Source organism: Acinetobacter sp. ANC 4218, from assembly GCF_002135245.1.
Taxonomy (GTDB): Bacteria; Pseudomonadota; Gammaproteobacteria; order Pseudomonadales; family Moraxellaceae; genus Acinetobacter.
Genome location: NZ_NEGD01000011.1, coordinates 1 through 115,343, shown reverse-complemented (window position 1 = coordinate 115,343; position 115,343 = coordinate 1). Strand labels below are relative to the sequence as shown.

The 115,343-nt window shown below is 41.4% G+C and carries 97 protein-coding genes and 3 pseudogenes (1 of these 100 running past the window's edge); 59 read left to right on the top strand and 41 right to left on the bottom strand.

Going from position 1 to position 115,343, the window contains the following annotated elements; all coding sequences use genetic code 11:
* The 22 genes from B9T38_RS12020 to B9T38_RS17005 form a co-directional block, all read left to right on the top strand.
* Window positions 1-1,352 carry the 3' portion of a portal protein gene (locus tag B9T38_RS12020; protein WP_086197023.1) on the top strand. It extends 943 nt beyond the left edge of the window, so only the last 1,352 of its 2,295 coding nucleotides appear in the window; its start codon lies off the left edge, out of view; its stop codon occupies window positions 1,350-1,352.
* A 164-nt stretch (window positions 1,353-1,516) separates the two neighbouring features.
* On the top strand, window positions 1,517-1,981 hold the full coding sequence (locus B9T38_RS12015) for a DUF2829 domain-containing protein (protein WP_251992238.1): 465 nt from the start codon (window positions 1,517-1,519) through the stop codon (window positions 1,979-1,981).
* An 87-nt stretch (window positions 1,982-2,068) separates the two neighbouring features.
* On the top strand, window positions 2,069-2,719 hold the full coding sequence (locus B9T38_RS12010) for a Gp49 family protein (RefSeq protein ID WP_143222705.1): 651 nt from the start codon (window positions 2,069-2,071) through the stop codon (window positions 2,717-2,719).
* A complete protein-coding gene (locus B9T38_RS12005) occupies window positions 2,719-2,949 on the top strand; it encodes a hypothetical protein (RefSeq protein WP_086197020.1) in 231 nt (76 codons plus the stop codon). The genes B9T38_RS12010 and B9T38_RS12005 overlap by 1 nt, the downstream gene beginning before the upstream one ends.
* The gene (locus B9T38_RS12000; RefSeq protein WP_251992235.1) at window positions 2,946-3,257 is read left to right on the top strand and encodes a hypothetical protein; all 312 of its coding nucleotides are present in this window, start codon (window positions 2,946-2,948) and stop codon (window positions 3,255-3,257) included. The genes B9T38_RS12005 and B9T38_RS12000 overlap by 4 nt, the downstream gene beginning before the upstream one ends.
* A 15-nt stretch (window positions 3,258-3,272) precedes the next feature.
* Window positions 3,273-3,629, top strand: a complete 357-nt coding sequence (locus B9T38_RS11995) for a hypothetical protein (protein ID WP_086197018.1) — start codon at window positions 3,273-3,275, stop codon at window positions 3,627-3,629.
* 1,232 nt (window positions 3,630-4,861) lie between these two features.
* Window positions 4,862-5,914 carry a hypothetical protein gene (locus B9T38_RS11990; RefSeq protein WP_086197017.1) on the top strand — a complete coding sequence of 351 codons (1,053 nt, stop codon included), beginning with the start codon at window positions 4,862-4,864 and terminating at the stop codon, window positions 5,912-5,914.
* A gap of 17 nt (window positions 5,915-5,931) precedes the next feature.
* Window positions 5,932-7,221 carry a phage capsid family protein gene (locus tag B9T38_RS11985; RefSeq protein WP_086197016.1) on the top strand — a complete coding sequence of 430 codons (1,290 nt, stop codon included), beginning with the start codon at window positions 5,932-5,934 and terminating at the stop codon, window positions 7,219-7,221.
* A gap of 58 nt (window positions 7,222-7,279) precedes the next feature.
* Window positions 7,280-7,753, top strand: coding sequence for a hypothetical protein (locus tag B9T38_RS11980; protein WP_086197015.1), 474 nt, complete (start codon window positions 7,280-7,282; stop codon window positions 7,751-7,753).
* 92 nt (window positions 7,754-7,845) lie between these two features.
* Complete coding sequence (locus tag B9T38_RS11975; protein WP_086197014.1) at window positions 7,846-8,715, top strand: RyR domain-containing protein; 870 nt, start codon at window positions 7,846-7,848, stop codon at window positions 8,713-8,715.
* The gene (locus B9T38_RS11970; protein ID WP_086197013.1) at window positions 8,715-9,386 is read left to right on the top strand and encodes a phage adaptor protein; all 672 of its coding nucleotides are present in this window, start codon (window positions 8,715-8,717) and stop codon (window positions 9,384-9,386) included. The genes B9T38_RS11975 and B9T38_RS11970 overlap by 1 nt, the downstream gene beginning before the upstream one ends.
* A 78-nt stretch (window positions 9,387-9,464) precedes the next feature.
* Window positions 9,465-9,872 (top strand): hypothetical protein, encoded by a 408-nt coding sequence (locus B9T38_RS11965; protein ID WP_086197012.1) that lies wholly within the window; start codon window positions 9,465-9,467, stop codon window positions 9,870-9,872.
* A 59-nt stretch (window positions 9,873-9,931) separates the two neighbouring features.
* Window positions 9,932-10,324 carry a hypothetical protein gene (locus B9T38_RS11960; RefSeq protein ID WP_086197011.1) on the top strand — a complete coding sequence of 131 codons (393 nt, stop codon included), beginning with the start codon at window positions 9,932-9,934 and terminating at the stop codon, window positions 10,322-10,324.
* 1 nt (window position 10,325) lies between these two features.
* Window positions 10,326-11,558: a hypothetical protein gene (locus B9T38_RS11955; RefSeq protein WP_086197010.1), complete on the top strand. Its 1,233-nt coding sequence runs from the start codon at window positions 10,326-10,328 to the stop codon at window positions 11,556-11,558.
* Between the two features lie 70 nt (window positions 11,559-11,628).
* Window positions 11,629-11,931, top strand: coding sequence for a hypothetical protein (locus B9T38_RS11950; protein ID WP_143222703.1), 303 nt, complete (start codon window positions 11,629-11,631; stop codon window positions 11,929-11,931).
* Window positions 11,924-14,803, top strand: coding sequence for a hypothetical protein (locus B9T38_RS11945; protein WP_086197008.1), 2,880 nt, complete (start codon window positions 11,924-11,926; stop codon window positions 14,801-14,803). Before B9T38_RS11950 ends, B9T38_RS11945 begins: the two co-directional genes overlap by 8 nt.
* 173 nt (window positions 14,804-14,976) lie before the next feature.
* Window positions 14,977-17,385, top strand: a complete 2,409-nt coding sequence (locus B9T38_RS11940; protein ID WP_143222701.1) for a hypothetical protein — start codon at window positions 14,977-14,979, stop codon at window positions 17,383-17,385.
* A 7-nt stretch (window positions 17,386-17,392) separates the two neighbouring features.
* Window positions 17,393-18,583: a hypothetical protein gene (locus B9T38_RS11935; RefSeq protein ID WP_086197006.1), complete on the top strand. Its 1,191-nt coding sequence runs from the start codon at window positions 17,393-17,395 to the stop codon at window positions 18,581-18,583.
* Between the two features lie 27 nt (window positions 18,584-18,610).
* Window positions 18,611-19,195: a hypothetical protein gene (locus B9T38_RS11930; RefSeq protein ID WP_086197005.1), complete on the top strand. Its 585-nt coding sequence runs from the start codon at window positions 18,611-18,613 to the stop codon at window positions 19,193-19,195.
* A gap of 49 nt (window positions 19,196-19,244) precedes the next feature.
* On the top strand, window positions 19,245-20,405 hold the full coding sequence (locus B9T38_RS11925) for a hypothetical protein (protein WP_086197004.1): 1,161 nt from the start codon (window positions 19,245-19,247) through the stop codon (window positions 20,403-20,405).
* Complete coding sequence (locus B9T38_RS11920) at window positions 20,405-22,312, top strand: hypothetical protein (protein WP_086197003.1); 1,908 nt, start codon at window positions 20,405-20,407, stop codon at window positions 22,310-22,312. Before B9T38_RS11925 ends, B9T38_RS11920 begins: the two co-directional genes overlap by 1 nt.
* Before the next feature lie 76 nt (window positions 22,313-22,388).
* Window positions 22,389-24,278, top strand: a complete 1,890-nt coding sequence (locus tag B9T38_RS17005; RefSeq protein WP_086197002.1) for a hypothetical protein — start codon at window positions 22,389-22,391, stop codon at window positions 24,276-24,278.
* A 45-nt stretch (window positions 24,279-24,323) separates the two neighbouring features.
* Here B9T38_RS17005 and B9T38_RS11910 read toward each other — a convergent pair whose 3' ends face one another.
* Together B9T38_RS11910 and B9T38_RS11905 are read right to left on the bottom strand one after the other, a co-directional pair.
* Complete coding sequence (locus B9T38_RS11910; RefSeq protein ID WP_086197082.1) at window positions 24,324-25,208, bottom strand: KilA-N domain-containing protein; 885 nt, start codon at window positions 25,206-25,208, stop codon at window positions 24,324-24,326.
* A 77-nt stretch (window positions 25,209-25,285) separates the two neighbouring features.
* Window positions 25,286-25,447: a toxin-antitoxin system HicB family antitoxin gene (locus B9T38_RS11905; protein WP_086197001.1), complete on the bottom strand. Its 162-nt coding sequence runs from the start codon at window positions 25,445-25,447 to the stop codon at window positions 25,286-25,288.
* A 110-nt stretch (window positions 25,448-25,557) separates the two neighbouring features.
* On the opposite strand from B9T38_RS11905, the gene B9T38_RS11900 reads away from it, so the two are divergent.
* The gene (locus B9T38_RS11900) at window positions 25,558-25,794 is read left to right on the top strand and encodes an Arc family DNA-binding protein (RefSeq protein WP_086197000.1); all 237 of its coding nucleotides are present in this window, start codon (window positions 25,558-25,560) and stop codon (window positions 25,792-25,794) included.
* A 41-nt stretch (window positions 25,795-25,835) separates the two neighbouring features.
* Here the strand turns inward: B9T38_RS11900 and B9T38_RS11895 are convergent, their stop codons facing one another.
* Complete coding sequence (locus tag B9T38_RS11895; protein ID WP_086196999.1) at window positions 25,836-26,540, bottom strand: hypothetical protein; 705 nt, start codon at window positions 26,538-26,540, stop codon at window positions 25,836-25,838.
* Between the two features lie 211 nt (window positions 26,541-26,751).
* Between B9T38_RS11895 and B9T38_RS11890 the strand changes: the two genes are divergently transcribed.
* The 7 genes and pseudogenes from B9T38_RS11890 (at window position 26,752) to B9T38_RS11860 (ending at window position 38,032) form a co-directional block, all read left to right on the top strand.
* Window positions 26,752-27,273, top strand: a complete 522-nt coding sequence (locus tag B9T38_RS11890) for an antA/AntB antirepressor family protein (protein WP_086196998.1) — start codon at window positions 26,752-26,754, stop codon at window positions 27,271-27,273.
* Window positions 27,274-27,433: 160 nt separating this feature from the next.
* On the top strand, window positions 27,434-34,906 hold the full coding sequence (locus B9T38_RS17000) for a PLxRFG domain-containing protein (protein WP_251992233.1): 7,473 nt from the start codon (window positions 27,434-27,436) through the stop codon (window positions 34,904-34,906).
* A 78-nt stretch (window positions 34,907-34,984) separates the two neighbouring features.
* The gene (locus B9T38_RS11875; RefSeq protein ID WP_086196997.1) at window positions 34,985-35,371 is read left to right on the top strand and encodes a hypothetical protein; all 387 of its coding nucleotides are present in this window, start codon (window positions 34,985-34,987) and stop codon (window positions 35,369-35,371) included.
* Window positions 35,372-35,381: 10 nt separating this feature from the next.
* Window positions 35,382-35,870, top strand: a pseudogene (locus tag B9T38_RS11870) (TIGR02594 family protein); the annotation flags it as partial.
* Window positions 35,867-36,244 (top strand): hypothetical protein, encoded by a 378-nt coding sequence (locus tag B9T38_RS11865; RefSeq protein ID WP_086196995.1) that lies wholly within the window; start codon window positions 35,867-35,869, stop codon window positions 36,242-36,244. The pseudogene B9T38_RS11870 and the gene B9T38_RS11865, both read left to right, overlap by 4 nt.
* A gap of 22 nt (window positions 36,245-36,266) precedes the next feature.
* Complete coding sequence (locus tag B9T38_RS17090) at window positions 36,267-36,395, top strand: hypothetical protein (protein WP_286086730.1); 129 nt, start codon at window positions 36,267-36,269, stop codon at window positions 36,393-36,395.
* Window positions 36,396-37,219: 824 nt separating this feature from the next.
* Window positions 37,220-38,032 carry a DUF2971 domain-containing protein gene (locus tag B9T38_RS11860; RefSeq protein WP_251992232.1) on the top strand — a complete coding sequence of 271 codons (813 nt, stop codon included), beginning with the start codon at window positions 37,220-37,222 and terminating at the stop codon, window positions 38,030-38,032.
* A 113-nt stretch (window positions 38,033-38,145) separates the two neighbouring features.
* On the opposite strand, the gene B9T38_RS11855 is transcribed toward B9T38_RS11860, so the two are convergent.
* A complete protein-coding gene (locus B9T38_RS11855) occupies window positions 38,146-38,991 on the bottom strand; it encodes a hypothetical protein (protein ID WP_086196994.1) in 846 nt (281 codons plus the stop codon).
* Between the two features lie 33 nt (window positions 38,992-39,024).
* On the bottom strand, window positions 39,025-39,243 hold the full coding sequence (locus B9T38_RS11850) for a hypothetical protein (protein WP_086196993.1): 219 nt from the start codon (window positions 39,241-39,243) through the stop codon (window positions 39,025-39,027).
* Between the two features lie 335 nt (window positions 39,244-39,578).
* On the opposite strand from B9T38_RS11850, the gene B9T38_RS11845 reads away from it, so the two are divergent.
* A complete protein-coding gene (locus tag B9T38_RS11845; protein WP_086196992.1) occupies window positions 39,579-40,070 on the top strand; it encodes a hypothetical protein in 492 nt (163 codons plus the stop codon).
* A gap of 282 nt (window positions 40,071-40,352) precedes the next feature.
* On the top strand, window positions 40,353-40,955 hold the full coding sequence (locus B9T38_RS11840; protein ID WP_086196991.1) for a nitroreductase family protein: 603 nt from the start codon (window positions 40,353-40,355) through the stop codon (window positions 40,953-40,955).
* Window positions 40,956-41,045: 90 nt separating this feature from the next.
* Here B9T38_RS11840 and B9T38_RS11835 read toward each other — a convergent pair whose 3' ends face one another.
* The gene (locus B9T38_RS11835; RefSeq protein ID WP_086196990.1) at window positions 41,046-42,251 is read right to left on the bottom strand and encodes an MFS transporter; all 1,206 of its coding nucleotides are present in this window, start codon (window positions 42,249-42,251) and stop codon (window positions 41,046-41,048) included.
* Window positions 42,248-42,685, bottom strand: coding sequence for a MarR family winged helix-turn-helix transcriptional regulator (locus B9T38_RS11830; RefSeq protein WP_086196989.1), 438 nt, complete (start codon window positions 42,683-42,685; stop codon window positions 42,248-42,250). Before B9T38_RS11830 ends, B9T38_RS11835 begins: the two co-directional genes overlap by 4 nt.
* A 226-nt stretch (window positions 42,686-42,911) precedes the next feature.
* Between B9T38_RS11830 and B9T38_RS11825 the strand changes: the two genes are divergently transcribed.
* Entirely contained in the window at window positions 42,912-43,025 is a 114-nt protein-coding gene (locus B9T38_RS11825; protein ID WP_086196988.1) for a DUF2474 domain-containing protein, read from the top strand.
* A gap of 127 nt (window positions 43,026-43,152) precedes the next feature.
* On the opposite strand, the gene B9T38_RS11820 is transcribed toward B9T38_RS11825, so the two are convergent.
* On the bottom strand, window positions 43,153-43,707 hold the full coding sequence (locus tag B9T38_RS11820; RefSeq protein ID WP_086196987.1) for a thermonuclease family protein: 555 nt from the start codon (window positions 43,705-43,707) through the stop codon (window positions 43,153-43,155).
* Between the two features lie 343 nt (window positions 43,708-44,050).
* Complete coding sequence (locus tag B9T38_RS11815; RefSeq protein ID WP_086196986.1) at window positions 44,051-44,968, bottom strand: LysR family transcriptional regulator; 918 nt, start codon at window positions 44,966-44,968, stop codon at window positions 44,051-44,053.
* Window positions 44,969-45,062: 94 nt separating this feature from the next.
* Here B9T38_RS11815 and B9T38_RS11810 point away from each other — a divergent pair, with 94 nt between their 5' ends.
* The 6 genes from B9T38_RS11810 to B9T38_RS11785 all read left to right on the top strand — a co-directional run bounded on the left by B9T38_RS11810 (window position 45,063) and on the right by B9T38_RS11785 (window position 50,604).
* Window positions 45,063-46,307: an acyl-CoA dehydrogenase family protein gene (locus B9T38_RS11810; protein ID WP_086196985.1), complete on the top strand. Its 1,245-nt coding sequence runs from the start codon at window positions 45,063-45,065 to the stop codon at window positions 46,305-46,307.
* Between the two features lie 122 nt (window positions 46,308-46,429).
* Window positions 46,430-47,551 carry a phosphotransferase family protein gene (locus B9T38_RS11805; protein ID WP_086196984.1) on the top strand — a complete coding sequence of 374 codons (1,122 nt, stop codon included), beginning with the start codon at window positions 46,430-46,432 and terminating at the stop codon, window positions 47,549-47,551.
* Entirely contained in the window at window positions 47,548-48,246 is a 699-nt protein-coding gene (locus B9T38_RS11800; protein ID WP_086196983.1) for a histidine phosphatase family protein, read from the top strand. The genes B9T38_RS11805 and B9T38_RS11800 overlap by 4 nt, the downstream gene beginning before the upstream one ends.
* 26 nt (window positions 48,247-48,272) lie before the next feature.
* Entirely contained in the window at window positions 48,273-49,016 is a 744-nt protein-coding gene (locus B9T38_RS11795; protein ID WP_086196982.1) for an SDR family oxidoreductase, read from the top strand.
* A gap of 253 nt (window positions 49,017-49,269) precedes the next feature.
* Window positions 49,270-49,980, top strand: coding sequence for an SGNH/GDSL hydrolase family protein (locus B9T38_RS11790; RefSeq protein ID WP_086196981.1), 711 nt, complete (start codon window positions 49,270-49,272; stop codon window positions 49,978-49,980).
* A gap of 30 nt (window positions 49,981-50,010) precedes the next feature.
* The gene (locus tag B9T38_RS11785; protein WP_086196980.1) at window positions 50,011-50,604 is read left to right on the top strand and encodes a uracil-DNA glycosylase family protein; all 594 of its coding nucleotides are present in this window, start codon (window positions 50,011-50,013) and stop codon (window positions 50,602-50,604) included.
* 200 nt (window positions 50,605-50,804) lie between these two features.
* Here B9T38_RS11785 and B9T38_RS11780 read toward each other — a convergent pair whose 3' ends face one another.
* Entirely contained in the window at window positions 50,805-51,218 is a 414-nt protein-coding gene (locus tag B9T38_RS11780; protein WP_086196979.1) for a hypothetical protein, read from the bottom strand.
* Window positions 51,219-51,542: 324 nt separating this feature from the next.
* Window positions 51,543-53,102 carry a phospholipase D family protein gene (locus B9T38_RS11775; protein ID WP_086196978.1) on the bottom strand — a complete coding sequence of 520 codons (1,560 nt, stop codon included), beginning with the start codon at window positions 53,100-53,102 and terminating at the stop codon, window positions 51,543-51,545.
* 121 nt (window positions 53,103-53,223) lie between these two features.
* Between B9T38_RS11775 and B9T38_RS11770 the strand changes: the two genes are divergently transcribed.
* On the top strand, window positions 53,224-54,339 hold the full coding sequence (locus B9T38_RS11770) for an S-(hydroxymethyl)glutathione dehydrogenase/class III alcohol dehydrogenase (RefSeq protein WP_086196977.1): 1,116 nt from the start codon (window positions 53,224-53,226) through the stop codon (window positions 54,337-54,339).
* Between the two features lie 81 nt (window positions 54,340-54,420).
* Here B9T38_RS11770 and B9T38_RS11765 read toward each other — a convergent pair whose 3' ends face one another.
* Window positions 54,421-55,626 (bottom strand): amino acid aminotransferase, encoded by a 1,206-nt coding sequence (locus tag B9T38_RS11765; protein ID WP_086196976.1) that lies wholly within the window; start codon window positions 55,624-55,626, stop codon window positions 54,421-54,423.
* A 695-nt stretch (window positions 55,627-56,321) separates the two neighbouring features.
* Here B9T38_RS11765 and B9T38_RS11760 point away from each other — a divergent pair.
* Complete coding sequence (locus B9T38_RS11760) at window positions 56,322-57,383, top strand: 3-deoxy-7-phosphoheptulonate synthase (protein WP_086196975.1); 1,062 nt, start codon at window positions 56,322-56,324, stop codon at window positions 57,381-57,383.
* A 325-nt stretch (window positions 57,384-57,708) separates the two neighbouring features.
* Window positions 57,709-58,905: a PilT/PilU family type 4a pilus ATPase gene (locus tag B9T38_RS11755; RefSeq protein WP_086196974.1), complete on the top strand. Its 1,197-nt coding sequence runs from the start codon at window positions 57,709-57,711 to the stop codon at window positions 58,903-58,905.
* A 141-nt stretch (window positions 58,906-59,046) separates the two neighbouring features.
* Here B9T38_RS11755 and gcvH read toward each other — a convergent pair whose 3' ends face one another.
* The 13 genes and pseudogenes from gcvH to plsB all read right to left on the bottom strand — a co-directional run bounded on the left by gcvH (window position 59,047) and on the right by plsB (window position 74,091).
* A complete protein-coding gene (gene gcvH / locus B9T38_RS11750; RefSeq protein ID WP_086196973.1) occupies window positions 59,047-59,421 on the bottom strand; it encodes a glycine cleavage system protein GcvH in 375 nt (124 codons plus the stop codon).
* Between the two features lie 71 nt (window positions 59,422-59,492).
* Window positions 59,493-60,521: a helix-turn-helix domain-containing protein gene (locus tag B9T38_RS11745; protein WP_086196972.1), complete on the bottom strand. Its 1,029-nt coding sequence runs from the start codon at window positions 60,519-60,521 to the stop codon at window positions 59,493-59,495.
* 108 nt (window positions 60,522-60,629) lie between these two features.
* Window positions 60,630-61,079, bottom strand: coding sequence for a MaoC family dehydratase (locus B9T38_RS11740; protein WP_086196971.1), 450 nt, complete (start codon window positions 61,077-61,079; stop codon window positions 60,630-60,632).
* Window positions 61,079-62,932: an ABC transporter ATP-binding protein gene (locus B9T38_RS11735; protein WP_086196970.1), complete on the bottom strand. Its 1,854-nt coding sequence runs from the start codon at window positions 62,930-62,932 to the stop codon at window positions 61,079-61,081. The genes B9T38_RS11740 and B9T38_RS11735 overlap by 1 nt, the downstream gene beginning before the upstream one ends.
* 200 nt (window positions 62,933-63,132) lie before the next feature.
* Window positions 63,133-63,377: pseudogene (locus B9T38_RS11730) on the bottom strand (IS5/IS1182 family transposase); the annotation flags it as partial.
* 134 nt (window positions 63,378-63,511) lie between these two features.
* On the bottom strand, window positions 63,512-64,933 hold the full coding sequence (locus tag B9T38_RS11725) for a cryptochrome/photolyase family protein (RefSeq protein WP_086196969.1): 1,422 nt from the start codon (window positions 64,931-64,933) through the stop codon (window positions 63,512-63,514).
* A gap of 92 nt (window positions 64,934-65,025) precedes the next feature.
* Complete coding sequence (locus B9T38_RS11720) at window positions 65,026-66,282, bottom strand: mechanosensitive ion channel family protein (protein ID WP_086196968.1); 1,257 nt, start codon at window positions 66,280-66,282, stop codon at window positions 65,026-65,028.
* Between the two features lie 214 nt (window positions 66,283-66,496).
* Window positions 66,497-67,033, bottom strand: coding sequence for a DUF2058 domain-containing protein (locus B9T38_RS11715; RefSeq protein ID WP_086196967.1), 537 nt, complete (start codon window positions 67,031-67,033; stop codon window positions 66,497-66,499).
* Window positions 67,034-67,047: 14 nt separating this feature from the next.
* A complete protein-coding gene (locus B9T38_RS11710) occupies window positions 67,048-67,722 on the bottom strand; it encodes a YoaK family protein (RefSeq protein WP_086196966.1) in 675 nt (224 codons plus the stop codon).
* A 32-nt stretch (window positions 67,723-67,754) separates the two neighbouring features.
* Window positions 67,755-68,948 (bottom strand): annotated as a pseudogene (gene sstT, locus B9T38_RS11705) (serine/threonine transporter SstT).
* 313 nt (window positions 68,949-69,261) lie between these two features.
* Window positions 69,262-70,986, bottom strand: a complete 1,725-nt coding sequence (locus tag B9T38_RS11700; protein ID WP_086196965.1) for a SulP family inorganic anion transporter — start codon at window positions 70,984-70,986, stop codon at window positions 69,262-69,264.
* A 101-nt stretch (window positions 70,987-71,087) separates the two neighbouring features.
* Window positions 71,088-71,405 (bottom strand): ArsR/SmtB family transcription factor, encoded by a 318-nt coding sequence (locus B9T38_RS11695; protein WP_086196964.1) that lies wholly within the window; start codon window positions 71,403-71,405, stop codon window positions 71,088-71,090.
* A gap of 184 nt (window positions 71,406-71,589) precedes the next feature.
* Window positions 71,590-74,091, bottom strand: coding sequence for a glycerol-3-phosphate 1-O-acyltransferase PlsB (gene plsB, locus B9T38_RS11690; protein WP_086196963.1), 2,502 nt, complete (start codon window positions 74,089-74,091; stop codon window positions 71,590-71,592).
* Window positions 74,092-74,357: 266 nt separating this feature from the next.
* On the opposite strand from plsB, the gene cysK reads away from it, so the two are divergent.
* Together cysK and B9T38_RS11680 are read left to right on the top strand one after the other, a co-directional pair.
* Window positions 74,358-75,356, top strand: a complete 999-nt coding sequence (cysK, locus tag B9T38_RS11685) for a cysteine synthase A (RefSeq protein ID WP_086196962.1) — start codon at window positions 74,358-74,360, stop codon at window positions 75,354-75,356.
* Between the two features lie 350 nt (window positions 75,357-75,706).
* Window positions 75,707-76,642, top strand: coding sequence for a LysR family transcriptional regulator (locus B9T38_RS11680; protein ID WP_086196961.1), 936 nt, complete (start codon window positions 75,707-75,709; stop codon window positions 76,640-76,642).
* Window positions 76,643-76,664: 22 nt separating this feature from the next.
* Here B9T38_RS11680 and B9T38_RS11675 read toward each other — a convergent pair whose 3' ends face one another.
* On the bottom strand, window positions 76,665-77,264 hold the full coding sequence (locus tag B9T38_RS11675; RefSeq protein WP_086196960.1) for a TetR/AcrR family transcriptional regulator: 600 nt from the start codon (window positions 77,262-77,264) through the stop codon (window positions 76,665-76,667).
* Window positions 77,265-77,950: 686 nt separating this feature from the next.
* On the opposite strand from B9T38_RS11675, the gene B9T38_RS11670 reads away from it, so the two are divergent.
* The 6 genes from B9T38_RS11670 to B9T38_RS11645 all read left to right on the top strand — a co-directional run bounded on the left by B9T38_RS11670 (window position 77,951) and on the right by B9T38_RS11645 (window position 86,561).
* The gene (locus tag B9T38_RS11670) at window positions 77,951-79,732 is read left to right on the top strand and encodes an acyl-CoA dehydrogenase C-terminal domain-containing protein (RefSeq protein WP_086196959.1); all 1,782 of its coding nucleotides are present in this window, start codon (window positions 77,951-77,953) and stop codon (window positions 79,730-79,732) included.
* A gap of 105 nt (window positions 79,733-79,837) precedes the next feature.
* Window positions 79,838-81,007, top strand: coding sequence for a thiolase family protein (locus B9T38_RS11665; RefSeq protein ID WP_086197079.1), 1,170 nt, complete (start codon window positions 79,838-79,840; stop codon window positions 81,005-81,007).
* 119 nt (window positions 81,008-81,126) lie between these two features.
* Entirely contained in the window at window positions 81,127-82,626 is a 1,500-nt protein-coding gene (gene scpC, locus B9T38_RS11660) for a succinyl-CoA:acetate CoA-transferase ScpC (RefSeq protein ID WP_171263234.1), read from the top strand.
* Window positions 82,627-82,851: 225 nt separating this feature from the next.
* On the top strand, window positions 82,852-83,193 hold the full coding sequence (locus B9T38_RS11655) for a hypothetical protein (RefSeq protein WP_086196958.1): 342 nt from the start codon (window positions 82,852-82,854) through the stop codon (window positions 83,191-83,193).
* Window positions 83,194-84,146: 953 nt separating this feature from the next.
* The gene (locus B9T38_RS11650) at window positions 84,147-84,647 is read left to right on the top strand and encodes a pyridoxamine 5'-phosphate oxidase family protein (protein ID WP_086196957.1); all 501 of its coding nucleotides are present in this window, start codon (window positions 84,147-84,149) and stop codon (window positions 84,645-84,647) included.
* A 723-nt stretch (window positions 84,648-85,370) separates the two neighbouring features.
* Complete coding sequence (locus B9T38_RS11645) at window positions 85,371-86,561, top strand: MFS transporter (RefSeq protein ID WP_086196956.1); 1,191 nt, start codon at window positions 85,371-85,373, stop codon at window positions 86,559-86,561.
* A 97-nt stretch (window positions 86,562-86,658) separates the two neighbouring features.
* Here B9T38_RS11645 and B9T38_RS11640 read toward each other — a convergent pair whose 3' ends face one another.
* Window positions 86,659-88,092, bottom strand: coding sequence for an alpha,alpha-trehalose-phosphate synthase (UDP-forming) (locus B9T38_RS11640; RefSeq protein WP_086196955.1), 1,434 nt, complete (start codon window positions 88,090-88,092; stop codon window positions 86,659-86,661).
* A complete protein-coding gene (gene otsB / locus B9T38_RS11635) occupies window positions 88,080-88,928 on the bottom strand; it encodes a trehalose-phosphatase (protein WP_086196954.1) in 849 nt (282 codons plus the stop codon). Before otsB ends, B9T38_RS11640 begins: the two co-directional genes overlap by 13 nt.
* Window positions 88,929-89,997: 1,069 nt before the next feature.
* On the opposite strand from otsB, the gene B9T38_RS11625 reads away from it, so the two are divergent.
* On the top strand, window positions 89,998-90,336 hold the full coding sequence (locus tag B9T38_RS11625; protein ID WP_086196952.1) for a hypothetical protein: 339 nt from the start codon (window positions 89,998-90,000) through the stop codon (window positions 90,334-90,336).
* Between the two features lie 158 nt (window positions 90,337-90,494).
* On the opposite strand, the gene B9T38_RS11620 is transcribed toward B9T38_RS11625, so the two are convergent.
* Complete coding sequence (locus tag B9T38_RS11620) at window positions 90,495-90,935, bottom strand: DUF2147 domain-containing protein (protein ID WP_086197077.1); 441 nt, start codon at window positions 90,933-90,935, stop codon at window positions 90,495-90,497.
* A 582-nt stretch (window positions 90,936-91,517) separates the two neighbouring features.
* On the opposite strand from B9T38_RS11620, the gene B9T38_RS11615 reads away from it, so the two are divergent.
* A complete protein-coding gene (locus B9T38_RS11615; protein WP_086196951.1) occupies window positions 91,518-93,716 on the top strand; it encodes an OsmC domain/YcaO domain-containing protein in 2,199 nt (732 codons plus the stop codon).
* A gap of 576 nt (window positions 93,717-94,292) precedes the next feature.
* Window positions 94,293-95,180, top strand: coding sequence for an EamA family transporter (locus B9T38_RS11610; protein WP_086196950.1), 888 nt, complete (start codon window positions 94,293-94,295; stop codon window positions 95,178-95,180).
* 71 nt (window positions 95,181-95,251) lie between these two features.
* Here the strand turns inward: B9T38_RS11610 and pcaD are convergent, their stop codons facing one another.
* The 12 genes from pcaD to B9T38_RS11550 form a co-directional block, all read right to left on the bottom strand.
* Window positions 95,252-96,031, bottom strand: coding sequence for a 3-oxoadipate enol-lactonase (pcaD, locus tag B9T38_RS11605; protein WP_086196949.1), 780 nt, complete (start codon window positions 96,029-96,031; stop codon window positions 95,252-95,254).
* 93 nt (window positions 96,032-96,124) lie between these two features.
* Window positions 96,125-97,327, bottom strand: coding sequence for a 3-oxoadipyl-CoA thiolase (gene pcaF, locus B9T38_RS11600; RefSeq protein ID WP_086196948.1), 1,203 nt, complete (start codon window positions 97,325-97,327; stop codon window positions 96,125-96,127).
* 138 nt (window positions 97,328-97,465) lie between these two features.
* The gene (locus tag B9T38_RS11595) at window positions 97,466-98,119 is read right to left on the bottom strand and encodes a 3-oxoacid CoA-transferase subunit B (RefSeq protein ID WP_086196947.1); all 654 of its coding nucleotides are present in this window, start codon (window positions 98,117-98,119) and stop codon (window positions 97,466-97,468) included.
* A gap of 19 nt (window positions 98,120-98,138) precedes the next feature.
* Window positions 98,139-98,810 (bottom strand): 3-oxoacid CoA-transferase subunit A, encoded by a 672-nt coding sequence (locus B9T38_RS11590; protein WP_086196946.1) that lies wholly within the window; start codon window positions 98,808-98,810, stop codon window positions 98,139-98,141.
* 20 nt (window positions 98,811-98,830) lie between these two features.
* Window positions 98,831-100,060 carry a benzoate/H(+) symporter BenE gene (benE, locus tag B9T38_RS11585; RefSeq protein WP_086196945.1) on the bottom strand — a complete coding sequence of 410 codons (1,230 nt, stop codon included), beginning with the start codon at window positions 100,058-100,060 and terminating at the stop codon, window positions 98,831-98,833.
* 56 nt (window positions 100,061-100,116) lie between these two features.
* A complete protein-coding gene (gene benD, locus B9T38_RS11580) occupies window positions 100,117-100,902 on the bottom strand; it encodes a benzoate diol dehydrogenase BenD (RefSeq protein ID WP_086196944.1) in 786 nt (261 codons plus the stop codon).
* 13 nt (window positions 100,903-100,915) lie between these two features.
* The gene (gene benC / locus B9T38_RS11575) at window positions 100,916-101,932 is read right to left on the bottom strand and encodes a benzoate 1,2-dioxygenase electron transfer component BenC (RefSeq protein WP_086196943.1); all 1,017 of its coding nucleotides are present in this window, start codon (window positions 101,930-101,932) and stop codon (window positions 100,916-100,918) included.
* A gap of 87 nt (window positions 101,933-102,019) precedes the next feature.
* Complete coding sequence (gene benB / locus B9T38_RS11570) at window positions 102,020-102,511, bottom strand: benzoate 1,2-dioxygenase small subunit (protein ID WP_086196942.1); 492 nt, start codon at window positions 102,509-102,511, stop codon at window positions 102,020-102,022.
* The gene (benA, locus tag B9T38_RS11565; RefSeq protein ID WP_086196941.1) at window positions 102,508-103,890 is read right to left on the bottom strand and encodes a benzoate 1,2-dioxygenase large subunit; all 1,383 of its coding nucleotides are present in this window, start codon (window positions 103,888-103,890) and stop codon (window positions 102,508-102,510) included. Before benA ends, benB begins: the two co-directional genes overlap by 4 nt.
* Window positions 103,891-103,984: 94 nt before the next feature.
* Window positions 103,985-104,905 carry a catechol 1,2-dioxygenase gene (gene catA / locus B9T38_RS11560; protein WP_086196940.1) on the bottom strand — a complete coding sequence of 307 codons (921 nt, stop codon included), beginning with the start codon at window positions 104,903-104,905 and terminating at the stop codon, window positions 103,985-103,987.
* A gap of 149 nt (window positions 104,906-105,054) precedes the next feature.
* Window positions 105,055-105,345, bottom strand: coding sequence for a muconolactone Delta-isomerase (gene catC / locus B9T38_RS11555; protein ID WP_086196939.1), 291 nt, complete (start codon window positions 105,343-105,345; stop codon window positions 105,055-105,057).
* Window positions 105,346-105,358: 13 nt separating this feature from the next.
* Entirely contained in the window at window positions 105,359-106,468 is a 1,110-nt protein-coding gene (locus B9T38_RS11550) for a muconate/chloromuconate family cycloisomerase (protein ID WP_086196938.1), read from the bottom strand.
* Between the two features lie 115 nt (window positions 106,469-106,583).
* Between B9T38_RS11550 and B9T38_RS11545 the strand changes: the two genes are divergently transcribed.
* From B9T38_RS11545 to B9T38_RS11520, 6 genes are all read left to right on the top strand, one after another.
* Window positions 106,584-107,495 (top strand): LysR family transcriptional regulator, encoded by a 912-nt coding sequence (locus tag B9T38_RS11545; protein ID WP_086196937.1) that lies wholly within the window; start codon window positions 106,584-106,586, stop codon window positions 107,493-107,495.
* A 258-nt stretch (window positions 107,496-107,753) separates the two neighbouring features.
* On the top strand, window positions 107,754-109,127 hold the full coding sequence (locus B9T38_RS11540; RefSeq protein ID WP_086196936.1) for an aromatic acid/H+ symport family MFS transporter: 1,374 nt from the start codon (window positions 107,754-107,756) through the stop codon (window positions 109,125-109,127).
* A 168-nt stretch (window positions 109,128-109,295) separates the two neighbouring features.
* Window positions 109,296-110,564, top strand: a complete 1,269-nt coding sequence (locus tag B9T38_RS11535; RefSeq protein ID WP_086197076.1) for a DcaP family trimeric outer membrane transporter — start codon at window positions 109,296-109,298, stop codon at window positions 110,562-110,564.
* Window positions 110,565-111,180: 616 nt separating this feature from the next.
* Complete coding sequence (locus B9T38_RS11530; RefSeq protein ID WP_086196935.1) at window positions 111,181-112,407, top strand: efflux RND transporter periplasmic adaptor subunit; 1,227 nt, start codon at window positions 111,181-111,183, stop codon at window positions 112,405-112,407.
* The gene (locus B9T38_RS11525; RefSeq protein WP_086196934.1) at window positions 112,404-113,627 is read left to right on the top strand and encodes an ABC transporter permease; all 1,224 of its coding nucleotides are present in this window, start codon (window positions 112,404-112,406) and stop codon (window positions 113,625-113,627) included. The genes B9T38_RS11530 and B9T38_RS11525 overlap by 4 nt, the downstream gene beginning before the upstream one ends.
* Window positions 113,620-114,327, top strand: a complete 708-nt coding sequence (locus tag B9T38_RS11520; protein ID WP_086196933.1) for an ABC transporter ATP-binding protein — start codon at window positions 113,620-113,622, stop codon at window positions 114,325-114,327. The genes B9T38_RS11525 and B9T38_RS11520 overlap by 8 nt, the downstream gene beginning before the upstream one ends.
* Window positions 114,328-115,343 lie beyond the last annotated feature (1,016 nt).

The following is a 115,343-nucleotide window of genomic DNA, read 5'->3' as shown; positions in this document are numbered from 1 at the left end:
TATTTGATGGTCCTACACCTTATGCACACCATTATTTCCCGTATGTACCTTTCTTCGGCTTTAAGGAAGATAACACCGGCATTCCGTATGGCTTCGTACGTGATATGAAGTACTGCCAGGATCTAGTGAACTCAACGCAGGCTAAATTACGTTGGGGTATGAGTTCAGTCCGTGTCACGGCAACAAGAGGTGCTACACCAATGACACGTGCACAGGTGTTACAGCAGATTGCACGGCCAGATGCTTATATTGAATTGAACCGTAGTCATATGTCTCAGACTGGTTCTCGATTCGAGGTTGAGCGTGACTTTGAATTGAATCAATACCAGTTCCAGCTGCTCAATGATTCACGTCAAGCGATTGAGCGTAGTAGTGCCATCACTTCAGGATTCCAGGGCAAACAAGGTACAGCAACTTCAGGGCGACAAGAGCAGCTGCAGATTGATCAGTCTAACCAGGCACTGCGTAAAATCGTGGACAATTTCAAAGAAGGTCGGACATTAGTTGGTGAAATGTTGGTGTCTATGATTGTTGAGGATCTTGGTAGTCAGGAAGAAGTTGTCATCATTGAAGGGGATGCGATTACTGAGGAGCGTCGAGTTCATATCAATAAGCCTGAAACGGATGAATTAGGCTATACGTATTTATCTAATGATGTACAGCGCACACGCATTAAAGTCATTCTTGAAGATGTTCCAAGCACAAGCGGCTTCCGTGCACAGCAATTAGCTGCCTTGTCTGAAGTTACTAAGTCATTGCCAGCTAATATCCAGCAACCAATCCTTCCATATCTTATTGCGCTTACTGATACCCCATTCAAGCGCGATATTATTCAAGCGATTCGTGATGCAGCAAATATGCCGACTGAGGAAGAAATTGCTCAACGTGTTAAAGATGCAGTGAAACAGGCATTGATTGATGCTGGTCATGAGTTGAAAGTCAAAGAGCTTGAACTGAAAGAGCGTAAGGCTGAAAGCGAAATTAAGAATATTGATGCCAAGTCAGTTCAAACAGGTGTACAAGCTTCTTACTCTGCAATGCAAGCAGGTGCCCAGATTGCACAAATGCCGCAGATTGCACCGATTGCAGACCAGATTATGCAAGGTGCTGGTTATCAGCGACCTAATCCAGGTGGTGATGATCCGAACTTTATTACACCGGAACAAGCGGCTGCACGTGACATTAGCTCCCCATATATTGAGGGGCAAAGCACACAGATCGGCAGTGGAGATGTAGCAGAAATGCAGGTACAGCAGAATACCAGTCCGATGAATCCACCAGTACCACAACATGATAATTCACCGATGCAAGGTATTGAAACAGCACGTATCAGTGACAACACACCCCTGTAAGGCAAGAGTAATTTTCATTGTTCACAGATACTAAGGCAGTCAAATCGACTGTCTTTTTTATTGAAACAAACTAGCCTTACTTAATGGAATTTCAAATGAGCAAAATACTATTAGCGCATGCACTTACAGCATATATCGGTACAAAGTCTGTTTTAGCTACAGCCATGACCCGTGGTGAATATAATGAATACCGTGGATGGAAAATCCCTGAAAATGAAGATCCAAAAGAACAAGGTTATTTGGTTGAATATGTAGATGGAGGCAAGCCTTGTGACGAGCGCCATGCTGGCTATATTTCTTGGTCACCAGCATGTGTATTTAAGGATGCTTATCGACCTAATGGTAATTTAACTTTTGGTGATGCACTTACTGCTTTGAAACTAGGCAAAAAAGTTTCTCGGTCTGGATGGAATGATTTGCAATATGTGGTTGCTCAAGCTCAATCCACAAATACCGAAGCGTCAAAAATTTGGAATCCATATAATAAGGCTCATGCTGAAAAGTTAGGTGGTAGCATTGATGTTGCGCCATATTGCACCTTAAAAACAGTACAAGACACTTTGGCAATGGGTTGGACACCATCAACAGGTGATCTATTTGCAAATGATTGGACAGTTATTGATACTTGATTAATAAACATACTTAGAATCTGATGCACTGCACTGACAATAAAAGGATGAATTGAATATTCATCCTTTTTTTATGGAGATTAGAAATTGAACAATAACTCAATGACTCTTGAATTAGATCCAAGCACAGATACAACAGGAAATGCTGAGCAGGTCGCTAATTTTATTGGTGCATCTGCATGGCGTATTTCTGGTGATTATTTGATTGTCGAAAATCCTGTTCTAGATTATCGCGTAACAGATAATGAAACCTATAGTACTAAGTTAGATAAAATCCCAAACGGTGCAACAATTATTCTGCTTGAAGAAGAACAAAATAACCACGTAGAACTTAAAGCTGGTGATGAAGTAACCGAACAAGAACTTCAAGAAAAAGCTGTTGCACCAAAAGTCACACCTGAGCGAATTAAGGAATTATTGGCTCATGTGCAATTACATTTTACTTTTGGTGAAACGCCAACTAAATACGTTCGTGCAGATGCTTGGCTTGATGGATCCTTTCATCTAGCAACAGCAATGTCAAAAGCAGTAAATCCTAAAAATTTTAGCAAAGAGCTTGGTATTGAATACTCAACAAAAGATGTTTTAGCTATTGCCGAAAATAAACTCTGGGAACTGGAAGGTTATTCGCTATATCAGAAGTTACGAATTAAGCAACACTGGCAGACTGAGTATGAGCGTGAGCAGAATAACCAAGCAGGGATTAAAGTTGGTATTGATCATGGAGTTGAAAATTAATGACTCATCAAGAACAAGCATGGAATTTAATCCCAACTCACCAGATCCTGCCGTTTATCACAGGAACTCATTTTGATTATGACGCAGAGAATCAAAAGTATTTATGTGTCATCAAACTGACCGATGAATCAACAGTGATTATGCCTGCGGATGATGTGGAAGAATCCCATAGCAAAGCCATCCGTGTGATTAAAGAAATGGCTCATAAGAATGGGTGGGTACTTGGTTGAGTAAATATACAGAACTCAAAACACTGATCGATGAGGCATTGTCCATCGGTCAGCAGGCCGCGGATAAGACCGATGATGTTGGTACTGCGAACTTAGACAAGGTAGTTATCTGTGGGCTGAAAGGCGTAAGAGAATCAACTTTGAAAAATGCTGGCATCAATTGTTATAAGCACTGGTCGTATGCTGGTGCTTTCATTATAAGTCGTTCATATGGTCAGGGTGATAAAAATACAGTCGGTATTGAAGCCGCCAAGGATTATTTAAAATCTAAGGGTGTGGATTGTTATGTACATTCTCGGATGGACTAAGCAAGGAACCAATCAATGAATTTATCCAAATTAACACTGGCCATCGGACTGGTAATGACAAACCCAGAACAGTATTACCCAGAGCGTAAAGAATGGCAGGATGTTGAACAAGGCCAGGTGAGTCGTGACTTTGCCGATTTTGTTGAAGCATGGATACCAGGTCAAACAGCATTTACATCTGAATGTGAGATTACTGAAAACTCAGAAACCTACAAAATGAAAGCAGATGATGTGCCATTCACATTCAAACGTATAGATGACAGTTATTCACTGATCTATAACGGATGTGCAGAAGAAATTCAGGAATCTACGTTTAACCAGTTTGTAGACAGTTTATGTGCAGAATTTTCGCTTAGTCATTCAAGCGTATGATTTTCATACTAGCTTTCTGAATCACTGCATTTATATTTAATTCCATCAAGCGAAGCTGCAAGGTTGCAGGTAGCAAATAACTATTAGATCAATTGGTATTGCAAGGCTGATTGATCTTTTGCAGGTAGTTCTCCCCAACTTCCAATAGTCCAGGTTTAACCGGCCTGTCGTTTGATATACCCATCTGATGAGCTTGTGAGATTCAAGCGAAACCTTTTAGGTCATGGGACAGCGCACCGCAATATGAATCGAAAGACATTGTGAGGACTATCAACGAATGTGCGCAAGTAGTTGGACGGCATAGCACGTTATTGGTCGAAAAGTTTTTCAGTTTGAAATGAACCATAAAAGCCGCTATGGGCATAAGTACCTAACTGATGACAGCTGGAAAGACAGTACCGCAAGTCCTTAAAGTTGAGATGTTGGGGATAAGCAAAGTCGGTTTGATCTATTTCCCCGACTTAAAATCAAAATGAGATAGGGTGCGTTGCTATCACCTTAAACTACTGCCGGTTCCCCTCGATGTTATTCGTAACATCTTGTGGGAACGAATCCTTGGTCGCAGTCGGTGCGCGTACTTTTACCCTCAAGTACGGATGGGTTCGAATCCCACACTCAGGGCCATTATATTTGAGAGTGATTGAATCCGCAGTCGATGCGGTGAGCGATGTAAGTAGCAACTGGCGAACCTCCGCAGGGAAAGCAAAGCAACAAGAAATCGAGTAGTCCAAAAGATGAACGTGCGCTTGTTAATCACTCTCAAATGTAATGCCTTAAAACGTGGCGTTTGCTCAGTCCTGACTTGCCAATAGTGGGAAGGGATGGCCTAAAGTGATTTAGGAACTGGAAGATATCAATCCTTGGATATCATTTATAAAAGTACAGGGCAAATAGGCATTTTGCAGTTTCCGCCAAGAAGTTCTGCAATAAATAACGTTTAGGTAGGGTTGGATGTCCCCTGACAGCAGTTTACCTGACTGTGCCGATTCAGGTAGCGATTTCTTTAAACCAGCGCTGTGGTTTTTTCTAACCCGTTCTTTCCCCAAGGAACGGGTCTTTTTTTGCCTATACCTTTTAGGTGAGCCAACCAATATGGTCATACCCGTGTAGGGTTTCTACTTTCCCCATGCCTCCTTGCAAAATCAATCCTAGTTGAGCAATCGACAGCAAGCGACTGTAACAAGTCTGCACTTCACTATTTTGCGGCTACTGCGATAAGTAGCAGGAAAGGCATGAGTAATACAGAAATCTTGAATAGCATTGAAGCGAATGATGGGCAAGTCACTCCTGAACAGGGCGCAGCGTTACTGAATGCTGCACTATATGGCGATACCGCTCCGGCGGAAAAAGTTAGTGTGCCAGCCACTAACCCAGAACAAGAGACTAATACACCAGCAGACGTAGGGAAAACAGCAGAACCAGCTGTTAATACAGAACAACAACCTGATCCTGAACCAGCGAAGGCTCCAGGTGAAGATGAGCAGAATGCGGACAACACTGTAGTTCTGGCAAAAGATGGTAAACACACCATTCCTTTTGAAAGTTTACAAAGTGCCCGCGACCAAGCCAAGTTGCTCAGACAGCAGCTTGATGAAGCAAACGCAAAACTCGCAGCACAGCAAGCTCCTGACCAGAGCCAACAGGCACAGCAAAATGCAGCAACCGCAGAAGCCTTAATTCAGGCGAGTGGTAATGATGCAGATGTGATTGCTTTGTTTGGTGACTTCTCTGAAGAAGCAGTTGTGAAAGGTGTAAATGCTCTATTAGATCTACGTGTTTCAACTCAGGTTGAAGCCGCAGTACAACAGGCACTTGCGCCAATTCAGCAACAGCAGCAGCAAATGCAGCAGCTCAGTGCTGAACAACAACACTTTGCAACGATTGAATCTGCTCACCCGGATTATGAATCAGTAGCAGAGTCTAGCGAGTTTGCAACTTGGATGGATTCACAGCCTAGTATCATTCGTAATGCGTATAACAACGTATTGCAGGGTGGAAATGCTCAGGATGTGAATGAACTGCTTAGTCTGTATAAATCCCAAAACAATGTTAACCAAGCGGCACCGGCAGCCAATCCCACAGCGGAAATGATTGCCCAAGCCAAGCAAGCTGTACAGAACGCTCCTAAACAAATACCTATCAGCGTGTCAGATCTTCCAGCAGGTGCACCAGCAGCACTTTCTGCAGAAGAACGCTTGTCTACATTGTCCGGCCCTGAACTGCTTTTAGAAATGCAGAACTGGTCGGGTGACAAGGTAGATGAATTTCTGGCACGTCGTGGATAATCTTTTGGAGAATTCTAATGACAGATAAAACCCATGCTGCATATGGTGATAAAACCAATGCGGTACAACAGTCGGTAGGACTGTTCGCAAAAAGCCTAAAGCGTAATTCGATCATCAATAAGATGGTTGGCACTATGCAGAAAGGTGAAGGCAGTGCAGAAGCACAAATTAAAAACCAGTCATCTACACACATGCCAATTTTACGTGTCATGGACCTTGGCAAGCAAAAGGGTGATGAAGTTACCTTTAACCTGGTACAGCCTGTAAATGCTTATCCAATCATGGGTAGCGAATATGCAGAAGGTCGTGGCGTTGGTATGTCCATCGTTGAAGATCGTTTGCGTGTAGATCAGGCTCGTTTCCCTGTTGATTTGGGTAACGTGATGACTTCCATTCGTTCTCCTGTAGATTTCCGCCGTTTGGGTCGTCCGATCGCACAGGACTTACTTGATCGTTACAGCGACTTATCAACACTGGTGCATTTGTGTGGTGCCCGTGGTTTCCAGAATAACGCTGAGTGGGCGATTCCGCTTGCTACACATGCGAAATTCAAAAAAATCATGGTCAATGATGTAAAAGCACCGACTAAAAACCGTCACTACTTGGCAGATGGTGCTGGTGTACAGGCATTCACCGTGAATGCAGGTGAAGTCGATATTACATCTACTGACTTGTTTCTGCCGGATACCGTGGATTCTATGCGTTCAGTAGTAGATGACATGGTTTTACCGCCACCTTGTATTAAGGTTGAAGGTGATAACGGCTCGGATGATTCGCCGTTGCGCTTATGGTTGGTGTCTCCGACTCAGTATAACTGGTTCGCTAAACAACCGGGCTTCCGTACTTTGCAATCTGAGGCAATTGCCCGTGCATCGAATGCCAATCAACATCCATTGTTCCGCGGTGAAGTTGGCCTATGGAATAACTTCCTAATCCGCAAAATGTCACATCCGATTCGCTTCCGCGCCGGTGATCCAATCCGTTACTCAACTTCATATACCAGTGAGGCTGAAGATAACGCATTTGTTCCTGCATCGTTTGGTACTACTCATGCGATTGACCGTTCAATCATCCTGGGTGGACAAGCACTTGCTGAAGCATTTGCGGCACATAAAGGAACAGGTATTTCATACTTCTGGTCTGAGAAAGAGCTGGATCATGGCGATAAAGCGGAACTTCTGGTTGGTGCAATCCGTGGCGTGAAGAAGATTCGCTTCAATGTGGACGTGAATGGTGATGGTAGTGAAATGCAATATACCGATCACGGTGTGATTACCGTTGATACCGTCGTGAAACTTCAAGGCTAAGTTTCAGGGCAGGGCCGAGTAATCGGCCTTCCTTTAATCAATTTGGAGTAATGAACTCATGGCGACAATTAAATGCAAACGCACACCAGGTCAGTTTGGTGGTGCAGTTCCATACGGTAATACCACTGTACTGGCTTTTGCTTTGGCAACCAATGCAACAGGTGCAGTGATTGATTCAAATTCAACTGCAGCAGTGGCTTCTGGTGATGTGATTGAACTCGGCAGCCTACCTGAAGGTTTCCGTTTAGATGATGCCCAGGTCATTGTGATTACTGCGATGACAGCAGCTGTAACCGGTTCGCTTGGCTTTAAGTATGTGGATGGCGTGGATTCTACAGATGTACCGCAGGATGCAGCATATTTCATTAGTGGTGGTGCTTTGAATGCAGCTGGGCGTTTACGCGCTACAGGTACAAAGTTGGTCACGCTGCCTAAGCCAGCAGTACTTACGCTCACCACAGGTGGCGCAGCCAATGCGAAGGCATCGGATATCAAAGTACTGGTATCGGGTGAATTGCTAGGCCCACGCTAATCTGCAGCGAATAACGATAACTAGGTGAAAGTTTTGGGGTATTAGAGGTTGGTAGACGCTAATACCTCTTTTTTTATCCAAGAGGAATAACAATGAAACTCACAACGATTGCAATGCTATGCCACTCTATTAATGCTGCATTTTGTTTGTCACAAGGCGATGAGTCGCATTTACCTTGGGAACAGACACCAGATGAACTGAAGAAAAGTATCGAATATGGTGTGAAGCTGCATTTAGAAAATCCAGATACCACACCCGAGCAGTCGCATGAATCCTGGCTTAAGGAAAAAGAAGCTCAAGGGTGGACCTATGGTGAGGTCAAAGACTTTGAAGCAAAAACACATCCATGCTTTAAACCTTATGCTGAATTACCGGCTGAGCAAAAGGCCAAAGACTATCTATTTAAAGCAGTGGTCAATCTTGCCCGTGATCTTCCTGATCCATCAGATGTACAGGACTTGAGTGCTGAAATCGTGAAATTGCAGCAGCAATTACAAAATGCCAAGTCTCAACCTGCAGTACAAGCGACAGCGCAAGTCGCTCCGGCAGTTGGCGTGACAATTTGCTATAAGGCAAACCGTGATACCTGGACCGATAACCTTTATGGCACACAATTGGTATTCAAGCGTGGTGTACCACGTACGGTACCAAGCAATCTTGCACAAAAGTTCCTGTCTCATCCTGAGTTTGAACGTGTTGAAGGTGGAGCTTTGACAGAGCAGGCCTCTACACAAGATGACACGCAACAAATTCTGGATGAACAGGCTAAAAAGAAGCAGCAGGCTGATGAAGTTGAAGAACTTAAGAGCGCAGAAATTCAAGCAGTTAATGGATTCCGCACAAAAGATGCTGTGATTAAGTATGTTGCAGAGCGTTATAAGGAAGAATTGGATTCAGACTTAAAGCTGGATCAGTTAAAGCAAATTGCTACGGATAAAATTCATCAATTCGGGGTTGTTTAATGAAATTGAGTGAGCTGCTTTCACGCTTTCGTACCGAATCAAACGATAAGGTGCAGCCTTATTTTAATGAAGATACGGAGGTAATTGACTGGTTGAATGATGCAGTAGAGGAAGCATGCTTACGTGCACGTCTACTGCATGAACATGCAAATCCTGATATTTGCAGAATTGCCGTGGTCGCTGGCAGCTCACAATATCCTTTGCATGACAGCCTTTATGAATTAACACATATTCGGTTTGATCCAGATAGTGGCCGTTGCGGTCGTGGCATTGAGTTGTCCTCAGAAGAAATGCTGAGTAAGACCTATTATGCTGACTGGCGTACACGACAGGGAACACCAGTACATGCAATTCAGTCTGATAATGGTTTACGTCTGGTTCCCACCCCGGATGAAAATGGCACTTTAATTCTTGAAGGCTATCGTTTGCCATTGGTGGCAATGGCAAATTTGGATGATGTGCCAGAGATTAATAAGTCTCATCATGTTCATTTAGTTCAATGGGCATTGCATAAGGCATTCAGTATTCCTGATACAGAATTTTTTGATGCAAACCGTGCCCAAATTGCTGAATTGAAGTTTACCGATTACTTCGGTGATCGTCCTGATGCTGATTTACGTCGTATGACACGTGAAGATTTTCAGCATTACATTTTGCCTACTTTGATTTAGTCGCACCCTGTAGGGTTGGTCAAATCTAACCCTACTTTCTCATCATAAAGCCATGTTTTTATTATTTGGATAATTATCATGGCGAATACCCTCTATGACAAAGCGCGTCAACGTTTCTTGGAAGGCCAATTTAACTGGCTAACTGATGTTGTCAAAGTTTTGCTGGTCAGCACAGCTTCCTATACGGTCAATACCGGCACACATGAATTCTTATCTGATATTTCCGGATCTGCGCGTATTGCCGGACCTGTCACGCTCACCGGTAAAAGTACGCTCGGTGGTGCGGCAGATGCGTCCGATGCCACCTTTCAAACTGTCACCGGTGGCGCGATTGGTGCCATTGTGATTTATGTGGATAGCGGATCTGAATCTACCAGCCCTTTACTTGCCTACATTGACACCGCAACTGGCTTACCAATCACACCCAATGGCGGTGACATTATTGTGACCTGGGATAACGGTACAAATAAGATCTTTAAGGTTTAACACCTTATTTTTTTTACAAGCTCTGTGTTGCATGGGGCTTAATCTATTAAGGGGGTTTTATGCCGACTAAGAGCAATGAAGCTATATCTCAGGACAGTACAGCTGCTTTAGAGCAGAGCAAGACTACTGATATCGCATCAGAACAGATAGTAGAAAAGCCGGCACCTATGGTGATTGGTGCGTCTGGCTTTCAGGGCGATGTGTATGGAAATAATCCAAATGAAGAACGTATTGACTGGAATTGCTTGGCCGCATTCCCACCATTTCAGATGTTTGCTTGTGAAAAGACTGGTAACGCTACCGATTCAATTGAATTTTGGATCTTGGGATTTATTAATGAATCCGTAATCAAGCAAGGTGAAAAACCGTTATTCAATGCCTACTGCGCTTGGCATGAAAATAAAGGCTACTGGAAAAATGAAACCGTGTACGGTGATTTAAAAGGAATTTAATATGGCATCAGTAATTGTTTCTGAGGACGGTGTTGGCCCATGGTATTTTGGTTTAGGTTTGAAGCCAGGTGCAACTATTGGAACTTTGGTTGGGATTGATGACTCTTTAATTGATCAGTTATTTAAATATCAGACCTTTTTGAAAAAGTGTGAAGATGCATTAATTGCCAATAACCTAGACGTATTAAAACCAATCACGACGATTTCCAATACATATACTTCACGTTATACACCGACTGACCGCGATGCGTTTAAACAAATTCCGATGACTGAGTTCACAACTACAACCTCGAATTGGGGTCTGGAGTTTACTACCATCTGGCAGCGTTTTTACGAATACACTTCGTCTACAGGCGAGAAATTATATTTTCGTTTGGATTTTGGTATTTCGGCAAAACCGGGTACATCAGGCACATACGAATTTTATGAAACCACCGCTTATTGTGTAACTGTAGGCACATCATTGGGTTCTGAGAATGTTGAGCATATTATTGGGCAGCGATATTTTCCACATGTACCGGATCGCGCATCGTTGAATCAAATACACTCAAAATTCACTACTACGACAGATTTTTATTTTGCGGCGAATGAAGACACAGTATTTTTCAGTTTTGGCGGCTACCGTGCTGCACGTTACGGAGCACTAGATGGTAGATTGGCTTTAGCCATATACCCTGGCACCCTACCTTCGGGTCCGGTTTTCACCCTTTTTGATCGATACAGTGCTGATGTACCGAAGATAACGGAAGCTGGGGTTTATTTTCCACCACGCTTAGCTACTTCCGCTGATACCAGTAATTTTATAACAGTGGCTACACCAAGTTCTGTGTCGGGATCTGGGACAGCTAGTTTGGCTAAAGTGGTCCTGCAGAATGGGGTATTTGAAACAGCTAATACAGGGTGTTTATGTACAGAAGTCCGAGCGGGTGCTTCGGTGGGTCGTATATATGGGATGCCATTTACTATGGCAATATCGTCCGGCATGTTAGTTGCTAAAGATTTAATGTTGCTTACCGATCCCGATATATCCTCGTTTAATATTCAGGACTATCCGTTTTATGTCGGTGAAAATAAAAAGACAGTGGTGCGTTTGCCTTGCATGGGCCAAACTGCTGTAGGGCACTCCAAAGTATCGTCTTTAATTTCTTTTAGCGATGGTCATCCAGATACTTTCCGAGCAATGGCACAAACGGTTCTAGGAGTGCTGCTAGATGAATCGCCTGTATTCTATTAATTTCAATATGCAAGACGGATGCAGCAATTCTTTCTTATCGTTTGTCGATGATGAGAACAGTCGATACTCATTGAAGCGCGGTAATATTTTTGCCGCACTATATTCTCACATACTTGAGTCGGCAGGTACTTTGGAGTTAAGTTCTGACGGCCTGCTAGGTGTAGTAGCTGACGACGCACCTGCAGCAGAAAGCACCGTGGTTTTATTTCAGGAGATTTCTGGCGTATATGTGGAAGTGGGTCGCCAGAAAAGTAGCGACGGCTCATGGGGGTTTAGCACACTCGGACAAGGGCCTACACTTGCTGTAGCACTAAAGCAAGGCTATAACGCAGGTATTGTCAGCGGATTGCTTCCAGGTGTAGCCGATGAGTGATGAACAAGGATATACACCACCGGCTTACAATAGGGTAAGCATCACACTACAACCAGAACAAAACCAGGTCTGGAACAGGGTATCGATCAATCTCACGCCTGATAGCTCAGGTGGTGGCGGTGGTGCACAGTATGTTGGTGGTGATGGCTTTGGTATCGATTCGCAACAGTTTGGCCAAGCCAATATTCGTTTATCGTTTGAATATCTACGGCCTACCGGGATTGCATCATCATTCAAGTTCGGAACTGCATCGATCCGACGTGCTGCGGAATTTATCAAGCCTAATGGCTTAAATGCTTTATCCATCGGTATTGCGAAGGTTGATAACTTTCATCGCCGCATATCGCTTGTGGGGATATTTAGCCAGGTCTTTGGTACAGCGAAAGTCTATAACCTGAAATCCTATATTCAGGTCAATAGTATCAATCCTCCGATATACGACTATAAGTATTTACCAAAAGTTGAGCTTGCAGATCGCACAATTAGTGTGACAGGTATTGCGCCACCTATCCCGGTTAAAGATCCGGGCAAGGACAATAAGCACCTGATTGCTTTTGGTGTGCGCTATATGCCGATGAAAGGCTATGAAGCCACTTTATTTGGTAAAGCAGGGATCTACTATAATCCGCGGTATCTGGAGCCGCGTGGCATCTTTGATCAGTACAATGCTGAACATAAAGTCAGTCCTAAAATCATTATCTATCCAGAAGGTTTTGTTGCAACTCGATTCGGTAGTCGTATCATCCCGGAAAGCCAGTCCATTTATCCGTTTGGCTTTGCTGAACAGTTTGGTCAACAGGAAGTACATAACTATACACAATACGTTATTCCTAAAGGCTTTCTGACTCCTGGTATCTTGCCAGAATATCGTTGGGGCAATACTTATGCCTATAACCTGAAACAGATTATCATCCAGGAAGAAGCGTCGGATTCGGGTTTGTTTCCACCGGCATCAGGTCAACCGGGCATTATTAACCGTAACCGCAGAATCACTACACATGGCCATGAATCACAGCGGTTTGGCTATCAGGTTTTTGAAAACGGTGCACGTGTGCTTGGACCTGCCGGAATTGCTTCACCAATTGAGGTTGAGCCGACCAGGACATTTATCGCAGACCGTATTCGCTCGGTACGCACGCAATCTGTAGAACCTCCGTTAGCATCACGATGGCATCATGTATTGAATGCCGCAAGCCAGATCAAAGGCCAAGGCTTTAATGCTGCATTGTTTGGATCTGCACACCTGCAGAATACCCGACGTTATTTCCGGTTTATCTCGGGTGGTGAGATGACGAAATTTGGCAAGCCGATGATCAGTGATGCGATTCGTCAGGTTGAAGCCGATCCGTTTTATGCAATCCAAGCACCAGTAGTGCCGATGCCAAAAGTGTTTTTAAGCAGACAGTATCTTGAGCCAGTACCTTTTGAATCACTCGTGTTTGGATGGCAAGAGAGCTATATTCGTTGGAATAAGATCTTTCCTCGATTTAACCGAACCAGTGTGGTTGGTGAGCCAATTGTAAAAAATAAGAACTTTCACCCGAATGTACGTGGCTTTGAGAGCCAAGAGTTTGGTATAGCTAAATTTGAAAACGTCATCCGAACCATTCAGCAGCATTCTGTGATTGCAACACTCATGGGTCGTCCGACCATTGGCGACAGTAAGCGTTATCTTGAGGTTAGTTCAATCAAGCCGCCTGAACTGTCACGCTTTGCTGAAGTCTATGAAATCGGCACAGGTCACTATCCGGTTAAGCGTATATTGCCGACAGGTATTGAACTTAAGAGCTTTATGGGCGTACCAAAGGTACTACAGAACAATATCATTATAGAAAATGAAGGGCCGTTTACCCGTTTCGGTACTGCAAATGTGCGTTTCATTGGTGCGCGTGTTGAACCTGGTATATGGGAAATGAATTGGGGTGTGCCACGTGTCGAATATAAGACACGCAGAATTTACCCGGAAGGTAAGGACTTCATGGCGTTTTTCCCGGAACGTCAAACCGTGATGTTTATTTCTGCACATACCATCTATGCAGCGACTAAAACTGTGCCGAACCAAGCAGTACGAAATCACGAAGAACCGCGATTACCTCTACACCATATTGATGGTTACGATGTGATGACTGCCAGGGAAAGATTGCCAGGGGCTATTTTTGGTACTGCCAAAATTAATCACTATCACCGTTTCTTAAATCCAGGATCGATTCAGGCTATAAAAATGACAGATCCTGAGATCCGCAATACCTACCACCTGATTGCGCCAAAAGGATTGAATGCCTTGCGTATGGGGATGATTTCACCACTTGGCGATCAAACTATTTTAATTCGTAGTGGTATCGCATCAAGCAATACCTTTGGCCGACCCGTGGTTAGAAATAATTTGGTGACACCGGATCAGATCAAGCCAAACGGATTAAATGCCTTGCTCTTTGGTGCCAATAAAATTGAACATCTGAATCGAACCTTGAGATTGACCGGCTTTAATAGTCTGCAGATGGGTTATTCGCGTCAGAATGATACGCCTTTTATGTGGCAGAGTTTGCATGTTGGACCACCAGTGCCGATGAATGTCGGTGGTGATGATCATCAGCTATTTGGTAATACCTGGATTTCACACTATGTACGTGAAGTGGTTACAGCCGGCAGTGATTTTGCTGTCGTGAATGAATACGATGTGACTACATTTGCACACCGCATGAAAGTCTGGAATGCCGAGAAATATGAACCGCCACGCCAGACGATCAATCCAATAGGCTTTGATAACCTGAAAATGAAAGTGTCCAATATTCGCCACCAGGCGCATTACATCCGTCCAGATGGCAACAGTGAAACATTCAGGAAAAGCAATCCATCAGGAGAGAAGAAATGACCGGACCTAAGCCATACGGACTGCATAGCTATGGCGATCAACTCACTGAGAGCGATTTAAGTTTTATTGATCACCAAGCAAAGAAGGTATCCAATTTAAAGGTTGTGCACCAACTGGAAAGCATTAAGTACACCAGAGAGCTACCTAATGGTGGCTTTGTTATTCTTACTGATATGGGGGGTGTATTTCGTGCGATCACCTACAAGCAGCCCATCTTAGAGCCATTAGAGCGTGATCTTGATGGTATGGCCCACATGCAGATCCCCATGCTGTTTTCTGGCGTGTTTAAAAAACATGACTGGCTTAGAAATGGGGAGGGTGCTGAACTTCGCCTGACGCAGCAATGTGCCAGACGTTTAGGTGGTTATGTAGAAGAAGTGGGCCGCGATCATAAGTTGCAGAAATTCCGGGTGCCTTACAGTCCATACTTCCAGGAACTCAAGCCCGATATAGCCAAATATTCCGACGATGATACGCTAATGTTTACCCAATATGGCAAACACGCTTCGACCTGGTATAGCGGTGCCATGGCCGAAGTGATGCAGATCGTGGCCGGGTATGGTCGCCAAGATCGTGATCAATTGCCACAAGATAACCTCATTGAACAGGCTGTCTTTAAGATTCCTGCCGGTATAGCTGAACAAATTGAATCGGAACTTGATGGTTATACCTTGCCTGGCTATATGGGCGTACCTCCCGAAGATGGTTGTTTTCAGTTTAACTATAGTTTTCACAATACTGACCTTGTGGCATTCGATAGAAATCTTGAGCCTTGGTTAATTAAGGTCAATTCATCGGGTGTGTGGGCCATGCCATTACCCGTGATCCCTGCCTCCACTTCTGAATTATTCCAGGCGTATGTGGCTGAGAATGGTGATGAAGAACTGTTAAAGATCCTGGACAAGTTTAAGGGGATTCCAAGCGGTGAAGGCTTTCCAATGGCCCCAAGTGAGTTTTACGATTGGGTACGTGCCGGAGTGATTATCAAGGTCTGCGATACTGCTGATTTTTACCAACACTCCCCTTATACCAGTGCGTGTGGTTGGAGCTGCAACACGGATGGTACACACTTGGTCAATACCTGTTATGACTATCTCAATAATCTGTGTCATGGCTTTTTTTATCAGATCAAACTTAACTTAGGTACCGCAAAAAACAGGGGATGGATTGAAAAGAAAAATCTCGGCGGATTGAGTAATTCCAATGCGGCGCAAGTCAGCCGCTACATTGGGGAGCTGAATCAGTATATTGGTAGTACCGGGCATCTGGCTTCGCTACTTCGTTATAAGTTAAGACGTGTTGATGTATCAGAAATACTGAGCCGTTCACATCGATCTACTGATGATGGTGAAGTGGACTACTGGCGTAACTATGAGCTAGATCCTATAGCTTCACATAGCGGAAATACCAATATTGCCAGTCGTGGCTATCTATATGGCGGTACACCGGTGAAATTGCCGGAGCCTTTTATTAAAGGTTGCATGAGCCTGGTGTTTTTACCTGAAGACCAAAGAATACCTATTGTTGAATTTCCGAGAATCGATACGGTTGTATTCGCCTACTTCATCGGGGATGACCTAAAAGTGATCAAGAACTTCCATGATGAGCGAAGGTTTTACAGGGAAGTGCAAGGTAACTTTGAGGATGTGATGTATGTGGGTGCATGGGATGAAACAGAAACCTTTGGCTTAACAGGTTTATCTGGAACCTACTACACCACTGATTTTGATGACCGCAGGGAAGTTTCAGAAGGGACTAAGCATACTAAGATCGTGGGCAAAGACCTGGGCTATAGCTCACCGAAGTTCATCTGGCCAAATATTTTCTGGATGGATGGGAATATCGTGCGGCTACGCTATGTTGAAAGAACATATTTTATTACTACCAATAACTATGACCGTGGATTGGAGGTAGCAACTATTGTTCCATATTTAAATCGAAATGCCTTGCTGTATGCGAAAAAGGATTATGTGAACGGCTCATCAAATCATTATGAAGAATATAACGTGCGGATAAGTATTGTTGATCCGAACTGGTATTCGATGTGGACCTATAGTCCTGTCAAATGGTTCTCAGGTGGTATGTCGGTAGAGTGGTACGGCACCAAATGGAGAAGCAACAAGCCTTATCCGGTGGATGGAAATCCTATCTGGGTGGAAAAACTAATTTATCAGGGCTTAACGCCTCATAATGAATTTGCTGATGAGGGTGATTGGCTTGCAGGTGGAAGTTTTCCAATGGATGTATATGGACTATCCAGAATGCCTGAAACCGAACCAAATATTGCCAGTTACTATAATGAAATCAAAAATCCAGAAGCCGAACCTGAGTATCAATTATGGGGTTCAATCCTGCCGGTTGTGTTCAAGATTAGTGACAAGCCGCATAATCAATTGTATTACGAGCCTTCACCACACCCGGATCATGGCAACGTAGTGTATGAGGATGCCTGTAAGGTTATGTTTGGTACGATGCAGTATGCGAATATGTCCTATGGGATTACAGACAGAAAAGCCTTTGGCCACACTTCACTTGCAGACCGAACCAAGTGTGACGTGTTCTTTGGCGTAATTAACGAATAGGTGCGCAATGGCTGTCAAAAAAATACCAGCATTCCTTGGAATCAATAACGTCAAGGAAGATGCTGCACTTGAGATAAGAGGGGATTCACCTGGCTTATTTGTCCGTGATGCGGTGAATATCAATTTTTCCGATTCAGGCCGGGCAGAATTGGCCCAGGGAATGCAGCTGCAAAGCAGCAAGGCTATCCGTGATTTATGGCAATCCCCTTTACACAAAGAATGCTTTGCCGCATTGGATGGTCAATGGGTCAAGGTTAATCTTGATACCTGGGATACCGAGCCATTGATTGAATGTGGAAATGGTCCATTATTTCATATCGTACTGAATAATCTTGTCTGTATGGCCTGTGATAATGGCCTTTTTATCTATGATGGCCAGACTGCAAAACGCCTGACTATTGATACACCAGCCAGACCACAAGCCAATGTGAAATCTGGCTATAGCCTAGATCAAGGTGATTATAGTTTTGCTATTTCTTGGTTGGCCAATGGCCTTGAGTCAGCATTATCAGAAATTGAAAAAGTACAGCTACTGGATAAAAGCGGTGTGCAACTGCAATTGCCGATGTGTCTGGACAGCCATGTGACGCATGTACGGATCTATATGTCTGATCCGGGTGGTAGCGAATTACGTCAGGCGTTTGAATTGCCGATTGACACCATGAGTGTTGATATTCCGGCTTTACCTGAATTGGGCCGGGCTGCGACTTTCCAGTACCTATCTCCAATGAAAAGTGGTGATTTCCTGCGTTTATGGCGTGGTCGTTTGTGGGTGGTTCGATCTAATGTGCTGTATTTTTCCGAAGCCATGACCTATCACTTGACTGATGAGCGTTACAACTTTATCCAGTTTCCTCAGCGCATTCGTTTTATTGAGCCGGTAGATGGTGGTATTTGGGTAGGTCAGGCTGATCATGTCGTGTTCTTACGTGGGCAGGACATGCGTAACATGGTGATCGAGCACAAAGCATCACGTGCACCAGTCTATGCAAGCAGTGCCTTGCTGCATAGTGATATGGTTAAGTCACTTTCTCAGGGCGGTACATGGTGTGCCGTATGGCTGGCTGAGAATGGTTTTGTAGTAGGGACAGCAGATGGGCAGTTAGTTGAACTGCAGTCTGAATCAATCAAAGGGATTAGTGCGCAATCCTCTCAGCTTGTAGGGTTCGCTGATCGATTAGTGGCAGTTGTAAATTAGGTTTTATTTACAATATAGGCCATAACCATGGATGCAAAACTACAGCGCGTCTTGATGAAAGATGCACTCAATGAGAATTTTGACGAAACTGAAGAAGGTATTTTCTTCCCAAAGCACGGCTTTATGCTTTCAGGTGAATATATGGATCGGATCAACGGTGGTGAAGCGACCTTTACCAAAAACCTGATTCCGAAAGAAGCACTGATTCACGTTTTAAACGTGGCCATTGGCTCTAAAGCAAAACCGGCAGGATCTTACCTGGCGTTGTTTAATGGTGCTACTGCACCTGCAGATAACTGGACAGCTGCAAACTTTGCTGCAACAGCTGGTGAAATCGTTTCACTGACTGAGGGTTATACCAACGCAACACGTCCTCAATTCATCCCTTCGGATTCTACCGATCAAAAATATATTGATAACTTTAGCAACGTGGCCAGTGTGACTATTGCTACCACTTCACAGGTCAACGTGACAGGTGTGGCACTCCTAACCAATAACCAACGTGGTGGAGCAACCGGTGTGTTGCTTTCAGCGACAAAGTATCCTGCAGCACGTGTATTCCAGAACGGTGACGTGTTTGAAATCGGTTATCGCATTACTGCAACAGCATAAAATCTAAAGCACTGGTGTATCGTCATCGGTGCTTGTTAGGGAGCCTAGCATGGCGATATATCGTGACGATGCACTAGAAAACATCTTCTTATTAGATAGCAGTTGGTTGCGGTTAAGGGCTATCGCAGAAGATCGAATTGTTTTTGCGGATACTGCCGCAATGACACTCAAAGTTTTTTCCGAAGATTCTTTTAGTCTATCCGATGAACTGAGCCAGTCCGGTGCCATTTCAATCGCTCTGGATGGTTTTAATTTATCCGACCAGATCACCGGGCAGCGCATTGTACGCAGTCTGGTGTCTGACCAGGTGAAGCTGTTTGATACAGCTTATCGTTTTCTCTCTGAGAATATTGAAGATCAGCTCACGCTTAATGATTTCACCCTGTCTACCACATTGGCATTGAGCAATGATTCCATTCACTTTGTGGAGTCTATTTCTGGTCAGCGATATTCAAGAATCCTGAGCAATGATCAATTTAAATTGGTGGATCTAGCCAATACCGTTGCATCTGAACAGGTTATCGACAGCATTCTTCTAGGTGACTTCACCCAGGATAAGCTACGCGCACAAAGCTATTTAATCGATTCAATTAGCTTTGCTGATCAGGATCTATCTAGTGTGCAGCTGCACAGCCATGCTATCGATATGCTGCAGCTTGGCGACAGCACACAATCCAAGTTGACGGCACGAACACACAGCAATGATTACTTCTCTATTTATGATGAATTAAAAGACAGCAAGGTTTACGGCCAGGCATGGACTGCGAATACAAACACTTGGGCCATGAGCCGCTATATGCCTTACAACTTTGATGGTCTTTCCGTGATTAATGGAAAACTATACGGCTGGAATGATCAGGGTGTGTACCTGATGGATCAGGCAAGCCACTTAATTCATGGCTTGATCGAAACTGGTAAGCTGGATTTTGGTGATAGCCTGGTGCATCCAACAGCAGCTTATCTTGAATATGAAATGAGTGGTCATAGCAAGCAGTTGAGTCTTGCTGTTACTTCTACCCAAAGCGGAAAACCTGCAACTTATACCTATATGTTGCCGGATGAGGAATCGGAACATTTGACCAATGGTCGTGTGATGTTTGGCCGTGGGCTAAGAGGTCGCCATTTCTCCTTTGCTATTTCCATTGCCGCAACTTCTGCAAAAATTAATGCCTTGTCTGTGGACTTCACCAGAACCACTAGGAGAATATAATGAGTTTAGATTCAAAAGTTGCACCTGACGGTATTATGGATGCAGCCGTGACAACTGTTATGGATCAGATGGATAAATTAGATAGTGTATCTTCTCGCTATCGTAATGAATTATCTCAAGCACTTGCTGGTATTAAAGAAGTTACAGTCACACATATTGAACCGCCGACACGAATGCCAGTACTTGAAACACCAGTGCCAACCATTGATTTGTCTACATCACCAAAATTTACAGCAATAAAGTTAGACAAGCCGACATTGCCTGAATTTCAAAGCATTGAAAACTTACTCAGTGAACTGAACTTAGATGATCTGAATATGCCGGATACACCGGTCATGCCGACAATTGAGCTACCAAGTGCACCAGGTATAACCAATATCGAAGTACCGGTACGTCCATTTATTGATACAGATGTTCATATTCCAGATGCACCTGTTTTAGATATGCCTGAAATGGATGAACTAAAACAGATTGAGATACCAGTATTTCAATTCCCTGAATTGCCGGACTTTGATGGGGTGCCACCGTCGATAAGTGGTGTCACTGTACCTAATGTATTTATCGAATGGAAGGAGCCGAAATATCAGTCAGAGTTATTAGATGAACTTTCAGCATATATCCGTGAAGGAATGCAAGGTGGCACTGGATTACCTGCACCGATTGAAGAAGCCTTATTCAATCGTTCTCGTACAAGAGAAAGCCGAGAAACATCACGCGCTGTACAGGAGGCTGTTAATGATTGGTCTACGCGCAACTTTTCAATGCCACCTGGTATGTTGGTCAAGCAAGTGGCGAGTATTCGTGAACAGGGGCAGCTCAAAGCAAGTGAACTGAATCGGGATATTTTAATTGAAGCATCGAAAATGGAGATTGAGCAGATCCGTTTCTTGGTTCAGCAAGGTATGTCACTTGAGCAGCTAACTATTAATATCTTTAACAACTTTGCCAATCGCTTATTTGAAGTAGCCAAGTTTAATGCTGAAAGCCAAATCAGTGTTTTTAATGCACAGATTGCTTTCTTTAATGCACAGAATGAAGCATTCAACGTGTTATCAGGTGTGTACAAAACTAAGCTCGATGGTGCATTAGCCAAACTGAGCGCATATAAAACTGCAGTGGATGCACAGGTAGCCATTGGTCAAGTGAACGAACAATATGTTCAGGTATTCAAGGCCAAAATGGATGCGGTACTTTCCAATGTGGAAGTATATAAAGCATTGGTACAAGGCGCGTCAGTACGTGCCGATGTGATTAAAAACCAGTTTGATTCATATCGCTCAGATGTTCAAGCCTACAGTGAACAGATCAATGCAGAGAAGGTCAAAGTCGATGCCTATGAAGCTCAGGTCAGAGGTGAAACAACTAAGGCTAGTTTATTTGATACTCAGGCACGTGCGTATGCTTCGACGATTCAGGGGGTACAAGCAAAAGCTGATGTGAAAGGCAAGCAGATCCAGTTAAAAATGGAAGCTGCCCGGGTCTGGATTAGTAAATACCAGTCTGATCTTGAAGCTTACAAGGCCGAACTGCAAGCCAATCTATCTGAGGTTCAGCAAAATACAGCAGCCTTTAGCGCAGAGGTAGATGCATGGCGAGCCACTGCAGGCATGGAAGTCAGCCAAGCTGAAATGCAATCGCGTTATGCTGATACGAACACCCGGACAAATATTGCCTATGCTGAAATGCAACTTAAGGAATATGAATCCAAAATGACCAAAGCGATTCAGGAGGCTAATATCGCGCTTGAATCCGCTAAAGCCATGGGTCAATACACGGCACAATTGGCAGCCGGTGCTATGAGTGCAGCGCATGTTTCAGCCAGTATCAGCGGTAGTGGTACAACTTCCATTGGCTATAGTTCAAGTGAATCTGAGACCACAAGCAAGAACTATAATTATGAAAGATAGTCCGCCTTATAGGGTTCGCCCTGGTCTTATTTGATAAGTAACATTTGGCTCATCAAATAAGATTTAGGGCTTTTTTATGAGCTACGGAATTAAAAGAGGCGGCAAGGTTAAAGGTAAAGGTACCGGTACATCCGATGATGTTAAAAAAAACGTACCATCAGGTAGTTATATTATGCCTGCGGATTCAACCAAACAGATTGGTGCTGAAAATCTGGAAGAAATGGGCGAATCTAAAGAAAAGGACCGTACTGAAACGGTAGAGGGTATGGGTGAGCCCAGAGAAGTTAATCTCAGTAACGGTGAATTCCAGCTCACGCCTGACCAGGTACATCAGGTGGGTGTGCAAGCCTTGGACCAGATGAAGAACCAAACACATACACCAGTTGATCAACCACAAATTCAGGGTGGATTTGGTATTCACAAAAAACCTGAACTGTTTTTTGTCAATGGTGGTGAAATACCAGGTTATTTAAAACGTCGTGAGCAAAATCAAAATCCGTTAATGAGTCAAGGTATACAAAACACTTTAAATAATGGTTTCGGAAAAGAGTCACCTTCACTTGGTTCACCACCAAAACCTCAAGATCAAACAACTGTACCTCAGAAATCTAATGCCAATTTTGGTCTTGGTAAGGTTGATTTGGGTTTTGAAATGCCTAAAGTCAACTGGGGGCAGATGAATCCTGTCAATACTTTCAGTAGTGCTTTTCCTACAACAAATGAGAATAAGCTAGCATCATCAGAAAAACCTGCGCCGACCGCACTAAAACCTAAACCTCAAGCCACTACACCTCTACCTGTAAGTGCAACGCAAACATCAACAGCAGCCAAAGTTGCTACGCCTGCACCACAGCCATCCATTACGCCTGCACCACAGCCATCCATTCAAGATCGAATGAATAGTGCAATGTGGGGTGGTGAACAAAACACTCAAGCAACACAACCAGCATCAACCAATACCAATCCTTATGCCATTCAACAAAAAGGCAATAGCTTTAGTTATACCAATCCAGCAGCTGCCAGCCAAGCACGTTCAGCAGGTATACCAGAGTTACAGAGTAGTGGCTTTGCCGGCGGCATTCGTCGCACGAATGATCCAAAAGGTGTTGCAAACTTTATGGCGAATACCCGTGAAATGGGGCCAACACAAGATATGATTGATAAGGCTGTAGCGCAACGTGAATTAAATATAGGTTTGCAGGGGTATGGAGGAATTGCCAGACAACCTCAAGCACCACAAAGCACTCCTGAACAAGATGAAGCAATTAGAGTAGCTCTAAAAGCTGCAAGCACACCATACAAAGATATGAATGGTGAGTTGACCAACAAGCAAATTAGTAACTTATTTGGCTTCAGAAAAAATGAAGCAGACAGAGAATCTTCTCGCTATGCCACTGATGCCAATAATGCAACGAGTCAGGCAAATACTGCGGTAAATAATACGGCAGCTCTACAGCGTGAAGCCCTAGGGCAGGAAGGGCAAAATTACCGTGCCGAATTGGGTGAAAACGGCCAGAATAATCGGTATGGTTTAGGGCTTCAACAGGACCGTGAAAAGTTTAATGCAGAATATGGATTAAAAAATCGTGAGATGAATTTGACTGAGGCCAAAGAAGGTTTTGGTATTCGTAAATCACAGCGTATCGAAAAACTAAATGAAATGTATGATCACGCGCAAACCAACGAGCAACGTCAAAGTATTCAGGCGCGGCATGACCGTTTGGTTGGCGCAGATACCACTAAAAAGAATCCGTATATGACTGTAGGTGGTGGGCAAGAGTGGAATGAAAAGGCGGGAAGCATGGTGAACCGACCACAGCAGCTATTTAATTATGAAACAGGGCAGTTTATTGATGCACCTTCACAGCAACAATCACAGCAAGTACCACAGGCTGGTCAAGTGATTAATGGTTTTAGATTTAAAGGTGGTGATTTTAATAACCAAAGTTCTTGGGAAAAAGTTTAAAAAACAAAGCCACCCTAGGGTGGCTTTTTAGTTATAGAGCGTTAATTACTTTTTATATTCAAGAGCCATACGATCTGTGCTGCTTAAATGCCATTGGAAATATTCCATGAACTCTTTTTGCTTTTTCAGTTCATCCTTATTAATGAAATGATAAGCAAATAATGCGCCATCAATAAACCGATCATGAATAGCAGCAGACATGTTTGGGCTTAATACTCTAATAGAGTCACCAAAATTAAGCCACCATTCATGTATCCAAAGCATATGCATTGCCAACCCCTGTACAGATCGATGGTAATTCTGACTGACTTCAATCATTTGGGGTTTAGTTACTGTAGTAATTTTTGATTTCAACTCCATGGTTTCCAGATAATGAACAGCTTCCGGGAAATGAATTGCCAAAAGCTGGCTGTACTTAGCAATCTTGAAGTGTCGGTTATGACGTGCCCACATTTCAGCAAAGATTTTACGTTCACCGCCTGAACGTCGAGCAACAATTTCATGCAGTAAGGCTTGCTGCTCTGGTGAGATGGATTGGCGGTCGTTAATTTTCCATTGGGTCACTAACATTTTATATGCGCGAATCACAATTAGATGGAATTTTGCAGAAATCCACATCGCGTATGAGTAAACCAAGTCTTCTACAACATAAGTACCCTGATCTTTTCCCCTTCCGCGAATTACATTAACTGCATCTGAATTATGATTCTCAGATTTGAGCATCATAGTGTTTTGTTCAATTTCCTGAATTAAATCTTTGGTCTGTTCGCTTCGCAAGAAATTAGAAGGCTTGTGTTTATCCAGTCCACCACCAGCTTTATGCAAATCGTTAATGCAATAACGACCATCTTTATCTTGGCGAATCGAAAATTCACCAATAACTAACGGTTGATTGTTTGGGTTTGCGAAATTTTGTGTTAAATTACTCATAGTTAACTTTCTCGTGTTGTTGACTACAATCAAGCCCGACCGACCAAAGTTCAGGGCTTTTTTGTTGTCTGTTGATCTCATGCTTTCGCACTCTCTTGTTTAAGTAAAAGTTCAACTGCTTTATTCATCAAATAATTCATTGAACGTTGCTCTTTTTTCGCCATATCTTTTAATGGCTCGTGCAATTCATTTGCTAAGCGAAATCGCACATCGGTTGAGATTTTACTTTTCTCTTTCACTTGTTTCTCCTATGTCCCCACATTGGGTACGTGGTGATAGTACCCATAATGGGGTTATTGGTCAATACCCATAATGGGGTTATTATTCATTTTATTTTGATAGCTATTCGATGAGTGAAGATCAAAACAATATTGTTACCCTCAAGGTTCGTGTGAACTCTGAGTTTCGAGAGAAAATTGTTGCTACTGCAAAAGAAAATAACCGCTCAATGAATGCGGAAATTGTTGCTCGCCTTGAAAAAAGTTTTGAAGATGAAAAACCGCCAACTCAATATGTCGATATTTCAAAAGCATTAGGAATGATTTTTGAAGAAATTCAGGATTTGAAAAAAAATAAAGAAAAGTAAGTCAGCGCTGACTAAAAAGCCGACTTAATGTCGGCTTTGTTTTAATGAATTATATTGTTTTTATAGTCATTGAGTAATTCAATTACTTGATCCGCATTACCTGTGTCTGTAACATCATTATAATATTTCCTCCACTCGGGCGACTGGCTGTCGATCCATGCTTGAAAGCTTGGCTGTTTTACTATTTGTAGAGCATCTGGGTGTACTTTCAAAATCGCATCATAGTGTTCTTGTTCAGCACTTTGTGTTGAATTGTTTGTATTTAGATCTGTTTTATAGTTAGGGGCAGAAACAGGTTTTTCTTCTTTTGATGTTTTTTCATCAAATTGATCAAAATAATTTTGTTGGTTGTGTGTTTGATTTTTATTATCTTTCCAATCCATTTCCCAGGGTTTGTTTTTTTTATAATCGCACATTTCACCATCAAAAGATGGTTCTTCGTATAAACATGAGCAAGCGATATTTATATTGATTGAGGCATTTTTATTAATCGTATTTTTATTTTTTTCAATGACACATTCATCTCTGTTTTTAAAATCAGCACCAAATCCTAAATTACTTCCTTTCTTTATGGTGTAGTCCATTTCAGGAAAATTTGTACGACAGTTTCTATGTACAGCACTTCTTGCGGATTCATTACTAACACCAGGCATATCTTTTAATATACATTCAGCCCAGTTTTTAGGTTCCTTTTGAGAACAACCAGCAATAACTACAATACTAAGCATACATAATATAGCTCGCATCAACGCCCCACCAAAAAAATTAATAATTATCTGAAATCACGATAGTTTAATTTTACAACAGTATCAATACCCCTGTAGGGTTTCTGCCCTTCGTGTGACTCGGTTCATAGTTTCTGGTGCAGGCTAGACCGTACATCGAAAGCAAGGCGTATTCTTACCTCGTCCGCCTTGCTGCCTGTCTAATTTTTTTAGACGAGAGAGGTATTTCTAAATGAATATTGAAAATAATCCTGTTCAATTCTCGAATATAACGCTTGGTGATGAGCAGCAGCTTGGTGTTAATGCTCGTGATGTGCATGCAGCACTTGAAGTTAAAACTGACTTCACTGACTGGATTAAACGTCGCATCAAGCAGTGTAAATTCGAAGAAAATTTCGATTATGTGGTTATCCTCAAAAAAGAGGAAAACCTAAAAGGTGGGCGACCAACCACTGAATACATCATTTCATTAGATATGGCTAAACATCTAGGCATGATGGAAAAGAATGAAAAAGGTCATGAAATCCGAAAGTACTTCATTGAGCAGGAAAAGATTGCTCGCAATGTGACTCAAAACCTGCAAATTGAAATTGGTAAAGCAATGCAATATCTTGAGCAGTTTACCAACTCTCTTTTGGATGCTGGTCGGTTGCTCTGTGTTGGGGGCAAACAAATTAAGCCAAAATTAATGAAAGAATTGGACGGTATGATTCAAAAAGTACAACTCGGTCTTGATTTTGATGATGACAAATAATTTTGACGATCTATTGATTTTACAAAACGAAATTTTGCGCTTTGCTTTTAAATTAGTAAGTTGATGCTGCCACCTTCGGGTGGCTTTTTAATAGTGCTGTAGGGTTCGACCTGTTTCACACTAATGACAATCATATATGACATGCCAATAGGAGTATGTCATGTCTGAACAAAAGCCATGGGAAATGAACTGGTCACAACCAGCTCAAACGCAACCAAATAATGCAAATAAAAAGCCATGGGAAATGGATTGGGGCCAACCAGAACCACAAAAAGAACAAGACGGAGCTTTAACCCGCGGCTGGACCAAAGCAAAAAATAGTATGGCGATATCTGCTGATCTTGCTACTGGTAATACAGCATCAGCAGCGCAAAAGGTCAAAGAAGCTGACGACTACTCCAAAGCGAATCCCGGATCAAAAGAAGGTAAAGTTCTTATGGATGCCTGGGATCGTGGCGATGGCATTACTGGTGGTATTTCAGAAGTCGTTGGGCAGATTAAAAAAAATGCTGAAAAGTCTGATGGGGTTATTGGTGGCGTTCGCTCTGTAGGTAAAGATTTACAAGCAATGGGTTCGGGTTTGCTTGAGCAGACACCTAATATGATTGCACCCATGACAGGTATGGCTGCTGGTGCAAAAGCCGGTTCTATGGCTGGTGGTGCAATCGGTGCTGCTTTTGGTGGTGTTGGGGCAGCACCAGGTGCAGCGATCGGTGGTGTTGTAGGAAGTGTCGCTGGTGGTGCTGCGGGTAATACTGCAATCGAGGGTGGATATCACTTACTTGATTCTGTTCAAAAAGCTGGAATTAATCCACAGGATACTAAAGCTGTTCAGGCATTTATTGAAAAAAATGGTGATAAAGTTTTCGATGAAGCGGCTACAAAAGGCCTGATACTTGGTGCAGTGGATGCGGCAACGTGGAGGATGGGGCGTTTCTTTTTAGATGCACCAGCAAAGGCTGCCACCTCACGCGCATTAACAGAGATGGGTGTTGATGCGGCTGATAAAGCTGCGGTTAAAACAGCAATGCAGTCTAATGACTTTGCACAACGTATTGCTGCTGATACTGCTTATCAGACCTCATTAAAAGGTGCTGAAAATGTAGCTCGAAATACGGCAGCATTTGCAACTGAGCCAGCAGGCGAGTTTGCGGGTGAATATTTCGGTTCAGGTATAGGCTATGGGGATTGGGATACCAAGAATGCTGCCCTTGAGGCGATGAGTTCACTGGGTCAATCTGGTGTGATGTATGGTGGACAAAAAGCATTTCAGTATTTAACAAAACCTAAAAGCGCAGTAAATGCCGAGCAACAAGCAGCTAATACTCAGGGTGAGCAAGCCAAAGAAACTCAAGCAATACGTGATGTGCAGTCACAGTTATTTGGTGGAGATGTACCGAATCCATTCCTTGACCCAAGTAAATTAAATCCTTTTAGTGACAATGCTCCACCGGCAAGCCCAATTATTGATATGGCGCGTTTAGAGCCTGCCGATGGAAATCCACGCTATGATAACGGTATTAATTTCCAAGCACCGAATATTGAAACACCATTATCTCTGGTAGAGCAGCAGCAAACACAGGCAGACAATGGCATTGACTTTGAGCGACCTGAGCAAGGCCCAACTGATTTAGAGCGTCAGATTCAATTTAATAATACGTTTGGTTTAGAAACACCTAATCCGGTAGTTGATTATAATAGCATCAGCCCGTTTGATAGTAATCCTCAGCAGCCAGTCATTGACCTAGCTAAGGTAGACCCAACACTATCTCAAAGATTAGGGATCAATCCAAATGATGGGCCATTATCGTCAGCAGCAGCTTTGGCCGTGGATACAGGTATATCCTCAGAAATGCAGCAATCGGCAGCAGTCGTAGCGGCACAGGATGAAAATAATAATGCACCTTTAAGCACAGCAGCGGGTCTATTTAATGCACCAACAGAAAACACTAACGCAGGTCAGCCTGGACTTGATCAATCAGCACAAGACAATAAATCAGGCATTATCGACGGTATCACCGGAAAACCGGGAGAAGATCTTAGCGGATCACAAACGAATGATTCAACGCTTCAAAATGCGACAAACGCAAATCGAAATGCTGAACGAGTTGATGATAACCGATCTAACACCCAACAGATTACACAACAACAGTTAGCAAATGTAGATACCCAAATTGCAGGGATTGAACAGCAGCTCTCCACTGAAAAAAGTATGCCTAAAAAACTGCAGATGCGTAAACAGCTTAAAGATTTAAATGCTGAACGTGCGACGATTACTAAAAATAATGAATCAGCTATGAAACCGGAATCATTATTACGTGAAGGTGCACGAAATGATTCAGTTACTACAAGCAGCTTTCAGACGCAGCCTTTAGATCATGGCGCGCTGAATGTTCCACTATCTAAGCGTGGAAATATTGATGCACAATTGGATCAATATAAAAAAGAACAGACTGCTTTAGAAAATGGTAAGCGTGAAATTCAAAAGGGTAATCATGCGGATGCACAAGCTATTGCAAAGCCAATGTTTGATACCTTGTCTACAGAACAAATCAAGACATATGCAAATAAGGCAGGCATCAAACCAAGTGAAGCCAAAAAAGAATTAAAAAGTATGGCTCATTGGCAGCCACAAAAGGCAGTTAAGGTTTTTGAGGCATTGAAGGCAGTTGGAACTAAGCTGGATAAACCAGTTACCCCACCTACCTTACCTAACCTAGGTGGGGTAGAGCAAATACAAGCACTTGAACAACAATTGGCAGTTGAAAAGAGCGTACCGAAAAAGGCACGGATCCGTAAACAGATTGCCGAACTTCAGAAGCATAGCCCAATTGATCAAGCTGCACACCAAGCCGCAACCAGTGTTCAGAATGATTTACCTGAACCGACCCAGGCGCAAATAGAAGCTGGCAACTATAAGAAAGGGCACATCAAAGTACATGGTCTGGATATTGCCATTGAAAATCCACGTGGTTCAGAACGTCGTGGTAAAGATCCTGATGGTAATGAATGGGCACATACCATGAGCGATCATTACGGTTATTTTAAACGCACGATTGGATCCGACAAAGAGAATATTGATACCTATGTAGGCCGTAACCCTGAATCAGAACAGGTCTTCATTGTTGATCAACTAGATCAGCAGACAGATGGCTTTGATGAGCATAAGGTCATGCTTGGGTTTAATTCGCAAGATGAAGCTGTTAAAGCCTATTCATCAAATTTTGATAAAGGTTGGAAGGTAGGCCCTGTTCATACCATGACTAAGGATGAATTTAAAACATGGTTGAAAGAAGGTGATACGACGAAACCTGCAGGTGAAAGTATTCAGCAATCCAAAATATTTGCCCAGATTCAGTCTGATTCACGTCTAACCCATAGCATCCCAATCAAGTTGATGGATCAAGTACATGAGCTTGGTAGTATTGTGAATGACCTGACGAGCATAAAAACGGAAGGTGTAAAAACCAATGTACTGTATGGAAAGCAATTACTGGCTAAAATTGCGAAGCTGAATCCTGATGTGCAGATTCATATTATTTCTGATTTAAACAATATTCAGGATAAAACAATCCGCGCAGGTCTGGTTGATGGTGGCTATTATGTTCCAGCACAGAACACGAGTTATATTTACCCAAAGTCAAAGGCATGGCAGAGTTCAGCTTTAGAATTGGTGAATCATGAGTTGGTGCACTCAGTTTCAGAACAGATCATTTTCGATAGCTTACTTCCTCAAGAATATGATCAAAAGCTAAATAAAATGATTGCGAAAATAGGTGATTATCTATTTGAAAATAGTGAATTATTGTCAGAAAATGTGACTAACCGACTAAGTTATGCATTCAATACCAATCCACAGCATGAAGTACTTGCTGTTGGCATAGCTGAATTAGAAGTTCGTGAAAGCTTGAAAAACATATTAGGCAATACAGGTTTACTCGAGCTGGATGGTATATTCACAGCAATCACAGAACAATATGGAAATTCAAATGAGCAACGCAAGCAAAGAAGCGATACTGGAAATGGCGAAAAAATCCTGCATGGAACAGTACCAGGCACTGACACAGGAACAGCAGATAGATTACAAGACGTTCCCGCAGGAACTGAAAGCGGTAAAAAACATAAAAGAAGCATACGCACTGACCAAACCGATTTATCTGCTGGTGAAAAACAGCAAGGCATAACTGATAAGAAACGTTTTAGCCGTGCTGAAAACCGCATTGCATCATCAACTGTGGAACAGATCCGTGATGCCTTAGTCAGCCGTTTTGGCGAAAAAACCATTGCTGACCTAGAAGCACAGGGAATTCTCAATATTGTTCAGGATCAGCAAGAAAGCATGACCGGAAATGTTGAAGGCTGGTATGAGAATGGAAAAGTTACACTGGTAGCATCCAATTTAGACGCAGATAGCGCAGTTGCAACCTTCCTGCATGAATTAGGTGGGCATGGCGGTTTCCAGAATCTGATGAACAAGGATGCTTACGCTGATTTAATGCGTCAGTTTGAGCGTATGGTGGCACAAGGTAATCCGGTAGCTCTTGAAGCCAAACGTCTTGCAGAACGTGAGTTGAACCGTGAAGTGCAGTTGGATGAATACCTCCCATACATGATTACTCTGGCATCACAGATGCAGACTAAGAACATTTTACAAAAAGGTGCGATTAAGCGCTTTATGGATCAGATGATTTCAGCAGTCAAAGCATGGTTGTATGACAAAGGAATCAAACTGAACCTGAATGAAAAGGATATATTGGCTTTAGCCGAACGCATGGTTGCAGCACAAAGCAGTGTTGCATCGAATAATGAAGATAGTTCTAGTGTTCAGAATGATGACATTCGATTTAGTCGCAGTTCCAATTATAGCGACATCACTAACCGCATCATGAATGGTTTTAAAAGCTTACCTAAGGTTGCAGACAATAAAGGCAAGGATTGGTTAAAAATAGGATTACAAGCTTTAACCCGTCGTCAGTTGACAGAAATTTACAGCAAGATTTTGCCACCATTAAATAAATACAATGATCTTGCAGCGCAAATGGATGCGGATAAAAACGATGCTGGTGCTGAAGCTGATAACATTGTGCGCGAATGGTCGAAGCTGAAAGATGAAAACCAGCTTGCAGGCCTGATGCATGATGCAACGCTGGCAAAAATTGATCCGGCGAAACCGCATGTCGCAGGCGATAGCATTATTAAATATCAGCAGCTGCGTAATGACTTCAATACGTTAAGTCCTGAAGCTCAAGCCATGTACATAAAAGCGAGGGATGCCTACAAAAAACATTATGCAAATATTCATCAGGCAATCAAAGAGCGTATTTTACGATCGGAGCTTTCTAGTCAGAAAAAGGCCGATTTACTCAAGAAAATGGATGATAATTTCTTCAATGGATACATTAAAGGAGTGTATTTCCCATTAGCTCGCTTTGGTGAATACGTTATTGTAGTGCGTAATAAAAATAATCAGGTAGAGAGTGTCAGCCGGGCCGAAACGATGGGCGAGGCAGAATCTGTACGTTCTGAGTTGATGAAGAAATACCCTCTATTTATAGTTGATCCCATAAAACTGGACAAAGAATTTAATGCTTCTCGTGATAGTGTTGGCCGTGGCTTTATGTCCAGCTTATTTGACGAGGTTGATAATCTTGGCTTAGCTGCGAAAGAACAGGCTGAGTTTGAAGATACCTTAAGTCAATTGTATTTATCCTCCATGCCGGATATATCTTGGGCGAAGCATGGGATTCACCGTAAAGGGACCGCAGGTTTTAGCCAGGATGCACGCCGTGCCTTTGCCCAGAATATGTTTAGTGGGGCAAATTACCTTGCCAAGTTGCGTTATGGCGATCAGTTGGTTGAGCAGCTGGATAAAATGCAAAAGCATGCCGATGAACAGTTTAAGAATGATGTTCACTATGACCAGCGATCTGCGCAACGTGTTATCGGTGAAATGAACAAACGCCATGATAATTTAATGAATCCCCAAGGGAATCCTTTATCCAGTTTTCTGACTAGTGTGGGCTTTATGTATTACATGGGCTTGTCACCTGCGGCTGCAATGGTGAACTTGTCACAAACCGCATTAATAGCCTATCCATTAATGGGGGCGAAGTGGAACTATGATAAAGCGGGTAAGGAGCTACTTAAAGCATCTAGGGATTTTGCTAAAGGCGTAGAGTTTAATGTACCTGATTTTTCAAGCCTAGAAAATTTTAAAAATAGTATTGGTGATGTTTATAGCCCCAATATTGATAAGGTGATAAATGGACTCGAGTTAGATGCTTATAATCAGGCTGTATCGCGTGGCGTAATTGATGTTACACAAGCACATGACTTGGCAGGTATTGCACAAGGTGAAGATAGCAAGGTGATGTGGTATTTCCGACCTGCAATGCGTTTAGCAAGCGGTTTGTTCCATCATGCAGAACGCTTTAACCGTGAAGTCACTTTTATTGCTGCTTATCGTTTAGCCACTAAAGCTGGGGCTAGCCATACCGAAGCATTTGATCAGGCTATGGATATGGTTTACCGAGGACATTTTGATTATTCGGCAGGAAATAGAGCGCGTTTCATGCAGAGCAATATTGCCAAGGTGGTTTTATTGTTTAAGCAATATGCACAAAATATGCTGTACACTTTGTTACGCAATGCTCATCAATCAATTTACGCACTTGATCCTAAAGATCAAAGAGAGGCACGTCGGGCTTTGGCTGGTATTTTAGGAATGCATGCTTTAGCAGCTGGTGCAATTGGCTTGCCTATTACAGGTATGCTTGCTACGGCATCTATTTTAATTGCCAAAAAAAGTAAATTGGGTGCTGCTGCATTTGGTATAGCTGCTATGGCTGCACTTGCATCTGGTGGTGGTGATGATGATCCGTATGAGTTGGAAAATGTGATTCGAAATTGGTTATCGGATATTCATCCTATGTTTGCAGATCTAGTCTTTGGTGGTGTGCCAAGAGCATTCTCCCCGGTAGATTTATCTGGGCGTGTGGGCTTAAATAATTTAATTATTCCAGATGTGCAGGATGGCCTTGAAGGTGCAGACTGGGCGAAGGCAATGCAATCGGCATTACTTGGTCCTGTCGTTGGGATTAGTACAAACCTCGTAAAAGGTTTTCAGGAAATAAATGATGGGGATTATGGTCGTGGTATAGAAACCATGTTGCCAGTAGTGCTTAAAAATGCCATGAAATCAGTTCGTTTTGGTAGAGAAGGAGTTTTAACAAAGAACAATGATGTGATTCAGGATGAAGTTGGTGGAGTGGGATTATTTTCACAGGCTATCGGTTTTTCTCCTTCGGATGTTCGCACATCAATGGAAGGGCGATCTGCAATTTATCAATATAAAACCAGATTAGAAAATCATCGTAAGGAATTGATGCATAAATGGGTTATTGCTAAGCGTGATGATGATAGCGAAGGTATGGAAAAAGCTTGGGCTGAAATTCAGGAATTTAATGAAAAAGTCAGTGAGAAAAATCCACGTATGCGGATTAACCGCATCAATTTAATGCAAAGCTATAAAACTAATGAACGTAGAGCAAAAGAAACGGGTGATGGTGGTGTATACCTGACTAAACGCCAAAAAGGTGCAGAGGAGCAAGGGCGTTTTGCTTTTGGTGAGTAGGGGTTGTAGGGTTCGCTTAAATCCTTAAAAAAAATAAGACTGTTCACATGAGCAGTCTTTTTTTTCAGGTGAATGAAAATGCAGGAAAATACGATCCCTTGGATCATCAAAATAATCCCAGCCATTGTTGGGGCAATTCTTGCGCTAGTGTTAAGTGGGGACATTGATAAAAGCGGAAAGATTCAAGTTTCACTGAGTGTTATTGGTAAATTTGTTGCCAGTGTCACTGTGAGTCTTTATGGCGGTTCAGCATTTATTGAACATTTTGGACTGTTAACAAAGTCAACTATGTTCCAGGGATTCATCATGCTGATGTTTGCCGTATTTGGCCTGATGGCCATTGGTATTCTTTATCAATCGATTGCCCTCATGAAAGGCAAACCCTTACCTGAAGTCATCTTTGAGATTAAGTCTGCATTTGCTGCGATTTGGGGAAGTCGGAAGGGAGGATCAGGCGATGAGTAATCAAAGCCCAGAATTATCCTGGATGCAAGAAGCTTATAAACACAATGGTTTAAAAGAAAATACCAGTAAAACGCAACATAACCCAACAGTTCTGAATTGGCTAAAAGAGCTAAAGGCATGGTGGTCAGAAGATGAGACTCCATGGTGTGGTGTATTCGTTGCTATTTGTTTAAAGCGTGCTGGTATTGAATATCCTCCTACATTCTATCGTGCACTGGCATATCGTAACGATAAGAAAAAATTAGCCAAGCCGGCCTATGGTTGTATTGCTACCAAAACTCGACAAGGCGGTGGTCATGTATTTTTTGTAGTCGGCAAAACATCATCTGGAAAAATTGTAGGTTATGGGGGGAATCAAAATAACTCGGTGAGCTATGCACTATTCGACCCATCCGATCTTGAATACTACTGGTATGGCAAAACCAATGCACCGGCAGCATTACGTTATAACTTGCCATTAATTAAAAACGTTTCAGCAACGAAGGTGACAGAAGCATGAATGTAATTGATGCATTTCTTGCTCCATTTTATAAATGGATCATCCTAGCTTTACTGGTCTTTATTTTAGGTTATATCTGGTATGCCAATGGCCTTGCTGGTGATTTACGTAAAGCGCAAAGCGACTGTGATGCGCGCGTAGAAAAAGTACTTAAACCTTATAAAGATGCTGAAAAAGTAGCTCAAGCCAATGCAAATAAAGTGAGTGAACAACATGAGGAAGCAAAACAAGCTGAGCGTGTGCGCACAGAGATTATTAATACTCAAGTCGAAAAAATCATTGAGCGTCCTGTGTATAGTGACGTGTGCCTTGATGCTGACGGCATGTCAGTGGTCAACGAAGCCGCAACCACAGGCATTACAGATTCCAGCTAATTTAAAGCAAGAGTGTCCTGAATTGAGAAAACTTGAATCAGGCACCGGGGCAGAAGTACTACGTGTGATGGTCGATGATCGACGTAAATATGTAGAATGTGCTCAAGGTAAAAAGGCATTGATTGATGCTGTAGAAAAGCCATCTAAATGATGGCTTTTTAATTATATGAAGTAAGAATCGGAACATTTGTTTCTCATTTTTGAGTAAATTATAGAAACAAGTGAGTTTGACTCTCTTTAAGCAAGTTCAAATCAAGCAAATCATAAGTTTAAATGTCTGAAAAAATGTTAAAGCATTTCATTTGTTTATCAAAAACTTAAATCTTAAATAAGTTGAATTGTGTTAATCATTATGTCGAACTAAGAAAGATTTCTTCTTAGTTAAGCAAGCAACAATCAAGCATTTCGATATATTGCTCGACATGGTACCTTTATTTGTGAGGGCACCATCAGCATATTTTAATTATGGTGAGATAGGCTTTATTTAATTCGATCTAAATAACGACTATATGTGATCCATTTACACTTTTCACATTGCCACTGACTACGAACATCTAGGCAATTGATCTGATCATCATGAATAGTTCGAATCAATTTGTAATCATGCTTGCAAAAAATAGATCTAATAATTTTCTTAATCATATCCCACCACTTTTTAACTGAACTCTTTAAACCCAACTCACATCCCATACCTATATACAGCAACGGTGCAGAGTGGAATTAAGTAAGGTATACAGCTTTCCCCAATATAAAAAAAAGCCCACTACAGGAAAGACAGCGTGGGCTTATAAACAATAGCCATGGAGTAGGCAATTGAGAAACTACAGCTAGTTTCTGTTGGCTATTTTGTACACTATTCAAATAATATTCAGTGGCGGAATATACCAAAAATTAAAATAATGCTAATCAAATCAAATTATTAGCTTATCTTAATTAATGGTGTAAGATAATATTTAAAATTTAAATGAAAATTATGTGAATAAGATAATGATTTTATATAAATATTATGGATTTAGTTCTGGGAAATGTGCTTTAGAAAGTGAAAGAGTCGGTTTTAGGACACCCACTTACTTCAATGATCCATTTGAAGCGAGTGTTATAGAAGGAAAAGCTTTTACCAAAGATCGCATTCAAAAAACTTTAAATAATGTAGCTATTTTAAGTCTAACAAGAACCCCCTTAAATTCTTTAATGTGGGCTCATTATGGGGAAGAGCATAAAGGTTTTGTAATTGGTTATGATGTAGAAACTCCTTTTTTTAAAAGTGAAGATAGCAATTTAATTCCAGTACACAAAGGGAATGTCATATATACAAAAACTAAGCCATTTTTAAAGGCCTCTACAAAACTAACCACCAATTTATGTAATGCAATAGATGGTTTATATGATAAGAAAGATCACAAATCTAGAGAATTAATAGATCATCTATTTCTAAATAAAGATACGATATGGAGCTATGAGGAAGAAGTTCGTATTGTAAAACGTGTTGCTTCTATAGCTATGGAGATGCAAGAATACTGGGAAAACCCATATAATAGATATTCAATCCCTTCTGAAGAGAACAAGCCTGGTTATAGCAAAGTAAAAATTGCTGGTCTAAAAATTTATGATCATCAAATTAAAATTAAAGAAGTATACTTGGGTGCTAGAAATCCTTACTTTAAAAATCAAGATGAAAATGTCATAGAGCTTTTAAATAAAATTCAGGAAAAAGGGGGAAAGGTCTATTCTGTTTCTGTTGACACCAAGTCATGGAACTTAACTAAAAAATTGATTAAGATACTGTGATTTTTAAGATGTTCAGACTACTCTAAATGAATATAATACCATCTTATAAAAATTATTATCTTAAATGTTGTTAAAAATCCCAATCAGACATGATTAGGATTTTTAATAAAAGTTTATGAATATCTATTAATCCAGCTTTTTACACGTTTAAAAAGATTTAAGTCAGCATAAAAAAATGGAAATAAATCACCATAGTAAGGAAATCTGACAGGTCCATTTAAATCTGAATTTGATCCATTATTACAGTTGAATGATATTTCATCTAGCATTCTATAGATAGGTCTTAGCGTTTGTATTAAATCATTAAGTATATAGGGCTTAGATTTTTTTATTATGTATTGATACATGAGTAGATCAACGCTTAGCAATGGGTGTCCACTAAAGTCCAGATAATAAGTGAATCCAGTAGCATTTGGATACTTATTATAATGTTTCAATAACTCTGATTCTATTTTTTCGCTTTTTACATACTTTCTTAAGTAGCTTTCAGATATATCTGCCCAACTATGTATTGGGTGTTTTTCATATTTTTCATATTTATTGGTTAATTTGTCCAGATTTTGGTAACGTGTCTTTGTGGCATATGAACTTAAAAAATTAAATAAGTCATAAGCCTGATGTTTATTATCTAGTGGCTTGATTGGTATATTGTACTTTTTTACTATTTCAGCACAGCTATTAAAAAGTTTTATAAGATTATGACTCTTGTCTTTCAAAAAACTAACTTCTGGTTTTTGAAAATTATTTGTATACATGTACTCTGATAGTAAGGCTATTTTTAAAAATCGCTCTATCCCGATACTTAAATTAAAAAAAGAAGAATAGAATAAACCATCTTTATTGTCATAAATATTTGCTTTTGTAAGAAACTCTATTCCAGATAACATAGAAGACTGAGTTAAATAGCACTCTTGAAGAAGATCATTAAAATCGCTGTTACCATACAGAAAAGTCATCATCTAAAATTTTGTCCTTATTCATCATTCTATGTTTTAGTCTATGTTACCCAATACCGGAACCATTCTCGGTCCAGCTAAACGTGCTTTTCCTACAATCTCAACTAACTCATCATAGGTTAAATTGAATGAGTCCTCGCTATCAAAAATATATTCAACATTTTTACCTTCGAGTTCTGGTGGTTTTGGCGGAATGAATCTTTCAGGGATTAATTTTTGAGTGAGCTCTTTATCAGTTGGATTTTTATATTTCATATCGTTTCCATATAGCAATAAATAGTTGATCAAAAGACAGATCAGATACTTTCCATATAGCAATAAATAGTTGATCAAAAGACAGATCAGATACTTTCCATATAGCAATAAATAGTTGATCAAAAGACAGATCAGATACTTTCATATTAGGCCTATTGATGTGGATTACGCCCCAATTTTAGGGTTTTGTAAAGCTCAATTTAGCGTTGAATAAATTGTCATAATTGCTAAAATACGCAACACTTCAAAATACTGTTTTTCTAAAGTTTTGATAGAATTTTGATAGGCTATTTTTAAACTTATTGAATACAGTAACTTACATGCGGAAATTTTCAATGCTCGATATTTATTTAACAGATGTTCAGAAAAAGGTGCAATTTAAGGATTATCCAGGTGAGCATCCTGTTAAATTTATTTTGAATTTTAAAAAGATTTTTCCGAGTGTGATGGAATTATTGCTTCCGGTTCTGCCTGGCGATGAAAATCTGGATGAAATGACCTGGGAATCGACCACTGAAGATTTTGAATTGTTCAAATTATTACTCAGCGGCTGGGGCGTGATTGAATTACGTTTAAATGCGATTTCTCAATTTAAAAATAAAAGCTATGCGGATCAGCTAGTTAAAACTGCGCAGCAAAAGCGGAAAGAGTTTGCGAAAAACAACCATAAATTGAAAACTGTAGAACTCGATTATCTGTTTATGCACGAAATTCATGCACTGATTGATGCAGAACTGGTTGAAATTGGTGAAAAATTCTATTTGCCTACACTGCGTGATCTGTGGAAGCATAAAGTTCCGCAAAATGTGTTAAATGCTAAATTTTAGAGTAGTCTAAAAAGCGATCATAATCCTCCAAATATTGGGGGATTTTTTATGAGTGTTTTATATGTAAAAAGACAGACTTAAACGAGCTATCCGCTTCTATATAAAAAATTAAAGATTTAATTATCAATAAAATGTACTAGAAATTGGAATTATTATTGCATATGGTAAGACAGCAACACATTTACCTGAATATTGTTATAAAAGTAGATATTTCACATTTTATTAACAGTGAGGGTAGATTGTTTCAAATTTTCGCGAAGAAATATCACAGGATTTCATTCAATGTCGAATCAGTTTTTAGATTTAATTAAGAAACGCCGTACCATTTATGCAGTCGGTAAAAATGTAGAGCAAAGCCCAGAGTATTTAACTGATTTGATTAAGCATGCGATCAAACAGAGTCCATCCTCTTTTAATTCGCAGTCTTCACGTGCCGTGATTTTGTTTAATGCCGAGCACGAAAAATTTTGGAATTTTGTGAAAGAAAAACTCAAGTCTTATGCCAAAGATGAAGAAAGTGCAGCAAAAACCAGTGCCAAAATGGACAGTTTTGCCGCAGGTGTGGGTACCGTTTTATTCTTTGAAGATATGGATGTGATTAAAGGTCTGCAAGAGCAGTTCCCGTCTTACGCAGAGAATTTCCCGATCTGGGCAGAGCACTCAACAGCCATTGCCCAGTTCGCAACCTGGACCGCCTTACATACTGAAGGTTTAGGCGCTTCACTTCAGCACTATAACCCGATCGTGGATGAACAGGTACATGCGGAATGGGAAATTCCAGCCTCCTGGAAACTGCGTGCCCAGCTGGTCTTTGGTTCAGTAGAAGGTGAAGCCAAAGATAAAGCTTATATAGATGATGCAACGCGTTTTAAGGTATTTAAGTAATTCATAATTTTTCGAAATCCCCTTTATAAAAGGGGATTTCATATATTTTAGCCAATGGTTTTAATTTTTCCTGGCGGTATTGGAAAATGATTAAGCAGCTTTAACGGCTTTACTTTTCACTCTATGTCCATGTAATACATAGTAGAAACCAATACAGATCAAAGCTGCAATCGCGCTATACATATACAGCTGCGCGTAATTGATATAATCCAGCGTCATACCAATAAAGTAGGGACCAAAACCAAGACCTGCATCGAGGAAAATGAAGAATGTCGAGGTAGCAAAGCCCATACGGTCCAGTGTGGTACTTTTCACAGCAACAGTCTGACAAACTGACTGAATGTTGCCATAGCCCAGACCGAGCAAACCTGCACAAAGCAACAAGGTCATCGGACTATGTGCCTGACTAAGCAAATGCAAGGCCAATGCCATAATGATAAATGCGGGATACATAATGATATTTTCACCTTTACGATCCATCAGTGGGCCGGTAAATGGACGTGAAAATAAAATCGCAATCGCATACATCAAGAAGAAGAAAGAAGCTGTTTCAACCAGATCAATTTCTTTGGCATAGAAATTAATAAAGGATAAAACCCCAGAATAACAAATCGATGTAAATAACATGATGATCGAGATCGGCAAAGCTTTCATTTCAATAAATTGGGAAATGAAACTTGGCTTTTGCACACTGACCTGAGTTTCAACAGTTTTAGTATGTTGTGGCAAGTTAGGTACTTCAATCAGCAAAGCCACGATTAAACAGCTCATAGCGACCATGCTAGATAAGGCAAAAATCGCAGTATAGCCGACGTGCAACATCATCCAGATGGCCAGGAACGGGCCAATCGCAGTACCTAATGTACTGCTCATGCTGTAGTAACCAATCCCTTCACCGCGACGGGTCGGCGGTAAAATCTGCGCGATGATGGTGCCCAATACAGTCGATGCCATACCCATCATAAAACCATGCATGAAACGCACACCCAGCAAGGCAGCGACATTCATGGGAATAAAATAGAATCCGGAAAAAATCAAAAATCCAATTAAACCCACAATCATGGTGATTTTGTGACCAAAACGTTCCAGAAACTGACCGACAAATAAACGACCAATCAGCGTACCGACGATAAACAGACCCGAGACCAAACCCGCTTGTGCCGTAGTTGCACCAAGCTCAGCAATTGCGTAGCCGACAATAACCACCACTAGCAGATAAAAGGTCAGAACCAGCTGAAAGTTAATCGAGCTGACAAGAATAAAATTTCTTGTCCATAAGGGCGTATGTTCACTCATGACTGACCACCTTTCATTTCTTGCAGATGATCCATAAGTTTATGTAGCGTGTTTAAGGTACTATTTTGCGCAGCCTGATCTAAAGGCAATAGCAGCCGTTGTTCAAACAGGTTCAGTTTTTCAGAGCACGCGGCAAAAAGTTGTTGACCTTTAATGCTTAGAATCAGTTTTTTTTGCCGTTTATCTTCAGTGTCGACCTGATCCAAAACCTCCAATTGTATTAATGCATGAATACGTTTTGCAATCGAAGGTTTGGAAACATTCAGGTATTCAGCAATGTCGATAGAGGTACAGCCTTGCTTAAGCTGTATGACATACAGCACCTGCCACAATGAATAATTCAGCTGATGTGGAAGCAAAATGGTATTGATTTCATCACTCATTAAACGCGCACAGCGCAGTAATGAAGCACGAAAGTTAAGTCGATTTGGCATAATAGTTAGCCAGGGTAACTAAATTGAGATAACTTTACGCCTGTTGAGTTGATTGTTCAAGTATTAGTCAGAGAGCAAGAATGATTTATTCTGAAAATGACAGAATCAAGGCACTTCAATTCTCAGTAATAAGTTGCATTTCAAAATTATTTATACCGGTTTGTATTACTGGGTGTTCCGCGACCAAGTGCGCATTGGTGATGAAGGCTATCATTAAGGAGTAAATATGAAACTTTCACAGATGCAGTGGTTTATTGTGTTGTGGCTAGGTGGATTTTTTGCATTAGCATTGGTTGCTGGAGCATTCCGACTGCTTGTTCAACTGGATTATTATCTTTAATTGTTGATAATAAATTTTAAAGTGGTTTGTTTTAAACAAGCCACTTTATTATTTAACCCGCAAGTTTGATCCATGAGATCACACCCAAATCTATATTTGAAGATAATGATTTATCTGTTCTGAAATTCTATTTATTTCGCTTACGATAAACACTAGGGCGTACCGGATGCGAATTTTTCCATAAGCCTTTTTTCTGCTTCTTGGCCTGAAGTTGTAGAGCTAACCATTTCTGTTTTTGCGTCGGGTTTTTAATATATTCCTCATACACCCATGCCGCGCCGCGTTTGACCAGTTCCTGATTGATATTTCGTCTAAAACGGTAAATGACGCCAACGTAGCGCCCATAGCGATCGACATCGGTAATCTCGACACGAACCAGTTTGTAATACACCATTTTTTTAACCAGACGCTGAGATTCCTTGCCATAGGTTTGTGTTGATTCGGGAGCATCAATATAGGCAAAACGTAGTTTGGTTTCTGAGCGACGCAAGTTATAGCGCGTACAGGTGATGGTATCGCCATCACTCACCGCAATGACTTTGCACCAGTATTTTTTTCCTTTTTTAAACGGTTTAAATACATCGGTAAGGAAAGCGTGAATTTTGCGGAAGATAAAAAACAGCACTGCACAAAGCAGCATGCCCAAGATAATGAGCCAAACAGGGGAGAGATTTGCCAACATAGATAAAATTTGTGGAATTTGACTTGAAAATACCAGTCCAGATTCAACAATAAAAAGATAAAAAATGAGCTACTATATTAATAGAAATTCTCAAAAATAATGGCTTGAGAAATAGTCAAATAGCATTAAAAGCCTTGCCAGTTCAGCATTTCGGTTATTTATTCAGTAAAAGGTGATATCTGCATAAAAAATCATTCAGATCCATAATAAATACTCAAAATAGCCTAAGCATTTATCTTTTACTATGCAAAAAATTAGTCATAAAACGCTTCCTTTCTGAGATGAAAGCTGTTGATTGTACTTATAAATAGCCTAAGCAGAATAATAGATCCATTAAAATAGCCTAAGTAAAAATTTTGGTTATTTCACTGCGCAAAAATTGATGACGCGAATTTTCTTCCAAATCTTTATGCCAATACATCCCCAAAGTAATTAGCGGCAAGTCCACAGGCACTGCAAAAATATTTAATGTAGTAGAAACTTGTAAATAACTAAGCAAATTTTGAGGAATAGTTAAAACGAACTGCGGGTTTTGTAGCAAAATTTGTAAAGCGGTTAAATAATGCTGACAACGTAAAAAAATCTGTCGTGACAGTTGTTTGCGGTTTAAATAAATATCTTCAACCAAAACTCCAGTTCGGCGTGATGAAACTCCAATATGTGGAGCAGCGAGATAAAGCTGTTCTGTCATTTCAGGTTGCTGCGTACATACCACAAATTGATCTTGTACCAGTTTCTGAAATTGAATTTTCTCACCGAAGTTTTGTTCCAGATCAATGACAAAGTCTATTTGCTGGGTGGCGAGATCTGTGACAAGCGTTTTACGGTCTAATTTGCTACTGAAAAATTGAATTTCTAAATTTAGACCTTGAAAGTGCTGCACCAGTTTGGGAAAAATCATCGGTTCAATTTCATCATGGACCGCAATTTTCAAACTTTGGACCATGCTTGGTTCAAAACTCTGCTTTTGCATTGAAATATTTTGAATGGTAAACAGCGCATTTTTAATTGCAGGATAAATCTGCTCGGCAAACGGTGTGGGCAACATTTTACTGCCAGCACGTGCAAATAAATCATCCTGCAAATGCTGTCTTAAACGCTGTAAGGCATGACTGGCGGCCGATTGACTGATACATAAAATCTGCGCGGCTTTGGATATGCTTTTTTGTTCATACACTGCAATAAATAAGGGATACAAGTTAATGTCTATACGGTGAAAATTCCCCATATCAATGACTGCTTTATTATGAATATTGTTCATAGTGTGATATTGAATTAAATCATTTTATTCATAATAGTTTTCGGGTTATGGTGTTGTAAAGCGTATAAAACATAATATTTGAAGGAAAGTCGCCATGTTTGAATTATCAGCACGTGCACAAGACTATATTGAAAGAACCAAAAAGTTCATTAAAGAAGAAATTGAACCGGTTGAAACCGAGTTTTGGAATGATGTCCATGAGCTCAATCAAGGGGGAGACTGGACAACATGGCAATGGCCCACTCAACTTGAAATATTAAAAAATAAGGCCAAGGCAGCGGGTCTTTGGAATATGTTTTTGCCATGTCCAGAATTGGGGCAAGGCTTATCAGTTCAGGAATATGCACACATTGCCGAACTTTCCGGTCGTAGCTTGCTTGCACCAACGGTCTTTAACTGTAATGCACCAGACAGTGGCAATATGGAAGTGTTGTGGCGCTATGGTTCTGAAGAACAAAAACAGCAATGGCTCACACCATTATTGGAAGGCAAAATTCGTTCAGTATTTTGTATGACTGAACCTGCTGTGGCATCTTCTGATGCCACCAATATGCAGGCTACGGCGGTGGTCGAGGGAGACGAAATAGTTCTGAATGGCCGTAAATGGTGGTCGTCAGGTTTGGGCGATCCCAATGCAAAAATCATCATTTTTATGGCGCATACGCCTGATGAAAGTAAAGACCGTCATCATCAACATTCCATGGTTTTGGTTCCTGTAGATACTGCGGGCGTAACAATTGAACGCATGCTGCCAGTGTTTGGGGACTATGATGCGCCACATGGTCACGGCGAAATCAGCTTTAATAATGTACGTGTGCCAGTAGCCAATTTTATTGGTGGTGCAGGTCAGGGTTTTGAAATTGCGCAAGGCCGTTTAGGGCCAGGTCGTATTCATCATTGTATGCGTTGTATCGGTGCAGCAGAAAAATCTTTAGAGTTGATGATTGATCGTGGTATGAGTCGTACTGCTTTTGGCAAAGAAATTTTAAAGCTGGGTGGCAATCTGGAACGTGTTGCAGAAGCACGGGTAGCCATTGACCAGGCACGATTACTTACACTTTATGCTGCTTACAAGATGGATACTTTAGGTAATATGGCAGCATTGACTGAAATCTCAGCAATTAAAGTGGTTGCACCAAGCGTACTGGAAAAAGTCGTGGATATGGCCATACAGATACACGGTGGTGCTGGTGTTTCTCGTGATACACCTCTAACAGGATTCTTTGCTCAGGCTCGAAGCTTACGTTTGGCTGATGGCCCGGATGAAGTGCATAAAGGCATGATTGCTAAACTTGAACTGGCAAAACGCGGTTACAGTTCAGGTCGGAAAAAAGATTAATTACATAAATAGTTGAGGCTGCTTATCACTTGCCTGAAAATTTTGCTGTTTATGAGAAATTAAACGGGTATAAATAAGTAAGCGATGAAGTGTTATAACATTGATGATTTAGGGAAATAACAATGTCAGTGATTGATGTGGGTGGGAAGGTTCGTCAAGGCGAAGAACTGGATGTCATTGCTGTTGAGAATTGGCTCAAAGCACAAGGAACTGATTTACAGGGTCAAGCCGAAGTTACACAATATTCAGGTGGAGCATCCAACTGGACTTACCGTTTGAAATACGACAATACGGACTTGATTTTACGCTGTCCCCCTAAAGGAACCAAAGCCAAATCTGCACACGACATGGCACGTGAATACAATGTGCAAAAAAATCTGGCACCATTCTATCCTGTACTGCCTGAAATGGTGGCGCTCTGTCAGGATGAATCGGTGATTGGCTGTGATTTCTATGTCATGCAACGTGTGGAAGGCATTATTCCACGTGCCAATTTACCCAAAGAGCTCAACTTTAATGAAGCTCAGGTCCGTGAACTGTGCATCAATGTCATTGATAAATTGATTGAGTTGCATCAGGTGCCTTATGCAGGGACAGAACTGGAAAAGCTCGGCAAGGGCGAAGGCTATTGTCGTCGTCAGGTAGAAGGCTGGGATGCCCGCTATGAAAAAGCCAAAACCCTAAATGTACCGTCTTTTAAATATGTCCGAAACTGGCTAAAAGACAATATTCCTGCCGATTCAAAAACCTGTGTCATTCATAATGACTGGCGTTTTGATAATGTAATTTTAGATCCGAAGCATCCGACACAAGTGATTGGCGTTCTAGACTGGGAAATGGCAACCCTCGGCGACCCTTTAATGGATTTGGGTTCAGCCCTCGCGTATTGGGTTGAAGAAAGTGACAATCAAATTTTTAAAGCCACGCGTCGTCAGCCCACCAATTTAAAAGGTATGTTCACGCGTCAGGAAGTGGTGGATTATTATTTGCAAAAAACTGGCTTGCAAACAGATAACTGGACCTTTTATGAAGTGTTCGGTATTTTTCGTTTGGCCGTGATTGCGCAGCAAATCTATTACCGCTACTACCATAAACAGACCAATAATCCAGCCTTTAAGGATTTCTGGGTAGTGATTCATGCCTTGCATATCCGTGCGCTTAAATTGATTGGTCTACAAAAACTTGAGGCCAATGAACTGGCTCAAAAATATATTGCGAAATTTAAGGAATTGATGCTGACATGACCACAATTTATCTGATTCGTCACGGGCAAGCCTCTTTCGGGGCTGAAAGTTATGACCAGCTTTCTCCCAACGGTGAATTACAGGCGAAATTATTAGGGCAATATTTCGACCAGATTCTAAAAGAAGCACCTTATGTGGTGTCAGGTTCGATGCAACGTCATCAACAGACAGCCCACTTGACTTTGGCACAATGTTTTCCTGAGGCTGAGATTCAGACCGATAGTGCATGGAATGAATTTAATCACCAGCAGGTTTTTGCCAGATACGAACCACGTTTTAATGAACCGCATCTGTTAAAGCAGGATGTCGCCAAGGAAGATAATCCTCGGGCTTACCTGGCTAAAATTTTTGAAGGGGCGATTGAGCGCTGGACGGGTGGTGACTATCATCATGAATATGATGAATCTTGGCCGCATTTTAAAAACCGGGTTGAAACAGCATTGCAAAACTTATGTGATGAACTGGCTAAAATAAAACCGCGTTATGCCGTAGTGTTTACCTCTGGCGGGGTGATTTCGGTGGCTGCAGGAAAACTGTTAGAGCTGAATGCTAACCGAACTTTTGCCTTAAACTGGGCAATCGCCAATACCAGCATGACCACACTGCGTCTAGTGGGAAATGAACCACAATTACTGAGCTTGAATGAACACCATTTTATTAAAGCCGAAGATCCCGGCTTACTGACCTGGATCTGATTAAAAAAATAGCAAAGGAAGAAAACATGGCAAAAACAATTTTAATTACCGGTGCAAGTTCAGGGATTGGTGCAGGTATGGCACGTGAATTTGCACAAAAAGGCTATAACCTTGCCATCTGCGCCCGTCGTTTGGAGCGTTTGGAAACTTTAAAACAAGAGTTGGAAAGCAAATACAGCATAAAAGTCATAGCCAAAACCTTAGATGTGACCCATTACGACCAAGTCTTTGAAGTGTTCCGTGCATTTAAAGAGGAATTTGGCACCATCGACCGTATTATTGTCAATGCCGGTGTGGGTGAAGGTCGCCGGATTGGTAAAGGTAATTTTGAAATTAACAAAGCCACTGTCGAAACCAACTTTATTTCAGCTTTGGCACAATGTGAAGCCGCAGTGGAAATTTTCCGTGCGCAAAATGCAGGGCATCTGGTGATGATTTCTTCCATGAGCGCGATGCGTGGCATGCCGAAACATTTAACCGCGTATGGAGCCAGTAAGGCAGGAGTTGCGCATTTGGCTGAAGGCATCCGTGCCGAGTTGATTGATACCCCGATTAAAGTCACTACCATTTTCCCGGGTTATATCCGTACAGAACTGAATGAAGGTGCGAAAAAACTGCCTTTTGAAGTGGATGAAAAAACCGGTTCACATTTACTGGTCAAGGCCATTGAAAAAGCACCGGTTAAAGCCTACGTTCCACAGTGGCCTTGGTTACCTTTAGGCTTGGCCATGAAAGTATTGCCACTGAAACTGGTTAATAAGTTAGGTTAATTTTTGGATTCTAAAAAGCTCATTCAATGGGCTTTTTTTATACGCGGGAAAAACATTGTAAAACTAAGCTCGATAAAAAAATAACATCATCAGCAGATTCAGCAGATATCGACCACCCTCAGCCCTAGATCGCTACTGACCTGATGCAGCCATTCACTATTTAATTAGATGAAACTTATTGTAATTTAAGTCAATGCTTCTCACCCCATAAACTCCTATATTGATACAGATATCATTGTGAATCTTATTTTGTATGCTGTTAAAAATTTCAACCATCGTTCTGATTCCATCCCTGATTATTCAAGGCAATGCCGTTAAGAAAAATACTCTACGTTTAGCAGAACCAGAAGGACAACGTCAGGGGACAGTTGGAACTGGAAAAATGCTGTCTATTTTAATTTTAGGAGATTCGGCTGCGGCTGGAGTTGGTGTTGCAACTCAGGAAGATGCTTTACTCGGTGCAGTGCTGAAGCAGTTAAAAGATGGCTATGAAATCAGTTATCAACTTGAAGCTACCACTGGTCATACCAGCGGACAAGTGATTCAGACGGTAAAGAATATGCCCAATCAACACTTCGATGTGGTCATTACTTCTGTCGGGGTAAACGATATTACCAAACTGACCTCACCTAAAGACTGGATTCAAAAGCAGCAACAACTTTATGCAGAAATTAACCAGAAATTCACGCCTGAATTAATTATTGCATCTGGCGTGCCACCGATGAACATGTTTCCTGCATTACCTCATCCACTGGCCTGGTTATTTGGACAATATGCCAAAGGCATGAATAAAAATCTTGCCAAATTTGTTCGGCAGAATGGCAATATGCAATGGATTGAATATGATTTGCAACATTTTAAAAGCCTCAATCTGGAAATGGCAAAGGATGGTTTTCATCCCAGCAAGGAAATTTATACACTTTGGGGCAAACAGGTAGCAGATAAAATCCGTCAAATGTTTTAAATTAAGCTGAATACGGATAAATAGACTGTTATGAGCACCGAACCAAATATTGAAACCCATCCACTGGAACCTTTTTTACCCCCAAATGCCAGATTGCTGATGATGGGTAGCTTTCCACCACCTAAAGTCCGCTGGAAAATGGAGTTTTATTATCCAAATTACCAAAATGACATGTGGAAAATTTTTGGTTTGGTATTCTTTGGCAATAAAGAACACTTTTTAGATATTGCCAATAAAAATTTCAAGGAACAGCAGATCCGTGATTTTTTAATGGAAAAAGGCATCGCAATTTTTGATACGGCGTACCAAATTATCCGTTTAAAAGGCAATGCTTCGGATAAATTTCTGCACATTGCTCAAGCAACTGATTTAAACAAGCTGCTACAGCAGATTCCTGAGTGTAATAGCATCATGACAACTGGAGATAAAGCAACCGATACCTTGATGCTTTCAATGCCAGAACATACTGAAAAACCGTTAATTGGTCATGCCTCAAAAACCTACTTTGCGGAACGTGAATTGACTTTATACCGGATGCCATCTTCATCCCGTGCCTATCCACTTGCTTTGGAGAAAAAGGCCGAAGCTTACACTCAGTTGTTTAAAGAAATAGGCTTACTATAAGTAAGTTAAATAAATCAAGAGTTAATTAAACGCATCCAAGGATGCTGACTGTATTTTGTCCATTTTAGGCTGTGCTAGAAAAAGTTTTTGATATCTTTAAGAATGTCATCGAAAACTTTTCAAATGATAAATAGATTTAAAAAGGAATTTAAGTGATTCAGAGTAGGCCACAAAAGCTATCCATCATATTCAACATAGTCCTATAAATTTAACCGGGATTTAATCTCTTTACGGATATTTGGCAACATTGGCAGCAGGGTTCCGTCAATCCACAGCCTTAAGGCCTGAGCAGAAATGACCTGTTGATTAGCATCTATAATTTTTGCGCCTTTGACCATCACCAGAGTTTCTTCACTCGCTGCTGTTTCAATGCCTTTAAACAGGACTTGGAGTTCAAAACCGGTATCCTGAATCAGCCATTCCAGTTCCAGCTGTACATTCTGATTGGATTTTAAAATGGCCTGACCTTCAACAATTTCAGAATCGGACTGGCAGTCATGCTCTACACGAACTTTCGCTAAAAACCAGTCTTGGCGGCCTAAATCGTCCAGCGTTTTATACGGGGTTAAAATATCACTTAAATTAAATTGACGGCTTAAATCAAAAAATTGCATTGCAGAAGATCACGATTGGGAGAGAACTGAGTTAAAAACTCGAAAATGGCATGTTAAATCAAATCAGGAAACGAGTAAAATCATTGTATGGATTGATCTAAAATATATATAAATAACATTTAATTTCTTATAAGTTTTCGCAGAAATATTCATCAGGGAAGTGCCCAGTCTGATAGATGAGACAGGGAGGATTATAGACTTGTAGATTTTATCAAGGCGGGTTGTGTAGATTCATGAGCACAATATGATCCCGTGCTGATCTTCCAGTACTCGATGATTTAGAAAAACAAGACTTGTGCGTGTTTTAATGTCATTAATTTGTCATTACATCATCCATTCAAATGGGAGGGATGACACCGCTTGCATGCTAAAACGCTGAAATCTGGTCGATTGGGGATCATGTGAATACTCTGTGCGAGTTCCATCTTTATGATGCTCTATCCAAATCACTTCACCTTGTGGATTAAGTTTCAATTCATAGGCAATGAGCGGTAAATATTTATCTAAAGCGTTCGAAATTCGTTCTTGTAACATAGCGGATTCGACCACCAGTCCCACTTCGCTATTTAAATTGGCGGAACGGGGATCAAAATTGGCAGAACCAATAAACACCATGCCATCTATATCCAAAAACTTGGCATGCAAACTGGAGGCGTTTTTCCCTTTAGCTGGAATGACATTACCTGTCATCACTTCATACCAGGTCCGTTTATTGCGTTCTATATAGGGCTTAAATTCATATAATTTTATCCCGTTTTTCAGTAAATCATGGCGATATTGTCTATAAAAGGCATGTACCAGAGGAACGTCATTGGCAAGGAATGAATTGGTCAGCACTCGAACATTCACGTTGTTTTGGACTAAACTGGTTAAATAATCCCTGCCTTTTTTTGTGGGGACAAAATAGGCAGAGACCAGCTCCAGATGCTGTTCAGGTTTTCCCACAAGCTGCATTATTTGACGGTAAATCAGTTGATTATCCGATGCCTGAGCGCGAATTTTATCGGGTGAATCTGCGACAAAATGTGCTTTTGCCCAGTTAATCGGACGATCTTTTAGATGTTCAGTGATCTGTTTTTCAGCCAGTTCAATCCGCCTTTTTAGCTGGTCTTTTTGTAAGGCAGTCAGCTCATAATATCGACGTAATTTGGCAAGCTGTTCTGGACGGCTTTTACCCAACAGCAGGGGTACAGGATAACTTAAATCATCACTCCAAAAGTCCTGAAATACTTTGTTGGCATGCTTCACGGCAGTGCCATAAAACAAAATGTCCATATCGGTAAACTGGAAAGACTCACTGGCTTCAAAGTATTCACGGCTAATGTTGCGGCCACCGGTCACCGCTATGGCACCATCGGCAATAATCAGCTTGTTATGCATACGGCGATTAATTTGTTTGAAACGAAAAATATAATCAAACACGCGCAGTTTTCTGACCCTAAAGGTATAGGGATTAAAGATTTTAATTTCAAAGTTTGGATGTTGTGCCAATTGTTTTAAGGTAGCATCGAGTTGGGAGCCGTTCTGGTCATCAATCAATAAACGGATTTTTACCCCACGATCAGCGGCTTTTAGCAATTCAGCCAGCATCAGGTGACCAATTGAGTCATCTTCCCAGATGTAATACTGCAAATCGATATTATATTCTGCTTTATTAATCAAATGCAGCCTTGAAGCAATACTGGTAAAAGCATCATCTAAAGCAAGATAGGCGGTAAGGCCCTGGATAATTTGTGTATCTACATTGGAACCGTTTAACCAGTGCTCGGCATGCACCTGAATGGGAGACTGCTTTTTGGATTCATTCATCGGCAAACCGCACCCCGTCATTGTAAAAATTGTAACAGCAAACATGACAGCATGCATGGATGGTCTAATCTGCATAATTGTTATGAAGTCATAAAGTTATAAGTACATATTATCATCATGTTATAGGTTGAATCGGACAATAAAAAGAGGTTACTGTAGCTCATCTGTTAAAGAACCAAAAAAGGATGAATCATTCATGAAATCACGTGCTGCAGTCGCATTTGGTCCAGGTCAACCGCTCCAAATTGTTGAAATTGATGTTGCTCCACCGAAAGCAGGTGAGGTTTTGGTAAAAATTAGCCATACTGGTGTATGTCATACTGATGCCTTTACATTATCAGGTGATGATCCTGAAGGCGTGTTTCCCGCAGTATTGGGCCATGAAGGCGCTGGTGTTGTAGTGGAAGTTGGTGAAGGCGTAACCAGCGTGAAACCGGGCGATCACGTTATTCCACTTTATACTGCAGAATGTGGTGAATGTTTATTCTGCAAATCGGGTAAAACCAACCTCTGTGTCGCAGTTCGTGCAACGCAAGGTAAGGGTTTGATGCCGGATGGCACCACCCGTTTTTCTTATAACGGGCAGCCGATTTACCACTATATGGGTTGCTCAACCTTTAGTGAATATACCGTGGTCGCTGAAGTCTCTTTGGCAAAAATTAACCCTGAAGCGAATCATGAGCATGTATGTTTGCTCGGTTGTGGCGTGACCACAGGTTTGGGTGCGGTAAAAAATACTGCTAAAGTTCAGGAAGGCGATACCGTTGCTGTATTTGGTCTGGGCGGTATTGGTCTGGCTGTGGTGCAAGGTGCCAAAAAAGCCAAAGCCAGCCGCATTATTGCTATTGATACCAATCCTGAAAAATTCAAACTGGCTGAACAGTTTGGCGCGACAGAATTTTTAAATCCAAAAGATTATGACAAACCGATTCAGGAAGTGATTGTTGAAAAAACCGGTTGGGGTGTAGATCATTCTTTTGAATGTATTGGCAATACCAATGTGATGCGTTCTGCACTGGAATGTGCTCACCGTGGTTGGGGACAATCCATCATTATTGGGGTTGCGGGTGCAGGTCAGGAAATTTCAACCCGTCCATTCCAGCTGGTCACTGGCCGTACCTGGAAAGGCACCGCTTTTGGTGGAGTGAAAGGCCGTTCACAATTGCCAGGTATGGTAGAAGAAGCCATGAAAGGAGATATTCAGCTTGAACCTTTTGTTACTCATACCATGGGACTGGAAAAAATTAACGAAGCCTTTGAGTTAATGCATGATGGTAAATCGATTCGTACCGTGATCCATTTTGAAGACTAAACATTCTCAAATAAAAACGAAATAAAAAAACGGGCAGATTGCCCGTTTTTTTTATATCAGCCTAAAGAAATTCGGCCCAAATTAAGCAGTGGCTTTAATGACTTCAGCAATCGATTCAGCCACATAATCGATATTACTTAAATTCAGACCCGCAACACACATACGGCCACTACGCACTAGGTAAATGCCGTATTGATTTTTGAGAATATCGACCTGTTCAGCACTCAGCCCGGTATAGCTAAACATGCCTTGCTGTTTGACTAAATAGCTAAAGTCACGCTCTGGTAAGGCTTGGCTGAGTTTATCTTTTAAAATGTGACGCATTTTAATAATACGTTCCCGCATTTCTTTCAGTTCAGTTTGCCACATCGCGGTAAGTTTCTCGTCATGCAAGACATTATTGACTAACAATGCCCCAGTCGTTGCCGGACTGGAATAAATACGGCGTACTGTCGCTTTGAGCTGGCCCAATACTTTTTGTGCAGTGGCCGAATCATCACAGACAAAAGTTAAACCGCCTACACGTTCACCATAGAGCGAGAAAATTTTAGAGAATGAATTGCTGACAATAAAGTTCATGCCTGCTTTATCTAAGGCACGAATCGCATAGGCATCTTCTTCTAGTCCTTGACCAAAACCTTGATAGGCAATATCCAAGAAGGGAATCAGATCCTGTTGTTTTAGTACAGCAATCACCTGATCCCATTCAGCAGGCGTCAAGTCTGCACCCGTCGGGTTATGGCAACATGGATGTAATAACACAATACTTTTTGCCGGTAGCTGGCTTAATTTTTCCAGCATGGCTGGCACATTAACGCCATTGGTTGCTGCATCAAAATAAGGGTAGAAATGTGAGTGAATTCCAGCACCATTAAAAATGGCAATGTGGTTTTCCCAAGTCGGCTGGCTGACCCAGACATCAGATTCAGGAAAGTATTTTTTCAGAAAATCGGCACCGACTTTAAGTGCGCCAGAACCACCTAAAGTCTGGATGGTGACCGCGCGTCCATCACGGCGTGCTGGACTATTTTCTCCCAATGCCAGGGCTTGAGTGGCTTGGTTATAAGACTTTAAACCATCCATTGGTAAATACAGCTTGACCTGGTCATTGGTCGGCTCAATATTCTTATATGCTGCTTTGACCGCTTCCAGTTGAGGCACAATATTGTCTTCATTGTAATAAAGCCCAATACTTAAATTCACTTTTTGTGTCCGTTCATCTTTAGCAAATTCTTCCATTAAGGAAAGAATTGGATCACCTGCATACGCATCAACATGTTGGAACATGAATACATCCTTCGTTATGGAGTAAAACAAATCAAGCTTTCGGTATGAATAGCATTCTAGCGGTTTATTGTGATGACTGGGCTGCCTTTTTTCTTATCAAAAAATCAACACTCTTAACTGCTTTTTTGTTTAGGGAAAATAATAATGCAGTTAGAGAGAGGTGACTTTGAGGTGATTTTATAGAGATATAACTCGAAAAAGAAAGGTGAATCTTTGCTATTTAAAAATCTTTCACAATCACTTGAATTTTATCTGGTCCGGTTTTTAACCCATATATAAGCAAAAGTTTAATGATTGATATAGTTTTATTTTAAATAAAACTATTGTCAAATATGGCAATACAGCGTATTTTAATTTCAAGATACATACTTTTTTGAAGAAATAAAGATGTTAAAGCAACCTGTACTCTCAAACGCGACTTATTACTTTTGGCAATTTAGATAATTGCCTGAATGCGTTCGGGCAAGAAAAGGTTGCCCACCAAGTTTATAACCTGATCGGGCAACCCTGATCAGGTTTTTTTTATATCTTATTTTTTACATTTTGGGAGTTTAGACATGCAAACATTAAATTATTCATACTTTAGCAATTTTTATTGGTTTTACTTTAGTCAATTGATGACTCTTCACACGCAGTCCATTAGACCCATAACGCTCAAATAAAAGATTGGACTGAATAGTCCCCAGGAAAGACCAATGAATGCTTTAAATACTGCTTTACAACAAACTCAAACAACTGCAAAAGAAACCATTTTAACTTTGCCTCACCAATTGAAGGCACAATTGCCATTATCGAATAAATTGGCGCAACAAATTGCTGCGCAGCGTCAAACCATTGAAAATATATTGGCAGGCAAGGACCATCGTTTGATGGTAGTGACAGGCCCATGTTCGATTCACGATCCCGTGGCTGTACTTGAATATGCGCATAAATTACAACAATTACAAAGCCAGGTGTCAGATCAGATTTTCCTGGTGATGCGTGCCTATATTGAAAAACCGCGTACCACCATAGGCTGGAAAGGCTTCCTCTATGACCCAAATTTAGATGGCTCATCCAATATGCAATTGGGACTAGAAAAATCACGTGAGTTGTATCTACAAATTATTGAAATAGGTTTGCCGATTGCTTCGGAAATATTAAGCCCAATGGCGACTGCATATTTCGATGATTTACTGGCATGGGGTGCTATTGGTGCACGGACCAGTGAATCTCAGATTCATCGTGAAATTTCCAGTCATATGCCATACAGCATCGGTTTCAAAAATGGCACCGATGGCTCCATTCAAATTGCACTGGATGCTATTCAATCTGCATCGCATCCACATCAATTCCTGGGGCTGGGCCAATCCGGTTTACCTTGTATTTTAGAGTCGCAGGGCAATCCAAAAGCACATTTAATTTTACGCGGTGCAAATTCAGGTCCCAATTACCAGTTGGTGGAAATTGAAAAGATCAAAGAAAAATGCAAAGGTGAATTACCAGCTTTGGTGATTGACTGCAGTCATGGCAATAGCCACAAAGATCCGTTTTTACAGCCTCAAGTGCTCAAGACGATTATTATGGAACGTACTCAAAGTCAGGTTCGTGGGGTAATGCTGGAAAGTCACCTTGTTGATGGACAGCAAAAGATTTCCTGTGATATGACTTATGGTCAGTCTGTAACAGATGGCTGTCTGGGTTGGGATAAAACCCAGCAACTATTAATGGAGGTAGCAAATTCACTCCGTGTTTCTCAATTAAAACGGAGTGCCTGATTTTCTATAAAAAGTTTATCAATAATCTATAAATAATGTTGTGATAAAGCCCCTGAATTTAGGGGCTTTTTTCTTGTATAGAACTATTTTTGTTATCTGGTTAATTTTAAACCACGCGTTTATTGATGGTGTATGCAATTTCTATTCATACTTTTAACCAGTTAAAAATAACAAAGTTGAGTACTTTACTATGTTTATGCACAATAGGGAAAAATAGTAATCAATAAAACATGAATTGTTTCTTCACGACTGAGATAAGCATTTAAATAAATTAAACCAATTTCAGTATGCGTGGATCATAGAAACAATTCTCATCGGGGAATATATGTATAGTACGGAATTACTGGAAGAAGCACGTAAAATGATGTTCCATATGCTGACTAAGGTGGTGGAATATGGCGGCTCAGATTTATTTATTTCAGCAGATTTTCCACCGAGTATTAAACATCAGGGCTTAATGAAACCGCTTGGCCAGCAGGCATTGACTGCCGACAAGACCAAGTTGTTTGCTTATAGTTTAATGAATGAAAAACAGAGGCATGAGTTTGAAACCGAGCTGGAATGTAATTTTGCCATTAGTGTTCCCAATGTTTCGCGCTTTCGTGTCAATGTATTCCAGCAGCAATTACATGTAGGGATGGTAATACGGACCATTACCGCAGAAATTCCAAATTTTGACAAGTTAAAGCTTCCCGAGTCCTTAAAGCATGTGATGATGGCAAAACGCGGTCTGATACTTGTGGTCGGTGCTACCGGTTCGGGTAAATCGACTTCTTTAGCCGCCATGATTGATCATCGTAATGAAAATTCTGCCGGGCACATTATTACCGTGGAAGATCCGGTGGAATATGTGCATAAGCATAAGAAATCGATGATTACCCACCGCGAAGTCGGCGTGGATAGTCATTCATGGCACAATGCCTTGAAGAATACCTTGCGTCAGGCACCGGATGTCATTTTAATTGGTGAAATCCGTGATACCGAAACCATGGAACATGCCATTGCCTTTGCCGAAACCGGACATTTATGTTTAGGTACTTTACATGCCAATAATGCCAATCAGGCGCTGGATCGAATTATCAACTTTTTCCCGGAAGAACGTCGCAATCAATTGTTGATGGATTTATCTTCCAATATGAAGGCGATTATTTCACAGCGTTTGGTGCGTACTGAAGATGGACGTGGACGTCGTGCAGCCATTGAAATTTTGCTGAATACACCTTTAATTGGAGATAATATCCTGAAAGGCCAGTTTCATGAACTCAAAGAAATCATGAAGAAATCTCGTGAATTGGGCATGCAAACTTTCGATCAGGCTTTATATGATTTATATAATGAGGGTGCGATCAGTTATGAAGAAGCATTGCGTAATGCCGACTCCATGAATGAATTGCGCTTGCAGATTAAATTGAAAAGTAACAGACAGGATCAAACGGTTCCAGGTTCAGCTGCATCATTCAGTATGCTGCAAGATAAAGATCCAGAAGAGAATCAAGCTAAGACAGGCCCGGAAACACCTTAATCATAAATGTCTTAAGTCAGATACTTTTTTATTAAAAAATTTGAGCTTTCTTTTTCAAAGACTATTTTTTTAAAGAGTACTGCATTTTTCTGACGATAAAAAAATCAGCCATACAGGCTGATTTTTTTATTTAAAGCAGTATTACAAACCTGCTTCATATTCACTACTGGAAAGCAGTTTTTCTACATCCGCCATGTTGTCTGGCTTGATTTTATAAATCCAACCCTTGCCGTAAGGGTCATCATTGACAAAATCGGGATCATCTTCAAGTGCTGAGTTTACTTCAACCACTTCACCTGAAACCGGTGCATGAATATCAGAAGCCGTTTTTACTGATTCAACTACACCTGCCTGTTCACCGGCAGTGATTTTCTGACCCACTTCTGGCGCTTCAACATACACCAGATCACCCAAAGCATCTTGTGCATGGTCGGAAATTCCAGTAATAACCAGATCACCTTCAATTTTGACCCATTCGTGTGTACTTGCGTACTTTAACTCTGAAGGGTGATTCATGGATGACTCCTTTAAAATATTCAAATCATTTTTGCCATGTTTTATACATGTTTTTTGATAAAAACAAAAGTTTATAGATAAGGATCTTTACGCCAATTGCTTGGACTACGCCCACTCCAACGCTTAAATGCACGGCTGAAATTGGCGACATCGCTATAACCAATTTCATCGGCAATCTGCTCAAGCGTGTAATCAGTACGTGACAGCAGGGAAGTGGCATGCCGATAACGTACTTCATCCACCAAGGTAGAAAATGAGGTGCCTTCGGCGGCCAGTTGACGTTTTAAAGTGCGATCCGACATATGCAGCCGATCTGCCACATTTTCAATACTTAAATAATGCTGTTCAGAATTGGTCAAAATGTCACGCACCCGCATGGCTAGGCGGCGACGTTCGCCCAAGGCAGACAGTTCAGCTTCACACTGGTTAATCGCAATCTGGCTGGCAATCGGGTCAGCATTGACCATTTTCAAGCTCAGATATTTTTTATCAAAACTGCTTAATAGATGTGGCTGTTCGAAACGGAACTGATGTGATGGAAATTTTGCCATATAACGCTCAAAACCGGGCGGTTTGGGAAAATCAAAATCAATCTCCCCGGACAGGTCCTCACAACCTGTCAGGGCTTTAGCCATGGTAATAATGCCAAAGGTCAGGGCAATGGCAATTTCAGTGCGCAATGGTTCAATATCAAAATCACACTGTAACTGTAAGGTCGCTTTTTCACCAAAGGTGGAAAAATAAAGTTGTAAAAATGGCATACGTAGCTGGATAAACCGGTTCGCCAGTATCAGGGCATCAGTAATGTCATGTGCCGTCATAATGGCATAACCAATAAAACCATGAATCGAGATACGCATCTGGGTGCCCAAATGGAAACCCAGTGTTGGCTCGCCAGTTAAACGTAGTGCATACTTGACCAGTTCATTGGCAACGGGTGTCGGAATACGGAAGTTGGGGTCTGCCAGCTGTTCACTGTTTAAATGAAATGGGGTGAAGAGTGCTTCAGCAGTATAGCCCCAACGGGATACCACATCTAACAGCAGCAGTCCATAGACACCCGGTATGCCTTGATCCTGTCTTGGAGAAATCGTTTTCATGCGCCATCCATTGCATTCATTCGTTTTTCTATTTGTAGATGCCATATTGGCATGAGTTGAAACAGTATTTGATTAAAATTGTTGGACAATATTTTTAAAGCCTGAAAATTATTCAGGCTGAACATCTTTTTTAAAGACCACAATTTTAGTGGTTGAAATAAGTAATACATCATGGTTCTGATTGAATGCCTGAGTCACATAACTGACTATAGCGCGGTCATTTTTACTTTTTGATGGCGTAATTGCCACAATTTCGACCTCGACATGAATTTTATCGCCAGGACGGGTCGGACGCGGCCAGCGCAGGCTGGACTCTGAACCAATCAAACCATAAGCGACCAGAAAACATTCAGTCCATAAACGCATGGTCACTGCACAGGTGTGCCAGCCACTGGCAGCAATGCCCTGAAAAACAGGATGTGCTTTGGCCTCATGTTCATCAGTATGAAAAACTTGAGGATCATAAGCATGTGCAAACTGTTTAATTTCTTCTAAGGTCATTTCATATTCACGGCTAATGAAACGATCGCCTACTTTTATATCTTCTAAATACAGCATCAATACATATCCTTTTTCTTCAATGCCTGTTGTTCGATTAAAAAACTGCCCGTCTGTCTTTGCCACAAATGTGCATAAATACCACCCAGCGCAACCAGTTCATCATGCGTGCCTTGCTCTACGATGTTACCTTCATCCAGCACAATCAAACGGTCCATTTGTGCAATGGTGGATAGTCGATGGGCAATCGCAATCACGGTTTTGCCTTGCATCAGTTCATCCAGACTGGATTGAATTGCCGCCTCTACTTCAGAATCTAAGGCACTGGTGGCTTCGTCTAAAATCAGGATTGGCGCATCTTTTAAAAACACCCGGGCAATCGCGATACGCTGGCGTTGACCACCCGACAGTTTGACGCCGCGTTCACCCACATAGGCTTCATATCCAGTTTTACCACGCAAATCAGTGAGCTGTGGAATAAAATCTTCCGCCTTGGCTTTGCGCACGGCTTCAAACATCTCTTCATCTGTTGCATCGGGACGGCCATATTTAATATTTTCAGCCACAGTACGATGTAACAAAGAGGTATCCTGAGTTACAAAAGCAATATTTTTACGCAAACTGTCCTGAGTCACATCTTGAATATTTTGACCATCGATCGAAATACGACCTTGGTTAATATTATAAAAATGCAATAACAGTTGAATCAGGGTCGATTTTCCTGCACCAGAGCGGCCGACAATGCCAATTTTTTCTCCTGGTTTAATGGTTAAATTAAAATGATCGATCACATTTTTATTCTGATAAGCAAAGCTGACATCTTCAAATTTAATTTCACCATGCTGTACCTGTAAAGGTTGCGCATCCGGTTTGTCCTGAATGTGAATCGGACGCCCCAAGGTTTTCATACCATCCTGAATGGTTCCGACATTTTCGAATAGTGCGGATGACTGCCACATCATAAATTCGGCAATACTGTTGAGTTTTAAAATCATGGCGGTCGTTGCAGCAATAATACCGAGTTCGGCCTGACCATTGATCCATAACCAGATGGCGGTACCTAAAACACCACCATATAAAACCACACTGAGTAAATTGATGCTGATCTCATACTGTGTGCCCAGGCGCATTTGTTTATATACCGTGATCATGAAATCTTGCATGGATGCTTTGGCATACTTGCTTTCACGCCCAGCATGTGCAAATAGTTTCACGGTTTGAATATTGGTGTAAGCATCGGTAACACGACCAGTCATGACTGCACGGGCATCGGCCTGCTGGCTTGAAATCTGGCTTAAACGTGGAATAAAAAAGCAGGCAGCACAAATAAACAGTACCAGCCAAAGCAGCAGAGGCAAAATTAGCAACGGAGAAATTGCCCCCAGAACCAGACTGATCGTGACAAAGTAGATCAGAACATAGGCAAGCATATCACCCAAAATCACCCAGAATTCACGTACCGCCAGTGAAGTCTGCATTACTTTGGCAGATAAACGTCCGGCAAAGTCGTTGTGAAAAAAGTCCAGACTTTGCTGTAACAGTAAATTATGGAAACGCCAGCGTAAACGCATGGGAAAAGTACTGTATAAAATTTGATGCTTGATAATAGACTGCATATTGGCAAATAAGATATTGGCCAGCAGAATGCAGCTCAAGATCGTAAGATTTTGGCTATGTTCAGCCAAAAAAGTGTCTGGTTGACTCTTGCTTAGCCAGTTCACCAAATCACCGATTTTGGAATAAAGCAAGGCTTCAAAGCTTGCAGCCCCTGCGGTAAATAGTACCAGCAACAATAAATAAGGGCGCACCCCTTGGGCAGCTTGCCAGACAAAAGGGAAAAACCGGGTCGGTAGTGGTTCGTTTAAACCTTTGGATGGATAAGGATCGACGAGTTTTTCAAACCACTGAAACATGCAGATTTCCTTGAGTAAATGGCTGTTAGGTTGGATATTATTGCAACTTTAATAGTATAAATAATAATTTAATGAATATCTAAAAGTCTGATCAAATCAGTAAACTTTTCATCTTAACGGCTTTGTTACATAAATATTTAAAAGCTGAATTTACTCCAAATCATTAAAATTTAGGAGATCACTTGGGTATGAGGTCTACCTCACTCGGTAAATTTGTTCAGTACAGCCACACATACATGAATTTCATTAACCTGGCTTTGAAAATGCCTTGAAGTCACTTGATCACCTAACAATTTGATACAGTGCATTTTGGCGTCAGCTAAACTTCATCGATGATATAGCCCGACCATTTTTTTCAGAAAGTTCTACCGGAGAAACACTACTTCGCAAGATTAATAGTTTGAATTAATTCATTTCGATCAATTGAACTGATTTTAGAATCTTTTTAGGGCTTGGCATTGTTTTAGGTGGATTCTCCTTGGCACCTTAGCGCAGCATTCAACTGAAATGATTTGTAGATTGCAGTGATTTTGGGTTTCGCCCTGATTGAGCAGGGCGATTTTTTAATATTTCCAAAAGTCAGATTAACTTAAACGCCTCTATGGCACGCTTGCGCGATAAGCTTAAATCCACAATTGCCCGTGGGTAATTTAATTTTCGCACCTGTGGGTAAGAATAAGGCTCATGGATTTTTTTCGCATCCAGATGCGCCAGTTCCGGTACCCATGTGCGAATATAATCGCCATTTTTATCAAACTTTTGCGATTGGGTAACTGGATTAAAAATTCGGAAATAGGGCACAGCATCGGTTCCCGTTGAAGCACACCATTGCCAGCCTCCATTGTTGGCTGCCAAATTGCCATCAATTAAATGCTGCATGAACCATTTTTCACCCAGACGCCAGTCAATCAGCAGGTTCTTGGTTAAGAACATTGCTGTAATCATACGTACCCGATTATGCATCCAACCGGTTTGCAGCAACTGACGCATACCGGCATCTACAATTGGAACTCCAGTTTGACCTTGTTGCCAGGCAATCAGTTCTTGCTCGGCGTTACGCCATTGGATTTTTTGAGTACTGGCCTTAAAAGGTTGATGTTTGGAAACGGCAGGAAACTGATAAAGAATGTGTTGATAAAACTCACGCCACAACAATTCATCTAGCCAAGTTTGTTGTCCTACGTTGTCTATATGAAAAAGACTATTTTGTTTTCTAAACACTGCTTGTAAGCACTGCCTGATTGAAACTGCTCCGATATTTAAATAAGGAGACAACTGACTGGTCGAATTGAGGTGAGGGAAATCACGTTCCTGTTGATAGTGTTCTATTTTACACTCGACAAAATGGTTCAAAACATTCAGTGCATAGTCTTCAGTTACCGGCCAAAGTTGCTGTAATTGATCTGAGGCAGGACTTTGCATATAAGTGGATGCACTGATTTTTGTATTTTCTACTTCCAGGTTCAGATCTATTTTTTCCTGCTTTGCCACCGCTGGATAACATTGCGGTAGGCCAATGCCAAGTAATTCATAACAGCATTTTTTAAACGCACTAAACACCTGATAAGGCTGATTAGATTTATTTGTGATTGAACCGACAGGAAAAATCGTCTGGTCATGATAAAGCTCAAACGGGATCTGATGATTCTCCAGTTTTTTTTGCGTCTGAGCATCACGTTTTAATTCATTCACTCCAATTTCAATATTGGCATGCACAGCGTTAATTTTGAGTTGCAGACAAAGCTGCAGCATCTCGTTGGGGACATCTTTCCATAAAGGAATATGTTTAATCAGCAATGGGACGTTCAGTCGATTAAGCTGTGCTTCGAGCGTTTCCAGTTGGCGTAAATAAAATATTTGTTTGGCAGGGCTGTCATCATGTCGTTGCGATTGCTCAGGTGAGAGAATCACCAAGGCAACACAGTTTCCAGATTGAGCTGCATGCCAAAGTGCAGCATGGTCTTGTATACGCAAGTCCTGTCGAAACCATATTAATTGCATGAACGGGGGATGCCTTATTTTCAGTTGAATCATTCAAGTACAAATAAGAATAATAGCAATACGTTTTAACTATTGCATCAGCCCGTTTGTTTTTAAAGTTCGGCTTGATCTGCTGAACGTACGGTGAATTGCCTGAAATCCGCACCGGATGGTGCCTGATAAACTCTTAAACCAAATTCCGGGACAATTGCAATCAAATGATCAAAAATATCAGACTGTATCGCTTCATAATCTTTCCATACTGTCGTATTTGCAAAAGCATAAATTTCCAGGGGTAAACCTTCACTGGTCGGTTGTAATTGTCGAATAATCAGCGATTGATTTTGCGCGATGCCTGAATGCTGTTTTAAGTAAAACTCAACATAGGCGCGGAAGGTACCTAAATTGGTTAAACGGCGCTGATTGTATAAAGATTGGTTCGATAGTTGCTGGTTAAAGCTTTCAAGCTCATCATGTTTGCTATTTAAATATTGATCCAGCAATAAAAAATCTTTTAGTTTTTGCTGCTCGTCTGGTGTCATGAAATGCACACTACTTTGATCAATAAAGATGGACCTTTTAATGCGGCGCACTCCAGCATACGCCATACCGCGCCAGTTTTTAAAAGTATCTGTTACCAGCTTATTGGTTGGAATAGTGGTTAAAGTTTTGTCAAAATTTTGCACGGTAATGGTATGTAATGACATATCAATGACATCACCGTCGGCATTCAGTGAAGGCATTTCTATCCAGTCACCAATTCGCACCATGTCATAAGATGAAATTTGTACTGAGGCTACCAAGGAGAGAATGGTATTTTGAAATATCAACATCAGTACTGCTGCCATGGCCCCAAAACCTGCCAGCAAAGTAAAAACATCTTTTTTGAGGAAAGTACCTAAAATCATCAAGCCACAGACAATAAAGATAATCAGCTTAACCAGCTGTAAATAACCTTTAATTGGTTTGTTTTTTGATTTGGGATTACGTTGATAAACCAGATTGAAAATACTTAAAAATTCACTGATGGCTAAAGCAAGAGTGAGAAAAATAAAAGCCTGTGCCGCCATCTGAATCAAAACAGTTACTTTTTCTGAAAGATGCGGAACAGTGACAATACCATTCATAATCACAATCGCTGGCACAATGTTTGAAACACGGCGGATAACACTATGCTGGGCAAAAATGTCCTGATTGACAAATTTCATCTTGGAAATCAGTTGGCGGATACCACGAACCACGACTTGTTTGGCAATAAAATTTGCCAGGAATGCCAGTAAAATTAAAATACTGAGAGAGGTGAACATTTCTAGCCATGGATAGTGATCTGACCAGTCCTGAATATTTTGTATGAATGCCAATTGTTCCAAAAACTTACCTTGAATTTTTTAAATTATGGAATAGTGTATAGCGTTATTTTTTGATTATTATAAAGATAACGTTTTATATACACGAACTCAAATAAAATTCACCAGCTGGGCTGATGCTGAAATTACTTAATTTCTTATCATTATTCTGTTCTTGTTATCTATGCCAATACGAATACTGGCATAGTGAATTCCTTCAATAATTGATGAGCTGGACTTACCACATTAAATCATCTGGAATGACGTAGGCTGCATATGGATCGTCTTCATCGGTGGTCTGTTCATTCTTTTCAGAATTATTGACAATAATGAAGCCTTCCATCTTGTCGTTAATGCGCTCTGCCAAGGCTTTAGGCAAAACGGCATAACTATCTGCTTCTTTGGCAATAATGAGTGAACCTGCAACCAGTGCATTGTAAATCTGCTGATTGAGATAAATCTTTTTGACTTTATTGTCATCAATAAACTGGTAGGCAACTTCGCCATCGGTATCTTTAATTTTGTGCTGATTGATCATTTGAACAATGGCAGCTTTTAATTCTTTACCCTGTAACAGGCGTTTTTTTTCTAAATCCAGCGCCTGATCGCGAGCCAGCTTTTCTTGCTGGTCTTGAGCAATTTTGGCCTTTAATTCAGCTTCATTGCTTTGTCCGGTACGTTGCTCATGTACGGCCTGTTTTGACAGTTTTTTAGCCTTTTTATTATCGACTAAACCCGCTTTTAGCAATTGAGCCTGTAATGCATTTTTGACCATAATAAATTCCGATATTACTCTTGAGTCTGCCGATAACGATAATAAATAACCCAATAAATCAAGCTAAGTGTCCAGCTTAACATCACTGGGACAAGGTAGGCATGCAATTTTAAATAAGGATAAATCACGCTGGCAAGTAGACCGCCAATGAAAAATCCAAATAAAATGAGCAAGTGCAGAATAATACGTCTACGTTCTACTTTTAGTCCCCGTAACCTGTAGCCTAAAGCCAAGCCCAAATCGGTCAAAACACCCGATAAGTGGGTTGTACGAATAATCGTACCTTTATAATGACTGACCATAGCATTCTGGATACCCATGGCACCACATGCCCAGAGTAAGGCATAACGCGGGAAATAGGGAAGTAAAAGCCAACATAACAGGATAAAAAAAGCCACCAGACTTAAAGGAAAACCGTAGCGGCGTCCTAACTTAAACTGACTATTTCCGAGTATAAATCCACTATAAAATGAACCAATGACATAGCATAGAATAACCAGGATTAAGTAAAGGATGTGTTCAGGTTGCCACTTGAGTAAAGCCATGGCCAACATGCTGACATTTCCGGTCATATGGGAAACGGACTGATGCAGCACGGTCACCAGTCCGAGAACGTTAATCATTCCTGCATTGACTGCAAGAAAAAAAGCCCCTAATTGAACCCAGAGCGGTAAAGTTTGAAAAGGCATAACGTCACAAAAAAAACTTAATAATGACTATCTTAATCCAAACCGCGGTCAACGGCAGCAGTAAATAGCACATCTGTTGAAGAATTTAATGCAGTTTCTGTTGAATCCTGCAATACGCTAATCACCATACCAATGGCTACCACTTGCATGGCGACATCTGAACTGATCCCAAACAGGCCACAAGCGACAGGAATCAGCAATAAAGATCCACCGGCAACACCGGAAGCACCACAGGCTGAAATGGTTGCCAGTACCGATAAAACCAGCATGGTAGTGAAATCCACAGAAATACCTAATGTATTTACAGTGGCTAATGTGAGGACGGTAATGGTAACAGCAGCCCCCGCCATATTAATCGTTGCTCCTAAAGGAATGGCAACGCTGGCTGTCGATTCAGCAACCCCTAAACGTTTGGCCAAATCCAGATTCACAGGAATATTGGCTGCCGAACTACGGGTAAAAAACGCCGTAATGCCACTTTCGCGTAAACATTGAAAAACCAGTGGATAGGGGTTTGCACGGGTCACAAAGGCCACCATCATTGGATTGACTACCAATGCCACAAACAACATGGTGCCAATCAATACTGCTAACAATTGTGCATAGCTCTCAAACGTATTTAATCCGGCTTCTGCAAAGGTCACGGCAACCAGACCAAAAATACCCACCGGGGCAAAATTGATGACCAAACGGATCACGGTATTTACGGCATTTGCAGCATCGGTGAGCAATACTTTTGTTGAGTCATGGGCATGACGGAATGCAACCCCCAAAGCAACAGCCTAAGCCAAAATACCAATAAAGTTGGCTTCACTAATCGCAACCACAGGATTGGCCACAAAACTTAAAAGAAGGTTTTTTAAAATTTCAATCAGACTACCTGGTGGTTGCAAGTCTGCATTTGCGGGAATATCCAGAAACAAGGTACTTGGAAAAATGATACTGGCAATTACGGCACTTAATGCAGCCAGTAACATTCCAATCGCATACATTAGTATGATGGGTTTAATTTTCGCGCTATGTCCGACTTTAAAATTAGCAATAGAGGCTAAAACCAGCACAAAAACTAAAATGGGTGCAACAGATTTAAGTGCTTTAATAAACAGTTCACCTAACAGGCTTAAATAAGGAGCCAGATTCGGGAACAAAACAGCAACACCAATACCGAGAATAATGGCGATAATAATTCGGGAGACTAAACTCAAACGCATTAAAGCAGAAAACATAAAGGTGCCTTGTTACAAATACGAGGACTAAAAAATCACAAAAAATATTCGGCATTTTATACCTAAAAGTGATATGGCTAAAAAATAATTTCCATATAAAAACTAACTGCTTATTTTTAAAGTTGATATTTTTAGTTTTTCATCAAATTTATGCCATATTTTTTAAATATTCAAATAATACAAATGCTTCCGATTATTCTGCTGTGTTGTACTCTGTTAAAAGATTCTATTTTCAAGCTCTTAATAAAATATCAAAGGCAGTCTCAAAAAACCACAGCAGAAATTGAGTGAGATCATTTATATCTGATTTGTATTAAAATACTTCCGGGGAAAGTTCTTGCATGGCCTGAAAATGCGAAAGATAAATCCGGCCACTTAAGTGATGCAGCAGTTTTGAATGTTGTAATTTATCCATTACGGGGCCCTTAATTTCGGAAAAATTCAGTTTGATGTCCAGTTTATTGAGTTCGGCATTGAGGTCTTCCAGCATTTCCAGCGCGCTCAGATCAATGGCACTAATACTGGAGCAGTTAATGACCACATGCTCTAAATCTGTATACTGACTCACGGCATTAATCAGAAAACCTTTAAAGGTATTGGCATTTAGAAAGGTCAGATTTTCATCTATCCGCATGGACAGGACTGTGTCTGAGGTCAGTACCTGATGACGCTGTATATTTCTAAAATGCTGGGTTCCTTCAACCAGACCAATGACGGCAATATGCGGACGGCTGATCCGCCACAGCAGCAGAATAAAGGTAGAAACAATACCCAGTAGCAAACCAGTCGAGATATCGATGCAGAGCACACCAAAGAAGGTAATCCACATGGCAATACCATCAGCTTTGGAATAACGCCAGGTTTCAATAAAGGGCTTGAAATCAACCAGTTTCCAGATAGAAACGATGATGGTGGCGGCCAGAATACCTAAAGGCAAATCACGGAAAAAGCCGGTAAAATAAAGACTGACCACTACAATAAGCAGAGATGAAATGACCCCTGCCAGCGGAGTTTTGGCACCGGCATCTGCATTGACCACCGTGCGCGATAAGCTTCCGGTAACCGGAAATGCTGAGCTGAGCCCGGCACTTAAATTGGATAAACCCAATGCGATAAGTTCCTGGTTACTATTTAAATGACTGCGTTGCTGTAGGGCAGTCGCTTGAGCAATAGATAAAGACTCGACAAAGCTGATCATGGCGATCATTGCTGCACCGGGTAACAAGGTAATGACCAGATCCAGACTCCAGTAGGGCATACTCAGCGGGGGAAAACCTGAGGGGATTTCTCCTACTGTTTTAATGCCTACGGCTTTTAAATCCAGAAAATAGACCGCCGCAATTGAAATGACCACCAAACTTAAAGGTAAGGCTTTCGTCATAAATGCAGTCGACCCTATTCGGCTTTGCACAGCATTGGACTGTAAAACTTTAGGGAAATAAATCAGAAAAATGAGCGCAAGCATGCCAAACATCAAAGAGGCGAAATTGCTGTACCTTAGATATTGCCAAACGCTGACTACAAACTCAGGGATATTATTCGCCTTTAAAGGTACATCGACCAGAAATTTGAATTGACCCAAAGCAATCAGCAGCGCAGAAGCAATAATAAAACTCTTGATGACCGGATGACTAATCAGCTGAATCAGAAAGCCAAATCGAAATATCCCGAGCAATAAGGAAATGACACCCACCATTACTGCAAGCAGGCAGGCAGCCTGTATATAAACTGGTGAGCCAACCTCAAATAACGGATTGAGTGTCGCGAAAGTCATCATGGAAATAATCGCGACCGGGCCAATAGAAAGCGTAGGACTGCTCCCGACCATGGCGTAAATGATCATGGGCAAAATACTGGCATACAGTCCCGTAATGGGCGGTAGTCCTGCCAGCATGGCATAGGCCATACCTTGCGGAACCAGCATTGCAATGACAATAAGAGCTGAAAGAAGGTCAGATTTAAACTTGGTCGGGTTGTAGGTACGCAGCCAGCGCCAAGCGGGTAATAGCGCCGTTAAGCGAGAATTTAAATCTGACATATCTAAAGCTAAATCACTATTTTAGATATATTATGCATAAAAAATGCTAAGAAGTCTTATCAGGACGATTACATCTTCTCAATTTTCTTTTATTTATATGATTAAATTAAATTTTTAGGACAATAGAGTTGATATAGGGTATTGAGTACCTGAACCAGTTTTTCATCTTTAATGGAATAAAAAATCTGTTTTCCATCGCGACGTGTGGTCACCATATCGCTTTTACGTAGCATCATCAGTTGCTGTGATAAGGTAGGCTGGCTTATTTTTGTCGTCTGTTCTATTTGGGAGACATTTAATTCTTGTTTGGCAAGATGACATAAAATAAGTAAACGATCTGTATTGGCTAATGATTTTAATATTGTGACAACAACATCAATAGACTCATGCATAGAAGCAATTTCAAGATCGGTGTTCATACAGCATTTCCATACTACGCAACAGTAACCTAGGCAGTATACTGCCTGATTAATCTCATATAGGATGAAAATGTAACATTTTCAATGGTTTTTTATGAAAGTAATTATCAGATATTCTTATATCCATTAAAATAAGGCATTTAATCCAGATTAAATGCCTGATAGCAATGCAGAATATGATTTATCAATTTTTATGGGTCTGTTTAAATCCTTTTAATTCTTTTTCATTAAAATGCACGGCTTCAGTGATTGCCTGACGCGTTTCAGGATTATACCAGTTAAAAATTGCAGACATTTTTTCTTCAAAATCATCGCTAATGACAAAATGATTTTCTTGAGTACTGAGCAGACCTTTTTCTTTTAAAATAGCAATAAAGCTTTTTAAGGTGGCGCTGTCAAAATAATAACCGGCCTGAATCTTTTTGGTTTGTGACAGTTTGTTTAGTACCGCTTTACCCATTTTCTCCAGTTCTTTCAGGCTCAGTGCTTGCAACGAAGCATATTGCTGAAGTAATGTAGCAATCATAGTCATGTTATTTAGGCTAGAAGCAGACAAATGGGCCAATGTTACAAACTGGTTTTGCATGTGTTCATCGGCTGGGATAGAAAGGGTTTGATCCTGACGAACAATCCAGCCTAAATGTTCTAAACCATCTATAATGATTGTGATTTCTTTTTCTAATTCATCCATAGACCATTTTAAGAAAAATTCTTCTTTAAAATAGGGATAAATATTTTTAAGGGTGTCGGTTAAATAACGTGTAGAGATTTTTTTATACGAATGCACCAGCATTGCAATTAATGCCGGTAAAATAAAACAGTGTAGAATATTATTACTAAAATAACTTAATAGAATTTTTTGACTTTCGGCAACGCGTACCCAGTTTTGGTTATTTTGGCTGAAGATTTCAACCTGTTTTAATTTTGCAGCATATTGAATAATCTCTGTGCTCGATAATTCTGTCATGATCATTTTTGCATCATATTTCATTATTTTTAATAAATGACGATATTGATCAATTTTACCGATTAAATCATGTTCAGTTAAAGCATGATGTTCAGCATTTAGTAAAATCAGCGAGATTAAAGAGATTGGATTAATCACTACTGCTTTATTAATATTTTCCAGAATTGAATTAGCAACTTGATTGACGGTTTGAATCACAGGTTGGGGTAATTCATCGTGAATATTGAGTTTAATGTGCTTGGCCTGATGCTCGGATAAAACCTGATCCAGAAAAACCGGCTCGCCAAAATTGACGTGCACCTGCCCAAAGACTTTTTCAATTTTACGGACTGAACTCAAGATCCCCCAAATCGATTCGGCTTCTTTGGGTTTGCCATTCAGTTCATTTAAATAAGACGTGCCTTCAATCAGCTTTTCATAACCAAAATAGGTGGGAATGAAGGCAATTGGCTTGGTTGCACCACGTAAATGACTTTGTACCGTCATCGACAGCATGCCTTTTTTCGGTGGTAACAGCAGACCGGTACGTGAACGGCCACCTTCAATAAAGTATTCCAACGGCGTATTACGCGATAAAAGGCTGTGCAAATATTCCTTAAAAACCGAAGTATATAATTCATTGCCGCTAAAAGTACGACGGATGAAATAAGCACCGCCGCCACGCATGATCTGACCGACCACAGGCAAGTTGAGGTTAATGCCTGCCGCAATATGCGGCACCATCAAGCCACGGTTAAAAATCACATAAGACAGCAGTAAATAATCGATATGACTGCGATGGCATGGTGTATAAACAATTTCGTAATCTTTGGCCAGCTCGCGGACGGTATCGAAATTATGCACTTCAATTCCATCATAAAGTTGCGTCCAGAGTTTGGTCAGCGCCAGTTCGGCAAAACGTAGGGTAGAATAGGAAAAGTCCGACACCACTTCGGTTAAATAGCCTTTGGCACGATTCTCTGCTTCGAACATGCTGATTTTGTTGTCAATACTTTCTTTACGAATGGCATCTTGCACCGTTTCTGTTTTCATTAACTTGTTAATGAGATTGCGGCGGTCGGATAAGTCGGGACCTAAAATGGCTTCTTTATATTTATTGAAATTGCTATTGAGTTCCTTGACCACAGAATATGCCGGGGAAAAGTTTGGATATTCAATTTTAGATTTTTCTATAGCTGCTCTTAGGGAAAGCGGTTTGTGAAATTCAATATAGTTTTCACGGCTATATAAAGAAATATTCAAGGCCTGCTTTAATTTGGACGGTGTCGCCCAGGCATCGGCAAATAAGGCTTTAAACCAGGAGTCTTCATATTCGGGTGAGCGGCCCCATAAAACCGTCACCGGAACCAGTTCAATATCGTATGCGGGATATTTTTCCAGAGCTTCAATCAGCCGAATGAGCTTGGCTGAATAATGATAGGTTTGATTTTGTGAGTTGGGGAGGTTTAAAGCCAGAATAGAATCATCTTCCTGCAACTCCTGAATGCTGAAAGGTGTAAAAACAGAAGGCAGTTGGCGTGCTTTGGCTTCAGTATCAATCAGGACCGTGTTGCTTAAGGATGCATCTTGTAATACATAGCAAATTATTTTTTTATCTGTTTGATATTCTAAAGTTTTTTTTAATTTTTCAGTATTACCCAAGACTTGAGGAGTCACAATTTTATCTAAAATTTTCTGTGTAAATTGTCGATAGAACCGGCTATAACTCTTATGAGACATGTGATTCCCTAAATCAGTTTTCATTTGCTGGATATTGTGTGCAATTGCATGAGTAAATACAAACTTTATTGATGACAATTACGTCATTTAAGTGGTAACTCTTTGGTCAATATTACAAGCTTATCGGTTTAAAAAGCATTGTTTTTTAGATTGAAATCACAACTTAAGTTGAATAAGCATAGCAATAGAAAAACTTATCTTGAAGGTCTAAATGGCTTATGATGAGCGCATGACTTTAAAATCAAAAGACAGCTCAAGGAGTTAAAATGAGTACTGATTCTGCTTTTCCAGCACCGAACAATTTAGCCATAGCAGTTTATAGTGATAATGCTGAAGCGATTGGCAATACGCCTTTAATTCGTATTAATCGTGCCATTTCATCCGATGCAACCGTATTGGCAAAAGTTGAAAGCCGTAATCCGGCATTCTCGGTGAAATGCCGGGTAGGCGCCGCTTTAATTGCAGATGCTGAAGAAAAAGGTTTGCTTAAACCGGGCATGCATATTGTCGAGCCAACCAGTGGCAATACCGGTATTGCACTGGCATTTGTTGCAGCTGCCAAAGGTTATGACATTACCTTAACCATGCCTGCAAGCATGAGTGTTGAGCGCCGTAAGGTGCTGAAGGCTTTTGGTGCAAATCTGGTACTGACTGAGCCGGCCAAAGGCATGAAAGGCGCTGTAGATGAAGCAGTACGGTTAGCCACTGAACAACCGGATGTGTATTTTTTACCGCAACAGTTTGAAAATCCGGCCAATCCTAAAATCCATGAACAAACTACAGGTCCTGAAATTTGGGAAGCTACTGGCGGTAAAGTCGATATCCTGGTGTCTGGCGTCGGTACGGGTGGCACCATTTCCGGTATTTCACGTTATTTTGAACAGGTAAAAAATCAACCGCTTTATTCGGTTGCTGTTGAACCTGCGGAATCACCGATTATTGGTCAGGCGAAACGTGGCGAGCCATTGACTCCAGGACCGCATAAAATTCAGGGCATTGGCGCCAACTTTATTCCGAAAAACCTGGATCTGGATTTAGTGGATGAAGTCATTGCTATTGAAAGTGATACAGCTATTGAATGGGCACGCAAAACAGCAACCCATGACGGTATTCTGGTGGGTATTTCAAGTGGTGCAGCCATGGCAGCCGCAGCTCAATTGGCAGCACGTCCTGAAAATGCCGGTAAAAACATTGTGGTAATTTTACCGGATGCCGGTGAGCGCTATTTATCTTCAGTATTGTTTGAAGATATTTCAGCAGATTAATTGCTCACACGTTAAGGTTTGACTTAAATTTGAGGCAGTCAGGTTTAAGTCAAACCGTTTGAGTGATTTGCTTCTTTAGACCTCTTTCATCCATCCCTTTGATTTTTCTTACACAGACTTGAAATACATTTCAATTCTGCTTACGGAGAAAAATAAAAAGAGGGTGTCAACCATGATGAAAGCGGTCTGTTATGTTATTTTGATTTTTATTGATAGAATTTATTTTATAAGCTTCAGCCAAAGCTTATTCGTATGGCATGCTATTTCGGTATAAATGGACATTGGAAATAGCACTCAAAAGGCAGATGATGTATTGCCTCTACAAATTAAAGATTTAGGGATTTGAATCGGTGTTTGAGCTCGACTGTAAATTACTCAGCGTTTTTCTTTATATTTATAAATATAAAAGTGTTTCTGTCGCGGCTGAATATCTGGCCATGAGTCAGCCCACAGTCAGTAATATCCTGAATAAAATTCGTCAGCATTATAATGACCCGCTTTTCTTAAGAATCGGCAATGAAATGGTGCCGACTGAACTGTCGAAACAGCTGTTTCCACTGGTCAGTGAAGCCTTAAGTAAAGTTGAAATCATCAATAATTTCACCGTTGATTTTGACCAGACTACTTCACAGCAGAAATTTACTATTGCCATGACCGATGTGTCGCATTTGGTGTTATTGCCTAAAATTTCCCAATATTTAAAACAGCATGCTTCAAATATTCGTTTAAATGTTCGCGCCATTACTTCTGAAACCAGTTATCAAATGGCCAATGGAGAAATTGATCTGGCGATTGGTTTTTTACCCCATCTGGAAAATGGTTTTTATCAGCAAAAACTGTTTGAGCAATATTATGTGGTGATTGCATCCAAAAACCATCCGCGGCTGAGCGAAAACAGTCTAAGCACTGAACAATATATCAATGAACCCCATATCGATATTGATGCCGGAATGGGGCATTATCATATTGAAAATGAATTGTTAAATTTAGAACTGAAACGTAATATCTTGATGCGCTTGCCCAGTTATCTGGGCGTTGGGCTAGTGGTACAGGAAACCGATGCAATTGCGACCGTACCTTATTATTTAAGTGAAGTGTTATTGTCGCGCGGCAATTTACAGATCTTTGATGCACCGATTACTTTCCCCACCTATGCAGTCAAGCAATATTGGCATATGTCCTGCCATCACAAGACCAGCCATCAATGGCTGCGGCAGATGTGTTATGAATTGTTCTCGAAAATGAATGACCTGGATGACCCTATGCATAAAATCATTCATCAATAATTGATTTATTGAAACCCGGACATCAAGAAATTTTATCCGGGGTCATTAAGGCCTGGTTAATATACAGTTTAATCAGGCGTTCACGTGAACCAATGGCTTTCTGGTAATGGGTTGAATTGAGCAACAAGGAAGCACCATAGGTGACCGTCCAGATATAAGACAAATAGTCGCGAATCGACATGGCACTATTGAAGGATTTTAGATATTCGTCGGTCATGTCCTTAATTTCAATAATCCGCTCTTCACGTACCCGATAAAGCTGTTCAAATAATTCTTTCAGCTTGCGTTCATTATTGGTTAAGCGTTCTTCAATCACATGCAATAAAATGGTCCGGTTGGAATTTAACATGTTGTAGAGCATGTACTGTGAAACATAGGTTTTAATATTATTTTTATATTTTTTTGAAATTTCCAATAATCTTTTTTCATTCAAGATGATCAGTTCTAAATAGAGCTGATTCTTGCTTTTAAAATGTTTATAAATGGTCCCTTTGGCAATATCCAGCTCACACGCAAGTTCTGCCAGGGTAATGTCCTGATTATTATCCAGCAACAGTGTTTCTGCCATGGCTAAAATTTTCTCTTTGCGTAATTGAAAATTTTGTTGGCGTACCGTATTCATCGCAAGTCCCAGAAAGACATAAAAAAAGCCAATTTAAAATATACCGATATCAAGCCTATGACAACCCAACTAATGTCTGATATGAGCTAAAAACAAAGCACTGCTTTGTTTTTAGCATAAGAAAATAAAAAGCACTTTTTTGTTTTAATGCAAGAGAGGCAATATAAACTGATGGTTAACGAAGCACATTAAATCAGCTTAGATTTGCAATTGCATAGCACAAAATAAAAGTCAATCAGTGAGAACCTGAGAGGTCAATAATCATCAATAAAATTCCAATTACCGCATAATTATTTTATTGTCTTTTTGCGTTGAAAAAAGGGATTAACCCATAAAACGCAAAGAGCAGATATGCTGATTTAACCGTATTTCATTCACATATTTAAGCTTAGGCTTGATGGTGAGTGGTTCAGTTTAAAGTGATTTACAGAAACCATGTTTTATTCGTTGCTCATAATAGTAATGATGAAATGATTCTGAGCACTCGAGCTGATGAGTAAAGTTTTTAAACCTGATTCTCGCTACATTCATTTTTTTCTTCATGGATGTTGCAAACTGCGCGAATGGTCAAATTTTACTTAGAGAGATGTATGTGAGAATAAATCCGTTATTTCAGTATAGGTTCTTACAACTTTAAAAAGCACTTCACTATTTTTAATGCGAAGTCTTCACATAAGGAAAGCAATATGCCTATTTATAACGCACCCCTTAAAGACATGGAATTTATTTTAAATGATGTATTTAAGGCAGATGAATTCTGGCAGGGTAATGAAAACCTCGCTCATTTAGATATGGCAACGGCGAATGCGATTTTAGAGGAAATGGCCAAGTTTTCTAAAAACGTCATCCTTGATCTAAACCGCAGCAGTGATGAAGAAGGCGGCGCACAGTTTAATAATGGCGTGGTGACTACACCTAAAGGTTTTAAAGAAGCATTTAAACAGTTTGCCGAAGGTGGCTGGGTAGGTCTGGGGGCACCTGAAGAATGGGGCGGTCAGGGCATGCCTAAAATGCTGACGGTACTGGCTGATGAAATGATCTGGAGTACGAACCCCTCATTTATGCTCTACCCATTACTGACTGTGGGTGCAGGTATGGCGATTAATGACCGTGCTTCCCAAGAACAAAAAGAGACTTATCTACCAAAATTCTACACTGGTGAATGGTCAGGTACCATGTGTCTGACAGAACCGCATTCTGGTACAGATCTCGGGCTGATCAAAACCAAAGCAGAACCGAATGAAGATGGCTCTTTCAATATTACCGGTACAAAAATCTTTATTACCAGTGGTGAACACGACCTGTCTGAAAACATCATTCACCTAGTTCTGGCAAAAACACCCAATGCACCAGCTGGCTCACGTGGTATTTCCTTATTCATCGTGCCGAAATTCCATGTCAATGCAGATGGATCGGTGGGTGAACGTAATGCCGTATCTGCCGGTTCTATCGAACATAAGATGGGGATTAAGGGATCTGCGACTTGCGTGATGAACTTTGATGGTGCCAAAGGTTATATCGTGGGTAAGGAAAATGAAGGTCTGGCGGCCATGTTCGTGATGATGAACTACGAACGCTTATCTATGGGGATCCAAGGGATTGGCGCGGCTGAGTTTGCCTACCAGAATGCTGCACAATATGCCACAGACCGTTTGCAGGGCCGTTCGGCAACCGGTGCAAAAGCGCCTGAAAAACCAGCCGATTCTATTTTAGTGCATGGCGATGTGCGTCGTATGTTGCTGAATGCTCGTGCCAACAATGAAGCATCACGTGCTTTTGCGGTTTATGTGGGACAACAGCTCGACATTACCAAATACTCCACCGATGCAGAAGCAGTACGTAAAGCGAATGACCGTGTTGCATTGCTTACCCCAATTGCAAAAGCTTATCTAACCGACAAGGCACTTGATTCAAGCCTGGAAGCACAAATGGTGTTTGGTGGTCACGGTTATATTCGTGAATGGGGCATGGAACAATGTATTCGTGACTTGCGTATTTCCCAAATTTACGAAGGCACCAACGGCGTTCAGGCGATTGACCTGATTGGCCGTAAGACCATCAAATGCGGTGGTGCATACCTTGCTGAATACATTGTGGAAATTCGTGAGTTTGCACAAGCTTTAGATGATGCCTTGCCAATTAAAGCCGCTACATTAAATGTGTGTACACAGGTTGAAGACATTACCGCTTTCATTGTGGATCAGGCAAAAACGGCGCCAGAGTTATCTAATGCTGTAGCAGTGGATTACTTGCATGTAGTGGGATTACTCAGTTTTGTCTATATGTATGCGCGTATTAGCCAGGCCGCTCAACCAAAAGCGGAAGCGTTCTTCCAGAACAAACTGGTGTTAGCGCAGTATTATGTAGCCAAAGTTTTACCTGACCTGGCTGCACGTGTACAACGTATTCAAGCCGGTCCCGATGTAGTGATGCAGTTACCAGAGGAATACTTTACTGCCCAATCTTAAGTTTGGCACGATGCTTTAATACAGGGTTTAATAAAGATGGAAATGACATGAGCTGAAGGTATAGCTCATGTCACACAACAAGATTGATAAATTAGGATGGAAAAAATGATTGTTATTGTAAATGGTGTTCGTACAGCAATGGGTGGCTTCCAAGGAGCACTGTCTCCATGTACAGCACCAGATTTAGGTGCAGCAGCTATTAAAGAAGCTATAGCGCGTTCGGGCTTGCAACCCACAGATATTAATGAAGTAATTTTTGGCTGTGTACTTCCGGCCGGTTTAAAACAGGGTCCGGCACGCCAAGCCATGCGTCAGGCAGGTTTACCTGACAGTACGGGTGCAACTACTATTAATAAAATTTGTGGTTCAGGCATGAAAGCGGTGATGCAGGCTGCTGATGCCATTAAAGCCGGTTCTGCTGAAATTGTAGTTGCAGGCGGTATGGAATCGATGAGTAATGCACCATATCTACTGGACAAGGCGCGTTCCGGTTATCGTATGGGACATGGCAAAATCACCGATCATATGTTTCAGGAAGGTCTGGAAGATGCTGAAACCGGTCTTTCTATGGGTATTCTTGCACAAGAAATGGCAGATAAAAAAGGTTATACCCGCGAACAGCAAGATGCCTTTGCAATCAGCTCGTTGAATAAAGCGGTCACTGCCATCAACAATGGTTATTTTAAAGAAGAAATCGTGCCTGTAACCGTGTCTTCACGTAAAGGTGATGTAGTTGTTGAGCAAGACGAACAACCGCTGAATGCCAAGGCCGATAAAATTCCAACTTTACGTCCTGCATTTAAAAAAGATGGCACCATTACTGCCGCCAATTCCAGTTCGATTTCAGATGGTGCATCGGCTTTAGTGCTGACTTCAGAGGAAATTGCGGCGCAACGGGGCTTAAAACCACTGGCAAAAATTGTCGCTTATGGCTCCAACTCACAACATCCTACAGAATTCAGTATTGCACCAGTCGGTGCGATTGAAAAAGTATTGAAAAAAGCCGGCTGGAATGCTCAGGAGGTTGATCTTTGGGAAATCAATGAAGCATTTGCCATGGTGGCGATGGCTGCGATAGATGCGTTCAATCTGGATGAAGCAAAAGTGAATATCAATGGTGGTGCTTGTGCATTGGGTCATCCACTCGGTTCATCAGGTTCACGTATTATCGTGACTTTAGTACATGCCCTAAAACGTACCGGTGGTAAAAAAGGCATTGCCAGTTTATGTATTGGTGGTGGTGAAGCAACTGCTGTTGCAGTCGAGCTGATCTAAAAAGTCTCTATCAGCGTAGAGCGATAAGTAACGAATTAGAATTTAATAAGCAATAACAACCACCATTCCAGCACGCCGGGATGGTGAAAAACAATATGTTTATTTTTGAGATTTTTATTATGAATGGTTTAGATCGCATTCGCTTAGTCTCCCTTCGCGACAAAGTTATGTCTGCTGAACAAGCGATTAAATTGATTCAAGACGGTGCTGTAGTCGGTTTAAGTGGTTTTGGTGGTGCAGGTGAGGCAAAAGCAGTACCGTTGGCGCTGGCTGAACATGCCAAAGAGCATCCCTTGAAAATTACCCTGGCGACAGGTGCCAGCCTGGGCAATAAAATTGATGGCCGTTTAAATGAAGCTCATGCAATTGAGCGCCGTTATCCTTATCAGGCTGATCCCGGTCTGCGTAAATCCATCAATGCTGGTGAGGTGATGTATATCGATCAGCATTTGTCTGAAATGGCCGATAACATCCGTCATCACAACTTGCCGTCGATTAATGTCGCGGTGATTGCAGCAACGGCGATTACTGAAGATGGGCAGATTATTCCAACCGGTTCATGCGGTAACTCGGCCAACTTTGTGGAAATGGCGGATCATGTGATTGTCGAAATTGATAACACCATTAATCCGGTGCTGGAAGGCGTACATGATATTTATGTACCGAAAGCCCGTCCGAACCGCGCACCGATTCCGTTGATTCATGTGGGTGACCGGATTGGTACCGTAGGAATTCAGGTCAGTCCGGAAAAAATTTCAGCGATTGTGCTGAATGACATTCCTGATACCTCTTTTAACATGGATGAACCGGATGAGGATACTTTGGCTATTGCCAAACATCTGATTCAGTTCTTTGAAGGCGAAGTGGCAGCTGGACGTTTACCGGAAAATCTGGGCCCATTACAGTCTGGAGTCGGTTCGATTGCCAATGCGGTTTTTTCAGGTTTTGAACATTCCAATTTTCATGACTTGGAAATGTATTCGGAAGTGTTACAGGACTGTACCTTTGAGTTGATTGATTCAGGTAAAATGACCTTTGCTTCAGGCTGTTCAATGACCTTGTCAGATTCTTGTGCACAACATGTGATGCAGAATTTTGAACAATACAAAGACAAAATTGTGCTGCGTCCGCAGGAAATTTCCAATAATCCTGAAATCATCCGCCGTTTGGGGATTATTGCCATCAATACCGCACTAGAGTTTGATATTTACGGAAACGTCAATTCTACCCATGTCACCGGTACCAAAATGATGAATGGTATTGGCGGTTCAGGTGATTTTACCCGGCATGCCCATATAGCAATTTTTGTGACCAAATCGGTCGCCAAAGGTGGGGCTATTTCATCTGTAGTTCCAATGGTCAGCCATACTGACCATACTGATCATGACGTTGATATTTTGGTGACAGAAAACGGTCTGGCAGATTTACGCGGTCTGGCTCCGCGTGAGCGTGCCCGCAAGATTATCGATTTATGTGCGCATCCTGATTATCGCGATGAACTGAATGATTATTTTGAACGCGCCTGTGCACGTGGTGGACAAACCCCGCATCTTCTTGAGGAAGCCTTGTCCTGGCATGCAACATTTGAAGAGACTGGAAACATGCATAAAACTGCATAAAGATAGCTAAATATATAAAACAAAACCCATCTTCTGATGGGTTTTTTAATTTCTAATCTAATTCTAAATTAAGTTTTTATGAATGAAATGTGGAGAGAATTTTCAAAAAATGACGAAGGCAAGACAGATTCATTACGGCTGAAACGTTTTGCCTACAAGATCTCGCTTAACGCGCAGAGGGTTCTTTCTATAATGACCGCATCGTAACATTCAAGGTCTTAAGTTTTGAAATATCTTCAATATTTTTCAGGAATCTCATTAGCACTGTTGTTAACTGCTTGTAGCACTGAAGCACCGGATTATCAGGGGAACTGGAAAAACACCCTGGAAAATCCAAAACTGGAAAATATCCTGGTCATTTCCAAGAATGGTGACAATTATTTCATTACCAATACGATAAAAGATAAAGCGACGGGTAAAACTGAAAAGAAAAATCCTGTACCTGCCTCAGTGGGCAAGAATGGTTTTCTTGAGGTGAATGCTGGTGCGGCTATGGTTGATTTTGCGATTGACGAGAAAACCGGCAATCTGGTGGGTTCAGGCTCGGTCTATAAGAAAGCAAAATAATCATATACACCTACGTCTACAGAAGATGTCATGAATATGAATGATTTATGGCATTTTTTAGCTGAAAAAAATTAATAAGGCTTCAAAATCTTTAATGAAATATTCTACGTTCGCTCGAATTTCATCTATTTCATACGCTGAATACTGATCAACGATGGCAATAACAATGATGCCTATGTTATTGAGAAAGGGGAAACGGTGAAAAACAGGGCAGGTGCTGTAATATACTTATAGCCATCACTGGGAGAAAAATGGCATTGCCTTGGGGGTAACCGTTTAACCCAACATTTTACAATTACAGATTTTTGGCCAAACCGTCGTCAAAATTACCGTGTGACCTTTAATGAACCAGATCAGGTCAAAAATTTGTAAGACCAGAAGCTAAGGGAACAACTTGGTGCAACAGCCTAATACCAAGATATGAACATTGAGTTCAAAAACGGGTTGATTCCACTAAAATGTCTCATGTTTTTATAGGGGGCTTTTTTATTTTTCAGAAATCATTCATTTTATTTTTTGGCATGGTTCCTGCTGTGTATAAATTACCATATTTATAGAGGAGAGCCATTCATTTGATCACTCAACAGCAAGTATCGGTTAATTCAGTATGTATAAAAAAACTGTACATACACTATAAAATAAAAGACCTCAATAACTAAACCAAACTTAGTTTAAAGCAAGTTTCAAACGGCCCCCGAGTTAGTTACAAGGGGGCTTTTTTTGACTGTATATTATTTTTTATTCTTATTTATCTCAAAAATCTGAAAATATTCCCTGCTGAATGTAACAGAATTGGTCTTCGTTAATTCTTATGATCATTGCTAACAGATTTTATTATGCAAATGTATAAAATCAGTGAGATAGGATATTAAAATTGGAAAATATAATTAATCTTGAACAGAAGTTAAGCACAAAATTAGAGAATTTATTAGGTCTATTGCAGGAGAATAATGATGATAGATAATCAAGATCGTGAAAAATTATGGGAACTGATTAAAGAAATACGATTTTCAATGATCAGTCATAGTACTGAATCCCAGGAAATCCATGCACAACCCATGACTATGCTTAATTCTGAACGTATGAATGAGAGCCAGAACCTTTACTTTATTTTGAAAAATACCAATGATCTGGTGAATGCGATTGAATCTGGACGTAATCAGATTGGACTGTCCTTCGCTAAACCTTCAGATAGCATTTATGTGTCAATTAGTGCACATGCACATATCAGTACAAACTCCGCCCTGATTGATGAACTGTGGAATTCATCGGCTGAAAACTGGTTCGAAGGAAGAGATGATCCGAGTGTACGGGTTCTGGTTGCGGAGGCCATCAGTGCCGAGTATTGGAATATCACCGACAATAAAATGACCCAACTGTTTAAGGTGATGAAAGGAAGTCTTACCGGTAAAACGGATGAGCCCCATGCAGAGCATAAAAAAATGAATCTGTAGAAGGTTAAGGTTGTCTAATTGAAGATCACTATTCTAAAAATAAATAAAATCTTGAAGTTTAAAAATCGGCTCTGTAGCGTAAAACTATAGGGCTTTTTTATCGGGTCATCGAGATAGTTGAATGATCATTTTACTTTTCAAAGGAAAGTTGAAAGAGGACCACTTCCTCATGAAAATGACTCGACAGGATTGCTGAAAAAAAGAGCTAAAGATAGCCCGGTGTACTGAAGTAGATGTTTGCTATGAAATTAAGATATTGAATCTTTAGGAGATTTCTTTAGTAAGTCGTATATCTTATAAAAACATTAATGAATAACCACTTTGAATTTGGCTTTTTCTCTAAATAATTGCCATAAAAATCTCCGATAAAAAAGATCAGATAGGCTTGAGAAAATTTTTATAATTATTTCAATAATATGATTATTTAGTAGAAATCCTGAAAAACATAAAATATTGTTTTTTATTTATTTATTTTAAAATAATTAAAGTTTTAGATAGTTTATTGTTCTTTTACCTAAAGAGATTAGATATTTACAGTAGTTACAAAATATTCTTTAAAATTCCTAAAAAATCGGCTTGATTTACTCTTTTTTTGTGTATAATTTCGCCAAATTAAAACCCTGGTTTAGTTATAGGAAATATCTATAATTTTGCCGGGGTTTTTCTCTGGAAATTATCCTGAAAGGGACGGCCAAAAAACCTATTTCTTGTGGTGGCACACATATGTTTTTAACTAAAACAGCACATCTGGATCATGCAACTCAGCACTCTGCACAGCGTTTATCTACATTACTAAGCTTCTTTAGTTTAGGTCTCAGTACTGCAGCATGGGCTCCGCTGATTCCTTATGCACAGCAGCGACTTCACCTGAATCATGCCGATTTTGGTACTTTATTGCTATGTATTGGTGCAGGTTCCATGCTGGCAATGCCCGCAACAGGTTTACTGATCCAGAAAGTGGGGTGTCGTGCCATTATTTCCGTAGCCGTTTTATTGTTGCTCATGGTTTTACCCACCTTTGCCTTAACCAGTAGTATTTTGATCATGGCCATTGCTTTGTTCCTGTTTGGTACAGCTGCGGGTAGCCTGGGTGTGGCAATTAATTTACAAGCTGTGATTGTGGAAAAAAACAGTGCCAAAAGTATGATGTCGCAGTTTCATGGCATGTGCAGTTTAGGTGGTCTGGCCGGAGTCATGACGGTTACTGCCTTACTTGCAGTGGGTGTGAGCCCCTTGATGAGTACTTTGGCAATTTGTCTTTTATTGGTGGTTTTGAGCCTAATTGCTGTGCCTAACAGTTTAGCGGTCATTGAAAAGGAACCAAAAACTGATACTACTGAAGTTAAAAGCAAGACCAAAAAATTCCCCAGTCCGTTAATCATTTTAATGGGTCTGGTGTGTTTTATTGCTTTTCTTTCAGAAGGTTCGGCAATGGATTGGAGCGGAATTTATCTGATCAATGAATACGGCGTAAAACCTGCTTTAGCTGGTCTGGCGTATACCTGCTTTGCAATTGCCATGACTTCGGGGCGTTTTGCAGGTCATTATTTAATTGAGGCTCTGGGTGAAAAAAATATCATCATTTACAGTGCAGTTTGTGCAGCGCTTGGACTGTTTACGGTGGTGGTTGCTCCGCACTGGATCGTGGTTTTGTTGGGCTATGCCTTGCTTGGTTTAGGCTGTTCCAATATTGTTCCGGTGATGTTTTCACGTGTGGGCCGTCAAAGTGTCATGTCTAAAGCAGCCGCATTGTCATGTGTTTCTACCATGGCGTATACAGGCTCTTTATTGGGACCTGCTTTGGTTGGGATTAGCAGTGAAATGATGGGCTTGTCTGTCGTCTTTGGGTTTATTGCGACTTTGCTTTTAACCATTGCTTTTTTAAACCGTTTTACTCAAGTCAAAACTTCTTAATATCTTGATTTAATTTATTAAAATAGAACGAGCATATCCAAAAGTTGATATGCTCGTTTTTTATGACTAAAAAATATAAAATTTTTTTTTTAAATACTTAATAATTCGCAATTTTCTGACAGGCTTTTTTAGTGAATGAGGGAAGGATATTCACTTTTTCAACGCCTTTCAGGTCGGCTAAAAATGCATTACGCCAGTCATTGATATCAAAACTTTTTAAGCCATTCATTAATTGCTGATAACGTTCCAAACGTTCCGATTTTGCCATGGTTAAGGCTTTTTTTAATGCATGAATCATGCTGCTGCAATTTTCAGGATCGACCATTAATGCTTCAGACATCTGTGTTGCTGCACCGGTATATTTTGAAAGAATCAGTACTCCCGGATTTTCCGGGTCTTGGGCTGCGATAAACTCTTTGGCCACCAGATTCATTCCGTCGCGCAAAGAATTTACCCAGCAAATATTGGCTTGCCGATAAATTTTCATTAATACATCATGTGAAATGGTGGCATGGATACAGTTGATCGGTAACCAGTCATCTTGGGAAAACTCCTGATTAATCCAATCCACCTTGGACTGTAAATGTTCGAATAAATCTTTATACGCGGCAATTTCCATACGGCAGGGACAGGCAATTTGTATGTCGATAAGATGCTTATGGTATTCAGGATTGCTCTGTAAAAATGCTTCCAGGGCATTAAACCGTTCGATTAACCCTTTGGAATAATCAATGCGATCGACGCTAATAATGGTTTGCTGATCACTAAGACTCTCAAATTCAAATATAGTGGAAGTATTTTCATCTTTTTGCTCGGCGACTTTTTGTATCAGTTCGGGGTTAACCCCAATCGGATAACATTGCACAGTGACCTGATGATGATTAAAGCTCAACATGTGAGTATTGATAGGCTGAGTAGCCAGATAATGACTGCACAGTTGCATACATTGCTGCTGGTCATGTTCAGTTTGTAAACCCACAACATCATACTGGCAAAGGTCTTGAATCAATGAAAGTGCAGTAGGAATTAAATTCCAGATCTTTAGGCCAGCAAAGGGAATATGCAGGAAAAATCCAATTCTATTTTTCATGCCCATTTCCCGACAATAACGCGCCACACTTAAAAAATGGTAATCATGTACCCAGATCAAATCGTCTGGCTCGGCCATTTGTTTGAGCTGTCTGGCGAATAGCTGATTAACCTGTTTATAGGTCGTGTATTGTTGAGCTTGGTATTCAATTAAATCGGCGCGATCATGCATTGCCGGCCATAAAGTATTATTGGCAAAACCACAGTAATAATTTTGGTACTGTTCTTCGGTTAAAGGACATGTAACGTATTCCACACCTTTATATTCGGTTTGATTGAAGTGCGGCTCTTGATGATTAGCAATTTTTTCACCATTCCAACCCAGCCAGATTCCACCAATATCAGCAAGTGCATCTTGCAATGCCACAGCTAATCCCCCAGCAGTAGATTTATCGGGATTGGGTAAACTGACACGGTTCGATAATACGATTAATCTAGACATGTTTTTTCTCCCTCTGATACTTGAGACAGTCTCAAACAATGTGCTTCTAAGAATTGTGAAAATAAATCAAGAAAGTCAGAAACATCTTCAACATTTTTTAGTCGGTAATGCGCCTGGGTAGGTTCTGGTCCAACTTTTATACTGATACCTTCTAACTGATTGATAACTTTGAAGCCAGACTCGTCGGTTTTGTCATCCCCAATGAAAATAGCGAATACATCATTAAGATTTAAATACTCCAATATCGTTTGAATCGCTTGTCCCTTATCTGCCTGTTGAGGAAGCAATTCAAATACATATTTCCCTTCATTTATTTTCAGTTCTGGGTAGGTTTCTAGAACTTCTTTAGCAATTTGTTTTGCAATATCAGCAAGTTCAGGATGTTGACGATAATGTATGGCAACAGAATAGGTTTTGTTTTCAATCAACAATTGAGGATAGGGCTGACAGCGTTTTCGAATATCGTCTTGTAATGAAGAAAAATGAATTGTATTTGTAGCAATATTGAATTGAGTGTCGTCATCGATTTTTATTTCTAGGCCATGCGTACCTGCTATGGGCATTTTTAAAGGAAACAGGAGTTTTGAGGCAACCTTGACTGAACGACCGGTAAGAAAGATGATCGAAACATTCAAATGACTTAACTGCTGTAAAGTATTTAAGGTGGTCAATGAAATAAAACTTTGAGAGGGATCAGGATGAAATTCTGAGATTGTTCCATCAATATCCAGAAATAAACAATACTTTTTATCCAGGGATAAATAAGGAATTATAAACTGTAACAAGTTATGAGCGTAATATTGATCGGGGTGATAATAAGAACTTGAGCCACACATATTTACTGTCTATTAATTATTTGATTCATTCATAAATATCATTAAAAAAATAATTGAGGGATAAAAATATTATTAAAGCTACATAAAATAAATAAATTTTACATAGTTTATGCTTATTTTATTTTTGTCTAATTTGAAATATGTGCCTGAGTGAGATTAAAAAATATAGATTTTAAGGTGTTAGAATGTAGATAAAGTCTCATTCTAAGTATTTTTTTACATTTAAAATCCGATTAAAAATACTTGCAAAATCAGCCAAAAAATAAATTGTAATTATTGATATTTAATGAATATATAGTTAAAAAATAAGGTATTAAACTTGCTAATTAAATATTTTTGCATAACATGGTTACATTTTATATAACTTTGATTACACGAATGTACATTGACGTATATTTGTCACAATGCAATATTTTTTCTATGAAAACATATTGAATTTATAATTCAAGTGGATATTCACTTGGAGTGTTTAGTAGACATGATCTTGAAATAATATTTAAAAAGATTAATAACGTCATCTTCTTGATTATAAATTTGAATTGAAAATTATTATAATTTTTTAAGGAGGAAGTATAAGACTTATTGTTCTTGATTATCATTGTGAGCAAAAAATGATTTGTTAATTTATATAAACTTTAACCATGATTACTTTAGAAAAATATTGCTATAGGATTTATATAATTTAATTTGTAATTTGGTTAAATCAATCTAAACATATTTATATAAGCGGATAAACATGAATATGAAAAATGAATTATGTAGTCTGGAACAAATTTATAATTTTTTACTTATGCGTCCTTATTTTCATAAGAACACCCAGTTCGAGAAGTTAAAAGAATTTTTTTATGAAATCCATGAAATGAATGGCGGTTTTTTTTTGAAGTTAAAAATTCTTATAGCTTTTTGGGGACATTTAACGGTAAGCAAAAGGTCATAGATTCTACCCATTCTCCTAATTTTCTTGATAAAAAAGTATTCTTGGAATGGGTAATCAGACAGATAAATTAACGATGAGATAAAAGCTATTTTATGCTCTGTACCTTTTAGAAATATGATGGATGGAATCAACATGATCAAGAAACATATATGCTTTGTAGTAATGGCACTATTGTGGTTAGGGGGATGTCAAACCTATAGCACAAATCAAACGCACTTTATCATGATTACAAAATCATTAGGAACCAAACAGTGTTCGGGAGTCAATGCCGATGATCAGCTTCAGCAACTTAAACATGAATTAGAACAGGCAAATATTAAAGTTTTTGCTGCTGAAATAGGTACAGATCAAATGTCACATATTGCTTTATGTGGGGCAGACGACGGTAAAATCGCGATTTTCAAAATTAGACAAGAGTCAGTCATTAGCGCTGAGAACATGGGGTATAAACTAAAAATAACGAATGAATAATGATTGCCGGTTTAATTTTGTTGAAATGACAGATTAACAATCTTACTTAGGAAAAGATCAGAGTACAGCTCCTAGTAGAGCTATTTCAGAAGGAATGTGTGATTTGTAATTAAAAGCGACTGATTAAAGTCACTTTTAATTGATTCAATCTGATGTTGTTAATGGATACGTACCCAAGTCTGGCTCCGACCAAGGGCAGATATACCAATATAGCCTCGACCATTGAAAGTTTTGCCATCTTCAGAGAGTTTGGCATTAAAGCTATAAGTTTTACCATTTTTAGGATCGGTAATTTTTCCGCCATCATAGCTATTGTTCCCCGCTTTTTTCAGTCCAGATACGATCTGTACGCCTTGAAGCGGTTTATTATAAAATTTACCCTTACACTTGGTACATTTTTCTCCTTCAGTGCCTTCCAATACATCTACAATCTTTGCTGAAAGCACACCCTTCGATGTTTCAGTAAATTGAACCACAGATAAGGGTTTCTTGGTCACATCATCAATCGTTTTCCATTTGCTTCCATGTAAGGGGTCGGCAGCCAGAGCCAGTGTGGAAACTAGCGACAGTCCGATTATACTTAGCGTTGTTTTTATCATCATTTGACCTCAACTGATTTGAGTAAACCTTTTTTGTAGAAATGCTTGAAGTCGTAGTTCGAGTTCAGACTTCAACAGGCACAAAATGCAGGTTTGCAGTTTGTAGCTAAAATCTTATTGAAAGATTTAGTATCTATTGTGGAAATTTTTATGAGCTTATGTGTGGAACCCTTTAATTGGATGTAATTTTTATTTTATTTTTCTACATAATTTGATTGAAATTTACTTTATTTCACAATTCATGATGAAGCTCCACATGATGTCTAGTCGTGACTTATACCTGAGTAAGACCTACATATTTAGTAAAGTGTCTGGAAATATTGTCTTGATAGTGCCAGATCTAAGTTATCCTGTTTTAAGCATTTCTCATCAATAGGCGAGAACAGCAGACAAAAGTTATCAATCAGGCAAAATCCCTCTATAATACCGTCCATCATTTCTAGGGTCAGTCGTTTGCTTTGTTATACGAATGACGCTAGTCACACTATTTTTTAAGTCAGTTTCTTATCTGTAATTCGGCTTATATTTTATTTTCTGATTTTTATGTGTTGCACTGACACATAAGAATATTTAGGTGCCCGCATGGAAATTAAGGTCAATTATCTTGACAACCTTCGACAAGAAGCCAAGTTCGATGATTTCACGGTAATCGCCGATCAACCCATCCGCTATAAAGGTGACGGTTCAGCGCCAGGTCCCTTCGACTATTTTCTCGCATCATCAGCATTATGTGCCGCTTATTTTGTAAAGGTGTACTGTACAGCGCGTGACATTCCAACCGATAACATCCGTTTGTCGCAAAACAATATTGTCGACCCGGAAAACCGTTACAAGCAGATTTTTAAAATTCAGGTTGAATTACCGGCTGATATTTCCGAAAAAGACCGCCAGGGTATTTTGCGCTCCATTGATCGCTGTACGGTAAAGAAAGTGATTCAAACCGGTCCGGAATTCGTAATTGAAGAAGTGGAAAGTATTGATGCCGATGCTCAAGCTTTGCTGATGCCGAGCTTGACTTCGGAAAGCAGTACCTATATTCCGGGTAAAGACCTGCCGCTAGAACAGACCATCGCCAATATGTCCGGCATTATGGCGAAGTTGGGGATGAAGATTGAAATCGCATCATGGCGCAACATTGTACCGAATGTGTGGTCTTTACATATTCGTGATGCACAATCGCCGATGTGCTTTACCAACGGTAAAGGTTCGACCAAAGAAAGTGCTTTGGCTTCGGCCTTGGGTGAATTCATTGAACGCTTGAACTGCAACTTCTTTTATAACGACCAGTTCTGGGGGCAAGATATTGCCAATGCTGAATTTGTGCATTATCCGGATGAAAAATGGTTCCAGCCAGGTCCAAATGGGGAATTGCCAAAAGAAATTCTGGATGAATACACTTTAGAAGTTTATAACCCTGAAGATGAACTGCTCGGCACACATTTGTATGATACCAACTCGGGCAATACTGCGCGCGGCATCTGTTCATTGCCATTTGTGCGTCATTCTGATGGTGAAACGGTTTATTTCCCATCCAACCTGATTGAAAACCTGTATCTTTCCAATGGTATGAGTGCGGGGAATACCTTGGCCGAAGCCCAGGTCCAGTGTTTATCTGAAATTTTTGAACGTGCTGTTAAACGCGAAATTTTAGAAGGTGAGCTTGCACTTCCGGATGTGCCTGAACATGTACTGGCAAAATATCCAAAAATTGTTGAAGGGATCAAAGGTCTGGAAGAGCAAGGCTTCCCGGTACTGGTTAAAGATGCGTCTTTAGGCGGCCAGTATCCGGTGATGTGCGTGACCTTGATGAACCCGCGTACTGGTGGTGTATTTGCCTCTTTTGGTGCACATCCGAACTTTGAAGTGGCGCTGGAACGGAGTTTGACTGAACTGCTACAAGGTCGCAGTTTTGAAGGCCTGAATGATTTGCCCAAACCGACATTCAGCAGTAACGCGGTAACCGAGCCGAATAACTTTGTCGAGCACTTTATTGATTCCAGCGGTGTAGTGTCATGGCGTTTCTTTAGTGCCCAGTCTGACTACGCGTTTGTAGAGTGGGACTTTACTAACCAAGGTCAAAACTCCAATGCTGAAGAAGCGGCAATGTTGTTCGGCATTCTTGAAGATATGGGCAAAGAAGTATACATGGCTGTGTACGAGCATTTAGGTGCAACCGCTTGCCGTATTTTAGTACCGGGTTATTCGGAAATTTATCTGGTTGAAGATTTAATTTGGGATAATACCAACAAGGCATTATTGTTCCGTGAAGATATCCTGAACTTGCACCGTTTGGATGAAGACCAGCTGGTCGCTCTGGTTGAACGTCTAGAAGATGTTGAAGTAGATGATTACACTGAAATTAGTACCTTGATTGGGATCGAGTTTGACGACAATACGGTTTGGGGCCAGCTCACCATTCTGGAATTAAAACTATTGATTTATATTGCATTGCAAGAGTTTGAAGAAGCCAAAGAATTGGTGGAAACTTTCCTGCAATACAATACCAACACAGTCGAGCGTGGCTTGTTCTATCAGTGCATGAATGTAGTGCTTGAAGTCGAACTTGACGATGACATGGACCTGAATGATTACGAAGCAAATTTCCGCCGTATGTTTGGTGATGAGCGTATGGAAGCGGTGATCGGCTCGATGGACGGCAGTATCCGCTTCTATGGTTTAACTGAAACCAGCATGAAGCTTGAAGGTTTGGACCGTCATTTACGTCTGATCGATAGCTATAAAAAACTGCATGCAGCACGGGGCAAAACTTTGTCAAAGTAAACTCTTATTGAGGAGGACTCAGGTTTTCCTCTGATGCGAATATAAGCAAGAAAACGGTTTGTTCATAATGAATAAGCCGTTTTTTATTTTGAAAACCGCTTTAATCATTTCCTGATTTTTTTTAAATTAACTTTTATGAGGTAGAGAGGGGTAGATGATCATTGGTAGTATTCCAGGTCTCTAACAAAATATTTATCCTTTGGGTTGATTTCAGGTCATCATAAGCAACTTTTATCCATTAAATACAGATGCATACTTATAGTTTCAGCTCATGTTTCAAGTCTAAATGAAGCCCTCGAATTGAAAGTGTAAAACTTGCTGCAAATAAAGTTTTAGTAGCATATAAAGGCTGTTAAAAGTAATTAAGCATATGAAATTATTAATATTAACTATAAGAATGATAAGCTGTTTAAGATTAAATTTTCGAAACTGAAAATAGCCAGTGCTTAATATTTTTTTATGGTTCAGGGTATCAATCCAAACTTTGCGCTATCAAAGCCCATCCCATTTTTAATTAGTCATGCCTTCGACTAGAGCATAGAATTAGTTCACTTTTGTTGTAATGGCGTTAGGCATATGGCAGTGAGCTGGATTTTCTTCACTTTAATGGCAGCATTTATGCAGGCCTGGCGTAATGCCTTTCAAAAACAGCTGAGTACCACGGTCGATGTCTGGGGAGTCACGCTGGCTCGGTTTATTTTTGGATTGCCATTTGCTGCTCTTTACCTCAGTAGTCTGTATTATTTCAAGCCGGTTGAAAGTATCGTCCACTTCACGCCAAAGTTCTGGGTCTACATTGTGATTGCAGCTTCCAGCCAGATTTTAGCCACTGCATTGATGGTACAGCTGTTTAAGCAAAAAAATTACGCGATTGGGGTAGGGCTGGCTAAAAGTGAAGCGATACTGGCAGCGATTATTGGCGTAACTTTCTTGGCTGACCATTTGTCCTTTCTGGCCTGGATTGGGGTGGCACTGGGTGGTTATGCGGTATTTTTGCTGAGTAAAGGCCAGCAGATGACCGGGTTCTCAGCCAAAACACTGGCAATTGGTATCGGAAGCGGTTTAAGTTTTGCGATTACTTCATTACTGGTACGGGAAGCCAGTCTGGAACTCACCAACTTACCAAATTTACACCGTGCAGCATGGGTACTATTGCTGGTGATCAGTTTCCAGTGTATCAGTATGCTGCTTTATCTGGGGCTGTTTAGTCGCCGTACTTTAATCGCCATGTGGCAACGTTTGGGCCTCACCTTTAAGGTGAGTGTGTGCAGTTTTATGGCATCGCTCGGCTGGTTTACTGCCATGAGCATGATGAGTGTACCGGTGGTCAAAACCTTAGGCCAAATCGAGATTCTGTTTAGTATGCTGATTTCCGCTTATTTCTTTAAAGAAAAACTGGCCCGTGCGGAGCATTGGGGATTGGTGCTGGTAGTAATTGCGGCAATTTTAGTGATCTGGGCCTGATGCGAGAAAAAGATGGAAAAGATAAAAAGCCACTTCGAAAAGTGGCTTTTTTACTCTTGCTCTGTGCTTTTTTAAGCTGCAATAAATTTTTGCACCGCCTGATTAAAGGCTTCAGGTTGCTCTACATTGGAAATATGCGAGGCATTGATTTCAAACAGCTGACTATGGGCAATACGTTCTTGCATGAACTGACCATCAGCCACTGTAGTTACCGGATCTTGCTGACCTGCTATTACCAGTACCGGCACAGGAATATCTTTCAGCTGTTCACGTAAATCCGCTTTAGCCAAAGCTTCACAACAGCTTGCATAACCTTCGCTGCTGCCAGCTTCCAAGTCGTTTTGAAGATTTTCAACTACTGTTGGGTTGCTTTGGATAAAGGGTTCGGTAAACCAGCGTGATGCTGCGGTAGAAGCGATTGGTTGTAGGCCTTGTTCACGTACCAATGCGGCACGCTCATTCCAGGCCTGTTCCTGACCAATTTTGGCTGCGGTGTTGCAGACAATCACGTGGCTAAAGCGTTGTGGATAATGAATAGCGAGCCATTGACCGGTTAAACCACCCATTGAAATACCGCAGAATGCAGCTTTTTCAATTTTTAAATGATCAAGCAGGTTGATAACATCTTGACCCAGTTGATCAAGGCTATAAGGACCTTGTGGCGCAGATGAAGCCCCATGACCACGGGTGTCATAGCAAATCACAAAATAATCCTGTTTGAAGTGATTAAATTGTTTTTGCCACATCCCATAATTGGTGCCGAGTGAATTAGAAAAAATCAAGGCTGGGTTGGCTGCATCACCAAAAGTCTGGTAATTGATCTGGGCATCGTTAGATGTAAAAGTTGGCATTAAAATCCCTCCCGACCTCCCTTTCTTGCATTTGATTCAAAGCAGTACTTTGAATCTACATTCAGGGAGGAGGTTTATATTTTTAATAGTCTGTTAGACACGTTCAATAATCAAAGCGATGCCTTGACCGACACCAATACACATTGAGCAAAGAGCGTATTTACCGCCAGTCTGTTCAAGCTGGTTGAGTGCAGTCGTCACAAGACGTGCGCCAGATGCACCGAGTGGATGACCCAAAGCAATCGCACCACCGTTTGGATTGACTTTCTCTGAACCATCTTCAATGCCCAAGTCACGGGTACATGCCAAAGCTTGTGCTGCAAAAGCCTCATTCAGTTCAATCACGTCCATCTGTTCAATAGTCAAACCTGTTTGTGCCAATAATTTCTTGATGGCCGGTGCAGGACCAAAGCCCATAATACGTGGCTCAACGCCGACTACTGTCGAACCGATAATTTTGGCACGCGGTTTTAAACCGTGTTTAGCAACTGCTTCGTCAGATGCAATTAATAGGGCAGCCGCACCATCATTGATCCCAGAAGCATTGCCTGCAGTTACGGTACCATCTGCTTTCACTACTGGCTTGAGTTTTGCCAAAGCTTCTGGTGTTGTTGCACGTGGATGTTCGTCTTTATCAACTACAACTGGATCGCCTTTACGCTGCGGAATCACCACAGGAATAATTTCTTTATCGAAGAAACCACGTGCTTGGGCTGCCGCTGTACGTTGCTGGCTGGTTAAAGCAAACTGATCCTGATCGGTACGGTTAATATTGAACTGTTCCGCAAGGTTTTCAGCGGTTTGCGGCATGGTTTCTACGCCGTACATTTCTTTGAGTTTCGGGTTAATGAAACGCCAGCCCATGGTGGTGTCTTCAATTTTTTGACTACGACCATAGGCAGATTCAGATTTACCCATGACAAATGGCGCACGACTCATTGACTCGACACCGCCAGCAATAATCAGTTCAGCTTCACCGGCTTTAATGGTACGCGCAGCCATGGCAATGGCATCCAGTGATGAACCGCAAAGACGGTTAATCGTCGTTGCTGGTACTTGATATGGTAAACCGGCTAAAAGTGCAGACATACGCCCCACGTTACGGTTATCTTCACCGGCCTGGTTGGCACAGCCATAAATCACGTCATCAACCTGTTCCCAATTGACTGATGGATTGCGTTCCATTAAGGCTTTGATTGGAAGTGCACCCAAGTCATCGGTACGGACAGGAGCAAGGCCACCGGCATAACGGCCAAATGGGGTACGGATGGCATCTACGATATATGCATTTTTCATGTTTTATTTTTCCAAATCTTTTAATCCCTCCCAACCTCCCTTTAAAAAAGGGAGGAGATTCCTACCTAAAATTACGAGGTGGAAGTCCCCCTTTGAAAAAGGGGATTTAGGGGGATTTAAAATTATGTTTAAAGACGATTAACCCTGAGTCGCATCAATCAGTTTGGCACCGGTCATTGACTGCAATTCTTCAAATGACAGACCTTCAACTTTCTCAATCACTTTCATGCCTTCAGGGGTGACATCAATCACGCAGAGATCAGTATAGATACGATCGACACATTTCAGGCCCGTTGCTGGATAAGCCAACTCAGCGACGATTTTTGGCTCGCCTTTTTTAGTCACGTGATCGGTGGTAATAAAGACTTTTTTCGCACCAACGGCCAAGTCCATTGCACCGCCCACTGCAGGAATCGCATCTGGTGCACCGGTATGCCAGTTGGCCAGGTCACCATTTTCAGCGACCTGGAAAGCACCCAGTACCGCAATGTCTAAATGACCGCCACGCATCATCGCGAAGGAATCACCGTGGTGGAAGAAGGCACCACCTTCAAGTAAGGTCACGAATTCTTTACCGGCATTAATCAGCTCAGGATCACGGTCTTCTTCAGCAGGAGGAGGGCCGAAAGCCAACAGGCCATTTTCAGAATGTAAAAACACGTCTTTGTCTGAAGGCAGGTAGCTGGAAATCTTGGTTGGTAAGCCAATGCCGAGGTTGACATAGGCGCCATCAGGAATGTCTTGTGCCACACGTTCAGCGATCTGGTCACGGGTCAGTTTGCTATAGCTCATCGTTTCTCTCCGATACCAATTATTGTGCAGGTTTAACTTGAACAACGTGTTGAACAAAAATTCCCGGGGTAATGATGTGTTCAGGATCCAGTGCACCCAGTTCAACCACTTCAGACACCTGGGCAATGGTCACGTCTGCTGCCATCGCCATAATCGGACCGAAGTTACGCGCAGATTTACGGTACACCAGGTTGCCCCAACGGTCGCCTTTATGCGCCTTGATTAAGGCGAAATCCGCCTTGATCGGGTTTTCTAAAACGAAGTCTTTGCCTTCATAGTTCAGGGTCGGTTTACCTTCAGCCAGCAATGTTCCGAAACCTGTAGGCGTGTAGATTGGACCTAAGCCCATACCAGCAGCCTGAATACGGCAAGCCAGGTTACCTTGAGGAACCAGTTCCAGTTCGATTTTGCCGGCACGGTAAAGTTCGTCAAACACCCAAGAGTCAGACTGTCGCGGGAAAGAACAGATGATCTTGCGCACAGCACCCGTCTTTAAAAGTTTGGCCAGGCCGTAATCGCCATTACCAGCGTTGTTATTCACAATAACCAGATCCTTGATGCCAAGCTCAATCAGGCCATCAATCAGCTCTGCCGGCTGACCCGCTGTACCAAAACCGCCAATCATGATGGTCGAACCATCTTTAATTTGAGAGAGGACTTCCGTTAATGAAGCCACGCTTTTATCGATCATAATCGTTCCTAACGCTAAAATTATTTAGTTTCAGTTTGGGAGAGGGAAACAGTGTTTGACACTGTCGGACCTGTTTTGGGTTTGCTTAATAAAAGATGGGCGACGAGACCGATACAAATGCCCCAAAACACCGAACTCAATCCGAGGAAATGCATACCGGATGCCGTAGCTAAAAAAGTGATTAAGGCTGCATCACGTTCGCTTTCATCTTTCATGGCCACTGAAACATTGGTGGCAATGGCACCCAATAGGGCAAGGCCTGCAAGCGCTGCCACCAGTTCTTTCGGCAGCAGGCTGAACAGCATGACAATACTGCCGGCAAATAAACCGCCTAAAATGTAAAACACACCATTGGCGATTCCTGCGATATAGCGCTTATCTTTAAGTTCATGTGCATCCTTACCCATACACAAGGCAGCGGTAATGGATGCCAAAACAATGGTGATGCCACCCACGCAAGCCACAGCAAGCGATGCAATACTGGTGGTAGTTATAATCGGTTTTGCAGGTGTGTCATAACCACTGAGTTTCATAATCGCCATACCAGGCAAAAACTGCCCGCTAAGACTGACCAAGATTAGTGGAATCGCCAGATTCAGCATGCCATTAATTGACCATTCAGGGTTAATCCACTGCGGAATGGCAAGACTGAAATCGACAGTGACTGGATTCATTTTGCCGAGGATTAAACTGAGTAAAACTCCTGCAAGCAGTACCCACACCATGCTGTAACGTGGACTTACGCGCTTGGATACTAGAAAAACCAGTAGCATGCCAAACACGATCAGGGGCATGCTGTTTGTAGCGGTGAACAGTCCCAAGCCAAATTGAAATAAAATCCCGGCCATCATGCCCGCTGCAATGGATTGGGGAATCCACTTCAGCAGCTTGTCGAAATAGCCTGTCAAACCAATAAAAAGAATCACCAAAGCGGCCGTGATATAGGCAGCGACCGCTTCATTTAATGAAATATTGGGGAATAGTGTAACCAGCAGTGCCGTGCCGGGCGCTGACCAGGCGGTGATAACCGGGACTTTGTACTTGATTGATAAAAAAATCCCAGCAACTGCTGCACCAATGGAGATGCCCCAGATCCATGAAATCATCATGCTGGGGTCAACATTGGCTTTTTGTGCCGCCTGAAAAAAGATGATTAATGGCCCGGAATAGGAAATCAGCACGGCTAGAAATCCTGCAACCGTTGCTGACACAGACCAGTCATCTTTTAAGCTTTTAAACAGGGTCGTCATTGCTACTGCCTCCATGCTGATAAATCAATGATCCTGTACCACGCCTATGATCAGGGTTAGCCCTGATCACCACCACCAACGGGAACTACCGTTCCTGTCATATAAGACGATTCGTCAGATGCCAGGAAAGTGATGGCATTGACTTGTTCCTGAATCGTGCCATAGCGTCCCAGGAAGGTACGGTCAATGGTTTGATCAACCACTTGCTGCATCCATTCTTTTTCAGATTCAGTCAGTGGATTGGCATTACGCGGTACTTTACGTGGTGGGGCTTCTGTTCCACCTGTCGCAACTGCATTGACACGAATACCATCTTTGGCATGTTCAAAGGCGAGGGAAGCGGTTAAACCATTCACACCACCTTTTGAAGCTGAATAAGGCACACGGTTAATACCACGTGTTGCAATTGAAGATACGTTGACAATAGTACCTTGCTGATTCTTGATCATTTCAGGCAATACCGCACGGCAGCACCACATGGTTGGGAACAGTGAACGATTCACTTCCTTGATAATTTCTTCTTCAGAAAATTCTTCAAAGGGTTTCATCCAGATGGCACCACCAACGTTGTTGATGAGCATATCAACACGGCCATAGGTCTCAATTGCTTGGGCAACCACAGATTCTGCACCTGCAAAGGTTTCCAGGTTAGCCTTGACGATAATTGCATCACCTTCTTGTGCTTCAATTTCCGCTAATGTCTCGTCGACGTAATCAGATATATCTGCTAGAACAACTTGAGCACCTTCGCTGGCCACTTGTAGCGCTACACCGCGACCGATGCCTTGAGCGGCACCTGTCACGATCACAACTTTGTTTTCAAATCTTTTTGCGCAATTCATTTGATTCTCCAACTTAGTTTGCAGAGAATTTTTCGAACAGGAAGTTTGCTGGTTTAACACCTTCAGCTTCTAACCAGCCACGAACCGCTTCGACCATAAGGACTGGACCACATAAGTAGATGTCTACGTCACCACCATTTAGCCATTCATTATCGATATGGCCTGTGACATAACCTTTACGCTCATGTGCAGATTCCGGGTTTGCCACAACGGTACGGTATTCGAACCATGGTAATTTCGCCTGAAGTTCGTTAAGGCGCTCTAATGCAACCAGGTCAAAGTCGTTGGTTACACCAAATACCAGACGTACAGGCTGTTCTGAACCTTTTTCTTCCAGAACGGATAACATGGACAAGAATGGTGCAATACCTGTACCGCCTGCCAGCATCACGACAGGGCGTGCAACATTACGTAAGTAGAAGCTACCGAAAGGACCGGTAAAGTTCATCTTGTCGCCCACTTTAGCCGTTTGGCTCAGGAAGCTGCTCATTTTGCCATTCGGGACATTACGAACAACGAAACCGGTTTTACGGTCACCCGGTTTAGAGCTGAAAGAGTAAGAGCGGGTTTCAGATGTACCAGGAATACCGACATTGACATATTGGCCTGCCAGGAAATTAATTTCTGGCTCAGCAGCGTCAAGTTCGATTTCAAAAGTAATCGTTGATTCAGAGAGGTTCTCAACAGAAGTTAGAGTACCTTGATAAGTATGAATTTGAGTTTTACAAACATCAGAAGTTGCCTGAATCTGGAATACAGCATCAGAAGTCGGGTGGCATTGGCAAGCCAGTACATAGCCTTCAGCCGCTTCTTCAGGTGTTAACGCATCTTCGATATAAGTTTCTTCCGGCATATCATAAGTGCCTGATTCACAAAATGCACGACACGTACCACATGCACCATCACGGCAATCTAGCGGAATATTGATCTTTTGGCGATATGCTGCGTCAGAAAGAGTTTCACCGTCAACAACAGTAATAAAACGCGTTACGCCATCTTCAAATTGAAGTGCAACATTATGGTTTGACATGGCAAGTATCCTACAAATGAGTTAAAACATCAGGTGGCCCGGGCCAACATTCCATTGGGCCAAGGCCGGTTTTTTAATCTAATCAGCTTAGATGTGGTAAACATCAATAACTTGGTTGATATAGTCGTTTTTCAGTACCACGTACTTGTTCAGGATTTTTGGCTGTTCGCCAGAGAAATCGATCACATAACGCGACATACCGAAGTAGCTGTAGTTTTTCTTGTAACGGAAACTCAAAGTATTCCAGTTAAAACGTACAGTCACCTGGTCACCGTTTTGTTCCACAATTTCAATGTTGCTGATGTTGTGGCTGGTACGGGTATCCGGCATGGTCGCTGAAGAACGTTCAGTCTTGATACGGAATACACGGTCTTCCAAACCTTGACGGTCCGGATAGAAAATCAGGGAGATTTCAGACTGAGGATCTTCGGTCAAGGTGTCATTGTCGTCCCAGGCTGGCATCCAGAACTGTGCATTCGGAGCGTAGCACTCTAACCAGTTATCCCATTGCTCGTCGTCCAGGAAGCGCGCTTCGCGGTAAAGGAATTGAGCAATATTTTCTAAAGTAATCGCGCTCATGCTTGTTCTCCTGCAGCAGCAATCTCTTTTTCAGCAGCAATTGCTTTTTTCATCAGTTTCAACCAGAACTCGTGTTGAGCCAGGTATAGACCTTCGTCTTCAGTTTTAATGCCAGAAAGTTTTGGTTTTAAACCGATTTCATTGGCAGCATCATCCGGACCTTGGATCCAGTGTTTAGAACCGCGGCTCATATCATTCCATTCAAGCGCGATACCTTGGTAGCCTGCTTGACATGCGCGGAATTCTTCCAGGTCATCCGGAGTTGCCATACCAGACGCGTTAAAGAAGTCTTCGTATTGACGGATACGACGTGCACGTGCTTCAGGTGCTTCACCTTTAGGCGCGATACAGTAGATAGTTACTTCAGTCTTATCGACAGAGATCGGGCGCAGTACACGGATTTGTGAACCGAACTGATCCATGAAGTAAACGTTTGGATAGATACACAGGTTACGAGAACGCTCGATCATCCATTTCGCCATGGCTGCACCGTATTTCTCGGTGTATTCGTCTTTTTTCGGGAAGTTTGGACGGTCTTCTGGGTTAGCCCATTGCGTCCAAAGCAACATGTGGCCATTTTCGAAACCGTAAGAACCACCGCCTTGTTTACCCCAAGAACCAGCACTCATCGCACGGATGTTGTCGCCGCCTTGTTTTTCTTTGCGTTGCTGAGTTGTCGCAGCGTAGTTCCAGTGAACTGCAGACACGTGGTAACCATCAGCGCCGTTTTCAGCAGTCAGTTTCCAGTTGCCTTCGTAGGTATAGGTAGATGCACCACGCAGAACTTCAAGACCTTCTTCAGACTGACCTACGATCATGTCGATGATTTTGGTTGCTTCACCAAGGTATTCTTCAAGAGAAGGAACGTCCGGGTTCAAGCTACCGAACAGGAAGCCTTTGTAGTTTTCAAAACGTGCAACTTTTTTCAGGTCGTGTGAACCTTCTTTGTTGAAGCAGTCAGAATAACCCGCATCGCTTGGGTCTTTAACTTTTAACAACTTACCAGAGTTGTTAAATGTCCAGCCGTGGAAAGGGCAGGTATAAGTTGCTTTGTTACCGCGTTTGTAACGGCAAAGCTCTGCACCACGGTGTGAACAGGCGTTGATCATTGCGTTTAATTCACCGTTACGGTTACGCGCAATGATGATTGGCTGACGGCCAATGTTCGTGGTGTAGTAATCGTTGATATTCGGAATTTGGCTTTCATGTGCCAAGTAAACCCAATTGCCTTCAAAGATATATTTCATCTCTAAGTCAAATAAGGCTTCATCAGTAAATACTGAACGATGGAGTTTGAATTCACCTGTTTCATAATTTTCAACAAGTAATTCATCGATACGATCTAGATGGCTGGTATTGATTACAGGAATACGTGGCATGTCCGTTCTCCGACTTTCCAAATTTTAGGGAAGTCACCACAGCGCTTCATTGCCCTTCTTTGGGAATGAAGCGCTGCAGTTCCTTATTTGCTAATTAAGCGCTTGCGCGACGACGTTCAACTTCAGTAGAAGGAGCACCTTCTTTGTCTTTTTGAAGTACAACGTCGAACTGGATGTGTTTGAAAGGACCTTTCAAGCCGCGACGCGCAATTTCAGCTTCGTCAGTAACGTCAACCGCACTTGCTACCAGACCTTCACGAGTACCGAATGCGAAGTCATCCCAAAGGTATTTGTCGCCTTCGATGTTGAACTGAGTTGTCAACTTGCGGTGACCTGGTGCAGAGATAAAGTAGTGCACGTGCGCAGGACGCTGACCGTGACGAGAAAGCTTGTTCAACATGTGCTGTAACGGACCTTCAGGGTTCAAACCGTAACCTACAGGCATAGTGGTTTGCGCAGTGTAGTTACCGTTTTCATCACTCAGGATGGTACGACGAAGGTTGAAGTGCGACTGAGATTTGTCGAAGTAAGAGTAGTTACCGTTGCTGTTGGCATGCCACATTTCTACTTTAGCACCAGAAAGAACTTCACCATCAGTGTCAGTTACTTTACCTTCGATGATAAGTGTCGGGATTTTACCTTCTTCAGTACCATCGTCCATGCGAGCGAAACCTGTTGATTCAGGTGCACCAGCAACATATAGAGGGCCTTCGATTGTACGTGGTGTACCACCGGTTAAACCTGCTTTTGCATCAGCTTCATCAGCACGCAAGTCCAGGAAGTGTTCCAGGCCGATTGCTGAACCTAACAGTGCAAATTCATCAGCTTTTGCCATGTCGATCAGCGCTTCTACACCTTTCCAAACTTCAGACTGGCTTAGGTCAAGATCTTCAATGGCTTGGTAAAAGTCTGTAACCAGACGAACAACAACTTGTTGTAAACGGGCATCTACTGGACCTTCAGAAGTGTCTACGTTACAAGCTTTAACTACATTTTCAATGGTTTGACGATCCATTTTATTACTCCTTGGATGGGTGCTTTGGTGGCGAATATCTCTGCTTAAAGAGATAGATTGCTGCCACTTTCCTTGTTTGCTACTTGGTATGTTAAATATGTTTTTTTGTGAAACTGGAACAAAGGCTTATTCCAGTTTTCAGGGTTAAATCAGGTGTCATCTTCACGAACAGATGAGGGGTGACGGTTTAATGCCATCACTTCAATGTTCATGTAAGGGTAGAGCGGAAGACCCTGTAAAATGTTATGCAGTTCTTCATTGCTCTCAACATCAAAAATACTGATGTTTGAGTATTGGCCAGTAATGCGCCAGATATGACGCCATTTGCCTTGACGCTGCAATTCCTGTGAATAAGCCTTTTCAACGGCTTTAATTTCATTCGCCTGTTCAACGGGCATATCACGTGGAATATTTACATCCATTCGTACTTGGAAAAGCATGGGTTTCTCCTGATTACTGACGACGCAAGTTGTCAATCTTGTTTTCATCCAGCTCAATACCCAGACCTGGACCGTTCGGAATCTCAAGTTCAAAGTTCTGATAGTTGAGCGGGGTTTTCAAAATATTTTCGGTAAGCAGCAATGGACCAAACAGTTCGGTTCCATACGCCAGATTTTCAAAGGTAGAGAAGACATGAGCAGAGGCAATCGTACCCACCGGGCCTTCCAGCATGGTGCCGCCGTACAGGTCGATACCTGCCAGTTTAGCGACTTTTCCAACCTCACAGCCTTCAACCAAACCGCCTGATTGGGCCACTTTTACTGCAAAAACTGATGCACCATTGTTACGTGCAATTTGATAAGCTGAGTGAGGACCCATCAAGGATTCATCCGCCATGATGGCCACATCAAAACGGCGAGTCAGGCGTCGCATTGCATCCAGATTGTCAATTGCACATGGCTGTTCAATCAGATCAACACCACCATCTTGTAACAACTGAATACCCTTGATCGCTTCAAGCTCAGACCAGGCACGGTTTACATCGACACGAATCGAAATGTCTTTGCCCAAGGCTTTCTTGATAGCCAGTACATGTTCAACATCTTCTTCAACCGGGCGTGAACCAATTTTCAGTTTGAACACATTGTGGCGTTTTGCCTCAATCATTTTCTGCGCTTCAGCAATATCTTTCTCGGTATTACCTGAAGCCAATACCCAAAGTACCGGAATACTGTTTCGTAAACGTCCACCTAAAACTTCACTGAGTGGTAGGTTAAGACGTTGCGCCTTAATATCCAGCAGGGCAGTCTGAATGGCACATTTGGCAAAACGGTTGCCATTAATATTTTTTTTGATTACCTGTAATGTTTGTGCAACATTTAAACCGGATAATGTTTTTAAAAGCGGTGCGAAATAAGTATCAATATTAACTTTGACACTTTCCGGGCTTTCTTCACCATAGCCTAATCCACCAATAGTGGTTGCTTCGCCCCAGCCTACATAACCATCTTCTGTGGTAATTTTAACCAACACCAGTGTCTGGGTTTGCATGGTCGCGACAGCCATCTTGTGGGGACGGATGGTTGGAATTTCCACCAGCAACGTTTCTATAGACTTATACATCTTTAAAATTCTCGATCTTGCTTTATGCCTGTCTTGTGATATACCTTAAAGGAATAGTTTTAATTGGTCGAAGATCAATTTTGCATTTTTTTATACTTTAAAGGTATTTTTGACTATGGAACTTAGACATCTACGTTACTTCGTTGCAGTGGTTGAAGAGCAAAGTTTTACCAAAGCGGCTGAAAAACTCTTTATTGCTCAACCTCCTTTAAGCCGACAGATCCAAAATTTAGAGCAAGAGCTAGATATTCAGCTGTTTGAGCGGGGTAGTCGCCCACTTAAGACTACGGAAGCAGGACAATTTTTTTATCAGCATGCGGTTAAACTTTTGTCTAATGCTGAAGAAATAAAATCGATGACGAAACGTATCGGGATTACCGATCGGACCATTACCATTGGTTTTGTCGGTTCTTTATTGTTCGGTTTGCTATCGCGCATCATGTTTCTTTTTAAACAGCAGCATCCTTATCTCAAGATTGAAATGATGGAAATGAATACCTATGAGCAGATTCAGGCGCTTAAAGAAGGAAAGATTGATGTCGGCTTTGGCCGTTTAAGAATTTCTGACCCTGCGATTAAACGTGTACTACTTCGTGAAGAGCCTCTTGTGGCGGCAGTGCATGCCAGCCATCCTTTAGGACAGCGTTCTGGTGTGAACCTGTCGGAACTGGTAGATCACCAGTTATTCTTGTATCCCAATACTGGCAAGGCCAATTTTGCCAGTCAGGTCCGTGGTATATTTTCCGAGTATGGACTGGAACCCAAAAATGTTCGTGAAGTACGTGAACTGCAGCTTGCACTCGGTTTTGTTGCAGCAGGAGAGGGAATTTGCCTGGTGCCGGAAAGTGCCAAAAACATTAAATTGGCGCATTTAAACTTTATACCGATATTAGACAGTTTTGCGGTGAGTCCAGTCTTTATGGCCATTCGTAATATGGATGAAAGTGAATACATCCATTTCCTGTTTGATGCGGTATATCAGGTTTATGACCTGGAAGCGGTGCAATATGATCGTGCCGTGTTCTGATCAGGCACAGTAAAAAAACAACCCTAAAAACCTTAAATATAGAAAATTTCTCCAAATAATGAGACTCAATAAAATTTTTTTATATAGAAAGGTGATGGGTCTCATGGTCTTTAATATATCTAAAGCATAGTAAATACAGGATTTTGACCTAAACCAGACTTTATAGGTATAGAAACATGCCTATTCAGTTTTGGACATTTTTTCGCATCTTCTGCATTGTGAGCACCAGAAACTGAACTTCACAATTAGGAGGTGGAGATGTCTACAAATAAAGTGAATATTAATACGCTGATCGATGAGGCAAAATTTACGCCATTTCACTGGGGTGTGTTGCTTTGGTGTCTGTTGATCATTATCTTTGACGGTTATGACCTGGTAATTTATGGGGTAGCTTTACCACTCCTGATGCAGGAATGGGCACTCAGTACCGTACAGGCAGGTTTGCTGGCCAGTACTGCATTATTTGGCATGATGTTCGGTGCCATGAGCTTTGGTACTCTCTCTGACAAGATTGGCCGTAAAAAAACCATCATGATCTGTGTTGCACTTTTCAGTGGTTTTACCTTTTTAGGTTCTTTTGCCAGCAACCCTACTGAGTTCGGTATTCTTCGCTTCTTAGCCGGTTTGGGAATTGGTGGCGTAATGCCAAACGTGGTTGCCCTCATGACCGAATATGCACCAAAACGTATCCGTAGCACGCTGGTTGCCCTGATGTTTAGTGGTTATGCGATTGGTGGAATGTCATCTGCATTATTGGGCGCATGGTTGGTTCCACAGTTTGGCTGGAAAATCATGTTCCTTCTTGCCGGTACTCCATTATTACTTTTGCCGGTTATCTGGAAATTCCTGCCAGAATCGCTGATGTACCTGACTGTTAAAAAAGAAACAGAAAAGGCCCACGTCATTATCCAAAAATTGTCACCAGAACAGCAGATTACAGCTCAAACTGAATTTGTCCTGAATGAGGTGAAAAAAGGCGATGAAGCTCCACTCAAAGCATTATTCCAGCAAGGTCGTAGTTTCAGTACTTTCATGTTCTGGATTGCATTCTTCATGTGCTTATTGATGGTGTATGCATTAGGCAGCTGGTTGCCAAAATTGATGATCCAAGCAGGTTACTCACTTGGCGCAAGTATGATCTTCCTGTTTGCCTTGAATATTGGCGGCATGATTGGCGCGATTGGTGGTGGTGCATTGGCTGACCGCTTCCATATCAAAAAAGTACTCGTAATTATGTTTATATGCGGTGCAGCAGCGTTAATTTTACTTGGTTTCAACAGCCCACAAATCGTGTTGTATACCTTAATTTCAGTAGCAGGTGCAGCAACCATTGGTTCACAAATCTTGTTATACACCTTCGTCGCACAGTACTACCCATCAACTGTACGTTCTACCGGAATGGGCTGGGCATCAGGCATTGGTCGTATTGGTGCAATTGTTGGACCAGTATTAACAGGTGCGTTATTAACCATGAACTTACCCCACCAAATGAACTTCTTTGCTATTGCGATTCCAGGTGTAATTGCGGCGTTAGCAATCTTAATGGTGAATTTAAAAGCTTCTGTAGATGCTAAGGCTCTTACAGAGTCTAGTGCAAACAGCAATCTAGTTGCACAAGAATCAACCCAATAATTTCTTTACCTTTCCATTAATCTACTGTCATCAATGATATAGATCGCCATCGTAAGCGATGGTGATCTGTTGCTAGAATTTGACGGCACAATAACAAGCGAGTTTAGGATGAACGCGAAAACATTAACCCAAACAACTGATTTACAAGTAACAACGGTTCGACCAAATATGCAGCGTACGCTCATGATGAGCATGATTGCATTAAGCATGGGGGGTATGAGTGTTGCAGCGCAAGCACAAACCCAGCAGCAAAATGAAATTGAACAGCTCAGACAGGAAGTTCAGGCTTTACGCAGTTTGGTGGAGCAGCAAAAAGTACAGAATGCACAAACTGCAACAGCAATTGCTAACGTACAACGTACTGCAGCAACTGTGCCAGCGAACCCTGTATTAAAAACTGCCAAAGGTGCCGAGTTTAATTTATATGGTAACGTGCGTTTAGATGCCTCTTATAAGGTTGATGGCGGTCCTATCGATTGGCCATATAACCAGATCAATAACGTGGCACTGGAAGGTACTGCCGGAAATAGCGACCGTTTAAGCTCGACTTTATCTGCAACGCGTTTAGGCCTTGATTTTAAAACTCAGGCTGCTGAGCAAGAGGTCAAGGGTAAAATTGAAGTCGACTTTTTGGGTGGAGCCAACTTCGATAATCTGCGTATCCGTCATGCCTATGTAAATTATGGTAACTGGTTGTTGGGTCAAACCTGGTCAAACTTTGCAGTACCGGATTATATGCCAGAAACCATTGATGCAAATGCATACGTTGGTGGTGCTGTGAAACGTACACCACAAGTGCGTTATACCGCAAAATTTAATCCACAAACCAATTTGGTGTTAGCTGCTGAAGATCCGAAAGATAAATTGGTTACTGATAAGGTGATCACTCAGCGTTTACCGGCGTTAACCGCACGTTTAAATCATCAATTTGCAGATAACTTGAATGTTAGCGTACGTGCCATGGGCCATGAAAAGCGTATCAATTCTGAAGAAGAAATGGCATGGGGGGTAGGGGTAGGTGCAAAGTATGATGTTGTACCTGGTATCACCTTAAAAGCCGATTATTACCATGTTAAAGGCGATAGCAGCTTCGTATCATTTGCCAATAAAGGTGTTGTTGTAGAAGCAGATGGTAGTCTTGTACAAAACGAATTTGATTCTATTATGCTAGGTGTTACCCAAAAATTTAGTGACAAATTACATGGCACTTTGGGCTACGGCTATATGACTTTTGATAAAGATCAAAATTATCTGGATGCTCCTGGAAGTGCAGCTACAGCCAATAAAGACCTCTGGCAAGCCTGGGCAAATGTTTTTTATAGCCCAACCAAGCCTTTGAGTTTTGGTCTTGAATATGTCTATGGTGAACGTGAAACTTTTGCTAGCAAGACAGGTGAAGACAACCGCTTAAATGCAGTTGCAATCTATAATTTCTAATAGTCCCCTAAATAAAGACCTCTTATTATGTACTACATAGTAAGGGGTCTATTTTTATATGTATATTGTGATCATTTGAGAGCCGAAACCTGAGCCAGAACAAAGCACAGCTAGGGACTAGATCTTTTTTTGCTATTACCTCATTGTGAACCACTCGTTTAGAATGACTAAATTTAGTATTTCTTGCCTCACATCCTCTAAAAAATACTTGCACTCGCAAATATAGACGAATTATCAACAGATCCTCATTTTCTATTACTGAATTTCGCACAGTGAAAATTAGTGCATAGCCACGATAAGGTCTATCAAAAGATCAATAGAGATATCTGGAATTTTGGCGACCCTTCCGTTTAAGTTAAACTGGCTTATGAATTTTAAAGTAGTAAAAATACGGAAATAGGTGTAAGCGGGGTTATTTTTCGTTTATCTTTATACGGCTTATTTGAATCCTAGCCAATTCACAACCGGCCGATCACCACCAGAGTGTAATGGTTTAATTTCATGAGGCTTTTCAAAAAATCTTATTGTCAATAACAAGTTGAAGCATACAATTCTACAGAGCAACAGTACTTGCTGTTAGATGTACCAAGCTCTTAAGCTGAACTGGAGAGATTCATTGCGCGTTGTTCGCTATAAATTTGTGATTATCATCCTGCTGCTCATACTTGCAGCAAGCTATGCTCTATTTCGATGGTGGCAGGGACCTGTGTTACCTGGATATACCCTGACATACAGGCCTCTGGTGCAAAATGTGGTAGCGACTGGCCGTGTAGCGACCGTATCACGTGCTCAGGTGGGCAGCGAAATTACCGGTGTCGTTCTTGAGCGGTTTGTGCAGGAAGGTGATCAGGTGGTGCCGGGGGATTTACTGCTCGTCCTAAAATCGGATGAACTGCTTGCACAGGTACGACAAGCCGAAGTGGCTCTGACCGAACTCGCAACCAGCCGGCGTCCACAGGCAGTAGCAGAACTGGCCACTGCCAAAGCCCAGCTGGAACAGGCCAGTCGGGAAGCAGCACGTAGACGTAATCTAGAAGCTGGCATACTCTCAGCAGAAGAAATAGAACAGGCTGTGGAAGCGGAAAGAGTCGCCCGCAATAATTTTGAAACAGTACGTCTAAAAACAGCAGCATTGGCACCAGGTCAAGTCGAGGAAGCCAAGCTTCGTGAGCAACTTGCTGCAGCCCAGGCTCAACTGGCCAAAACTAAAATTCGCTCTACAGTCACGGGTACGGTACTCACTCTGGATGTGGAACCGGGTGATCTGATCCAACCAGGTCAGACTTTATTTAGCATCGCATTGAAGGGCAATACAGAAATTCGGGTGCCTTTAGATGAGCGAAATTTACCGCAACTTGCTTTACAGCAAAAGGCAACGGTCATTTCCGATGCCTATCCGGATCAAGCTTTTCCGGCCCGGATCAATTTTATAGCCCCAAGCATTGACCCGCAGCGTGGTACGGTAGAGGTTCGCTTAGCCGTCGATCCGGTGCCTGATTTTCTGCGTCAGGATATGACGGTGTCGGTGAATGTCGAGACCAACAGACGAGAACGGGCATTGGCTATTCCGAATGATGCTTTAAGCAGTATCAAAGGCGATAAGGCCAGTGTGCTATTGGTACATGATGGAAAAATAAAACATCAGCAAGTCAGCTTAGGTTTACGTGGCCTGGCCATGTCAGAAGTGGTTTCAGGTTTGAGTGATGGTGATCAGGTGCTGGCCAATGCCGAATCCTCCTTAACAGAGGGTGCGAGGGTACGCTTAAAACAGCAAAAAACACCCTGGAATCATCAGGCTGATGATACAGGTAGTAAAAATGAATTACCGGTGAAATTCGATTGAAAAACTTTTTCGGGCGGCTCTGGACAGAATGGACAATCGCAATCAGTTTTTTGCGTGAAGGCCGTGCACAATCCATCATGATTACTGTGGGTGTTGCAGTGGGTGTGGCTGTCATCATTTTTATCAGTGCTTTAATTCAAGGATTGCAGTCGAATATTGTCGAACGTACTTTAGGTACTCAGGCGCATATCCGTTTGCTTTCACCGGATGAGGTGAACCAAATTGTGCCGCCTGCTGCAGGGACGGTGCAATTATTGCAGGAAGACAAGCGTGCACAGCGACTGCGTTCAATCAACAATTGGCAGCAGATTACCGAAACCCTGGATCAGTTGCCGGTACTGACCGCCGTATCTCCGGTGGTATCCGGGCCGGCCTTTGTGCAACGGGGGGATGCCATTCAATCAGTTGCCTTGGTGGGTATTAATCTTGAACGTTATCAACAGATCATCCCGCTGAAAGAATATCTGCTGAGTGGTCAGTTGCGCATCGGTGCAGACGATGTAATGATTGGCAGTCAGCTCGCCAAAGATCTGGGTGTGCAGGTGGGAAGCAAGTTACGGCTGGATACGGGGCGGGAGAACAGTGCATTGGTCAATGTGGCCGGGATCTTTGAACTTGGGGTACGCGAACTGGATGCGCGCTATGTGTATCTGGACTTGAAACAGGCACAGTCCTTACTCAGTTTACCTGGTGGAGTTACAGTGATTGACCTGACTATTTCAGATATTTTTGAGGCAGACAATATTGCTGCACAGATAGGACGCTTGACCTCATTAAAAGCCGAAAGCTGGATTAAAACCAATGCTCAGCTGATGAATGCAATTACCGCTCAGAGCCTGTCAACCAATATGATTATTATCTTTGTGGCAATTTCCGTGGCATTTGGAATTGCCAGCGTTATGTCGGTCAGCGTGGTGCAGCGTACCCGGGAAATCGGTATTTTACGCGCGACTGGCGCGACCCAATTGCAAATTTTACGAATTTTCCTGTTTCAGGGCGCAATATTTGGCCTGCTGGGTTCAGTTTTAGGCAGTGCGGTCAGTTATGGTCTGGTGTGGATATTCAACACCTTTGGCCCGGGTCTGTTTTACATTCCTCTTTCGATCAATCTGGTAATACTGGCCTTGTTACTGGCTACGCTGACTGGCGTACTGGCTGCTGCGATACCATCGCGCCGGGCAGCAGCATTGGACCCTGTGGAGGCGATTCGTCATGTCTGATCAGTCTCAGGAAGTACTGCGCCTAGAAGCGCTGCATAAATCTTATAATATCGGGCAGCCCAATGAAGTTGAAGTATTACATGGAATCGATTTGCGTATCGCCCGCAATGATTTTGCTGCGCTGATTGGTCCATCCGGTTCCGGTAAAAGTACCTTATTGAATATTTTAGGTTTGCTGGATAAACCTAGCAGCGGTGAGCTGTATTTGCTGGGTCAGCCAACCAGTCGCATGGATGATGCCGGACGTACTGCGCTACGCGGCAACAGTATCGGTTTCGTGTTTCAGTTTCATCATCTTATTCAGGCTTTTACTGCCTTAAACAATGTACTTATGCCGTTAATGCTGACACATGGCAAGCCGGACAAACAGGCACTGGAGCGAGCGCGTGAACTGCTTGCAGCAGTCGGTCTTGAACAGTTTGCGGATCGTAAACCGAATGAACTTTCGGGAGGGCAGCAACAGCGGGTGGCGATTGCCCGGGCACTGATTACGGAACCAGCGCTATTATTAGCTGATGAACCTACAGGGAATCTGGATACCCAGACGGCTGCAGAAATGTTTGAACTGTTCCGTAAAGTGCATCGCGAACGTGATTGTGCTGTACTGCTGGTAACGCACGACCCACGTCTGTCCGCGACCTGTGATCGCACCATCAATCTGGTGGATGGTCGTATTCAAAGTGATTCAGCAAATCATTAAACCAGCTCCTTTATCTTAAAATTCTAATCTTGATCTTAGCCACCCACTGAACAGCTATATGCAGATCTCTATAAGAAAACAAACGCTGAATTAAAAGAAGAAATGGGTGATTGCTGATGTATAGGATCATTGAGTTAATCTTTATTTCTATTTGCATTTGTCTTGTTTCTTACGCTTTTTTCACTGTCATTTTCTATGTTTCAGGTTGGGGGATGGCTAAATGAAAATTAATGCAATTCACCAGATCGACCTTGCTGAATGTCCTCGTTGTCATTCAATCATGTTCAAAGGTCTTATTTCATTCCATTTAACTCGTTGCTTGGGGTGATCTTCATGTCTAATAAATATGATCAAAAAACAATCAAAACCCGTAAAAACACGGGGGGAAAGTACCCTAAATAAGCAATTCCATAGCCCTGAATCTAGTCTCCTGACTGATTTTTCCACCCCCATTTATAACATGCAGGTTACGATTGACTAAATTTGAATCAAAATAGGGCTGATTTAAAAAATATTATAGATATAAAAGTTGTGAGGCTGTTTGTCATATTTTTTATTCTTTTTTATTTCTGTCTGGAGAGATCAATGAGAGAAGCAATTCTTGATGTGCTTTGTAGTCATAAATTTCTATTTATTTCTATTTTTATGTTTAGCATTTCTTACTTTGTTATGGCAGTTATCTCTACAGGATAAATTTGGCTCACGGATTTCGGCATAACGTATATTATGTTCATTAAGATACTTCACTGGAGAGATTAATATGTTGGTGAATCTCTCCAGTGAAGTTGCGCCAACGGCTGAGTTATGTAGGGCGCAATCTTGGATATCTTATTTAACATAATATACATTATACGAATTAGTCTTGTTAGAACCCATTCAAAATGTCTATATTCTCACCAATAAAAATGTCTAGTTTATGATGGTTTTTATCACCATGGACTGGATATAAAATATAGATGCTGATCACTATGTCTGACAAAGAAATTCAACGTCTTGCAGTTCTGCAAGACGTTCGA

Excerpts from the sequence above, each read along its gene's own strand:
- B9T38_RS11890 (WP_086196998.1), top strand. The coding sequence starts at position 26,752 with ATGAATATTGAAAATAATCCTGTTCAATTCTCGAATATAACGCTTGGT.
- B9T38_RS11645 (WP_086196956.1), top strand. The coding sequence starts at position 85,371 with ATGTTTTTAACTAAAACAGCACATCTGGATCATGCAACTCAGCACTCT.
- B9T38_RS11930 (WP_086197005.1), top strand. The coding sequence starts at position 18,611 with ATGGATGCAAAACTACAGCGCGTCTTGATGAAAGATGCACTCAATGAG.
- scpC (WP_171263234.1), top strand. The coding sequence starts at position 81,127 with ATGAATGGTTTAGATCGCATTCGCTTAGTCTCCCTTCGCGACAAAGTT.
- B9T38_RS11985 (WP_086197016.1), top strand. The coding sequence starts at position 5,932 with ATGACAGATAAAACCCATGCTGCATATGGTGATAAAACCAATGCGGTA.
- B9T38_RS11595 (WP_086196947.1), bottom strand. The coding sequence starts at position 98,119 with ATGAGCTATAGCAAACTGACCCGTGACCAGATCGCTGAACGTGTGGCA.
- B9T38_RS11965 (WP_086197012.1), top strand. The coding sequence starts at position 9,465 with ATGGCGAATACCCTCTATGACAAAGCGCGTCAACGTTTCTTGGAAGGC.
- B9T38_RS11795 (WP_086196982.1), top strand. The coding sequence starts at position 48,273 with ATGGCAAAAACAATTTTAATTACCGGTGCAAGTTCAGGGATTGGTGCA.
- B9T38_RS11920 (WP_086197003.1), top strand. The coding sequence starts at position 20,405 with ATGAGTTTAGATTCAAAAGTTGCACCTGACGGTATTATGGATGCAGCC.
- B9T38_RS11925 (WP_086197004.1), top strand. The coding sequence starts at position 19,245 with ATGGCGATATATCGTGACGATGCACTAGAAAACATCTTCTTATTAGAT.
- B9T38_RS11520 (WP_086196933.1), top strand. The coding sequence starts at position 113,620 with ATGTCTGATCAGTCTCAGGAAGTACTGCGCCTAGAAGCGCTGCATAAA.
- B9T38_RS11835 (WP_086196990.1), bottom strand. The coding sequence starts at position 42,251 with ATGAGTGAACATACGCCCTTATGGACAAGAAATTTTATTCTTGTCAGC.
- B9T38_RS11865 (WP_086196995.1), top strand. The coding sequence starts at position 35,867 with ATGAATGTAATTGATGCATTTCTTGCTCCATTTTATAAATGGATCATC.
- B9T38_RS11625 (WP_086196952.1), top strand. The coding sequence starts at position 89,998 with ATGATCAAGAAACATATATGCTTTGTAGTAATGGCACTATTGTGGTTA.
- pcaF (WP_086196948.1), bottom strand. The coding sequence starts at position 97,327 with ATGAAAAATGCATATATCGTAGATGCCATCCGTACCCCATTTGGCCGT.
- B9T38_RS11665 (WP_086197079.1), top strand. The coding sequence starts at position 79,838 with ATGATTGTTATTGTAAATGGTGTTCGTACAGCAATGGGTGGCTTCCAA.
- benA (WP_086196941.1), bottom strand. The coding sequence starts at position 103,890 with ATGCCACGTATTCCTGTAATCAATACCAGCCATCTAGATCGTATCGAT.
- B9T38_RS11725 (WP_086196969.1), bottom strand. The coding sequence starts at position 64,933 with ATGCAATTAATATGGTTTCGACAGGACTTGCGTATACAAGACCATGCT.
- B9T38_RS11960 (WP_086197011.1), top strand. The coding sequence starts at position 9,932 with ATGCCGACTAAGAGCAATGAAGCTATATCTCAGGACAGTACAGCTGCT.
- B9T38_RS11990 (WP_086197017.1), top strand. The coding sequence starts at position 4,862 with ATGAGTAATACAGAAATCTTGAATAGCATTGAAGCGAATGATGGGCAA.
- B9T38_RS11550 (WP_086196938.1), bottom strand. The coding sequence starts at position 106,468 with ATGTATAAGTCTATAGAAACGTTGCTGGTGGAAATTCCAACCATCCGT.
- B9T38_RS17005 (WP_086197002.1), top strand. The coding sequence starts at position 22,389 with ATGAGCTACGGAATTAAAAGAGGCGGCAAGGTTAAAGGTAAAGGTACC.
- cysK (WP_086196962.1), top strand. The coding sequence starts at position 74,358 with ATGAGTACTGATTCTGCTTTTCCAGCACCGAACAATTTAGCCATAGCA.
- B9T38_RS11670 (WP_086196959.1), top strand. The coding sequence starts at position 77,951 with ATGCCTATTTATAACGCACCCCTTAAAGACATGGAATTTATTTTAAAT.
- benE (WP_086196945.1), bottom strand. The coding sequence starts at position 100,060 with ATGACGACCCTGTTTAAAAGCTTAAAAGATGACTGGTCTGTGTCAGCA.
- B9T38_RS11735 (WP_086196970.1), bottom strand. The coding sequence starts at position 62,932 with ATGTTTCAGTGGTTTGAAAAACTCGTCGATCCTTATCCATCCAAAGGT.
- B9T38_RS11855 (WP_086196994.1), bottom strand. The coding sequence starts at position 38,991 with ATGATGACTTTTCTGTATGGTAACAGCGATTTTAATGATCTTCTTCAA.
- B9T38_RS11815 (WP_086196986.1), bottom strand. The coding sequence starts at position 44,968 with ATGAACAATATTCATAATAAAGCAGTCATTGATATGGGGAATTTTCAC.
- B9T38_RS11675 (WP_086196960.1), bottom strand. The coding sequence starts at position 77,264 with ATGAATACGGTACGCCAACAAAATTTTCAATTACGCAAAGAGAAAATT.
- B9T38_RS11780 (WP_086196979.1), bottom strand. The coding sequence starts at position 51,218 with ATGCAATTTTTTGATTTAAGCCGTCAATTTAATTTAAGTGATATTTTA.
- B9T38_RS17000 (WP_251992233.1), top strand. The coding sequence starts at position 27,434 with ATGTCTGAACAAAAGCCATGGGAAATGAACTGGTCACAACCAGCTCAA.
- B9T38_RS11850 (WP_086196993.1), bottom strand. The coding sequence starts at position 39,243 with ATGAAATATAAAAATCCAACTGATAAAGAGCTCACTCAAAAATTAATC.
- plsB (WP_086196963.1), bottom strand. The coding sequence starts at position 74,091 with ATGTCTCATAAGAGTTATAGCCGGTTCTATCGACAATTTACACAGAAA.
- B9T38_RS11845 (WP_086196992.1), top strand. The coding sequence starts at position 39,579 with ATGCTCGATATTTATTTAACAGATGTTCAGAAAAAGGTGCAATTTAAG.
- B9T38_RS11710 (WP_086196966.1), bottom strand. The coding sequence starts at position 67,722 with ATGCCTTTTCAAACTTTACCGCTCTGGGTTCAATTAGGGGCTTTTTTT.
- B9T38_RS11945 (WP_086197008.1), top strand. The coding sequence starts at position 11,924 with ATGAGTGATGAACAAGGATATACACCACCGGCTTACAATAGGGTAAGC.
- B9T38_RS11800 (WP_086196983.1), top strand. The coding sequence starts at position 47,548 with ATGACCACAATTTATCTGATTCGTCACGGGCAAGCCTCTTTCGGGGCT.
- B9T38_RS11980 (WP_086197015.1), top strand. The coding sequence starts at position 7,280 with ATGGCGACAATTAAATGCAAACGCACACCAGGTCAGTTTGGTGGTGCA.
- pcaD (WP_086196949.1), bottom strand. The coding sequence starts at position 96,031 with ATGCCAACTTTTACATCTAACGATGCCCAGATCAATTACCAGACTTTT.
- B9T38_RS11995 (WP_086197018.1), top strand. The coding sequence starts at position 3,273 with ATGAATTTATCCAAATTAACACTGGCCATCGGACTGGTAATGACAAAC.
- B9T38_RS11615 (WP_086196951.1), top strand. The coding sequence starts at position 91,518 with ATGGAAATTAAGGTCAATTATCTTGACAACCTTCGACAAGAAGCCAAG.
- B9T38_RS11840 (WP_086196991.1), top strand. The coding sequence starts at position 40,353 with ATGTCGAATCAGTTTTTAGATTTAATTAAGAAACGCCGTACCATTTAT.
- catC (WP_086196939.1), bottom strand. The coding sequence starts at position 105,345 with ATGCTTTTCCAAGTACGAATGGATGTAAATATTCCACGTGATATGCCC.
- B9T38_RS11825 (WP_086196988.1), top strand. The coding sequence starts at position 42,912 with ATGAAACTTTCACAGATGCAGTGGTTTATTGTGTTGTGGCTAGGTGGA.
- B9T38_RS11775 (WP_086196978.1), bottom strand. The coding sequence starts at position 53,102 with ATGCAGATTAGACCATCCATGCATGCTGTCATGTTTGCTGTTACAATT.
- B9T38_RS11895 (WP_086196999.1), bottom strand. The coding sequence starts at position 26,540 with ATGCGAGCTATATTATGTATGCTTAGTATTGTAGTTATTGCTGGTTGT.
- benD (WP_086196944.1), bottom strand. The coding sequence starts at position 100,902 with ATGAATTGCGCAAAAAGATTTGAAAACAAAGTTGTGATCGTGACAGGT.
- B9T38_RS11975 (WP_086197014.1), top strand. The coding sequence starts at position 7,846 with ATGAAACTCACAACGATTGCAATGCTATGCCACTCTATTAATGCTGCA.
- B9T38_RS11620 (WP_086197077.1), bottom strand. The coding sequence starts at position 90,935 with ATGATAAAAACAACGCTAAGTATAATCGGACTGTCGCTAGTTTCCACA.
- B9T38_RS11955 (WP_086197010.1), top strand. The coding sequence starts at position 10,326 with ATGGCATCAGTAATTGTTTCTGAGGACGGTGTTGGCCCATGGTATTTT.
- B9T38_RS11910 (WP_086197082.1), bottom strand. The coding sequence starts at position 25,208 with ATGAGTAATTTAACACAAAATTTCGCAAACCCAAACAATCAACCGTTA.
- otsB (WP_086196954.1), bottom strand. The coding sequence starts at position 88,928 with ATGTGTGGCTCAAGTTCTTATTATCACCCCGATCAATATTACGCTCAT.
- B9T38_RS11785 (WP_086196980.1), top strand. The coding sequence starts at position 50,011 with ATGAGCACCGAACCAAATATTGAAACCCATCCACTGGAACCTTTTTTA.
- benC (WP_086196943.1), bottom strand. The coding sequence starts at position 101,932 with ATGTCAAACCATAATGTTGCACTTCAATTTGAAGATGGCGTAACGCGT.
- B9T38_RS11590 (WP_086196946.1), bottom strand. The coding sequence starts at position 98,810 with ATGATCGATAAAAGCGTGGCTTCATTAACGGAAGTCCTCTCTCAAATT.
- B9T38_RS11940 (WP_143222701.1), top strand. The coding sequence starts at position 14,977 with ATGGGGGGTGTATTTCGTGCGATCACCTACAAGCAGCCCATCTTAGAG.
- B9T38_RS12015 (WP_251992238.1), top strand. The coding sequence starts at position 1,517 with ATGACCCGTGGTGAATATAATGAATACCGTGGATGGAAAATCCCTGAA.
- B9T38_RS12005 (WP_086197020.1), top strand. The coding sequence starts at position 2,719 with ATGACTCATCAAGAACAAGCATGGAATTTAATCCCAACTCACCAGATC.
- B9T38_RS11810 (WP_086196985.1), top strand. The coding sequence starts at position 45,063 with ATGTTTGAATTATCAGCACGTGCACAAGACTATATTGAAAGAACCAAA.
- B9T38_RS11695 (WP_086196964.1), bottom strand. The coding sequence starts at position 71,405 with ATGAACACCGATCTTGAAATTGCTTCTATGCATGAGTCTATTGATGTT.
- B9T38_RS11970 (WP_086197013.1), top strand. The coding sequence starts at position 8,715 with ATGAAATTGAGTGAGCTGCTTTCACGCTTTCGTACCGAATCAAACGAT.
- B9T38_RS11745 (WP_086196972.1), bottom strand. The coding sequence starts at position 60,521 with ATGAAAACGATTTCTCCAAGACAGGATCAAGGCATACCGGGTGTCTAT.
- B9T38_RS11535 (WP_086197076.1), top strand. The coding sequence starts at position 109,296 with ATGCAGCGTACGCTCATGATGAGCATGATTGCATTAAGCATGGGGGGT.
- B9T38_RS11715 (WP_086196967.1), bottom strand. The coding sequence starts at position 67,033 with ATGGTCAAAAATGCATTACAGGCTCAATTGCTAAAAGCGGGTTTAGTC.
- B9T38_RS11875 (WP_086196997.1), top strand. The coding sequence starts at position 34,985 with ATGCAGGAAAATACGATCCCTTGGATCATCAAAATAATCCCAGCCATT.
- B9T38_RS11790 (WP_086196981.1), top strand. The coding sequence starts at position 49,270 with ATGCTGTTAAAAATTTCAACCATCGTTCTGATTCCATCCCTGATTATT.
- B9T38_RS11760 (WP_086196975.1), top strand. The coding sequence starts at position 56,322 with ATGAATGCTTTAAATACTGCTTTACAACAAACTCAAACAACTGCAAAA.
- B9T38_RS11640 (WP_086196955.1), bottom strand. The coding sequence starts at position 88,092 with ATGTCTAGATTAATCGTATTATCGAACCGTGTCAGTTTACCCAATCCC.
- B9T38_RS11755 (WP_086196974.1), top strand. The coding sequence starts at position 57,709 with ATGTATAGTACGGAATTACTGGAAGAAGCACGTAAAATGATGTTCCAT.
- B9T38_RS11545 (WP_086196937.1), top strand. The coding sequence starts at position 106,584 with ATGGAACTTAGACATCTACGTTACTTCGTTGCAGTGGTTGAAGAGCAA.
- gcvH (WP_086196973.1), bottom strand. The coding sequence starts at position 59,421 with ATGAATCACCCTTCAGAGTTAAAGTACGCAAGTACACACGAATGGGTC.
- B9T38_RS11770 (WP_086196977.1), top strand. The coding sequence starts at position 53,224 with ATGAAATCACGTGCTGCAGTCGCATTTGGTCCAGGTCAACCGCTCCAA.
- benB (WP_086196942.1), bottom strand. The coding sequence starts at position 102,511 with ATGAGCGCGATTACTTTAGAAAATATTGCTCAATTCCTTTACCGCGAA.
- B9T38_RS11650 (WP_086196957.1), top strand. The coding sequence starts at position 84,147 with ATGATAGATAATCAAGATCGTGAAAAATTATGGGAACTGATTAAAGAA.
- B9T38_RS11830 (WP_086196989.1), bottom strand. The coding sequence starts at position 42,685 with ATGCCAAATCGACTTAACTTTCGTGCTTCATTACTGCGCTGTGCGCGT.
- catA (WP_086196940.1), bottom strand. The coding sequence starts at position 104,905 with ATGGATCGTCAAACCATTGAAAATGTAGTTAAAGCTTGTAACGTAGAC.
- B9T38_RS11765 (WP_086196976.1), bottom strand. The coding sequence starts at position 55,626 with ATGTTCCAACATGTTGATGCGTATGCAGGTGATCCAATTCTTTCCTTA.
- B9T38_RS11740 (WP_086196971.1), bottom strand. The coding sequence starts at position 61,079 with ATGCTGTATTTAGAAGATATAAAAGTAGGCGATCGTTTCATTAGCCGT.
- B9T38_RS11610 (WP_086196950.1), top strand. The coding sequence starts at position 94,293 with ATGGCAGTGAGCTGGATTTTCTTCACTTTAATGGCAGCATTTATGCAG.
- B9T38_RS11935 (WP_086197006.1), top strand. The coding sequence starts at position 17,393 with ATGGCTGTCAAAAAAATACCAGCATTCCTTGGAATCAATAACGTCAAG.
- B9T38_RS11700 (WP_086196965.1), bottom strand. The coding sequence starts at position 70,986 with ATGTCAGATTTAAATTCTCGCTTAACGGCGCTATTACCCGCTTGGCGC.
- B9T38_RS11900 (WP_086197000.1), top strand. The coding sequence starts at position 25,558 with ATGAGTGAAGATCAAAACAATATTGTTACCCTCAAGGTTCGTGTGAAC.
- B9T38_RS11805 (WP_086196984.1), top strand. The coding sequence starts at position 46,430 with ATGTCAGTGATTGATGTGGGTGGGAAGGTTCGTCAAGGCGAAGAACTG.
- B9T38_RS11820 (WP_086196987.1), bottom strand. The coding sequence starts at position 43,707 with ATGTTGGCAAATCTCTCCCCTGTTTGGCTCATTATCTTGGGCATGCTG.
- B9T38_RS11540 (WP_086196936.1), top strand. The coding sequence starts at position 107,754 with ATGTCTACAAATAAAGTGAATATTAATACGCTGATCGATGAGGCAAAA.